This is a genomic window from Streptosporangium sp. OZ121, assembly GCF_051918885.1.
In the GTDB taxonomy this organism is placed as follows: domain Bacteria; phylum Actinomycetota; class Actinomycetes; order Streptosporangiales; family Streptosporangiaceae; genus Streptosporangium.
This window is the reverse complement of record NZ_JBPXMC010000003.1, coordinates 1-115,343: the sequence shown is the minus strand read 5'-3', so window position 1 is coordinate 115,343 and position 115,343 is coordinate 1. Positions and strand designations below refer to the sequence as shown.

General features: G+C 68.6%; 95 protein-coding genes and 2 pseudogenes (1 of these 97 running past the window's edge). 46 read left to right on the top strand and 51 right to left on the bottom strand.

What is annotated here, in order from left to right:
* The 4 genes from ACTOQ1_RS08180 to drmA form a co-directional block, all read right to left on the bottom strand.
* Window positions 1–652, bottom strand: partial view of a protein kinase domain-containing protein gene (locus tag ACTOQ1_RS08180; protein WP_440065981.1) — the start only. The gene continues 908 nt to the left of window position 1, outside the view; only the first 652 of its 1,560 coding nucleotides appear in the window; the start codon lies at window positions 650–652; its stop codon lies off the left edge, out of view.
* A 142-nt stretch (window positions 653–794) separates the two neighbouring features.
* Window positions 795–1,559, bottom strand: a complete 765-nt coding sequence (drmC, locus tag ACTOQ1_RS08175) for a DISARM system phospholipase D-like protein DrmC (RefSeq protein ID WP_440065601.1) — start codon at window positions 1,557–1,559, stop codon at window positions 795–797.
* The gene (gene drmB, locus ACTOQ1_RS08170; protein ID WP_440065599.1) at window positions 1,556–3,487 is read right to left on the bottom strand and encodes a DrmB family protein; all 1,932 of its coding nucleotides are present in this window, start codon (window positions 3,485–3,487) and stop codon (window positions 1,556–1,558) included. The genes drmC and drmB overlap by 4 nt, the downstream gene beginning before the upstream one ends.
* A complete protein-coding gene (drmA, locus tag ACTOQ1_RS08165) occupies window positions 3,487–7,245 on the bottom strand; it encodes a DISARM system helicase DrmA (RefSeq protein ID WP_440065597.1) in 3,759 nt (1,252 codons plus the stop codon). Before drmA ends, drmB begins: the two co-directional genes overlap by 1 nt.
* A gap of 742 nt (window positions 7,246–7,987) precedes the next feature.
* Here drmA and ACTOQ1_RS08160 point away from each other — a divergent pair.
* From ACTOQ1_RS08160 to ACTOQ1_RS08145, 4 genes are read left to right on the top strand one after another with little or no spacing between them, the layout of a single operon-like run.
* On the top strand, window positions 7,988–11,746 hold the full coding sequence (locus ACTOQ1_RS08160) for an AAA family ATPase (RefSeq protein WP_440065596.1): 3,759 nt from the start codon (window positions 7,988–7,990) through the stop codon (window positions 11,744–11,746).
* Window positions 11,743–12,300: a hypothetical protein gene (locus tag ACTOQ1_RS08155; RefSeq protein ID WP_440065595.1), complete on the top strand. Its 558-nt coding sequence runs from the start codon at window positions 11,743–11,745 to the stop codon at window positions 12,298–12,300. The genes ACTOQ1_RS08160 and ACTOQ1_RS08155 overlap by 4 nt, the downstream gene beginning before the upstream one ends.
* The gene (locus ACTOQ1_RS08150; RefSeq protein WP_440065594.1) at window positions 12,300–13,214 is read left to right on the top strand and encodes a hypothetical protein; all 915 of its coding nucleotides are present in this window, start codon (window positions 12,300–12,302) and stop codon (window positions 13,212–13,214) included. The genes ACTOQ1_RS08155 and ACTOQ1_RS08150 overlap by 1 nt, the downstream gene beginning before the upstream one ends.
* Before the next feature lie 29 nt (window positions 13,215–13,243).
* Window positions 13,244–13,408: a hypothetical protein gene (locus tag ACTOQ1_RS08145; RefSeq protein WP_440065592.1), complete on the top strand. Its 165-nt coding sequence runs from the start codon at window positions 13,244–13,246 to the stop codon at window positions 13,406–13,408.
* Between the two features lie 94 nt (window positions 13,409–13,502).
* Here the strand turns inward: ACTOQ1_RS08145 and ACTOQ1_RS08140 are convergent, their stop codons facing one another.
* The 5 genes from ACTOQ1_RS08140 to ACTOQ1_RS08120 form a co-directional block, all read right to left on the bottom strand.
* Complete coding sequence (locus ACTOQ1_RS08140) at window positions 13,503–14,462, bottom strand: FAD-dependent oxidoreductase (protein WP_440065591.1); 960 nt, start codon at window positions 14,460–14,462, stop codon at window positions 13,503–13,505.
* A gap of 12 nt (window positions 14,463–14,474) precedes the next feature.
* A complete protein-coding gene (locus ACTOQ1_RS08135; RefSeq protein ID WP_440065590.1) occupies window positions 14,475–15,557 on the bottom strand; it encodes a fatty acid desaturase in 1,083 nt (360 codons plus the stop codon).
* On the bottom strand, window positions 15,557–16,543 hold the full coding sequence (gene dapF, locus ACTOQ1_RS08130; protein WP_440065589.1) for a diaminopimelate epimerase: 987 nt from the start codon (window positions 16,541–16,543) through the stop codon (window positions 15,557–15,559). Before dapF ends, ACTOQ1_RS08135 begins: the two co-directional genes overlap by 1 nt.
* A gap of 15 nt (window positions 16,544–16,558) precedes the next feature.
* Window positions 16,559–17,476 (bottom strand): hypothetical protein, encoded by a 918-nt coding sequence (locus ACTOQ1_RS08125; RefSeq protein ID WP_440065588.1) that lies wholly within the window; start codon window positions 17,474–17,476, stop codon window positions 16,559–16,561.
* 450 nt (window positions 17,477–17,926) lie between these two features.
* Window positions 17,927–18,271, bottom strand: coding sequence for a hypothetical protein (locus ACTOQ1_RS08120; protein ID WP_440065587.1), 345 nt, complete (start codon window positions 18,269–18,271; stop codon window positions 17,927–17,929).
* Between ACTOQ1_RS08120 and ACTOQ1_RS08115 the strand changes: the two genes are divergently transcribed.
* Together ACTOQ1_RS08115 and ACTOQ1_RS08110 are read left to right on the top strand one after the other, a co-directional pair.
* Window positions 18,270–18,458 (top strand): hypothetical protein, encoded by a 189-nt coding sequence (locus tag ACTOQ1_RS08115; RefSeq protein WP_440065585.1) that lies wholly within the window; start codon window positions 18,270–18,272, stop codon window positions 18,456–18,458. The genes ACTOQ1_RS08120 and ACTOQ1_RS08115 overlap by 2 nt on opposite strands.
* Window positions 18,459–18,788: 330 nt before the next feature.
* Window positions 18,789–19,580, top strand: coding sequence for a hypothetical protein (locus tag ACTOQ1_RS08110; protein WP_440065583.1), 792 nt, complete (start codon window positions 18,789–18,791; stop codon window positions 19,578–19,580).
* Window positions 19,581–20,266: 686 nt separating this feature from the next.
* On the opposite strand, the gene ACTOQ1_RS08105 is transcribed toward ACTOQ1_RS08110, so the two are convergent.
* Window positions 20,267–20,722: an ATP-binding protein gene (locus ACTOQ1_RS08105; RefSeq protein ID WP_440065581.1), complete on the bottom strand. Its 456-nt coding sequence runs from the start codon at window positions 20,720–20,722 to the stop codon at window positions 20,267–20,269.
* Between the two features lie 415 nt (window positions 20,723–21,137).
* On the opposite strand from ACTOQ1_RS08105, the gene ACTOQ1_RS08100 reads away from it, so the two are divergent.
* Window positions 21,138–21,965 carry a helix-turn-helix domain-containing protein gene (locus ACTOQ1_RS08100; protein ID WP_440065579.1) on the top strand — a complete coding sequence of 276 codons (828 nt, stop codon included), beginning with the start codon at window positions 21,138–21,140 and terminating at the stop codon, window positions 21,963–21,965.
* 15 nt (window positions 21,966–21,980) lie between these two features.
* Window positions 21,981–22,187 (top strand): DUF397 domain-containing protein, encoded by a 207-nt coding sequence (locus ACTOQ1_RS08095; protein ID WP_440065578.1) that lies wholly within the window; start codon window positions 21,981–21,983, stop codon window positions 22,185–22,187.
* Between the two features lie 283 nt (window positions 22,188–22,470).
* On the opposite strand, the gene ACTOQ1_RS08090 is transcribed toward ACTOQ1_RS08095, so the two are convergent.
* Both ACTOQ1_RS08090 and drmD read right to left on the bottom strand, forming a co-directional pair.
* The gene (locus ACTOQ1_RS08090) at window positions 22,471–26,604 is read right to left on the bottom strand and encodes an Eco57I restriction-modification methylase domain-containing protein (RefSeq protein WP_440065577.1); all 4,134 of its coding nucleotides are present in this window, start codon (window positions 26,602–26,604) and stop codon (window positions 22,471–22,473) included.
* 20 nt (window positions 26,605–26,624) lie between these two features.
* Window positions 26,625–29,777, bottom strand: a complete 3,153-nt coding sequence (drmD, locus tag ACTOQ1_RS08085) for a DISARM system SNF2-like helicase DrmD (RefSeq protein WP_440065575.1) — start codon at window positions 29,775–29,777, stop codon at window positions 26,625–26,627.
* Between the two features lie 549 nt (window positions 29,778–30,326).
* Here drmD and ACTOQ1_RS08080 point away from each other — a divergent pair.
* From ACTOQ1_RS08080 to ACTOQ1_RS08045, 8 genes are all read left to right on the top strand, one after another.
* Window positions 30,327–31,958, top strand: a complete 1,632-nt coding sequence (locus tag ACTOQ1_RS08080) for a hypothetical protein (protein WP_440065574.1) — start codon at window positions 30,327–30,329, stop codon at window positions 31,956–31,958.
* Window positions 31,955–32,497: a hypothetical protein gene (locus tag ACTOQ1_RS08075; RefSeq protein ID WP_440065572.1), complete on the top strand. Its 543-nt coding sequence runs from the start codon at window positions 31,955–31,957 to the stop codon at window positions 32,495–32,497. Before ACTOQ1_RS08080 ends, ACTOQ1_RS08075 begins: the two co-directional genes overlap by 4 nt.
* Complete coding sequence (locus ACTOQ1_RS08070; protein ID WP_440065571.1) at window positions 32,490–33,161, top strand: vWA domain-containing protein; 672 nt, start codon at window positions 32,490–32,492, stop codon at window positions 33,159–33,161. Before ACTOQ1_RS08075 ends, ACTOQ1_RS08070 begins: the two co-directional genes overlap by 8 nt.
* A 41-nt stretch (window positions 33,162–33,202) precedes the next feature.
* Window positions 33,203–34,078, top strand: coding sequence for a protein phosphatase 2C domain-containing protein (locus ACTOQ1_RS08065; protein WP_440065569.1), 876 nt, complete (start codon window positions 33,203–33,205; stop codon window positions 34,076–34,078).
* Between the two features lies 1 nt (window position 34,079).
* Window positions 34,080–35,444: a hypothetical protein gene (locus tag ACTOQ1_RS08060; RefSeq protein ID WP_440065568.1), complete on the top strand. Its 1,365-nt coding sequence runs from the start codon at window positions 34,080–34,082 to the stop codon at window positions 35,442–35,444.
* Window positions 35,441–36,775: a BREX system ATP-binding protein BrxD gene (brxD, locus tag ACTOQ1_RS08055; RefSeq protein ID WP_440065566.1), complete on the top strand. Its 1,335-nt coding sequence runs from the start codon at window positions 35,441–35,443 to the stop codon at window positions 36,773–36,775. The genes ACTOQ1_RS08060 and brxD overlap by 4 nt, the downstream gene beginning before the upstream one ends.
* Window positions 36,772–38,853, top strand: a complete 2,082-nt coding sequence (locus tag ACTOQ1_RS08050) for a DEAD/DEAH box helicase (protein ID WP_440065564.1) — start codon at window positions 36,772–36,774, stop codon at window positions 38,851–38,853. Before brxD ends, ACTOQ1_RS08050 begins: the two co-directional genes overlap by 4 nt.
* Window positions 38,854–39,158: 305 nt before the next feature.
* On the top strand, window positions 39,159–40,163 hold the full coding sequence (locus ACTOQ1_RS08045; protein WP_440065563.1) for a ferritin family protein: 1,005 nt from the start codon (window positions 39,159–39,161) through the stop codon (window positions 40,161–40,163).
* A gap of 33 nt (window positions 40,164–40,196) precedes the next feature.
* Here ACTOQ1_RS08045 and ACTOQ1_RS08040 read toward each other — a convergent pair whose 3' ends face one another.
* On the bottom strand, window positions 40,197–42,299 hold the full coding sequence (locus tag ACTOQ1_RS08040; protein ID WP_440065562.1) for an MMPL family transporter: 2,103 nt from the start codon (window positions 42,297–42,299) through the stop codon (window positions 40,197–40,199).
* 69 nt (window positions 42,300–42,368) lie between these two features.
* Between ACTOQ1_RS08040 and ACTOQ1_RS08035 the strand changes: the two genes are divergently transcribed.
* Complete coding sequence (locus tag ACTOQ1_RS08035; protein ID WP_440065559.1) at window positions 42,369–42,839, top strand: MarR family winged helix-turn-helix transcriptional regulator; 471 nt, start codon at window positions 42,369–42,371, stop codon at window positions 42,837–42,839.
* Between the two features lie 268 nt (window positions 42,840–43,107).
* On the opposite strand, the gene ACTOQ1_RS08030 is transcribed toward ACTOQ1_RS08035, so the two are convergent.
* The 3 genes from ACTOQ1_RS08030 to ACTOQ1_RS08020 form a co-directional block, all read right to left on the bottom strand.
* The gene (locus ACTOQ1_RS08030) at window positions 43,108–44,025 is read right to left on the bottom strand and encodes a hypothetical protein (protein WP_440065558.1); all 918 of its coding nucleotides are present in this window, start codon (window positions 44,023–44,025) and stop codon (window positions 43,108–43,110) included.
* Window positions 44,022–45,479: a phenylacetate--CoA ligase family protein gene (locus tag ACTOQ1_RS08025; protein ID WP_440065557.1), complete on the bottom strand. Its 1,458-nt coding sequence runs from the start codon at window positions 45,477–45,479 to the stop codon at window positions 44,022–44,024. The genes ACTOQ1_RS08030 and ACTOQ1_RS08025 overlap by 4 nt, the downstream gene beginning before the upstream one ends.
* Window positions 45,480–46,092: 613 nt before the next feature.
* A complete protein-coding gene (locus tag ACTOQ1_RS08020; protein ID WP_440065556.1) occupies window positions 46,093–46,350 on the bottom strand; it encodes a hypothetical protein in 258 nt (85 codons plus the stop codon).
* A gap of 575 nt (window positions 46,351–46,925) precedes the next feature.
* Between ACTOQ1_RS08020 and ACTOQ1_RS08015 the strand changes: the two genes are divergently transcribed.
* The 4 genes from ACTOQ1_RS08015 to ACTOQ1_RS08000 all read left to right on the top strand — a co-directional run bounded on the left by ACTOQ1_RS08015 (window position 46,926) and on the right by ACTOQ1_RS08000 (window position 49,812).
* The gene (locus tag ACTOQ1_RS08015; protein WP_440065554.1) at window positions 46,926–47,282 is read left to right on the top strand and encodes a nucleotide pyrophosphohydrolase; all 357 of its coding nucleotides are present in this window, start codon (window positions 46,926–46,928) and stop codon (window positions 47,280–47,282) included.
* Between the two features lie 162 nt (window positions 47,283–47,444).
* Window positions 47,445–48,401 carry a hypothetical protein gene (locus tag ACTOQ1_RS08010; protein ID WP_440065553.1) on the top strand — a complete coding sequence of 319 codons (957 nt, stop codon included), beginning with the start codon at window positions 47,445–47,447 and terminating at the stop codon, window positions 48,399–48,401.
* Window positions 48,283–48,621 carry a DNA/RNA helicase domain-containing protein gene (locus tag ACTOQ1_RS08005; RefSeq protein ID WP_440065552.1) on the top strand — a complete coding sequence of 113 codons (339 nt, stop codon included), beginning with the start codon at window positions 48,283–48,285 and terminating at the stop codon, window positions 48,619–48,621. Before ACTOQ1_RS08010 ends, ACTOQ1_RS08005 begins: the two co-directional genes overlap by 119 nt.
* A gap of 186 nt (window positions 48,622–48,807) precedes the next feature.
* Window positions 48,808–49,812, top strand: coding sequence for a metallophosphoesterase family protein (locus ACTOQ1_RS08000; protein ID WP_440065550.1), 1,005 nt, complete (start codon window positions 48,808–48,810; stop codon window positions 49,810–49,812).
* 83 nt (window positions 49,813–49,895) lie between these two features.
* Here ACTOQ1_RS08000 and ACTOQ1_RS07995 read toward each other — a convergent pair whose 3' ends face one another.
* On the bottom strand, window positions 49,896–50,141 hold the full coding sequence (locus ACTOQ1_RS07995; RefSeq protein WP_440065549.1) for a hypothetical protein: 246 nt from the start codon (window positions 50,139–50,141) through the stop codon (window positions 49,896–49,898).
* 225 nt (window positions 50,142–50,366) lie between these two features.
* On the bottom strand, window positions 50,367–51,131 hold the full coding sequence (locus tag ACTOQ1_RS07990) for a DUF998 domain-containing protein (RefSeq protein WP_440065547.1): 765 nt from the start codon (window positions 51,129–51,131) through the stop codon (window positions 50,367–50,369).
* 113 nt (window positions 51,132–51,244) lie between these two features.
* Between ACTOQ1_RS07990 and ACTOQ1_RS07985 the strand changes: the two genes are divergently transcribed.
* A complete protein-coding gene (locus tag ACTOQ1_RS07985) occupies window positions 51,245–51,925 on the top strand; it encodes a TetR/AcrR family transcriptional regulator C-terminal domain-containing protein (RefSeq protein WP_440065546.1) in 681 nt (226 codons plus the stop codon).
* Window positions 51,926–52,186: 261 nt separating this feature from the next.
* Window positions 52,187–52,630, top strand: a complete 444-nt coding sequence (locus ACTOQ1_RS07980; RefSeq protein ID WP_440065544.1) for a hypothetical protein — start codon at window positions 52,187–52,189, stop codon at window positions 52,628–52,630.
* Window positions 52,631–52,812: 182 nt separating this feature from the next.
* Here the strand turns inward: ACTOQ1_RS07980 and ACTOQ1_RS07975 are convergent, their stop codons facing one another.
* From ACTOQ1_RS07975 to ACTOQ1_RS07960, 4 genes and pseudogenes are all read right to left on the bottom strand, one after another.
* Complete coding sequence (locus tag ACTOQ1_RS07975; protein ID WP_440065542.1) at window positions 52,813–54,357, bottom strand: CBS domain-containing protein; 1,545 nt, start codon at window positions 54,355–54,357, stop codon at window positions 52,813–52,815.
* A 214-nt stretch (window positions 54,358–54,571) separates the two neighbouring features.
* A pseudogene (locus tag ACTOQ1_RS07970) lies at window positions 54,572–54,769 on the bottom strand (hypothetical protein); the annotation flags it as partial.
* 272 nt (window positions 54,770–55,041) lie between these two features.
* The gene (locus ACTOQ1_RS07965) at window positions 55,042–55,392 is read right to left on the bottom strand and encodes a transposase (protein ID WP_440065541.1); all 351 of its coding nucleotides are present in this window, start codon (window positions 55,390–55,392) and stop codon (window positions 55,042–55,044) included.
* A gap of 111 nt (window positions 55,393–55,503) precedes the next feature.
* Window positions 55,504–56,073, bottom strand: coding sequence for a TetR/AcrR family transcriptional regulator (locus tag ACTOQ1_RS07960; protein ID WP_440065540.1), 570 nt, complete (start codon window positions 56,071–56,073; stop codon window positions 55,504–55,506).
* Window positions 56,074–56,175: 102 nt separating this feature from the next.
* Between ACTOQ1_RS07960 and ACTOQ1_RS07955 the strand changes: the two genes are divergently transcribed.
* On the top strand, window positions 56,176–56,655 hold the full coding sequence (locus tag ACTOQ1_RS07955) for a nuclear transport factor 2 family protein (protein ID WP_440065538.1): 480 nt from the start codon (window positions 56,176–56,178) through the stop codon (window positions 56,653–56,655).
* Between the two features lie 234 nt (window positions 56,656–56,889).
* Here ACTOQ1_RS07955 and ACTOQ1_RS07950 read toward each other — a convergent pair whose 3' ends face one another.
* The 4 genes from ACTOQ1_RS07950 to fusA all read right to left on the bottom strand — a co-directional run bounded on the left by ACTOQ1_RS07950 (window position 56,890) and on the right by fusA (window position 61,532).
* Complete coding sequence (locus ACTOQ1_RS07950; RefSeq protein ID WP_440065537.1) at window positions 56,890–57,885, bottom strand: CU044_5270 family protein; 996 nt, start codon at window positions 57,883–57,885, stop codon at window positions 56,890–56,892.
* Window positions 57,878–58,465, bottom strand: coding sequence for an RNA polymerase sigma factor (locus tag ACTOQ1_RS07945; protein ID WP_440065980.1), 588 nt, complete (start codon window positions 58,463–58,465; stop codon window positions 57,878–57,880). The genes ACTOQ1_RS07950 and ACTOQ1_RS07945 overlap by 8 nt, the downstream gene beginning before the upstream one ends.
* Before the next feature lie 147 nt (window positions 58,466–58,612).
* Entirely contained in the window at window positions 58,613–58,966 is a 354-nt protein-coding gene (locus tag ACTOQ1_RS07940) for a DUF1801 domain-containing protein (RefSeq protein ID WP_440065536.1), read from the bottom strand.
* 427 nt (window positions 58,967–59,393) lie between these two features.
* Window positions 59,394–61,532 (bottom strand): elongation factor G, encoded by a 2,139-nt coding sequence (gene fusA / locus ACTOQ1_RS07935; RefSeq protein ID WP_440065535.1) that lies wholly within the window; start codon window positions 61,530–61,532, stop codon window positions 59,394–59,396.
* A gap of 596 nt (window positions 61,533–62,128) precedes the next feature.
* Between fusA and ACTOQ1_RS07930 the strand changes: the two genes are divergently transcribed.
* The gene (locus tag ACTOQ1_RS07930; RefSeq protein ID WP_440065534.1) at window positions 62,129–62,503 is read left to right on the top strand and encodes a hypothetical protein; all 375 of its coding nucleotides are present in this window, start codon (window positions 62,129–62,131) and stop codon (window positions 62,501–62,503) included.
* Between the two features lie 492 nt (window positions 62,504–62,995).
* Here ACTOQ1_RS07930 and ACTOQ1_RS07925 read toward each other — a convergent pair whose 3' ends face one another.
* The 4 genes from ACTOQ1_RS07925 to ACTOQ1_RS07910 form a co-directional block, all read right to left on the bottom strand.
* The gene (locus ACTOQ1_RS07925; protein ID WP_440065532.1) at window positions 62,996–63,511 is read right to left on the bottom strand and encodes a hypothetical protein; all 516 of its coding nucleotides are present in this window, start codon (window positions 63,509–63,511) and stop codon (window positions 62,996–62,998) included.
* A gap of 281 nt (window positions 63,512–63,792) precedes the next feature.
* Window positions 63,793–65,283, bottom strand: a complete 1,491-nt coding sequence (locus ACTOQ1_RS07920; RefSeq protein WP_440065531.1) for a serine/threonine-protein kinase — start codon at window positions 65,281–65,283, stop codon at window positions 63,793–63,795.
* Window positions 65,284–65,944: 661 nt separating this feature from the next.
* Window positions 65,945–66,151 carry a hypothetical protein gene (locus ACTOQ1_RS07915; protein WP_440065530.1) on the bottom strand — a complete coding sequence of 69 codons (207 nt, stop codon included), beginning with the start codon at window positions 66,149–66,151 and terminating at the stop codon, window positions 65,945–65,947.
* Between the two features lie 8 nt (window positions 66,152–66,159).
* Window positions 66,160–66,396, bottom strand: a complete 237-nt coding sequence (locus tag ACTOQ1_RS07910) for a hypothetical protein (protein ID WP_440065527.1) — start codon at window positions 66,394–66,396, stop codon at window positions 66,160–66,162.
* Between the two features lie 197 nt (window positions 66,397–66,593).
* Between ACTOQ1_RS07910 and ACTOQ1_RS07905 the strand changes: the two genes are divergently transcribed.
* Together ACTOQ1_RS07905 and ACTOQ1_RS07900 are read left to right on the top strand one after the other, a co-directional pair.
* Window positions 66,594–67,865, top strand: a complete 1,272-nt coding sequence (locus tag ACTOQ1_RS07905) for a sensor histidine kinase (RefSeq protein ID WP_440065525.1) — start codon at window positions 66,594–66,596, stop codon at window positions 67,863–67,865.
* A complete protein-coding gene (locus ACTOQ1_RS07900; protein ID WP_440065524.1) occupies window positions 67,853–68,512 on the top strand; it encodes a response regulator in 660 nt (219 codons plus the stop codon). The genes ACTOQ1_RS07905 and ACTOQ1_RS07900 overlap by 13 nt, the downstream gene beginning before the upstream one ends.
* 302 nt (window positions 68,513–68,814) lie before the next feature.
* On the opposite strand, the gene ACTOQ1_RS07895 is transcribed toward ACTOQ1_RS07900, so the two are convergent.
* Complete coding sequence (locus tag ACTOQ1_RS07895; protein ID WP_440065523.1) at window positions 68,815–69,864, bottom strand: DUF6461 domain-containing protein; 1,050 nt, start codon at window positions 69,862–69,864, stop codon at window positions 68,815–68,817.
* A 604-nt stretch (window positions 69,865–70,468) separates the two neighbouring features.
* On the opposite strand from ACTOQ1_RS07895, the gene ACTOQ1_RS07890 reads away from it, so the two are divergent.
* The 5 genes from ACTOQ1_RS07890 to ACTOQ1_RS07870 all read left to right on the top strand — a co-directional run bounded on the left by ACTOQ1_RS07890 (window position 70,469) and on the right by ACTOQ1_RS07870 (window position 75,711).
* Window positions 70,469–71,122 carry a hypothetical protein gene (locus ACTOQ1_RS07890; RefSeq protein WP_440065521.1) on the top strand — a complete coding sequence of 218 codons (654 nt, stop codon included), beginning with the start codon at window positions 70,469–70,471 and terminating at the stop codon, window positions 71,120–71,122.
* A gap of 172 nt (window positions 71,123–71,294) precedes the next feature.
* The gene (locus ACTOQ1_RS07885) at window positions 71,295–71,726 is read left to right on the top strand and encodes a GntR family transcriptional regulator (protein WP_440065520.1); all 432 of its coding nucleotides are present in this window, start codon (window positions 71,295–71,297) and stop codon (window positions 71,724–71,726) included.
* Window positions 71,723–72,637, top strand: a complete 915-nt coding sequence (locus tag ACTOQ1_RS07880; RefSeq protein WP_440065519.1) for an ATP-binding cassette domain-containing protein — start codon at window positions 71,723–71,725, stop codon at window positions 72,635–72,637. The genes ACTOQ1_RS07885 and ACTOQ1_RS07880 overlap by 4 nt, the downstream gene beginning before the upstream one ends.
* Window positions 72,634–73,338 carry a hypothetical protein gene (locus ACTOQ1_RS07875; RefSeq protein WP_440065517.1) on the top strand — a complete coding sequence of 235 codons (705 nt, stop codon included), beginning with the start codon at window positions 72,634–72,636 and terminating at the stop codon, window positions 73,336–73,338. The genes ACTOQ1_RS07880 and ACTOQ1_RS07875 overlap by 4 nt, the downstream gene beginning before the upstream one ends.
* Window positions 73,339–73,602: 264 nt before the next feature.
* The gene (locus tag ACTOQ1_RS07870) at window positions 73,603–75,711 is read left to right on the top strand and encodes a hypothetical protein (protein WP_440065515.1); all 2,109 of its coding nucleotides are present in this window, start codon (window positions 73,603–73,605) and stop codon (window positions 75,709–75,711) included.
* Window position 75,712: 1 nt separating this feature from the next.
* On the opposite strand, the gene ACTOQ1_RS07865 is transcribed toward ACTOQ1_RS07870, so the two are convergent.
* Window positions 75,713–76,156 carry a hypothetical protein gene (locus ACTOQ1_RS07865; RefSeq protein WP_440065513.1) on the bottom strand — a complete coding sequence of 148 codons (444 nt, stop codon included), beginning with the start codon at window positions 76,154–76,156 and terminating at the stop codon, window positions 75,713–75,715.
* 85 nt (window positions 76,157–76,241) lie between these two features.
* Here ACTOQ1_RS07865 and ACTOQ1_RS07860 point away from each other — a divergent pair, with 85 nt between their 5' ends.
* On the top strand, window positions 76,242–76,532 hold the full coding sequence (locus tag ACTOQ1_RS07860; RefSeq protein WP_440065512.1) for a hypothetical protein: 291 nt from the start codon (window positions 76,242–76,244) through the stop codon (window positions 76,530–76,532).
* Window positions 76,533–76,577: 45 nt separating this feature from the next.
* On the opposite strand, the gene ACTOQ1_RS07855 is transcribed toward ACTOQ1_RS07860, so the two are convergent.
* Together ACTOQ1_RS07855 and ACTOQ1_RS07850 are read right to left on the bottom strand one after the other, a co-directional pair.
* A complete protein-coding gene (locus ACTOQ1_RS07855; RefSeq protein WP_440065510.1) occupies window positions 76,578–76,889 on the bottom strand; it encodes a DUF397 domain-containing protein in 312 nt (103 codons plus the stop codon).
* A gap of 21 nt (window positions 76,890–76,910) precedes the next feature.
* Window positions 76,911–77,741, bottom strand: coding sequence for a helix-turn-helix domain-containing protein (locus ACTOQ1_RS07850; RefSeq protein ID WP_440065509.1), 831 nt, complete (start codon window positions 77,739–77,741; stop codon window positions 76,911–76,913).
* A 240-nt stretch (window positions 77,742–77,981) separates the two neighbouring features.
* Here ACTOQ1_RS07850 and ACTOQ1_RS07845 point away from each other — a divergent pair, with 240 nt between their 5' ends.
* The 4 genes from ACTOQ1_RS07845 (at window position 77,982) to ACTOQ1_RS07830 (ending at window position 84,754) form a co-directional block, all read left to right on the top strand.
* Window positions 77,982–78,296, top strand: a complete 315-nt coding sequence (locus ACTOQ1_RS07845) for a hypothetical protein (protein ID WP_440065507.1) — start codon at window positions 77,982–77,984, stop codon at window positions 78,294–78,296.
* A gap of 56 nt (window positions 78,297–78,352) precedes the next feature.
* Window positions 78,353–78,682 carry a type II toxin-antitoxin system Phd/YefM family antitoxin gene (locus ACTOQ1_RS07840; protein ID WP_440065505.1) on the top strand — a complete coding sequence of 110 codons (330 nt, stop codon included), beginning with the start codon at window positions 78,353–78,355 and terminating at the stop codon, window positions 78,680–78,682.
* Between the two features lie 324 nt (window positions 78,683–79,006).
* Window positions 79,007–81,169: an N-6 DNA methylase gene (locus ACTOQ1_RS07835; protein WP_440065503.1), complete on the top strand. Its 2,163-nt coding sequence runs from the start codon at window positions 79,007–79,009 to the stop codon at window positions 81,167–81,169.
* Between the two features lie 255 nt (window positions 81,170–81,424).
* Window positions 81,425–84,754, top strand: coding sequence for a BTAD domain-containing putative transcriptional regulator (locus ACTOQ1_RS07830; RefSeq protein WP_440065502.1), 3,330 nt, complete (start codon window positions 81,425–81,427; stop codon window positions 84,752–84,754).
* Here the strand turns inward: ACTOQ1_RS07830 and ACTOQ1_RS07825 are convergent.
* The 5 genes from ACTOQ1_RS07825 to ACTOQ1_RS07805 form a co-directional block, all read right to left on the bottom strand.
* Window positions 84,744–85,385 carry a hypothetical protein gene (locus ACTOQ1_RS07825; RefSeq protein ID WP_440065501.1) on the bottom strand — a complete coding sequence of 214 codons (642 nt, stop codon included), beginning with the start codon at window positions 85,383–85,385 and terminating at the stop codon, window positions 84,744–84,746. The genes ACTOQ1_RS07830 and ACTOQ1_RS07825 overlap by 11 nt on opposite strands.
* Before the next feature lie 128 nt (window positions 85,386–85,513).
* Window positions 85,514–85,975, bottom strand: coding sequence for a thiol-disulfide oxidoreductase DCC family protein (locus ACTOQ1_RS07820; RefSeq protein WP_440065500.1), 462 nt, complete (start codon window positions 85,973–85,975; stop codon window positions 85,514–85,516).
* The gene (locus ACTOQ1_RS07815; protein WP_440065499.1) at window positions 85,972–87,060 is read right to left on the bottom strand and encodes a sporulation-delaying protein SdpB family protein; all 1,089 of its coding nucleotides are present in this window, start codon (window positions 87,058–87,060) and stop codon (window positions 85,972–85,974) included. The genes ACTOQ1_RS07820 and ACTOQ1_RS07815 overlap by 4 nt, the downstream gene beginning before the upstream one ends.
* Window positions 87,054–87,611, bottom strand: coding sequence for an SdpA family antimicrobial peptide system protein (locus ACTOQ1_RS07810; protein ID WP_440065498.1), 558 nt, complete (start codon window positions 87,609–87,611; stop codon window positions 87,054–87,056). Before ACTOQ1_RS07810 ends, ACTOQ1_RS07815 begins: the two co-directional genes overlap by 7 nt.
* Window positions 87,612–87,690: 79 nt before the next feature.
* Window positions 87,691–88,314: a hypothetical protein gene (locus tag ACTOQ1_RS07805; protein WP_440065497.1), complete on the bottom strand. Its 624-nt coding sequence runs from the start codon at window positions 88,312–88,314 to the stop codon at window positions 87,691–87,693.
* A gap of 925 nt (window positions 88,315–89,239) precedes the next feature.
* Between ACTOQ1_RS07805 and ACTOQ1_RS07800 the strand changes: the two genes are divergently transcribed.
* Window positions 89,240–91,375: a hypothetical protein gene (locus tag ACTOQ1_RS07800; RefSeq protein WP_440065495.1), complete on the top strand. Its 2,136-nt coding sequence runs from the start codon at window positions 89,240–89,242 to the stop codon at window positions 91,373–91,375.
* 22 nt (window positions 91,376–91,397) lie between these two features.
* Here the strand turns inward: ACTOQ1_RS07800 and ACTOQ1_RS07795 are convergent, their stop codons facing one another.
* Window positions 91,398–92,621 (bottom strand): sensor histidine kinase, encoded by a 1,224-nt coding sequence (locus ACTOQ1_RS07795; RefSeq protein ID WP_440065494.1) that lies wholly within the window; start codon window positions 92,619–92,621, stop codon window positions 91,398–91,400.
* Window positions 92,618–93,274 (bottom strand): response regulator transcription factor, encoded by a 657-nt coding sequence (locus tag ACTOQ1_RS07790; protein ID WP_440065979.1) that lies wholly within the window; start codon window positions 93,272–93,274, stop codon window positions 92,618–92,620. Before ACTOQ1_RS07790 ends, ACTOQ1_RS07795 begins: the two co-directional genes overlap by 4 nt.
* A 161-nt stretch (window positions 93,275–93,435) precedes the next feature.
* Between ACTOQ1_RS07790 and ACTOQ1_RS07785 the strand changes: the two genes are divergently transcribed.
* The 4 genes from ACTOQ1_RS07785 to ACTOQ1_RS07770 are packed head-to-tail and all read left to right on the top strand — an operon-like array spanning window position 93,436 to window position 97,134.
* On the top strand, window positions 93,436–93,948 hold the full coding sequence (locus ACTOQ1_RS07785; protein WP_440065493.1) for a hypothetical protein: 513 nt from the start codon (window positions 93,436–93,438) through the stop codon (window positions 93,946–93,948).
* Window positions 93,948–95,150 carry an efflux RND transporter periplasmic adaptor subunit gene (locus tag ACTOQ1_RS07780; RefSeq protein WP_440065492.1) on the top strand — a complete coding sequence of 401 codons (1,203 nt, stop codon included), beginning with the start codon at window positions 93,948–93,950 and terminating at the stop codon, window positions 95,148–95,150. The genes ACTOQ1_RS07785 and ACTOQ1_RS07780 overlap by 1 nt, the downstream gene beginning before the upstream one ends.
* A complete protein-coding gene (locus ACTOQ1_RS07775; RefSeq protein ID WP_440065491.1) occupies window positions 95,147–95,914 on the top strand; it encodes an ABC transporter ATP-binding protein in 768 nt (255 codons plus the stop codon). The genes ACTOQ1_RS07780 and ACTOQ1_RS07775 overlap by 4 nt, the downstream gene beginning before the upstream one ends.
* A complete protein-coding gene (locus tag ACTOQ1_RS07770; protein ID WP_440065490.1) occupies window positions 95,911–97,134 on the top strand; it encodes an ABC transporter permease in 1,224 nt (407 codons plus the stop codon). Before ACTOQ1_RS07775 ends, ACTOQ1_RS07770 begins: the two co-directional genes overlap by 4 nt.
* A gap of 248 nt (window positions 97,135–97,382) precedes the next feature.
* Here the strand turns inward: ACTOQ1_RS07770 and ACTOQ1_RS07765 are convergent, their stop codons facing one another.
* Window positions 97,383–98,873 (bottom strand): protein kinase domain-containing protein, encoded by a 1,491-nt coding sequence (locus ACTOQ1_RS07765; protein WP_440065489.1) that lies wholly within the window; start codon window positions 98,871–98,873, stop codon window positions 97,383–97,385.
* Between the two features lie 354 nt (window positions 98,874–99,227).
* Between ACTOQ1_RS07765 and ACTOQ1_RS07760 the strand changes: the two genes are divergently transcribed.
* On the top strand, window positions 99,228–100,226 hold the full coding sequence (locus tag ACTOQ1_RS07760; protein ID WP_440065488.1) for a D-isomer specific 2-hydroxyacid dehydrogenase family protein: 999 nt from the start codon (window positions 99,228–99,230) through the stop codon (window positions 100,224–100,226).
* Window positions 100,227–100,295: 69 nt separating this feature from the next.
* On the opposite strand, the gene ACTOQ1_RS07755 is transcribed toward ACTOQ1_RS07760, so the two are convergent.
* The 6 genes from ACTOQ1_RS07755 to ACTOQ1_RS07730 all read right to left on the bottom strand — a co-directional run bounded on the left by ACTOQ1_RS07755 (window position 100,296) and on the right by ACTOQ1_RS07730 (window position 107,800).
* Window positions 100,296–101,459, bottom strand: a complete 1,164-nt coding sequence (locus tag ACTOQ1_RS07755; RefSeq protein WP_440065487.1) for a M20 metallopeptidase family protein — start codon at window positions 101,457–101,459, stop codon at window positions 100,296–100,298.
* A gap of 215 nt (window positions 101,460–101,674) precedes the next feature.
* Window positions 101,675–102,943, bottom strand: a complete 1,269-nt coding sequence (locus ACTOQ1_RS07750) for an amidohydrolase family protein (RefSeq protein WP_440065485.1) — start codon at window positions 102,941–102,943, stop codon at window positions 101,675–101,677.
* A gap of 101 nt (window positions 102,944–103,044) precedes the next feature.
* On the bottom strand, window positions 103,045–104,391 hold the full coding sequence (locus ACTOQ1_RS07745) for an MFS transporter (RefSeq protein WP_440065484.1): 1,347 nt from the start codon (window positions 104,389–104,391) through the stop codon (window positions 103,045–103,047).
* 397 nt (window positions 104,392–104,788) lie between these two features.
* Window positions 104,789–105,259, bottom strand: a complete 471-nt coding sequence (locus ACTOQ1_RS07740) for an ATP-binding protein (protein ID WP_440065482.1) — start codon at window positions 105,257–105,259, stop codon at window positions 104,789–104,791.
* 377 nt (window positions 105,260–105,636) lie between these two features.
* Entirely contained in the window at window positions 105,637–106,593 is a 957-nt protein-coding gene (locus ACTOQ1_RS07735; protein WP_440065481.1) for a TIGR03885 family FMN-dependent LLM class oxidoreductase, read from the bottom strand.
* A gap of 121 nt (window positions 106,594–106,714) precedes the next feature.
* Window positions 106,715–107,800: a hypothetical protein gene (locus ACTOQ1_RS07730; protein ID WP_440065480.1), complete on the bottom strand. Its 1,086-nt coding sequence runs from the start codon at window positions 107,798–107,800 to the stop codon at window positions 106,715–106,717.
* A 238-nt stretch (window positions 107,801–108,038) separates the two neighbouring features.
* Between ACTOQ1_RS07730 and ACTOQ1_RS07725 the strand changes: the two genes are divergently transcribed.
* The gene (locus ACTOQ1_RS07725; RefSeq protein WP_440065478.1) at window positions 108,039–109,013 is read left to right on the top strand and encodes an SCO6745 family protein; all 975 of its coding nucleotides are present in this window, start codon (window positions 108,039–108,041) and stop codon (window positions 109,011–109,013) included.
* A 6-nt stretch (window positions 109,014–109,019) separates the two neighbouring features.
* Here ACTOQ1_RS07725 and ACTOQ1_RS07720 read toward each other — a convergent pair whose 3' ends face one another.
* Window positions 109,020–111,989 (bottom strand): glycosyl hydrolase, encoded by a 2,970-nt coding sequence (locus ACTOQ1_RS07720; RefSeq protein ID WP_440065476.1) that lies wholly within the window; start codon window positions 111,987–111,989, stop codon window positions 109,020–109,022.
* A gap of 552 nt (window positions 111,990–112,541) precedes the next feature.
* On the opposite strand from ACTOQ1_RS07720, the gene ACTOQ1_RS07715 reads away from it, so the two are divergent.
* Window positions 112,542–112,919, top strand: a complete 378-nt coding sequence (locus ACTOQ1_RS07715; protein ID WP_440065475.1) for a hypothetical protein — start codon at window positions 112,542–112,544, stop codon at window positions 112,917–112,919.
* Between the two features lie 560 nt (window positions 112,920–113,479).
* Here the strand turns inward: ACTOQ1_RS07715 and ACTOQ1_RS07710 are convergent.
* Window positions 113,480–113,809 (bottom strand): DUF488 family protein, N3 subclade, encoded by a 330-nt coding sequence (locus ACTOQ1_RS07710; RefSeq protein WP_440065978.1) that lies wholly within the window; start codon window positions 113,807–113,809, stop codon window positions 113,480–113,482.
* A 318-nt stretch (window positions 113,810–114,127) separates the two neighbouring features.
* Between ACTOQ1_RS07710 and ACTOQ1_RS07705 the strand changes: the two genes are divergently transcribed.
* On the top strand, window positions 114,128–114,769 hold the full coding sequence (locus ACTOQ1_RS07705; RefSeq protein WP_440065474.1) for a tetratricopeptide repeat protein: 642 nt from the start codon (window positions 114,128–114,130) through the stop codon (window positions 114,767–114,769).
* 104 nt (window positions 114,770–114,873) lie between these two features.
* Here the strand turns inward: ACTOQ1_RS07705 and ACTOQ1_RS07700 are convergent.
* A pseudogene (locus ACTOQ1_RS07700) lies at window positions 114,874–115,343 on the bottom strand (hypothetical protein); the annotation flags it as partial.

The following is a 115,343-nucleotide window of genomic DNA, read 5'->3' as shown; positions in this document are numbered from 1 at the left end:
GAACGTCGGTGTGTTTGCGCATCGCGGCCAGCGCCGTGGGACCGGCGAACTGATTGCTGCCGGCGAGCATCTCGTCCAGGACCACACCAAGGGAGTACAGGTCGCTCCGCTGGCTGGTGGCCTCACCCATGGCCTGCTCCGGCGCCATGTAGTTGGGACTGCCCACCACGATGCCCGTCCCGGTCAGCCTGGTGGCGGAGGTGGATCCGAACGCGGCGGCGATGCCGAAATCCAGCACCTTGACAGTGCCGTCGGGACAGAACATCAGGTTTCCCGGCTTGAGGTCGCGGTGAACCAGAGAATTGGCGTGGGCCACGGCCAGCACCGAGCACACCTGGGCGGCGATCGCCACCGCCCAGGCGATGGGCAGCTCGGTCTCGTCGAGGAGTGAGGAGACCGGGCATCCGTGGACGAGCTGCATGACCAGGTATAGCTCGTCGCCGTGCGATCCGCAGTCGTAGACGGTGGGCACTCCCGGATGTTCCAGGCGGGCGGTGATCCGCGACTCGCGCACGAAGCGTTTGGTGAGTTCGTCGTCGGGTCTGCCGTTGGCCTGCCTGTCGACCCGGATGAACTTGACCGCGACCGGCCGGTCCAGGCGTTTGTCGTAGCCGAACCAGACCTCTCCCATGCCGCCCGCCCGGCGGGACACCGGGTCCAACTCGTAACGGTCCCCGACAATTGTCCGTCTGCCCACTACGGCCCGCCTTTCACGGGGGCTCCTTGCTCCCGACAATTGCCAAAAATCCCCGGGAAACAGATATTTTCACCAGCGAAGTCATGGAATCCCAGGCTCACCGCAGCCGCCCCAATACGCCCCCGGCGCGTAGTTCGGCGATGTGCTCGGCGGCGCGCAGCGGTGTCGAACCGCCGTAGACCAGCAGCCCGGCCTCGATGTTCCTGGCGACCCCGGACTGGGTGAGATTGGCACTCGACACGAGCAGCACCCGCCGGTCGGCGACGGCGAGCTTGGCGTGCATCTTCGCCCCCTGCCCGTCCCGCCTGGCCGTGGGCCAGTGCCACAGCTCGACCCCGGGGACCGACGCGAACGCCGCCGCCGGCTCGGCGCCGCCCAGTGCCGATCCCGCGCCCTGCAAGGTCTCGACGACGGCCATCACCGAGACTCCGCGCCGCACCGCCGAGGTCAGGGCGTCCAGCAGCGGCGGGTACGGCTTCGCGGAGTAGGTCATCAGCAGCAGTTCATGCGATGCCTCGCCCACCACGTCAACTAGGACCTGCGCCGTGGCCCGGACCGGCACCGAATGGGTGCCTGGCCCGCTCCACACCGCTTCGACCCGGTGGGTGGCCGCGTGCTGCGCGTACCCGTCTGCGACGCCCCGCAGGTACGCCGCGGCCTCCGCGTCCGGTATCCCCTCGGTGTCCTGCGCCGCCAGTACGTCCCGCGCCACCTCGGCGAATCCGGGGGTCGGAACGGCCGAGGGGATCGCCGAACGTGGCCCGTCCCCCAAGATCCGCTCAGCCAGCGTGCGAACTCGCACCGGCCCGAGCCGGGCGGCGGCGTCGGCCGCCGCCCGGGCGAAGGGCGAGCCCGGTGTCATGGAATCTCAGGGTAGAGGGCCAGATCGGAGGCGTCGACGGGCACGATGAACCTGCGATCCAGGAAGCGGTTGCCGCGTTCGCAGGTCGTCTCGGAGACGAAGAGGCAGACGTGGCAGGCGGCCCCGTGCAAGAAGTCCTCGGGGGCACGGGGCAGCCGCTCGGCGCAGAGCGGGTCGGAGGAGCAGCGCCGGGCGTCCGAGAGCGCGCGGCGGGTGAGCCGGACCAGTTCCTCGGGTTCGGCAAGCGAGACCAGACCGCCCAAAGTGCCCTCGGCGTCCGGCACCGCCGTGTAGATCAGGATCCCGCTGCGCGGGTCGTCCTCGCCGCCCGCGTAGATTCGTTCCGACAGGCTGGCGGAGTTGTAGCCGCACTCCAGCGCGATCGTGCGGATCAGCAGGTGCGAGAGCGTGTGCAGCGCGTAGTAGCGCAGGCCCGGCCAGCCACGATACTTGTCGAACCCCTGACGGATCCGGTCGGAGTAGCGATATTCGCGAAACCGCCCGTACGCCTCCCGGTGCTCGTGCGGGACCGACCGCCTCTGTCCACTGTGCTCATCGGTGAAGGAGGAGGCGCGTACCCGCTCCTCCCATGCCACCAGCAGGTCCTCGGGCAGCTTCAGGAAGATGCCTTCGCCGCGTACCTCGCTCGCGGGCACCCAGGTGGGCTTCGAGCGGGTCAGCGGTGCCCGGGTCACCAGCTCGGGGTCCTCGAAGTCGGGAGCGTCAAGCCGGGTGAAACCGATCATCGCGCGGACCTCACGCAGCCGCTCGGCCTGGATGACGTCGGCGTAGTAGCCCTTCAGCAGGCTGGGCACACCGTCCGGATGCCGGTAGAGGGTGAAGTCGTCGGTCGCCTCGGGGAGCGTGGGGGCGGAGAAGACCTGCCATTCGGGGGTGAGCAGGTCCATCTGACCACTCGCATCGGGGTCACCGCCCTCCAGCTTGCCCCGGTGGCGTACGATCGCCGCCCAGAGCTCACCGTTGTCGGCCCACTTCTCGAACTCGTAGGAGAGAGGCGGCATGGAGCGCATGAACGGCAGGCTCTCCGGCCCGGGGACATGCTGGAGGTTCGCCCAGAACTGCTCGATCTTGGCATCGAGCTCGTTCGCTCCGGCCTTGGGAACGGCAAGCGCGGAGAGGGGCTGCGCGAACCACTGATTGGAGGCGCCCACCACGACGACGTGCGGCTGCTGTCCGCAGCCGTTCTCGGCGAACGTGCCCAGATGCGGGTGACGTCCCCGGCAGTTCGGGAGCTGCTCCCTGCCCTTGCGTCCCATGACCTCGCGGATGTTGCGCTCGGCGTCGCAACGCTGGCAGCGGATCCGTACGTTGGCCCCGATGTTGCCGCCGAAGTCCTGCATCAGCAGGTTGGGTTTGGCCACCTTGGCGCATGCCTCGCCCCGGTGCACGAACTCCAGGTAGGGGAAGTCGTCCAGGTGACCCGCCGTGCAGGCCAGTACGAAACGGGCACCGACCACAAGTCGCGGCTTGCTACCGCGCCCGCATTCGTGGAAGAACCTGGCCTCGTGTGGCTTGCGCGGCTTGTCGTTCCTGAAACCGAACGCCTGGGTGTCGATCGGCGCCAGCAGGTTGCAGGCGGTGCAGCGCATCCAGCTCGGGAACGGCATGACCGGTACGCCGGTTCGGGACGCGTCCCCGTTGGGGTTGCTGTCGATTCCCGGCAGCCAGGGCGCGGGTTTGAGCTCTGTGACGGTCTTGCCGAGGACCGACTGGACCGCGGCGAGCAGCCGGGGTTCGGCGATGACCTGCGGGGCGTCGCCGAGCTTGTCGTGCCGCCAGTCTTCCAGCCCCTTGACCAGCACCGAGAAGTTCGGCAGGTCGACGATGGAGCCGACGCCGGAGGTGAACATCAGGTGGCTGGGCCGCACGGCCCCCACCCGGCGCCGGTACGGTGCGGAGTCCGCCATCACTTGCCCTTCCCGTCCAGCTCGGATACGCCCATCTCGTCCCCCTCGGGAACCTCCACGCCCGCGCCGCCACCCTCCGGCGACCGAAACCCCCAGCTCGGGGCCCCATACGGCGGGGTGAAGATGTCACCGCCGCCCGGGAGCAGCAGGTTGATCTCGTTCTCCGTCTCGCGCATCGAGTTGCCGACGGTGAGCGCGTCCCAACGGCCGTTGCCCGCCCGGTTCAGCAGACCGCGCAGGATCTCCTGCTTGGTGTTGCGTCGCTCGTAGCCGAGCCTGGCCGCGCTGCTCCTGGACTGCTCCCAGAAGTCGGTCACCACCTTGATCCGTTCGGCCAGGTAGTCGCGGGCGCGGACGTTACCCGCCGCCTCGGCGCGGGTGAGCAGCCGGTCGACGATCCGGCCGACGACCGGCCCGGAGAGCGGCACCTCCTCGGCGTCCCGGTTGCACGAGTGCGACTCCTCGACGTTGCGCACCGCGGCGACGAACATGGCCGCGGTGCCCCGGTCCAGCGCCCGGCGGGTGTACGGGGTGACCGACAGCGCCTCGACCTGGCGGTAGAACGTGGCGTGGTAGTGCTCGAAGTCCTCATAGTGCGCGAGGTCGCGGGGACGCGACCAGTTGTAGAGCGTGATCACCAGGCCGGGGCGCTCGGCGTCGCGGCCGACCCGGGAGGAGGCCTGGATGTATTCGGCGGTGTTCTTCGGCTGCCCGGTGACCACCATCAGCCCGAACCTGGAGACGTCCACGCCGACCTGGAGCATGGAGGTGGCCAGCACCACGTCCACCGGCTGGCGGCCCGTTCCCCGCCGCCGCTGACGGTCGGCGAGCGGGTGGGCGCCTCTGCGCTTCTCCCTGTCCTTCTCCTTCAGCACGTCGCCCCACTCGGCACGGATCTCGGCGCGACGGCGCGAGGTGTCCAGTTCCGGGTCGAAGCCGATCTCCAGCTGCTTGAGCACCTCGCTGATGTCGCCCGAGGAGATACGGGAGGTCAGCTCCACGACGGTGAGCAGGTCGGCCTTGGCGGTGAGCCGGTCGGACAGGCCCTTACGCCTGCCGTGCGCCCGGATACGCGTGGTCACGTCGTCGTCCAGGTAGCGGCGCATGCCGGCCAGCTCGCGGGTGGCGTTGAAGTAACCGACGACCGTCATGTAGGGGTCGGCGGACTCGCCGTACCGGTCGAACATGGTCTGCCCGGCCAGGAACAGGATCTCGGCCAGCCTGATCTCGGCGGACTTGAGTCGCGTCCCGTGCGCGCACACCCCGAGGTAGCGACGGCCGGGTGTCTTCTCCGTGAGCGGCATCTGCTGGGAAAAAAAGGTGTCGGCGACGTCGATGACCTGCGGCGGGAACACCGCGAGCCCGCGGCCGAAGACGCCGAGCACCTGGCGTTCCGCTCGCTTGGTGGTCGCGGTGGAGGCGATGATCTTTGGTCCGGTCAGGTTCCCAGGGCCGGGGCTCCAGGTGCAGAGCTCGTCCACCGCCGCCTCGAACAGGCCGACCGTGGTGCCGAGCGCACCGGAGATCAGGTGCAGCTCGTCCTGGATGATCAGGTCCGGCGGGCGGAGCCGGATGACCGGGCGGCTCACCACCTTGGGCAGCTTCCCCTTCGCGTGGTGCCTGCCGCCGCAGCCGATCTGCTCGTCCAGGTCGACGTGACGGTAGCCGTGCCGGGGGCATCGCTGGCCGACCCGGCCGAACAGGTGACCGGCGAACCCCCGCCAGGGCAACTGCGCCAGCTTGTCGACGGTGGCGATGACCAGGCTGGGCACCAGCCGGTAGATCTCCTCGTCGACGGTGAGGATCGGCAGCCCGTCCCGGCGCGCAGCGATCTCCTCGGCGTCGTCGAGGAGATCGGTGAGCATCCGGTCCTCACCGAGCTTGGAGAACGGGCACGGGTCGGCCTCGCCCTCCCTGCCCCGGCCGCAGTAGAGCAGCACCCGCCTGCGGTCCTCGTCAATGTGCAGGTTGCGGTCACCGGTCAGCTTCTCCCCGCACCATGGACAGGTCAGCGTCTGCAGCACGTTCGTCCTGCGACCGGCCGGCGCCTCCCTCGCCTCGTGGATCTGTTCGGCCGCCTCGGTGAACCAGTTCGGCGAGACCGCGCCGCCCACCCACAAGCCGATCCGGAACGGCTCCTCGCCCCAGGTCGCCGGGTCCTCTCTGCGCTGCACCTCCGCGGCGCAGACCAGGGCGGCGGCCCGCTGGAACTGCTGCGCGGTGAGCAGTCGCAGGGTGTAGCGCATCAGCACCGACACCCCGCTTCGGCCGTCGCGGGCGTCGGTGCCGGAGCCGACCATGCGCTGCAGGCGGCGGATCGCGAAGGTGTAGGCGGTCAGGCCGAGGTACGCCTCGGTCTTGCCGCCGCCGGTCGGGAAGAACAGCAGGTCGACGGTGGCCGAGGCGTCGGCGGCCCGCTCGGGATGCTCGGGGTCAGTCAGCGACGGCAGGTTGAGCAGCACGAACGCGAGCTGGAACGGCCGCCACGACGCGGCGCTCTTCCCTCGCGCCTCTACCTCCAGCATGGCCTGCGGGTAGCTCAGCCCCAGCTCGTCGCGGAGCTTGCCGACCGTGGTACGGCGGCGCTGCGCGGCCATCGCGGTATTGGCGAACCGGAACGCGGCCATCGCCTGGTCGTGGCGTTCCCGCTCGGGGTCGGTGAGCAGCTCGACCCCGTCGCGGATCCGTTTCGCGGCTTTTTCCGCCTTGTGCACCGCCTCCTCGGCGGCCCCGCGCAGTGGCTCGGGCAGGTCCGGGATCCGGCCCTTCTGCCCCTCCAGCCAGGCGGCGTATCCGTCGGCGAGCGGGCGCAGCCCGGCCGCGAGCTCCTCGGGCGAGGCCGCGGCCAGGGCGTCCATCGACAGCTCGACCCCGGCCAGCGCCGTCCCCTCACCGACCGGCGCGACGGTGGCGGGCACGTCGTGGGCGGGCAACCAGGTGGTGCGCAGTTCCCGCGCGCACCGTTCCCCCTCGGCGACCTCGGCGTGTACGGCGACGTTGCGGCCGGAGGCGTAGCGGCGCTCGTGCCGGTAGAGCAAGCGCAGGTGCCGCTCCTCCAGATCGTCGCCGACCGCCTCCAAGTCGTCCAGCGGGTCGTCGATCGGCAGGAAGCCCCGGGCTCCGGGATCGAGCGCGGTCACGGTCAGCTCGACCTGGAACAACCAGGCGACATCGGCGGCGCGCTCCGGCTCGATCTGCTGGTTGATCAGCGTCAGTTCGACGACCCTGCGGCCGTCCCGCTGCGGACGTACGGCCACCGCAAGCAGGACGCCCAGGTCTTCGGCACGTTCCATGGTGAGGGGGATCCGCTGTGACGGCTCGCCGTCGAGCCGGATCTTCTTGCGGCGCTCCACCGGCTGCCGCGTCCAGGCCGAGGCGACGCGCTCTCGGCCTTTGGCGTCCTCGATCACCGTCTCGGCCCTGGTGTAGCGCCCCCAGGAGGCGGTGACCGCGAGCGCGTCGACCTCATCGGGCACCGCGAACGACAGGCCCATGGACGAGGCCCAGATCCGGCCGAGGTTCTGCGGGGTGAGCACCTCCGGCAGCTCGCCGTCGGCGCTGTCGCCCTCGACCCCGATCTCGGTCTCCGGCATCTCCCCGGCGTCCTCCCGGGGTGATCGGTGCGAGGGTTTCGGACCGAGCATGCCGACGAGGTAGCGCTCGCGTGGCCCCGACGTCCTGGACGGCAGCTCCTCGTTGTCACCGCCCCACGGCCCGAGCAGATCCAGCCGGACGAGATCCTCGAACGCGTCACGCACTTGGAAGGAAGTACCCGACTCGAACGCCTGAGGAATGTCCAGATCAGGGGCCGCCTGTTTGCTTTTGACCGGTTCGACGGCGATTTCGGATGACAGATTAAGCCCTTGCTGCCTATCCCCTAAGTCCGGAAACAGGTCTTCCTGATCATTTATCACGCCCGCCGACGCCCCTCACGGAGTCCATGCCTCAGCCGTTCACTGAAACAAACTTAGCCCCGTTTTGACATGACCCTCAATGCCGAAGCGGACACAAGTGGCACTAACGGATACATGGGGATATTTTCATCAGGATTCTCGACACCCGACTTGTCGACAACCTGTTTGCCGACTAAAGAAAGTCCATTTTCACCCTATTGATTCCACTTAAGGGCCGTTTATCCTTTTATATCACCAATTCAACAGAGAAGGTTCTGATAACATTTTTTAACCGTTTTCGGTCGCACTGACGACCCTGCATTTTTCGACCCCACGGGCCCACCACTTTCCAAGCCCGAGCGGTTGAAGAATTGGGACGAATCGGCCCGGCGGGCGACTCGACTGTGATGCGAGATAATTAACGAGAGGTGGGGATGTTGTGTCTATAGTGGTTCTGGCCAGCCAACGGCGTGTCCATTCCCGAACTCGCGGCGCCCCCCGTCTCTGTCGACCAGCGGAACGTTGGCTTCGCCTTTCCCGGGGATCCGTCGCAAGCGAGACATGTCCCTGGTTATGATCATCGCCGTTCCGGTTCCGAGAGGTCCCCATGCACGTGTCGGTCCGTATCCCCTGGCATGACTCCGGCTGGAGTGGCACGGTCTGCCGTAATCCGCTCGACAACGCCTCCTGCATCCTGTTGCATAACATCGGCACGAAACGTGACGACCAGTATGAAATCGAGCACGCCGGGAAGTCGCTGGACGAGCTGGACACTCATCGGATCGCCTGTGTGGGCGAGCGCGGGACCTTCCTGAGTTCCCGGCCGTACCCGGTCGTGCTGAAGCACCCGTACCGGCACAACCGGGCGTTGCGCAACCTGCAGCCGACCACCATCACCGTCCCCGCCTTCGGCGTGCAGGCGATCCCGTACTACTGGCTGCTCCGCGAGAGCATCGCGGAGGTAAGTCGTGAATACGATCTCGTTGACTTTGACGACGAGCGGGAGGCGCTGGTCGATCGCGAGCTGGGATTCACTCCCAGCTGGGTGATCCACGGCGACAATCAGAAGACCTTGATCGGGCGGTTCTTCGATGACGTCAAACCGAATGAGTCCCTGGTCTTCTTCTATGCCAAGCACTCGCCGTTCGATGACCTCAAGACCGAGGGGCACCTGCTGGTAGGTGCGGCCCGGATCACCGACCTCCAGCTGCCGCAATCCTGGAGAACCGACGGCCCCACCCCGTTTCCGAACCACATGTGGGAGACAGCCGTCTCGCACACGCTGCGTCCGGGCGGCGCCGGAGGCATCCTGCTACCGGTCACGGAACTGGCCGAACGGCACGCACGGGGCGAGGACGTGCGGGACCTGCTGGCCTGGGCGCCGGAAAACGGCGGTCGCGAGTTCCGCTACGCGACAGAACACGTTTCGCACGACAGCGCCATCGACGCGTTGGACCGGCTCTTCCGCGCCGCCGAGCGCTGCCGGAAGGCCGGCCTGGACGTGCCGCACGCCTCCATGGAGTGGGTGAGCGAACGTATCGGCGAACTCTGGACCGCACGCGGCCCGGCTCCCGGCCTCGGCGCCGTTCTCGGAGCACTCAAGTTCCGCTACAGCAAGGTCCTGGCCAGAGAGATCACCCGTCTCACCCCGAAGGACACGGATCCGTGGGAAGTACTGAATGATGTGATCTCCCATCCGCAGCGGTATGCACAGGCCGTCTCCGGGCTTGTCACGGACACCCATCGCAAGGTCTGGCTCCGATTCACGGCCGAGGAACTGCGGGTGCTGTGGCTGCTCTCTCGGTTCCAGTTGACCAGCGACCAAGCGACCATCCTGTTCCAAAACAAGGAGATCGACCTGGAGCACGGGGATCTCCTGGCCGACCCCTACCTGGCCCACATCTGCACGGTGGGGACTGCCACGCCGGTGCCGTTCGGCACCGTCGACCGCGCATGCTTTCCGAAAGCGGACATACGGGAACGGTTCCCTATGGCCGAGCCGACCGCCGTCGTCGACCCCGACGATCCGCGACGGCTACAGGCGCTGCTCGTGGATACGCTGGAAGCGGCGGCGCAGGCGGGTGACACCGTGATGCCGATGTCCGCCGCGATCCAGCGCATCGCGGAAAAGCCCTTGGCGGAGACATGCGAGATCACCGAGCAGAAGCTCAACGCGCACGACTTTCACCCTGACGATTTGACTTTCTCAATCGAATCGCCCTACTGGCCGCCCGTGGCGGGTACTCGGCTGGCCGACGGCAGTCCCGCCTACAAGCTCGCCCGGCTGGAGCTTGTCGCGCACGTCATCCGCGGCGTCGTGGACGGTCAGATCGCTCGGCCCAGACACCCGGTTCCGGAGGATCTCGCGGATGAGCTCGACCGCGTGCTGGCCGAGTACAAATCGGAAGACGACCCCGACCCCGAAGCCGAGGAAAGGGCGGGCCTGGAAAAAAGGGCCGCGCTCGCCGAGCTCTTCGCAGCCCCGTTGAGCGTGCTGAACGGGCGGGCGGGAACCGGGAAAACCACCCTGATCAGGGCGTTGGCAGCTCACGAGAAGGTTCGTTCCCGAAACATGCTGCTGCTGGCTCCAACCGGCAAGGCTCGCGTGCAGTTGCAGACCAAGGTCCGGCACTCCGCGCAGACCATCGCCCAGTTCCTCACCAAACACGAACGCTACCGCGATGACACCCGTTCCTATGTCCTGGCGCCGGACAGACCCAAGGCTCAGCCGTACGGGACCGTCGTTGTCGACGAGGCGTCCATGCTCACCGAGGAGCAACTGGCCGCCCTGCTTGACGCGCTTCCCATGCCTGATCGGCTCATCCTGGTCGGCGACCCCCGCCAGCTCCCGCCGATCGGCGCCGGACGACCTTTCGCCGACCTGATCCACCGCCTGGCGCCGCCTCCGGGGAGTGCGGAAAGTGTCGGCTTCCCGCGTGTGGCGCCCGGATACGCCGAACTCACCGAGTTGCGCCGCCAGCAGGGAAAGGTCCGGGACGACCTGATGCTCGCCGCGTGGTTCTCCGGAGATCCCGTTCCTCCCGGCTTCGACGAGGTCTGGGAACGTCTGCGTACGGGGACACCGATGGAAACCCTCGCGGCCGTGTCCTGGGCCGGGTCGCGTGCGCTGGATGTCCTCGACAGCACGCTGGCGGAAGAGCAGAAAATCGTTGATTCCAAGAGCTTCGAGACCTCCTACGGAGGTGAGCTCAGTGAGCCATGGGTCAACTTCCGCAAGGGCGCCGCGGCCTCCTGCGAGAAGTGGCAGATCCTCACTCCCACGCGGGTTCACGGTTGGGGAACCATCGAGATCAACCGGCATCTGAAGCGAACCTTCCGCGGCAAAGCCCTTGCAGATGCCCTGCGCCCGCTTTGGGAACGCAGCGTTCCCAAACCCCTCGGGGCGGAGCAGATCGTGCTCGGGGACAAGGTGCTCAACAACGCCAACGGCCGGCGTAAGCCGTACCCCGCGAACACCGGACTGGGTTACGTGGCCAACGGTGAGATCGGCGTCGTGGTGGGGCAGGTGGGTAGGAGGGGGAGCAACCCCCGGTGGACGCAGGTCGAATTCTCGTCGCAGGAGGGAACGACCTACGGCTACTCGGGTATGTCGGAGGACGACCCGCCCCTGGAGCTGGCCTGGGCGATCACGATCCACAAGTCTCAGGGGTCGGAGTTCCGGAAGGTCATCGTGGTGCTCCCGGGAAGCGCGCGCAAGCTTTCCCGAGAGATGATCTACACAGCGTTGACACGCCAGCAGGACAAGGTGACGCTGTTGCACGAATGCTCTATCGACGACCTGCGAGAGCTGACCGTCTCCACGAGCTCGGAAACCGCCAGAAGACTGACCGACCTCTTCACAGCACCCGCCCCGCGCGAACTGTTCTTCCCGGATGGCGCGTCCGCGGGCGTCCTCGATGCCAAGAGGGTGCACATCACCGCACAGGGAGTGATCGTCCGCAGTCACAGCGAGGTCATCATCGCCGACCTCCTGGACCGTATCGCTCCTGGCCGATGGGGATATGACCAGCCGCTCACCCTCAACGGCGAAACAAAACGACCCGACTTCACGATCATCGGGTCAGATGGGCGCGCGATCCACTGGGAGCATCTGGAGATGTTCGGTAAGAGAGTCGATCACGCGTGGTGGGAGGAGCGCAAGCGCTGGTACGGGCAGGGGGGAGTGCTGCTCCCCGAAGAGGGTGACGGGACCAACGGCATCCTGCTGCGCACAGATGACAAAGACGGGGTGAACGAGCCCGCGTGGGCCGAGCTCGCGCGCCAGGCGATCGGGACCATTCCCTCCGGCCCGGTGATTCCCACTCCCGCGAAGGTCCGGCGCACCCCTCCCGGACAGCGCGGGTGAAGGACGAACTCACCGCGCACGGCTTCGTGGTCATGGATCGCGAAGCCGTGCCGGAGATCGCCGGGCGTTGGGGAAGCCCACAGGCGATTGTCTCGCGAGAGCGAGACGACTCCTGGAGTCTGTCCGGGACGTACGGGCTGGAGGCGTTTCCGTGGCACACGGACGGTGCCATCTCATCTCGGCCGCCCCGCTGGATCGTGCTTCGAGCCTTGTCGATTCCCCAGTCAACGTACACGGAGCTCCTCGATCCGGACCCGCCCCTGCTGACCGGGCTGCGCCGTACCGTACTGCGGGCGGTTGACCGCACGGGAAGAGCGCGGCACCTGCCCGCGGCGGTATCCGAGGAGGGGCGGTGGCGAGTTCGGTGGGATCCGCGCACCTGTGATCCCCGGATCGGGCTGAGCCTGGACGAGGTGGAAGCCCAAGATGCTACGACGATCATTGAGTGGCGAGAAGGACGAATCGTCGTTCTCGACAACGCACGCCTGCTGCATCGGCGTCCCACCGTTCCAGCGGGGCGCGTTCTGGAACGAACCTATGTGTGGAGCGAATGATGTGGGAGTACGACGGGTTCATCGCCAAGGCGCAGCTGTACTTCTCCAGGGCCAATGACCATCACACCGCGGATAACGACGTGCTGGCTCATTGGCTGCTGCTCGGCCTGGAGTTTCTGCTCCGCGCACCACTCGCGAAAGTCCACCCAATACTGCTCGCCGACATGAACGGCGACTCGATCATGGCTGCCGCAGGGTATCCGAAACCCACCGGTCACCCGACGTCCATTCCGCTCAAGACGGTCGTGGAACGGTTGGAGACAATCGTTCCTACTTTCACGAAATACCACACGAAAGACGTCACCGGTTTGGCGGGTTTGCGTAACGCGGAGGCACACAGCAGTTCGTCACCGTACGAGCAGGGGGTTGAACTGTGGTTGCCACACTTCACGCGAGTGGTCGAAGTCCTGTGCGATCACCTCGGGTTGGATCCGGCGGATATGCTCGGTGACGCCCTGCTCAGCCATGGACGAGCCCTGGTCGACGCCGCGGACAAGCGGCTGATCCATGAGGTGACGCAGCGAATCAAAGCAGCTGTCAAGATTCGAGACGGCCTGCCCGACGAGGAGCTGATCGTGCGGCGGGCCCGTATCAGCACGCTGTTCCCGGGATGGGGTGGCCTCAGCCTGCTTCATGAGGCCGCGGAGCAGGTGGGATGCCCCGCCTGCGCCGAGAAGATCCCTTTAGAGCTGAGGGTCGTGCGCAGCACAAATGAGCGCATCGAGGACGACTGGGTCTATCGCGACGTTGTCTACGTGGCGACGGGGCTGTCCTGCCCGGTCTGCACTCTAAGCCTGGAAGGCACCGCCGAGATCCACGCTGCCGGGATTCAGCAACAGTACCTGCGGACCGAGCGGGAGTCGCTCGAAGAGCGTTACGCCGACTACGGCGAGTCCGAATACGGCAACGACTGACGGAATCTCACAGTCGAAACAGTCTCCGGGTGGCGCATTTGAGGAATCCGGAGCTGGTCTTTCGCAACCCCGACAAGCTCGCCCGGGCCCGCGAGATTCAGGCCGCCCAACGCGAATCCTTCGTCGACCTCTATGTAAACGACCTGATCGTCGTGCCTGGAGACGAGGTGAAAGGGAAGGTGTTCGCCTTCTAGCGGCACGACCACGAGCGGGCCGGAGGGGCTCAGCGAAGTGCCTGGGTGACGCGCTGCCTCAGGACAGGGTCGCCGATGCCACGGCATCACGTTGTCAGAGCAGAGACTGTGCGATTCGCAGGACGTCTTCAGCACATCCCCACGAGAGGGTCACACCCGCTCCACCGTGTCCGTAGTTGTGCACACAGGGCACCTTGTTCGCCAGGCGATCGGCCTCAAGTCGGACGGTTGGCCTGACCGGCCGGATTCCGACCCGATGGTCCACGATGGAGGCGTCGCCCAAGCGTGGATCGATCTCGCGGCAACGAGCCAGGATCTCTTTCCCTACTGCGGGATCCGGGGTGCGATCCCGCACATCGTCGATCGCGGTGCCGCTGAGTATGACTGTCTTTCTGTGAGGATAGATCGCGGTGAGACGGTCCGATGATGCACGGTCTTCACTGAAGAAGTCGGTCAATCCCGGATTCTCCACCACCAGGTGATCCCCGCGCACCGCACGTAGCAGGGGGTCCACGGCCAGTTCCGCTGCCCCGTATCCAGAGCAGTTGACAACCAGATCAGGCCGGCCTGCCTCTTCGAGGAAGGTGAGAGTAGCTTGTTCGATCTTCGTCCCGGTGGCCGACAGAAGATCCTGCAGGTAGCCCAGATAGGTCGGCATCTCTATCATCGGCGTGCTGTACCGCCAGCCCATGATGAAGCCTTCCGGCATGTCCTGTGCGGCGCACGGTGTCCACTCGGCCACCTCGTTCAGCAATTCGTGCCAGACCGGTGGCGAGACCATACGCCGGGCTGCCTGAATGCCCGAGGATATCCGCACCCCCGCTGCCGGAACGTGCTCCGCGAAATGCCGGAAGATTCTCAGTGAGTGAGAGCTCCAGCGAGCGACGTCGCCGGGAGGGCCGGCGCGGAAGGGACCCCAGAGGGCAGCCGCGACCGCTGAGGAGGTCTGCTGCGGGAGTTCGGAGGCGATGATGGAGACCTCCGCTCCCATCTCTTTCAACCTCAGCGCCGTTGTGAGCCCGATTACGCCGGCGCCGACCACGGTGATCTTCACAGTGTCCTCTGCTCAGAGTGGATGCGGCTGAGCCCTGCTTTCGTCATGAGCTTCTCCAAGGACAGTGGACCGGTAGACATATGCCAATGACGAGTGCGGGCCGAAGAAAATCGCCGGGACCAGCCTCTGTGGATGTCCGATGACTCTCTCCACGGCTCTCAGGTAGTTCCAGCGAATCATTGGATATGCCGAGTGAACGAAATGCCGCAGGTCTCCGTAGGGGAGCAGGGTGTGACCGGCGAGAGCTTCCATCACGGGTCTTTCATGATAAAGACGCTGGCAGCGCGCGGCCTCGATACTCACCCGGTTGCCGCGATCCGGCGGGCGATCAAACCATCGATGCTCGACGAGCAGAGATATCCATGACAGCTCCGGATAGATGAGGATCCGCGGGATCAGGAAGCCGAAGGCAAGTCCGAGTGGTCCACCCAGCAGATATGCGCCGACCGCCATGACCGCTGCCGACAACAGCACCCACTTTCTTTGTCGGCTCGAAGTCAGGACCTGCCAGACATCCCTCCCCGTCCGGTAAACCCCTCGGGGAGTCATCGGGAACAGAACTCCTAGAATGAACCTGCCTTTCGTGCACCCCGGAGCAAGGCCGGCGTCGGCGAGATCCTCCAGATTTGGATCGACTCCGGGAACGATGGCGTTCGGGTGGTGGCGCCGCACGTGTACAACTCGCCGCTGTGTCAGATCTCGCAGTGCGAGGGGGAACTGGAATCCCATGTTGGCCAACAGGTCACCGATACGACGGGTGCGACAGAGCGAACGATGCACCGCGTAGTGGGAAACCTCCTGTAGGCAGCGGAATTCAATCGAGACCAGTATCGCGATGAGCATCCACACGGCGAGGTTGTCCGCCGCCCCGCCGACCACCCAGAGGCCCACTATTTCGAGCCAGTGCCCGATGACGACGCAGGCCGGTGTGTAGTCGTTGGCACGGGCTCGTTGGAGTCGCTTGATCGAGACTATGTCGTTGCAGGCGGGACGATCCTTGCCGGAGCCCGGAAGACGGCGATACGGGGAGAACCACCAGTGATCGATCTGGCGGACGAGCAGCCCGACCAAAACAAGGACCAGCCCATTGGCCATTAGACGTATATCCCCTTTTCTTTCAGCCAGGCACGGTTCTCATCCTCCAGATCGGCATAGGCTGCGATCTCCGCGGGAAACGACTCGCCCTGCACAAAGGATTCTCGCTCGGCGTCCAGGATGTCGTCGATGGCGACATCAGCCCGGTAGACGAATGTTGCGTTACCTTCGAGGGTCGGCATCAGATCACCGTTCTCCGATCGAAGGGTGACCTTCGCCATTCCTCCCGCATTTCTGACGGTGATCTCGCTTACCTGCTGTGTGTTGGTCGCGAGCCGCGAATACACTGCCGATGACGCTACGACGGCGGAGCCGCAGGATGGCGTCAAACCGACTCCACGCTCGTAGGTTCTGACGAATATCTCGTCGGGTCCGACGGGGTAGACGAATGAGACATTCGCCCCGATAGGAAACTGGTCGACGTCCGAGGCCACGATGCCTCCGACACGGACGAGCTCCTGCTCATCGTAGTGATCGACGATCGCCACAAGATGGGAGTTGGGCACGGCCAAGGCGGTGAAGGTCAGGTGTGAATCCAGGACAGGAATGGATCGATCAACCCAGAGCGCGGAGCCGGCCACTATGGGCCTGGGCGCCGCGAAAGACACCAGAGGTAGATCCACCGAGACCTGACACACACCACCTGCTGTCTCCGGGGCAGTGCGAACAACGAAGCGATGGCGGCCCGACATGATCGACGTCGAGGTCTCACCCCTTCGCTCAAGAACATACCGTCCGAGACATCTCATTCCGTTTCCACATAGGTCCGCCCGCGAACCGTCCGGATTGAAGAAGGTGGCCTCCGGCACTCCGTCAACGTGATCCACGAAGTAGATGCCATCGCCGCCGAGCGGTCCGTTCCGGTCACAGATGCCACGAACCAACTGCACCAGGTCCACCTCTTCGGGAAACTGGTCATAAGGAGATTCGATGATGAAAATATCGTTCTTCGAGCCGTGGGTCTTCAGGATCTCGATACTGTTCATGTCTCCCGCAATCAATTATCTGTGCTTACTTAAAGCTGCGCTGATCTCTGCGGGCTTCCATTTGGAATCGACCAGAAGTTCGCGAGCCACCTGTTCGTATGAATGAAGAACGGCCGGCGCCGCAGATGAGTTTTCCGCACCCCAGATCTCGTCGAACTTCTTTACCCATTTGTCTATGCGCTTGAAGTAGACGCTACTTCGCCCTTTGCTGTATCCCGCATCGCCCTGCTCTTCCTCAACCAGCACGGCCGCTGCGGCCACCACCACGAAGTCGACGGCCTGATCAGGCCTCAACCATTCACGTACGGCGAGCCCACACTGAACCCCCAATGACCTGTGAAGGTCGATGAGATCGATCAGGTCTTTGGCGTAGCCACGTTTCGTCAGATCCGACAGCCGACAGACAAATATGCGTAGAATAACGCCGCCGGACTCGATCAGCCGACGATTCTCCACGAGATATTCTCTACGCTGGGTCAACAACCGGGGATCTGTTGTGAGATCGGTTGCCATAATCTTTCGTGGCTGACACGAAGAGTCGATCAATGTCCGATACAGCAGCACGCTTATCCGCGGAACCTCCGCCGCGTACAGGAGGAGATGACCATCGGCGATCTCCTCCGTGTCCTCCATCAACTCCCTCTCGAGAGTGGCGCTTATGAGTTCGAAGTACGTTGGATCGGACATCGCCCTGCCGCTCGCTCGCCTGAATTGCATGTAGGTTGCCTGCAACCAAGCATGTCGGATGACAATTGCAACCAACAAGCCAGTTTCAACGACAAAGAGGATCGTTGTTACCGAGGCTTTCCCCAGCGCCCAGGCGGTCAACGGAACAATGAGACCGAGCAGGCCAACAAATGTATTGAGAGCCGTGGAGGTGAGCAGGCGAGCCGCCCCTCTGGGACCTTTTCGACGACGCGTCAAATCGGACATCAGGCTCCCTGCTTTACTTGTTCACCAGGAGTTACGGCTCCACAAGCCGGTTTTCGCACTTCACATCTGCCGACCCATTACCTTCACCTGTGCCTCACACAGTACATCTCCAGCATGACCTTGGGCAGAAGAAAGCAGCCCTCAATGACCTGCGGTTACGCTCTTATGTGACATTCGGGCAGCCGACTACCCAACCTCGCATACCTCGGATATCCAACCTGCGCCGAGCCTGCCATGGCAACAGGGAAGATGCCCGCCCGCGCAACCGCCCGCCATCGACACATCCAAACCAGGGACGTCTTTTATCAATACTAGTTTCATCTTAAATGGCTATCAATTCCGACGAACACCTACATACCACCCAGATCGTATCAAATGATGCATGTCTTCAAAATAAGCCTAAAAGCCGATCAAGCTACTTTGATGGCCCATTTGGGATGAAAAGCTAATCTAGTCAACTACCGGGCGGCTGAAGTAGCAATACCACTCAGAGCCGTTACAACGGATATAGATGACCCGAATCACCTTGATGGCCACCGGGATCTCCGCCGTCGGCTGGAGCGCCACATCCTCAAGGAGCCACAACACATGCCAGATAATTTGAACCTCTACGGGCTCCTCGACGAATACGGTCTCGACAACGAGGGCTTCGGCTTCCACGCTGCGTGGCCTGATGGCCTGACCAGCGAGAAGGCTGCACGTCGCCTTCGAACGGACCTTGACAGCGCCTACGCCTCCGCTGCCGACGAGCTGACGCGCGAAGAGAGACTCCGACTTCGACGAAGGCTTCGTCATGGCCGCCACCTCGGACGCTTTCGTACGCGTCTCCGCGAAGATCGATCGGCCGAACGCGTTCCAGAACAGTTCACCGGAGGGACGTAACGCCGCCGTGCTCAGCGGGTGCCCGAGTCACCCGCTCGGACCCCTGGCCGACAGCCACCTGGTGAACCAGCGTCGTTCGGTACGACTGCTGTCCCGCTGACTCGGATGAGAATGCCCGGAGTATGGCTATGCGCCCGTCATCAGAACCAGTATTAATTTGGACATATCCTCTGAACGAAACCGTCCTGCATGCCTCCGCTTCCGTCCACTCGGGACGGCGGATATTGAGGCGCCTGCCAGTGCCGGCAGCGGATCGATATCAATATCTGTTGATGTCGCAAGAACATCGGTGGCCGCAGGTACAGTCGGAGCGTGGTTCCCGATGAACCATCGCGCTCGCCGAGCGGCAGCGTGTGCATGGTTTGGGCGAGCCCGAAGATCAGCTCCGTTCAAGTCACCGTCGTGCGCGCCCGCAGACCGAAGGTGACAGATGGCCGACAGTGAATACGACGAATACGACGCCGTTGTCAGAGTTCCAAAGGGGGCCGATCTTTCGCAATCCAGAAAGACCGCTGGTGCTCATCGTGGACTCACGCGTGACTCTGACACCAACAAGCTGGGACACGCCGAGATCTTCTTGAAGGACGAGAGTCAGGAAGATGTTCCAGCAGAATCTCCACCGGTTTTTGTCAACACCAATGAGTACGCACCGGATTCCAGGGCACAGGAGCGCTCGGAACTTGAGGCGCTGCTCGGTGTCCTGGTTCTTCTTGTTGCCGTCAAGGCCGCGGAGAAGGCCGCGCCGCACCTCAAGAGATGGTGGGACGATCAGGCACTTCCGTTCATGAAGTCGGCACGGAGCAGGCTTGCGCGAACTCGCAAGGCCGACAGCCAAGCCGCCCGGACCGAGTCGACCACCTTGATGGGACCCGCATCTGCGGAGGACTCACAAAGAGTGGTCGCCGGCCTCGAAGGACATCGAGTGAACATGAGCGGCGCAGAAGCGCGGGAGCGTCTTGCCACGGCTCTGCTGGCCAGGCTCTTCAGTGAAGAGCAGATGAGAGTTCTGCGCAATGCCCGGATCGAGGGCGAGAATGATCATTTAGAGTTGAGCACAATGGAAACGCTCACGCCTCAGCGAGTCAGTGACAGCATCCGGTCAATGATTGAGAAGAATCCTTCGCCGCTCGACGAAGAGGTACTGTCTGAATTCGTGAAGGTCCTCAAGAGAAGCCGGGCCGACGGCGAGCATTTTCCATTGAGAAACAAAGAAATCGAATAGGCACTACGCCTGACCGAGCCCTTTCCAACCAGACAGGCCCGCCTGACGGTGTCATGAGGCTCTGAACATCACACATTGGGATGATCTCAGCGAGAACAGGCCAGACATCCGTGGCGTTCTGCCCACGCGTACGAAGTCGGCCGCCGACGGCACGAGCGTGGAGCACAGAACAGATGCGACCGTCTCACGGCGAGACAGAAAACCCTGCCGGACGCTGTTCTGGTCCCGCCCCATTGACCTCTGTACGGTCCTGGCATGGGCGCTACGCGCTGGACTTGGGTCAACGGCCATTACCGGAATCAGAACGGCAGAAGGGTCTGGGTGCGCGGGCATCCACGTAGGTTGCCCGGCGGTCCGGGTGCCGACGAGGTCGGTGCGGGCCTGGTGGCGGTCATCGGGGTCATCTTCGTGCTCGGAGCCATGATCTCGACGAGCGGCAGCCCGCCACCCGAGCAGCGCGAGCCCATACCGGCGGCCTCACTCCCCGCCGGCCTTCCCGAAACAGAGCCGCCACCCGAGCCGATCGAGAGCGAGCCTCCCCCAGAGCCAGTGGAGAGTGAGATCCCTCCGGAACCGACCGGTACCGGCTGGCCATGAACCCCGCTGAGTTCGGAAGGCTGTACGCCACGTCCATGAACGTGACCAGCACGCCGCCGCCCTATGGCCGAAGCCTGCCGACGACCTTTTCAGGGCTCAGCGGTTTCCTGGGGCGAGAGTGGGGCTGCCAGGGTGCACCAGACGATCTTGCCGCCGGGGGCCGGGCGGTAGTAGCCCCAGCCGGTGGCGAGGAGGTCGACGAGATGGAGGCCTCGGCCGCTCTCGTCGTCGGGGCCGGGGTCGCGCAGGACGGGCGGGTTGCGGGCGGCGTCCCAGACGCGGAGCACCACCGTCTCGCCGACCAGATAGAGGTCCATCCAGATGCGATCCGGGCCGAGATAGGCCGCCTCGGCGGCGGCGGGGCACGAGGTGTGTGCCTTGACCGCGTTGGAGACCAGCTCGGAGACGACGAGCTGGGCCGTCTCGATCAAGTCGTCCCGCCGCCAGCCCTCCAGCACCCGCCGGACGTGCACGCGGGCGTAGTAGGGAGAGGTCGGGAAGACGGAGAGTTCCAGATAGTGCTCCGTGGTGGTTACACCGGTCATTTCACCCGCTCCTGGTCAGTACGTCGGGCGTAGGACCGGCACCGTTCGCAGACGGGGGATGCCGCTCACCCCACGGGGGACGGGGGCACGGTGCCGGTCCTACGGGAAGCACGGCCGGGGAGCGTCGCAGATGTGTCGCCGGTCGTACCACTGAGGCCGGACGGGCACCCGGTACGGGGTGGGCCGCCTCGGGAGGGAAGATCGTCCGCCCGGCCGTCTGGGGAAATCGTGCGTTTCACTTTCCAGCGGGAACCCCACCTGGAAAGCTAACTCTCAGAGCATGAGTCATCACACTAGGTGAACGCAAGGGCTACATTTGTATCTCATACATGATCCAGATACGCCCTAAAAGCGAGAGAGGTAAGGAATGGGCGGAAACGCGTCCACGCCATCCAGCAAACGCCAACCCCCTACAGTGCGGTTGCGCCGCCTGGCATCCGAGCTACGCCGCCTCCGTCAAGCCGCCGGACTCTCCCAGGAGGACGTCGCGGAGAAAACCAAAGTCAACATCGTCACGCTCTACCGAATCGAGACCGCCCAGGCCAAGCCACAACTCAGGACGCTCATAGCCCTGCTCGACATCTACGGCGTCACCGGCGACACCCACGCCGACCTGCTGTCCTTGCAGAAGGAGGCAAAGCAGCGCGGCTGGCTGAACGACCTCGAAGCAAACCTTCTCGGCCAGTACAGTGCCTACATCGGCCTGGAGTCCGAGGCTCGTCAGGCCATTAACTACGAGTCTCTGTTCGTCCCTGGCCTGCTCCAGACCGAGGACTATGCGCGAGCGGTGATCCGCGGTGTACGGCCAACCGCCCCCGATGACGAAAACGAGAACCGCGTTACCGCACGGATGCAGCGGCAACTTCTCCTGGAGGGCGACAAACCGCTCCGCCTGTGGGCGATCCTGGACCAAGCCGCTCTGTGCCGGGAGGTCGGCAGCGACGCGGTCATGCGCGATCAGCTCACACACCTCATCCAGCAAGCCCAGCGCCCACACATCACCGTCCAGATCATCCCGTTCTCTGCCGGTGCCCATCCGGGAATGCCCGGCAGCTTCATCGTCCTGAAGTTCGGCCCAGACGACCCCGATGTGATCCACATCGACAGCATGGCCGGCGATCTGTTTCTGGAGAAAGAAACGGATATTCGGAGGTATAACCAGATGTGTGAGCATCTTCGCGCGATAGCGCTCAGTCCCGCCGATACGGTCGCGCTACTCACTTCTCTACACAGAGATCACTAGCGGAAGGAGCCCGAGATGCAACCAGATCTATCCGGTGCACGCTGGCGCAAGAGCAGCCTCAGCGGCGACGGCCCGAGCTGCGTCGAGATGGCCTTCGTCGGCAACGACGTCGCCGTCCGCGACACCAAGGACCGCGACGGCGGAACCCTCGTCTTCCATCGCAACGAGTGGACCGCCTTCATCAGCGACATCAAGAACGGAGGCTACGACAGCCTTACCTGACCGACAGCCACCTTGGGTTGATCAGCCAGATGCCATGAGCTGAACGCTCGCCCTGTCGCCAGAGACTTCGTTTCATCGAACAGGTAGGACGCTCTTTGCGCCTTACAGCTGTGGCGATCAGGGGCCACCATGCGGATGCCAATGATGCCGTGCTCTCTGAGGCACAGAAGTGGCGTCGGGATCCCCGACAGAATCGGGAGCCCGGCGCCACACCTCTCGTCAGGTTCTCACTGCTTCCAGGAAAGTGGCACGCTCTCGACAGCGGCGGTGCTCCTGCCGACTGTCAGAACAGGTCTTCCTGGTCAGTGTTCGCCACGACCTTAGGCTTCCGCGCGCTCTTCTTGGTGCCCTTGTCGTGCAGGCCTTGGGCGACCTCTTCGGCGTAGCGGACGTGGTTGAGCTCCAACAGCCGGTCTACCAGTTCCCGCTGCGCGAAGGGGCTGACCGTATAGCGAACATCCCGCCCCACGGAGTAATGGTCGTGCTCAAGGCGATCGATCAAATCATCCCAGCCATAGGCATAACAGACTGCTTCATCGATCGCTCTATGAATACGGCGCAGCTCGACGATGTCCTCGTCTCGACACTTAGGATCGTGAACCAAATTATAGGTTTTAGTAAGCCCTGCCCGTCTCGCTAACATAAATTCCGACCGTTTTTTATTCAGATAACCGCCAAGCTTTCGCATTTCATTAGTCATCTCTGGCCGAACTAGTGTTTCAAAGGCAGCGGTAGGAGTATAACTAAGGTCCGCCTTCATTGTTGAGCAGCGACTTACCGCCCACCAGTAATGAGTAGCACTCGACAGGAAAGCCAGCATTGCGACATCGTCTTCCGCAAAAACCACGATCTTCTGGTCGAATACTTGGTTTCTTTCAACCAGTGCAGGCATGACCGTTTTACTCGTCTGAGCCAAAACTATTACATGCTCTAATTTGCTGATCGCCTGATAAAGGTTCGGTCTATGTGCACCAAATCTCCACCAATATTTTTCATATGATTTGATTGGATCTCCATCTCTCTGGGGCTTCACTAGCCGTCGAACTATTTCTAAACATTCAGGGTAATTCTCAGCCTCCCTCAAATCTAGATCGAAGAAGTTAATAATCCATCTAGTTGCCGAGCAGGCAGGAGTACTGTTTAGATCTTCGCCATTGAGATAGGGGAATATGATATTACGGTTAGTTGATCTTGCCTCGACGAGGCGATCAACCTCCTCGTTTTTTAATACGAATCCGAGTCCAAATACAAACGATCCCTTGAAGGCAAGATTCTTTGATGTAACAAGCCTCTCAGGGTTCCACAAAACCCGCGAGGCAGGCTCCAGTGATGAGTTTATATCGCGAACCTTATCTCCATCAAGAATGCGCTCTGCATTTGAAGGAAGCGGGGTTCGAGTAATCCAAACTGCACAGTACTCCAGCACCACCGACCTCGATGGCCAAGGCTCACTTTTAACCGCTTTCCTAATCTCACTCCCAACATTTTTGATTTGCCCAAGAGCAAGGTCGCGACTATCGCCTTGTGCGAGCGTATTTGTAGCAATCAGACCCATCTGGCCACTCTTTGCAAGAATATCGTGACCACGAAGAGTGAAATATGCAACAAGATCAGCAGTTCCCCTTACTCCGCGAACACCTCCACCAATACACTCAACAATATAATCGCGATACGCTCCCCCCATTGCGGTTTTTAGTTTTGCACCACCCAAGAAAGGCGGGTTCCCAATAAAAGCATCAAAACCCCCTTGCTCGAACACCTCTGGAAAAGATATTGGCCAATGAATTGGCTTCCGATCAAATCCGCCATCTATTTGATCAATGGCAAACCACTTCTTTCGAAACTCCCAGGCTTCTCGCTCACCCTTTCCATCGTAAACGTCATTCGCCAGCTTTGCTGCGTGCTCGGAACCAACCTTAAGGCTCCGTTCCCCCTTCCCCGAATATGCCATTGCCGCACCTACCGTCAGGTCAGCCAAAAGCCGTAACTGCGCCGAAGCGATCCCTATCTCTTCGAGCCGTGCCCGCTTTTTGGCCAACCCCGCCAACGGGTCCTCTCCCAACTCGATATCCACGATTCCCCGGCGCAACTCGGCCAGTTCGGCGACCTTTGATCGCACTCCCGCCGTCCAGCCAAAAAGATCCTCGTGGATCTCTCGCCCCTTCGCCGGGTCCATATGCATGTACTCAAGCTGCTCAATAGAAGTGATCCCCAACAACGAATCCCCCGCCACCAACCGGTCGTCCACGAAGGTGAACGGCCGGGCCGGGTCCATGGAGACCAGCCAGAGTGACAGCTTGGCCATCTCGACGGCCATCGGGTTGATGTCCGCGCCGTACAGGCAGTGCTCGATGATCTGTCGCCGGGCCTCGATGACCAGGGGATCTGCCTCGGCGTCGACGGTGCGTACCTGGTCGCCCTTGCGGGCGTCGAGGTAGGTGACCGCGCGCTCGTCGCCCTCACGGGACCAGGCTTCGACCAAGGCCTCGCCCAGATAGCGGGCCGCGGCGACCAGGAAGGCGGCCGAGCCCATCGCGATGTCGGCGACCTTGAGCTTCAGGATCTCCTCTGCCGTCTTCGGCTTCCACTGTGACCGGTCGGCGGTCTGCAGCGGGCCGACCGTGTAGATCAGCGGCTCCAGGGCACCCTCCACGACCTCCTCGGCGAGCTTGCGCGGGGTGTAGTGGGTGCCGGTGTTCTTCCGCAGCACGGACTCGGTGACGTACAGCGCGCCGGACAGGATGACCACCGGCAGGCCGCGCAGGTCGTCGCGGATGATCCCGGCGAACGGCAGCAGGCGCCGGGCCAGCTCGGCGTCGCCGCCGGTGGCCGCGAGCAGCTTCCTGGTCGCCTCCAGCTCACCGGCCGCGTCCGGCGGGGTCAGTTTTCTGGCGACGGCACCGGCCGTACCGAGCCCGGTGTCCTTGTACAGTTCGGCGAGCCTGGCGGCGAAGCCCTCGCCCGCCGTACCGCCGAATCCCGCGGCGAGGCGTTCGAGCTCGGTCAGCTCGACCTCGGCCTCCTTGCCGGGCTTGCCGACCAGGCCCACGACGGTGTCCGCCGCGCGGAAGCCCTCGAAGGAGAGCAGGCCCTCGTAGACGTAGCCGATCTGCTCGACGTCCAGGGAGCGGAAGCTGAGCCTGCGGCGCTCGCGGTTCTTTCCGGTGCCGACCTCGACGTACTGCACGGCCTTGAGCATGTGCAGGACGGTCCGGTCGTCGATGGTGAGCGGCATCCAGGCGAAGGTGTCGGGGTCGAAGAGCGAGCCGTCGTGCGGGTGCATGCTGAGGCGGGGGTGCTCGACGCCCCGGTAGACGGCCTCGAAGACGGCGAGCAGCCGGTGCCAGGCGGCGTTGCTGTTCTCCAGCTCGGTCTCGGTGCCCTCGATGGCGCTCTGCTCCAGCTCGGCGCAGAGCCGTCCCGCGGAGTAGGCGGTGGCGTAGACCTCGTTGTCGGCGGGGAGCAGGCCGCGTTCCTCGGCGAAGAGCAGGAAGACGATCCGCATCATCACGGTCACCGAGCCCCGGTAGACCTGGTCCGCCTTGATGTCGTCGCGGACGCCGGTCCGGCCGATCGCGGTGACGAGCAGCTCGACGGCCTGGCGGACCTGGACGCCGAGGGCCTCGGTGATCTCCTCCTGGTTGTCCAGGCTGGCGGCGAGCAGCGCGGGCAGCCGCTCCGCCTGGGGGACGGAGAAGAAACGGTCGAGCTTGAGCAGCGAGACGAACGCGCGGACGACGTCGCGCTCGGCGGCCTCCGGCCAGGGGATCGCGTCAAAGACGGCCGTGGTCGTGACGCCGCCCCGGGGCGCCCAGACCAGGACCCACCAGCGGCCGTCGGTGACCAGCCCGAGCTCGACGCCATGGTGGCGGCAGAGCTGGGCCATCCGGTCGACGGGGGTGGCGGCCCAATTGGAGGTGCGCATCCGGGCCATCGGGTGATCACTGCTGATCATGCCGAGCAGCCGTACGTCCCCGATCGCGACCGAGCCCGATGCGCCCCCGCTCGAATCCGTGTCAGGGTCCGGCGCGGTCGCGACCGGGTCCGGACCAGGCGCGGTGGTGGAGGTGGCGGCCGACCCCGGGACGGTCAGCGCGAACTGCGGGGTGAGGGAGGTGTCGTGCTCGGGCACCTGAATGGTCAGGCCGTCGAGCCCGCCGATCCGCACGGCGTCGCCCCAGCCGAGCAGCTCGCGCAGGACGTAACCGATCCAGGCCCTGCGGACGGCGGCCTGGTCCCGCTGATCGCGGCCGGCCAGCCAGGTGGCGTGCGCGAGACGGAGCCGGTCGAGCTCCGCCTTGTTCAGCGAGTCGAGCTCCGGCCAGGCCGACCTGAGCACCGGCACGCTGAGGAACGGGCCCGAGACCTCGACGAGGCTGAGCCACTCCTGGTGCTGGCGGACCGCGTCCCGCTCCACGCCGAACGTCCTGCCGCGTCTCATCGGGTGGCCTCACGCTTCGGCACGACGAAGACCACGGCCACCGGGAACCGGTGCGGCCGCGGGTCACGGTAGCGGGCCGCGACCGTGGCGAGCTCGCGGTCACGCTCCTCGGCGAGGCGGGACAAGCGGTCCTCCCAGGATCTGCGGTCTTTTCGGTACTGGTCGAGCTCTTCCTTGTTCCGGCTCGCCTCGATCCGGCTGAACAGGGCGTCCCCGTCGTCGCTCTCGGCGAGCTTGGCGCGGAGCGTGCTCTCGAACCGGTCCAGGTTGGCGACCATCCGGGCCTGCTCGGCCTCCATCCGCTGGGCGAGCTTGCGCTCCAGCTGGTCGCGTTTCTGGTCCTTGCCGTCGACGCGCCAGTCGATCGACTGGAGAACGGCGTCGCCGACCTTCGGCCAGAGACCGGCCACCCGGTGCCGTACCGGCGCGGAGGCTGGGGTGCCGCCGGCGAGCGCCCGGCCCAGGAGGCCGCCGAGCGCGGTCACGCTGTCGAGCCGCCGGAACCGGCCGCTCTCCGGGATCCAGCCTCCGGCGTGCAAGACCTCCTCGTGCAGCCGGACGCCGTCGCCACCGACCAGCACGAACCGGAAGAACGCTCCGACCAGCACGGTCTCCAGCGCGGGGTCGTCGCTGACCACCGCGGTCACCCGGTGCAGGTCGATCTCGGGGTTGGAGACGGCGGCGCGCAGCAACCGGGTGGACATGGCGACGAGCGGGTGGCCGAGGTGGGCGAGGACCACGTCGTCGCGGACCCGGCCCTGCGGGTCGAAGGTGGCCTTCTGGTCGAAGGTGACCGGGCGCTGCCTGGGCGCCTCGTCCTTCTTGCGGAGTTTCTCGGCGAGCCCGGCGGTGGCGCGCTCCCAGGAGCCGGTGAGCGGCGGTACGTCGTACAGGCCCTCGGTGAGGTGCTTGTCGTCGACGTGCCCGCGCAGCGGCTGCTGGCCGGCCAGGCCGAGCGCGGTGTCGACCACCCGTTTCACCCCGGCCGGGGTGATGCCGAGCTCGCGTACCGTGTCGTCGAGGTTGGCGCGGAGCCTGCGCACCTGCTCGCCGACGTCCGTCTCGGCCTGCACGGTCTGCTTGCGCGGCGTCTGCTCCACGTCGTAGTCGGGGATGGTGCCCAGCATCCGCCTCTGCACGGCGTCGGCCAGCACGGCGTTGACCGAGCCGAGGTCCTCCTCCATCCGGGCGACCTTCTGCGCGACCCGGGAGAGGAACTCCAGGTCGGCCTCGAAGGAGTCGACGGCCCGCTCCCAGCCGGTGCCGACGAAGTGGCGGATATCGGGGTTGTGCTTCTGGCCCCACCGGTCGACCCGGCCGATCCGCTGCTCCAGCTTGTTGGGGTTGAAGGGGATGTCGTAGTTGACCAGCCGGTGGCAGTGGTTCTGCAGGTCGATGCCCTCGCTGGCGGCGTCGGTGGCCAGCAGGATGCGTACCGGGTGCTCGGCCGGGTCGGTCTGGAAGGCGACCCTGAGCTGCTCGCGCTCGTCGGCGGCGATCCCGCCGTGCAGGATGGCGAGGTGCGCCCCTGCCAGGTCCTCCTGGCGGAGCAGCTCGGCCAGCCACCGCTGGGTGTCGCGGTACTCGGTGAAGACGACGACCCGCTCGTTGAGCCACCGCCCGTCCGGGCGGCAGACCGCCTTGAGGTAGGTGATCAGCTCGCGGGCCTTGGCGTCGGGGGCGCCCGTGTAGTCGAGTGCCCAGGCGCGCATCCGGTCGAGCAGCTCGACCTCGCCCTCGGTGGCGGCGCCCTGAAGCGGCGCGGCCATGCCGATGGCGTCGTCCTCGGCCTCGGCGAGCGGCTCGTCGTCGAGGGTGGCCGTCTCGTCCCAGAAGTCCTGCACCCACTCGGGGGCGTCGTCGTCATCGTCCGTCTCGGCCAACCGGTCGGAGACGGTGCTCAGGTAGACGCCGACGGTGTGGGCGAACGCGGCCGGACTGGAGAAGAGCCGCTTCTTGAGCAGCAGCGTCACCAGGTCGGCCGCCTTGCGGCCCTTTCGGTTCCGGTTGAGCCGTGTCCGGCGAAGCTCCGCGAACTCCTTGAGCAGCGCGTGGGCCTCGCGCTCGTCTTCCGGGTAGCGCACTGGGATGGCCTTGGCGTCACGCTCCAGGAAGCGCTTGCTGCCGTCGTCGTTGACGATGTGCCGCTTGAGCCGGCGTACCATCACCTCCCCGACGGCGGCCTTCGCGGGATCGACGCCCCTGGCGAAACGCTGGTCGTCGAGGATCTCCAGCAGCGCGGTGAAGCTCGCGTCGTAGCCGTTGTGCGGGGTCGCCGAGAGGAATAGCCGGTGGGTGAAGTGCGGGGCGAGATGGCGGATCAGCTTGGTCTGCTGGGAGTCGACCGCGTAGACCTGCTTGGGCGCGGCGGGGGCGACGTGGTGTGCCTCGTCCAGGATGAGCAGGTCGAAACGGCGCTCCAGCCCTGAGGAGTCGAGCACCTCGTTCAGCAGGCGCTGGGCCTTCGGGCCGCGCAGCCAGGGGAGGCTGACGATCGTCAGCGGGTGGACCTGGAACGGGTTGGCGGCGCTGCCGTGGGTGCGGCGGACCACCGCGCAGCGCTCGGTGTCGACGATGGTGAAGTCCAGGCCGAACTTCTCGGCCATCTCGTCGCGCCACTTGAGGGTCAGCCCCGCCGGGCAGACGATCATGATGCTGCGGGCACGGTGGCGGAGCAGCAGCTCCTGGGCGACGAGCCCGGCCTCGATGGTCTTGCCGAGACCGACGTCGTCGGCGAGCAGCAGGTTCACCCGGGGCGCGTCGAGGGCGCGGGCCACCGGCTCCAGCTGGTAGTCCTCGATGGCGACCCCGGAGCGGAACGGCGCCTGGAGCGTCTTGACGTCGGCACTGGCCACCGCGGACCAGCGGATGGCGTCGAGAAAGGCGGCCAGCCGCTCCGGCGGGTCGAAACCGTCGGGGGTCACGTCGGGCAGCGAGCCGCTGGGCAGCACGCGGCGGCCGGGCTCGATCTCCCAGACGACGTCGAGCCGGTCGCCGTACCGGCCATCCTCGACGCTCTGCAGGCCGACCAGGGTGCTGGGCTCGCCGGCGTCGACCTCGCTGACCACCCAGCGCTGTCCGCGGACCTCCACCAGGGCCCCGATGTCCGGTCGCTGCCGGGTCGCGCTCGGGGGGGTCGCGATCGTCACTGTCAACTCCTCGTCGGCGGCGCTCCCGCCGCACCCTCGCCCGGGGCGCCATGCCGTGAACGCAGGGGAGCATGGCCGTCGGGGGGAAGACGGGAGTAAAGGATCTACAAGAAGATCGCCCCGTGACCGTTCCGTCAAGGGCTGGGACTGGACTGTACGTCACATAGGTGTTTCGCGTCTACAGGAACAGCTACATGTGTGCTCAGTTCACATTTCACCGAAAGTGGCTTAACCTACAGCAGGGTGACGCGACACCCGCCCGATCGGATTACCGGACGCCTCCCGTCACCCACCCCGCGAACGAAAGGGGCGTCCGGCACCCGAAAGCGCCCCCAGACATCAACCCCCGACTGTCACGAGCCGGGAACGTTCGGCGCGACCGACAATCTCGCATCACTCCTGCTTCGACGGTAAACCCAGTCACTTTCTGATGCGTCCGCTAACGCAAGTGTCACATGCCGCAATAACCGTCGAAAAAGTTAAACCAGGCTTCGCGTCACGTTTATTGATTTATGTCCGAATTTATTAGTGAGAGGGTGGTGGTTGTCCGTGCGGAAGCACGAGCTCGCCGCCGAGCTGCGTGAGCTCGCCGCCGATCCCCGCCTGGCGGCCCGTGAAGCCGAGTTGAGCGACCTCGCACATGCGATCACCGACTCCGACGAGGCCGAACGCTGGTGTGAGGTCGACCTGTTCGCCGCCTTCTCGCCTGAGAACAGCATCGTCCCGAGCGGAGAACCGGCGGAGACGCAGCGGAAGAAGACCTTCCGTTGGTTCCGCATTCTTATGAGCTCCTCCCTGATCTTCGCCCCGATCCTCATCACCTGGTGGGGGTTGAAGGAGGCCACCGGGGCGTACGGCGAGGTTCTCCAGGCCAATGGCTCCGAGGCCGCCCAGCGGCCCTTTCTGGAGATGTGGCAGCAGGGCTTCGACGGCCGCCTGAACGGGTTCTTCGAATTCGACAACATCGCCCTGTGCACGATCTGCGCAATCTTCCTGCTCATCTTCTGGACCGTCTTCGAGAACGTCACCCGAAACAGCGCGGAGCGCGAGGACAACACCTCCGAGCGTGATCTGGCACTTCTCCGTGCCCGGCTCCGCCGGGCGCTGACCAGGGCGAGCCTGCTGCTCGGTCAGGTCCGGCTCTCCTCACCGGCCCGGTTCGGAGCCGAGCTGACCAGGACGGCGTCCGAGATCAACCTCGTCGGTGAGACCGTGCGCAAGGCGCAGACCGAACTGGTCGACACGCTGACCCTTACCTGGAAGGCCACCCAGCAGACCACCGAACTGCTGACCGGCGGCGCGGCGGACGTGCGGGAGGCCATGGCCGCCCTCGGTACCCACGTGGCGAACATCGACATCGCCTGTGACGACATGGCCGCAGCGGTGGGACAGGTCTCGGAGATGATCGAGGCTCTCGGATCCACGACCGGGTTGGCGGTCACAAGCGTCGGGGAGCGATTGTCGACGACGATCTCGCAGACCACTCTCGACATGCGACAGGCGTTCGCCGACGAACTCGAGCGGTCCACCCGGTCCGTCCAGTCGACCGTCTCCACCCTGGACCTCCGCGTCGGCGAGCTGGGCGAGGCGGCGGTGAGCATGCGACACGGGTTCGACGACGGTCTCCTCAGGTCCGTGGACGCCGTCCAGGGCACCGTCACAGGCCTGGACGACCGCATCGAAGAGCTGGTCAAGGTGACGGCGAGCATCGGCTACGCCGTCGACCGGGCCGCGGTGGCAATCGATTCGGTCGGCTCCTCGACGGAGAGAGCCGTCAGCCGCATCGGCGACGAGGTCACCGACTCCTTCACCACCACGGCCGTGGAGTTGCGCCGGACCTTCGGAGACACCGGTGCGGAGATCCGCGGGGCCCTCGGCGACTGGTCGGACACCGCCGGCGCCCACGCCTCCCGGATCGAGATGGTCTCCGACACCTCAGGAAGAACGGTCTCCCTCCTGGAACAGACCCGCGACACGCTCGACCGGCTCCCGGTCGCGATCGCCGGGGTGCTGGCCGAGCTGCCGGCGAGGATGCGCGAGCTCTCCGACGACGAGTTCGCCGGCCTGAAGGGGGCGATCGTCGAGTTGCGTGATTCGATGGAGCACGCCGCCGTCCTCCTCACCCCCGCCGTCCCCGGCCGCGCGGACCGCGCGGATCGCAGCCAGGAAACCCTGTGGTGACCGCCAGGCGCGGAACCACCACCCCGATCCTGCTGGCCGGCTGGCTCTTCGCCGACCTGCTGCTCGGTCTCATGATCGTCATGCTCGGCGCCCAGGCGCCACCTTCCAGACCGGTCAGGCCACCGACGGGAGAAAGCGCGGGAGCCACCCCTACCCCGTCCCCGTCTGCCTGCGTGACCCGTGTCGGAGGTGTCCGGGCCAAACCGATCGAGATCTCGTTCCGGGTCAACCCGGGCGCCGACGACCGTGTCCTGACCGCGCAGGTGAAGAAGAAGCTCCTGCGCTACAAGAAGCACCTGGCCGGCCGGCACGCGGGAATGGTGCTGACCTTTGGGGCCGGTGGCGCCGGAGAGGGTGTCCGGCTCGCCACCCGCGTCAACGCCGCCATCGGCACGGCCTACCCGAAGATCTTCGGCACGGCCGCGACCCGTAATTTCCACGACCTCTCCGCCGCCGCCGGGTCGATCTCCATGGAGATCTACTTCGTCACGAACGGCTGCTCTTCCCCTTCCAACAACCGAGGATCATCACATGAGTGAGCAGGTACTCCCCTTCTACCTCGTCTGCGACGAGTCCGGTTCGATGGGGGGTGACCCGATCGACGCCATCAACAGGGAGCTGGCCAACCTCTACAACGAGATCGCCAGCAATCCGGTGGTCGCCGACAAGGTCAGGCTCGGAATCATCGGATTCCACACGACCGCCGACGTGATCCTTCCCCTCACCGACCTCAACGAGGTCAGATCGATCCCGGAACTCACCGCTCAGGGGGTGACCAACTACGGGGCCGCGTTCTCACTGCTGCGCGACACGATCGAGCAGGACATCAAGGAGCTCAAGCAGGCCGGCCACGTGCCTTTCCGCCCGACGGTCTTCTTCCTCACCGACGGCCTGCCCACGGACGACTGGCACGCGGAGCACCGGCGGCTGACCGACCCCGGTTTCTCCGCGCGTCCGACCATCCTGGCCTTCGGTTTCGGGGACGCCGAACCCGCGACCCTGCGAGAGGTGATGACCTTCCGGGCGTTCATCGCCGACGACGGCGCCACTCCCGACAAGGCGCTCCGCGAGTTCGCCAAGCAGCTGTTGAAATCCGTGGTCAACTCAGCGATCGCGTCGTCGTCCAGCTCGTCCAACGGCGCCCAAATGTTCGTGCCCGACCAGATCAAGGGCTACACGGTACTGACCGCGGATCCGGTCTGAACACTGCCGGAAGAGGAAACAGGAAAACAAGGAACATCGACATGCGATGGCTTCAGCAGAATCCGGCGAACGAACCGGTTCTCGAAATCCCCGAACCGTTGGTCATCGGCCGCAGACCCATGCTGGGCTCGCTTCCCGGGCCGCCCTCGACCGTACGGGAGAGCCCGCCGGACAGCGTCCTGGACGGTGCCACACTGCCCGGACTGGTGATGCGCGCCGCCTCCGTCCGGGGAGACGCGCACCGCTACTACGGCACGCCCCGCCAGGACTCGATGGGGTTCTGGAAGGTCGACGAGTCGAGGCTGCTGGCCTGTGTCGCCGACGGGCTCGGCAGCAAGGAGATGTCGCACCTCGGATCCGCCGCCGCGTGCAGGGCCGCCTACGGCAACCTCACCGATTTCCTCGATCACGCCGACATCACGACCGCGGCCGAGCACTTCGCCGAGAACATCGCCGACGATCTTCACGGTTGGGCCGACCAGGGCGGGTTTCCGGCGGACTCGCTGAGCACCACGTTCCTCGCTGCGGTCATCGACCACGGCGAGGAGACCTCGACGACCCGGGTGCGCCTCATCCGGATCGGCGACAGCGCGGCGATGCTGCTGCACAAGGGCGTCTGGGTCTCCTGCTTTCCCGAGGACGAGCAGGAGATCGGCTCCTCGGCCACCCACGCGCTTCCCGGTGGCACCGGTCGGGTCGAGGTCTCGGTCCACACCCTGGAGCCGGGCGACATGCTGCTGCTCTGCACGGACGGGCTCGCCAAACCGATGACACAGAACAAAGAGGTCGGTGAGCGGTTGTCGGACTGGTGGAGCCGGCCGGAGCCGCCCTCCCTGCCGGAGTTCTTCTGGCAGTTCAGTTTCCGCGCGAAGAGCTACGACGACGACCGTACGGCGATCTGCGTGTGGCGAGTCTGACGTGGCCCTCGTCACACATCCGCACGACCGGCAGCGCACCTCGCTGTCCCTGGAGCCGGAGCCTATAGGCGAAGGGGGTCAGGGCGTGGTCACCCGGGTGCACGGCCCCGGTCCGCTCGTCTACAAGGAGTACATGCCGCAGGCCGGGACGGTGAACGAGGCGGCCCTCACCGACCTGGTGGACTTCGGTCACGCCCTGCCCCCCTCGGAGCGGCGACTGCTGTTCAGCCAGTGCGCGTGGCCAACGGCCCGGATCCGCGACGGAGACCGGATCACCGGATTCCTGATGCGGGAGGTCCCCGACGAGTTCAGCGGGCCCATCGGTGACGCGTCCAAGCTGGTCGAGGTGCAGTATCTGTTGTTCCCGCCCGGCCACACCTGGCAGAGCTTGCACCAGCCGGACATCACGGGCCGCGTCGAGATCGCGCTCGCCGCCACCCGCCTGATCGACATACTGCACGGCCATGGATTCGTGCTCGGTGACATCTCATTCCGCAACCTGCTCTGGCGGCCGGCCCCGCCGTACAGTGTGTTCCTCCTCGACTGTGACGGCTTCCGCCGCTGCGGCGGGGAGCCGGTGCTGCGGCAGGCGCACACCCCCGACTGGGACGATCCTCTCCAGCCGTCCACCGGCCCCGATCTGGACACCGACCGCTACAAGCTCGCCCTGCTCGTCGGTCGCGTTCTGGCCCGTGACGCCTACGTCCGCCCCGGAAAGACGTTGACGCCGCTCCCCGGGTTGAAGCCGCAGACGGCGGACGCGGTCACCGAACTGTTCACACGGGCACAGGGGCCACGTGGGTCTCGCCCGACGGCGAAGGAATGGATCCAGGCGCTCGTCGGCCGCAAGTGGATCGCCGTGAACCGGCCCCAGCTCCGGCAGCCTCCTAAACCGGTCGGCCTGCCGACGAATGGCCTCGCGGCAGGGTCGCCGTCACGTCCTCCTCGGATCTCCGTGCCCGTCTCCCGACCACAGATAAGACCTGTATCGCAGACCACACCGCCCCCTCCGAGGCGGAGCTTCCCGGTCGGGTCACCGACTCGCCCCCTGACGCTCGGCGAACGGGTGACCGCGTCCGACGTGTTCGCCGAACAGCGGCGGACCTCCCCCGCCGCGATCGCCGATGACCAGATGGTGCTGCTGCTCGACGGTCTGGAGGCTCGCGGTGGCCGTCTCGCCGTGACGAAGGTGGCGACGCTGGTCGGTGAGCCGGTGGACAGGACCCGGCTGCTGATGGTCGCGGCGAAGCGGCTGCTCAACGTCGACGGTTTCGACGTCCTCACGCTCAAGGACGGCGACCAGACCGTCGACCTGAACCTTGGACTCCTGAAGGAACAGTTTCTCGACGAGGAGGTTGAGCCATGACACGCAAGGTCAGCCGGGCGAGACGGCGGCAGATCATCGACGCCCTGGGGCGCGGCACCGTACCGCAGAACGGGCTCGACCTCTTCGCGGTCGGCATGGAGCGGTTCGAGAAGGCGCTCGACGAGGATCTCAGCGCCGTGACCGGGGGCGGCGCCGGTTTCAAGGCGATCCGCGGCGAGTACGGCTCGGGCAAGACCTTCTTCGCGCGCTGGCTCGCCGAGCGGGCGAAGCGGATGAGGATGGCGACCAGCGAGATCCAGATCTCAGACACCCAGACGCCCCTGCACAAGCTGGAAACCGTCTACCGCGCCCTGATCGGCGGGCTCTCCACCGCCAGCAGCCCGCCGAGCGCGCTGCGCGAGATCGTCGACACCTGGCTGCTCACCCTGGAGGACGACGCGAGCGCCGCAGCCGGGATCGCCAAAGACGACCGGCGGTCGATGGTCTCGGCGGTCGAAGAGCTCATCGAGTCCCGGCTCGAAAAGGCGGCCCAGACCGCACCCGCCTTCGCCACCGCGCTGCGTTTCTACCGCCGAGCCAGGCTCGCCGGAGACCAGGCCACCGCTGACGGGTTGCTGGCGTGGGTGGGCGGGGAGCCGAACGTGGCGGCGTCGGTCCGCCGCTACGCGGGCATCAAGGGCGACCTGGACTCGGGGAACGCCCTCGGCTTCCTGCAGGGCCTGCTGACCGTGCTGCGCGACTGCGGCCATCCCGGGCTGCTCGTCGTGCTCGACGAGATCGAGACACTGCAGCGGATGCGCAGCGACATCCGGGAACGGAGCCTCAACACGCTCCGGCAGCTCATCGACGAGATCGACAAGGGCCGGTTCCCCGGCCTGTATCTCGTCATCACCGGCACCCCCGCATTCTACGACGGCCAGCAGGGAGTGCAGCGGCTCACGCCGCTCGCCCAGCGGCTGGCCACCGACTTCGACACCGATCCCCGGTTCGACACGGCCCGCGCGGTACAGATCCGGCTCACCGGTTTCGACACCGACAAGCTGGTCCAGCTCGGTTGTGCCGTACGCGACCTCTACGCCGAGGGGAACCCCGCCGAGGCCCGGATCAGGACGCTGGTCGACGACGGCTACGTCAAGGAACTGGCCACCGCTGTCGCGGGCCACCTTGGGGTAGGTACGGCTCCGCGGACGTTCCTGCGCAAACTCGTCGCGGACGTGCTGCACCGGGTGGCCGAGCACGAGGAGTTCGACCCCCGTGAGCACTATCGGCTGACGGTCCTCGACACCGACCTGAACGACGACGAGCGCAACGCGAACCGCCGCGCGCGCCGGGCCGTGTCGGCGGACGAGGTGGAACTCGACCTACTGTGACCACGCTGCATCCGACGCTGGCCCACCACGTCAGCAACACTCTTGGCTGGCCCCGGCTCCGGCCGTTGCAGGCCGACGCCCTCACCCCGATCGGGGACGGAGTCGACGCGCTGCTAGTCGCCCCGACCGCCGGGGGCAAGACGGAGGCGGTGGTGTTCCCCCTGCTCTCGATGATGGAGGAGCGGCGGTGGACCGGCCTGTCGGTCATCTACGTGTGCCCGCTGAAGGCCCTGCTCAACAACCTGCTGCCACGGCTGCAGCGGTACGCGACCTGGCTGGGCAGGCGGGTGGAGCTCTGGCACGGCGACGTTCCCGCCTCTCGGCGGCAGTCGATCCTGCGTGACCCACCGGACGTGTTGCTGACCACCCCGGAGTCGCTGGAGGCGATGCTCATCGGAACCCGGGTGGACCACCGGCGTTTCATGGGGGAACTGCGGACGGTGGTGGTGGACGAGGTGCACGCCTTCGCCAAGGACGACCGGGGCTGGCACCTGCTCTGCGTCCTGGAACGCTTCACCCGTCTGACCGGACGCCCACTGCAGCGGATCGGTCTCTCGGCCACCGTCGGCAACCCCGGCGAGCTGCTCTCCTGGCTGCAGGGAGCCGGTACGGGCCGGCCCGCACGAGTGATCGCTTCCGAGACGACATCCGATTCCCGCTCCCCCGACATCGAGCTCGACCATGTCGGCTCCGTGGCCAACGCGGCACGGGTCATCGCCGCGTTGCACGCGGGTGAGAAGCGGCTGGTCTTCTGCGACTCCCGGCGCATGGTCGAGGAACTGGGCGAGACACTCCGCGGCTACGGCGTGACCACCTTCCTTTCTCACGCCTCGCTCTCCGCCGACGAGCGCCGCCGAGCCGAGGAGGCCTTCGCCCAGGCCCGCGACTGCGTCATCGTCTCCACCTCCACCCTGGAACTGGGGGTCGACGTCGGCGACCTGGACCGGGTCATCCAGATCAACGCGCCCTGGTCAGTCGCCTCGTTCCTGCAGCGGCTGGGCCGCACCGGACGGCGCTCGGCCGCTACCCGCAACTGCCTGCTGCTCGCGCTGAGCCGGGACGACCTGCTCGCCGCGGCCGGACTGCTGCGTCTGTGGGGCACGGGTTACGTCGAACCCGTGCAACCGCCATCGGACCCACGGCACATCGTCGCGCAGCAGTTCCTCGCGCTCACCTTGCAGGAGGGACGGATCGGCGACTCGCTCTGGCCGGACTGGTGGAACGGCCTGTCCCCCTTCGAATGTCGTTCCGCCCAACCCGTGCTCGACCACCTGATCACCGAAGGATTCCTCGAACGGGACGGCGGCATGCTGCTCATCGGGCCGGAGGCGGAACAGCGCTTCGGGCGCCGCCACTTCATGGACCTGACCGCGGTGTTCACCGCGCCGCCTGAGTTCACTGTGATGCACGGCAGTGTCGAGATCGGCCGTACCGACCCCACTTCGCTGACCTCCTCGGTTCAGGGCCCGCGCCTGCTGCTTCTGGCGGGACGGACCTGGAAGGTCGACTGGATCGACTGGAAGCGGCGGCGCTGCTTCGTCGACCCCGTGGAGGGAACCGGAGGGGAGGCCCGCTGGACGTCCGCCGCTTCCGGTGGCACGTCCTTCGCGCTGGCCCGCGCCATGCGGGACGTCGCCCTGGGCGCCGACCCTCCGGTACGGCTCACCCGCCGGGCTGCCGACGCACTCGCCAAGGTGCGCGCGGAGATCTCCGACACCGTCTACCCCGACGGCACCGTGATCGTGCGCGAGGACGGCGACCTCCGCTGGTGGACATGGGCGGGTTACCGGGGCAACGCCACGCTGAAGGCCACGTTGGGATCGCTGGCCGATCCCCTGCATCGAGTGGACGACCTGTACGTCAGGCTCCGCGCCGATCTCACCGGACCACTGCGACGTGCCGATCTTCACGCTCTCCATCTCCGGCATCCGCAGGTGGACGACAGGGCGCTGAACGGGCTCAAGTTCAACACCGCGCTACCGCGCGGACTCGCCGTCGAGACGCTGGCCGCCCGCCTGGCCGACTTTCCTGCCGCGGCCTCCGTACTCAGCGAACCGACGCGTCTTCTGGTCCGGTGATCAGGGTGATCGGACATCTGAATCCGTAGGCGCCAGGGCGTCATTCCCTGAGAAACCCATTACCGGCCGGGAGACGTCAAGGATGGGCTGCCCGAGCCGGTCCGGCTGTTCCGTGACCGGGCAGGCCCGCGGTGGCGGTCGAGCCGCTCCGGCCGCCTTTAATCAATGATCATTCGAACCTTAATCTCCGGGGAAGTCCGAAGCTCACGCAAGGGTACGAATCCGATGCGTTCGAACCCGCATGGCGACCCGGCTCGACCGCGTTCACAGTGTCGGGCCGTAGGAGCTCGCGGATCGGGGGCCACATGAGAATCCAAGGTTTCGCCCGGTGGCGGATCGGTGCGGCCGCTCTCGGCACGGTCGCGCTTCTCGCCACTCCGGCCGGCGGCGCCACCGCCTCGCCCGGCCAAGGCGCCACTGCCTCGCCCGGCCACGGGGCGAGCGGCATCGATCCGTCGACGCGGGCCAACGTGACCGCGGCCATGCACGGCGAGGCGTTCGCCCACGCCGAGTACCGCGCCTACGCCGCCCAGGCGGCCAGGGAACGGTTGCCGGATGTGCGGGCGCTGTTCGACCGCACCGCGGCCGTCGAGCTCGGCGAGCATTTCGCCGAACAGGCGGAGCTGATCGGGCTGGTCGGTGACAACGCCGCCAACCTGCGCGCCGCCATCGCCGGGGAGTCCTACGAGGCGACCACCATGTACAGGAGGTTCGCCGCGCAGGCCGAGGCAGACGGCGACCTGGAGGCGGCCAGGCTCTTCACCGAGATCAGCGGGGACGAGGCCCGGCATCGCCGCGATTTCGTCCGGGCGCTGAAAGCCGTCAGCGATCCGTCGTCCGGTGCGACCGTCCCGGGGGGCATGATCGTCGAAGCGGTGAGCATCCCCGCGGGAAGGCCGGAGGTGTCGTCGCCACGGACTCTGCGCAACCTGCGGAGCGCGATGCGTGGAGAGGCGTTCGCCCACGCGGCGTACACCCTCTACGCCGAACGTGCCCGGGCGACCGGCCGGCCGGACCTCGCCGTACTGTTCGACCGCACCGCACGGGTCGAACTGACCGAGCATTTCGCCGAGGAGGCGACGCTCGCCGGCCTGGTTCGCGGCACCAGGTCCAACCTGTGCGAGGCGATCGCCGGTGAGACCCGTGAGGGCGACCGGATGTACCCGAGCTACGCCCGCCGGGCCGCCGCGGCCGGTGACACGACCGCGGCGGAGTTGCTGACGGAGATCGCACACGACGAGCTGGGGCACGCGCGTGCTTTCACCGCCGCGTTGTCCGCCCTTGGAGGGCGGTGTCCCGCTTCGAGGTGACGGCTTCGCCCGCACCGCCACCCGGGCCGGATGTCACCTCGACGCTTCGGCCAGTTCCCGGGACTCCCGCCCCGCTTCGGAACGGCCCAGGCGGCTGGGCCACCAGGCCCGCGCGCCCAGATCCCGTACCAGCGCCGGGACCAGCAGGGAGCGCACCACCAGGGTGTCGAGCAGGACGCCGAAGGCGACGATGAAGGCGATCTGCACGAGGAAGGCCAGGGGGATCACCACCAGCGCGGCGAAGGTGGCGGCGAGCACGACGCCCGCCGAGGTGATCACCCCGCCGGTGGTGACCAGCCCGCGCAGCAGCCCCTCCCGCGCCCCGTGGTGCGCGGTCTCCTCCCGCACCCTGGACATGAGGAAGATGTTGTAGTCCACCCCCAGCGCGACCAGGAAGACGAAGCCGTACAGCGGCACGGACGCGTCGACGCCGGTGAAGCCGAACACGTGCGTGAAGACCAGCGTGGAGACGCCGAGGGTGGCCAGGAAGTTCAGCGCGACGGTGACCACCAGGAGCACGGGCGCCACCAGCGAGCGCAGCAGGGCGATCAGGATGAGCAGGATGATCGCCAGGACGACCGGGACGATGAGCAGCGTGTCGTTCCTCGCGGTCTCCGTCGTGTCGTACCGCTGGGCGCTGTAACCGCCGACCATGACGCCGTTCTCGGAGGCGAGCGCGGCGCGCAGGCGCCTGACCGTGTCCTGGGCGGCGTCGCCGTCCGGCGCGTCGTCCAGCGTCGCCTCCACCAGCACGAGCCCGTCGACGACCTTGGGGGGGTCACCCGGTCGCCCGCTCTGGGAGACCACCGCGGCGTCGGACACGCCCTCGACGCCGCCGGCCGTCTTCTCCACGGCCGCGGCACGCCCGGCGGGGGCGACGATGACCGCGGGCTGCCCCGAGCCTCCGGGGAAGTGCTCGCTCAGCGTCGCCTGCGCCGCCACCGACGGCGCGTCGTTCACGAAGGTCTCGTCCAGCGGCACTCCTCTGGCGTTCAGCTGCGGCGCGAGGAGGGCGAGGCCGACGAGAGGCAGGATGGTGGCGATCCAGAGCCGGCGCGGATGGCGGTCGACCAGGGTGGCCACCCGGCTCCAGATCCCGCGCCCCTCGGCGTCGGCCGTGTCGGCCGGGCGCGGCTTCGCCGGCCACAGGGCGGCGCGGCCCAGCAGGACGAGGGCCGCGGGCAGGAAGGTGAGCGCGCTGAGGGCGGCGCACGCGATGCCGATGGCGCCCACCGGGCCGAGCGCGCGGTTGTTGGTCAGGCCGCTGAGCAGCAGCGCGAGCAGGGCCAGGGCCACCGTGGCGGCGCTGGCGACGATCGGCTCGAACGAGCGCCGCAGCGCGACGCGGCCCGCGGTGAAGCGGTCGCCGGTCGTGGCCAGCTCCTCCCGGAAGCGGGCGGTCAGCAGCAACGCGTAGTCGGTGGCCGCGCCGATGACCAGGATGAACAGGATGCCCTGCACCTGACCGTCGACCCGGACGATGTCGCGGTCGGCCAGGAAGTACACCACGGCGCACGCGAGGCCGAGTGCGAAGATCGCGCCGCCGATGATGATGAGAGGCAGCAGAACGCTCCGGTACACCGCCAGCAGAATGATCAGGACGGTGATCAGCGCCACCCCGAGAAGCAGGCCGTCGATCCCGGCGAAGGCGTCGGACAGGTCGGCCCGGGTGGCCGCCGGCCCCGCCAGCTGAGCCCGCAGGCCGTCGACCGCCACCGCCGAGCCGATCCGGTCCAGGGTCTCCCCGAGCGAGTCCTCGACGTCGGGGCCGAGCTGGACCACGCCCTGCAGCGCCCGGCCGTCGTCCGACGGGATGGACGGCGTGGGCGTCCCGACGACGCCCTCGGTGCCGCGCAGCGAGGCGAGCGCCCGGGTCGCCGCGGCGCCCTGCTCGGGAGTGACGTTCTTGCCGTCCGCGGTCCACACCACGATGAGCGGCTGCGTCGCGTCCTGGCGGAACCGCTCCTGGACCTCCAGCGCGCGTGTCGACTCCGCGCTCTGCGGCAGGAACGCGGCCTGGTCGTTGGTGGACACCTCGGTGAGCTTGCCGGCGAACGGCCCCAGCCCTCCGCCGACGGCCAGCCAGACCAGCACCAGCAGCGCCGGGACAAGCCAGCGGATCGGTCGCCGCGTCATGAGATCACCCTCCCACATGTAACTCAATCATTAAGATACTCAATAATTGAGTTAATGTAGCATGGCGGTATGGACGGCGACAGCGAGAAGGGCATCGACCTGCTGTCCTTCGCGGTGCGACTGCGCCGGATGACCGCGGAGTTCAACCGCATCGCCCACGAGTTCGCCCACCAGCACGGGCTGCACCCCACCGACGTCCAGGCCCTGATGAAGATCTTCGACGCTCCGTCGCCGATCACGCCCAGCCGACTGCGGGAGGAGCTGAACCTCACCTCGGGTGCCGTCACCGCGTGCCTCGACAGGCTGGAGCGGGCCGGGCACATCCGCCGGGTTCGCGACCTGCACGACCGGCGCGTGGTCCACCTCCACTACCTCGGCGCGGCGCAGGAACTCGCCGCGGTCTTCTTCCGCCCGCTCGGCCGTAGCACGGACAACGTCCTGCGGCGGTTCAGCCCGGAGGAGTTGCGCGCCGCGGCCGCCTTCCTCGACGCCATGAACGAGGAGCTCGACGCGTTGCGAGGCGCGCCGGGTTCCGGCTGACCCTTCCTTCGAGCGCGCGGGCCGAACGGTTGCGTTCCGGGAGCGCCCGCTTCACCGAGCCGTGGAGCATCCCTCGTTGACCTCGCCCACGCGCGCGGCGAGGACCGGGGAGAGACGCGGGCTCCCCTCCATCCAGGGACGCGGGCTTTTCCATGCCGCGCCGGCCGTACGGTTCCCGGAACGGTCGAGTGCGAGGTCACGCCGCGGGGGTGCGGTGCCGGCCGCTACACCCGTCGGCCGCTCATCCGGCCACCGTGTGCCCGGCGAGTCATTCGGCCACCGTGTGCCCGGCGAGCCGCTCGGGCGGCCGCGCCTCCGCGGCTCCGGCCGGAGCCTGGAGGACAGGCGGCGCGGTGGCCTCGCGCGATGCCTGGTAGGCGGCCGTCGTTCGCTCGGGGCCCCGCGCCCTGCGCCAGAAGAGGTACTGCAGGGCCATCAGGGGGCCCGCCGGCACCATGAGGGGGAACGGCTCCGTCAGCAGGCCCGTCCGCATCGCGAGGACCAGCGTCGCGGCCAGCGCCAGTGAGACGCCCGCGGCCGACCAGCCGGCCTCCCGTCCGAACGCCTTGAACGCCACCAGCGTCCACAACACGAACATGAGCACGTCCCCGAGACCGATCACCATGGGCTGCGGCCCGCCCCACCAGGCGAAGACCGGCGCGAACGGCAGGTCGATGACCTTGCGCAGGAAGTCGCCCATCATCGGCAGCATCGTCGTGGCCACGAGGTCGTAGCCGGCCAGGAGCAAGGCGAAGACGGCCACGTCGCGAGCCTTGATGCCACTCTGGACGTAGAGGTTGCACACGCCGATGACGAGGATCAGCAGGAGGACGTTGTTCCAGGCCGTCGCCGCGGAGGACCCCGAGAGGAAGAGGACGAGATCGAGCGCGGCCGCGCCGAACGCCACCAGCAGCGCCACCCGCCCCGACAGCAGCGGCGCCAGGGTGATCTGGATCGCGAAGACGGTCATCAGGCCCAGCACCGTCGCGACGGCGGACGACGGCAGGGCGAGGTAGACCACGGGGATGACGAGGACGGCGGTCATCATGATCATGACGTCCCCGAGCGTGTACACCCCGACCGGGGGCCGTTCCATCCGCACCCGGAGGAAGTAGAGCACTCCGAGCAGGATGGCCGCGGCCGGAATGAGGACGATCACCACGATCTCGGCGAGGGCGGAATTCACTGTGCGGCCTCCGGATGCTTCTTCAGGGTCGCGTCGGCGAAGCTCAGCTCGCGCAGGTCCGCGCGTACGGGCGCGGTGGGCGGCATCGTGGCGCGTTCACCGTGCACGATGACGCGGGACAGCGGGATCTCCTGTTCGAGGCCCCGCTTTCGGATCCGGTCGGCGGCCTGCGGATCGTCGCCGAGAATGTGCAGCTCCAGCCCGTCGGCCCCCGTCCGCAGGGACCACCGGGACGGGAACCTCGCCGCCGGATCGGCCTCGACGAGTTCCAGGATGTCGCGCGGGGTCACGGTGCGGCCCGCGAAGCCGTACAGGTGCCCGTCCTTGCCCAGCACCCGTGAGGTGGCCGGCAACCGCGCCAGCTCGCAGCCGAGATCGTCATCGGCCAGCCGGCGCACCACGTCCCCGCTGAACAACCTGAGGAGGAGGGTGGTCTCCCGGTAGGGGAAGACCGGGGTGAAGGTGAGCACTCCCAGCTCACCGGGCTCGGCGGCCCGGGTCCCGGTGAGATCGAGCACCTCGGTGATGCCCTGTTCCGGGTGGAAGTGCAGATGCCCCCCGGTGCAGATCTGGCCGCTCGACGGAGCGATCTCGGTCATCCCGTAGGTTTCCACGACCGTGGCCCCGAAAAGTCGTTCGGCGCGACGGCGCAACCCCTCGGTGAGGATCTCGCCGCCGCACGTGATCTGCCGCAGCCCGAAGTCGGCGGCCGTGTACCCGAGCCGCTCACCGGCCTCCACCAGCAGGCCGAGGTAGCTCGAGTAGGTGACCAGCAGGACGGGCCGGGCCTCCGCGCCGGAGAGCCGGGCGCCACCCGCCAGCCGGGAGAGCGAGATCTCGGGCTCCACCAGACCGAGGGAGCTGGGCGCCACGCCGATCAGCGCCGCCGCCCCGGCGAAACAGTGAATTCCGAAGAAGGCACGCGAGACCAGGTTGAGCTGGATGACGTCGCCTTCGCCGAGCCGGTTGTCGATCAGGAGCGAGACCGCGGTCATCGCGGTGAGCAGCTCGGCCTCGTAGCGGGAGAACCACACCGACGACGGCGGGCCGGTGGTGCCGGAGGTCTCCGCCCGGTACCAGGGCCGGACACCGCGGTTCACGAGCGCCTCGGGCGTGTCGCGCAGGGTCTCCTTGCGCGTGACCGGCAGCCGCTCCAGGGTCGACAGGTTCACCTCGTCCGGCCGCATGCCGACACGATCGAAGAGGTCCCGGTAGTACGGGGTCTCGGCGTACGCCATGCGTGCGAGGCGGCGCAACCTCCGGTCGTCGATGGGCTTACGGTCCTGGACCGACATCGAGGTGCCGCGGAACGCGTCGAGGTCGCCGATCCCACCGAACTCGGCACGGGTGGCCACGATGTCGGCGACGACACGCTCGATGTTCGCCACCCGGAGCCGGCGACCGAACACAAGGGAAAGACCATGGTGCAGCTGGGCCACTGCGGTCCTCAGCACGAATTCATCCTCCGATGGCGGCAGGGAGCCGGCGGTGAACCGGGTCGCCCCGGGGCGCACGCGCTCCGGGGCGACCCTTGGATCCCGTCGACTAGTACGGGCACACCACGAAAGCGACAGCGGTGATCGCGCTCACTGCGTACTTGCAGTAGGCGAAGGCAGCCTTGACCATTTTTCCCTCCCTTCGGTTCCTCTCATCCCCGTCAATGGCGCCGAGCGTTTCGGTCACTTCGAAAAGCGGCCTTCGGGTACCCCCGGCACACCGTCAAGAGTTCAGTCAATCGCGGTAAATGTCTACTATTTTCTGCATAAACCTATTTACAATTATTGACAGCATGACGTGTATAGGTTTATAGATTTTTGCTGATAAGTCTGGCCTTAATTCGGGAGAAGGTCCGCTCGGGGGTGGCGCGAGACGCCCTTCCCGCCGAAGGCGAGCCGCCGCACGGCCGGGATCCTCACGGTGGGCCCGGTCGTGGAGACTCCACAGGCGGCCTTGGCGGGAGGTCCCCTCACCGGAGCCGCGACTCGCCGCGGCCTCGACCGGACATCCTGGCGCGAGCCGCCCTGAGGGCGCCGGAGCGTTCCTGCGCATCCCGTGCCACGCGGCTCGTCACCCTCCGGCAACGCCGGCGCGGAGGACGTGGGCGTGACGTGCGCGGCGAACATCGGCGCAGGCCAGGACGCCCGTCCACCAGGAGTTCGGCCGGCCGATGACGCCGGCATTCACGCGGTCCCGGATGGTCCCCGGTCCGCCCCCGACGGCCTGCCGCGGTTCGCCGCCATGGGGGTGCCGGCCGCCCCGCTCGGCCTCGTGGCGCTCAACGATCTCACGACCGATCGCACCGTCGACCGGACGCATGCCCGTCATCTCGGGCCCCTTAAGGCACAGCAGCCATTCTTGTCAACCTGGAAGCTTCCAGGTTCCCATACGCCCGTCCCGTGTTCGATCATTTGATCGCACCATCTCCTCCCCGGCAGACCGGGAATTGTCGGACCGACTTTGCCGAGACCACTTCGATGCTCCATCGGCGCCGGCCGGAACAGCCGACAGGCCGAATAAATTTCCTCATCGCAGGAAATGCAGCAAAAAGAGAGAAATGAAAACGTCCCGTCTGGCAATCGCCGCCGGTTTAATCCTGACCGCAATCGTGGCGGGCGGGATGAGGCAGCATGACCCGACCGGAGAATGGAATCCCGGTATATAAGGCGTTTCCGGCCTCGCGGGACCACGGGGGCCTCGCGAGACCTCGCATGGCTTCGAACCGCTTCGCGCCGGGTCGTCCGGTGCCGGGACGGCGTCCCGCCGGGCACCGCGCCCGGATTCTCGTCCGCACCGTCCGTGCGGGAGGCGCGGAAGTTCTGGCACGACGAGCTCGCCGAGGTGACCGCCACCCCGTGCGAGTTGCTGATGGCGTCGATCATGGTTGCCGGTAATTTGCTCCCATGACAGAGCTTGAGGAACTGGCCGGAAAACTTCGGCGGTTCGCCGAGGTCAGGGACTGGGAGAGGTTTCACACGCCGAAGAACCTGGCCATGGCTCTGGCCGGCGAGGTCGGCGAGTTGCTCGCGGAGCTCCAGTGGCTGACGCCCGAGGAGGCCGCGAGCGTCATGGACGACCCCGAGGCCGCCGAACGCCTCAGATCCGAGGTGGCCGACGTCATGATCTATCTGACCCGGCTCGCCGACGTGCTGGGGATCGACCTCGTCGAGGCGGCCTGCGCCAAGCTCGACCAGAGCGACCGGCGCTACGACGCGGAGACCTATCGGGGGTCGGCCAGGAAGGCCCCGCCGCTCGCCTGATTTTGTCGGATGATCGCTGTAATGTGCCTGGCGTAGTGATGCGGCCCGACGGGCTTCCGCTCATCGTCTGAGCGCGGACACGCCCCCATACCGCACGAGTCTCTCGTGCTGCCTGGGGGTAGGTCCGTGACGGCATTTCGGCATTCCGCCGAAAGTCTCGCCATGCTGACGACCAACGGTTCGGTTCCCGAACGACGGCTGAGCGAAGTCATCGCCGAGCACCTCCGAAGGACCGCGCGCGTCAACCCCTCCGACGCCGAACGCAGGTCCTGGGACCGCAGCCTCCCCGTCCTGGCCCGCGACCTGGTCGACGCCGGGCTCGGCGCCGTCGAGATGCTGGTCGAGTACCAGCTCCCGCTGACCAGCAAGCGCGCCGACGTGGTCCTCGCCGGGGTCGACCGCCGCACGAGCGGTGACGCGTACGTGGTGGTGGAGCTGAAGCAGTGGAGCCAGGCCGAGCTGTTCGAGGACGATCCCAAACTCGTGCTCGTCGGAGGCATGTCCGGCGGCCCCTGGTTGCACCCAGTGCTCCAGGTCGAGCACTACTGCGAATACATCGCCGACTTCGTCGCGGCCCTGGAGGGGCGGAGTGACGCGCTCCGAGGGGTGGCCTACCTGCACAACGCGACGCGGCAGAGCGTTCCCGGCCTGTTCGACCTGGCCCTGGACAGCAACGTCCGGTTGTTCACCAAGACGGAGCGGAGCGCGTTCGTCGGCTATCTCAGGGACCGGTTCGAGAACGCGGAGGGGCACCCCGCGGCCGAGCGCCTCGTCAACGGGCGGGTCCAGCCGAACCGGCCGCTTCTGGAGAAGGCCGCGAACGTCCTCAAGGGACGCGACAAGTTCATCCTCGTCGACCAACAGCAGAAGGCGTTCGAGACCGTACGGCACGCGGTCGAGGGTGCCTTCGCCGCGAACACCAAGCGGGTCGTCACGATCACCGGCGGCCCCGGCAGCGGGAAGACCGCCGTGGCCATCGAGCTGCTGCACTACATGGCCAGTGCCAACTCCCCCGAGCCAGATCTGGGCCAGCGCACCCGGCGGATTCGGCCAGATCGGCTGCGTCTACACGGCCCAGGGCCTGGAGTTCGGCTGGGCGGGCGTGATCATCGGCCCTGACCTGCTGGCCCGTGGCGGCAGGCTCGTCACCGAACGTGAGGGATGCAAGGACAAGGACCTGACAAGGTCGTCGGTCACCCCCGAACAGTTCGACCGCCTGATCCGCAACACCTACAAGGTGCTGCTCACCAGAGGGCTGGCGGGGGTGGTCCTGTACGCGGCGGACCCCGAGACCCAGGAGTTCCTCTCCGGCCTCGTCAACGGCTCCGGCGCCGGGTGAGAAGGTTCATGCGCCTGCTCCCACAGGCCGTTGTCGACGATCACGGTCACCCGGCGGGGCCGACGCACCGTCGCCTGCGAGGTGTCGGGCGTCCACCGCCGTGGGGCGGCCTGCCGTCGTCGTCTCTCAGCGCCTCCTCGAATACTCCTTTGCACGCCGAACCGCCACTTGTCTAGGCTCGCCGAGGTGCGACGTACCGTCATCATCGGCGACATCCACGGCTGCTTCGACGAGCTGATCGAGCTGCTGGAGAAAGTCGACCTCCGCCCGGACGACCTGCTGGTCAGCGTCGGCGACCTGGTCGACCGTGGCCCGGCGCCCGGTGAGGTGGTCAGGTTCTTCCGCGAGCGCCCGAACTCGGTCGCGGTGATGGGCAACCACGAGCGCAAGCACGTACGCGGGATCTTCTCCTACGCGCAGGAGATCACGCGCCTGCAACTGGGTGACCACTACGCCGAAACGGTCCACTGGATGCGGACGCTGCCGTACTACTTCGAGAACGAGCATGTCCGTGTCGTCCACGCCGCGATGCTGCCCGGAGTGCCGCCGGCCGACCAGAAAGAGGAGATCCTCTGCGGCTCGACCAGCGGCCAGCGAGAGCTCACCGCGTTGTTCCCCGACGGCCACTGGCACGACCACTACACCGACGCCAAGCCGGTCGTGTTCGGTCATCATGTGGCCGGACGCGAGCCGATGATCCGCGACGGCAGGATCTTCGGCCTGGACACCGGTGCCTGCCATGGCTGGAACCTGACCGCGCTGTGCGTGCCGGGATTCACGATCCACTCGGTGGCGGCGCACGCGGACCACTGGTCGATCGTCAAGCGTCGGTGGCAGTTGCCCGTCCTGAAGACCAAGCCCTGGCCTGATTTCACCTGGCCTGAGCTGGCCGAGGCGATCGTGCGATTCTCCTCGACGCCCGACCCCGCCGTACACGACTGGCTGGAGACGGTGGAGAGGTGGGCCGCGGATCTGCGGTCGTCGTTTCCCGCTCTGACGACCGCGGCGCATCGCGTCGCCGGTGAGCTCACCACGGACGAGCTGCGCCGACACCCCGCCGCGCAGTACCTGTTCCAGGCCCGTGACGGCCGGCTCGACCAGACCGTCCTGGCCAGGCGCTGCTCGACACCGCGCAGGACGATCGACCTGGCGACCGCGCTGGGACTGGTCGTACCCGAACTGCCCGACTGACCGGACGAAGGGGCAGGCCTGTTCTGGAGATCACCCGTCCGATCGGCTCCACGGTCACGCGAGGAACCAGGGTTCCCCAGGGATCAGGTGACCACCGAACCGGGTCGACTCCAGCGCTTCGGCGAGCAGGCAAGGAGCACGCTCGACGATGCCCTGGAGATCGCCTCCGCGCTCCACCAGGGACCGCTCGCGCCCGCGATCGCCGGAGGCTGGGCGGCTCTGGAGTCTCTGCTCACCGAGGCCCGCGACCCCGACGAGCGGGAGAAGGTGGTGGCCGCGGCCCGTGCCGCCGCTCTGGTCGCCGCCTCCTGGCCACGCGCCGAGCTCACCGCGCTCTCCTACCGAATCCGGGAGGTGAAGGGCGATGACCTCGCCGCCCGCCTCGAAGCGTGCGAATCGAACCGGAGCCGGGCAGTGGTGATCGCCGCCGAGCCGAGGAGCGGAGGTTCACTTCCCCTCGTGCGCTCCTGGCGGACCGGCGGCGACGTCGCCTCCGTCCTGCGCCTGCGCGAGCTGCCCGCCGACGAGAGGCGCGTGCTGGACCGGGTGCGCTTCTATGTGGAGGTCTCGCCTTGCGCGCCGAGACCGCTCTGCGCACGGTCGGCGACGACCTGGGACCTGACCTCCGTGACCTGCTCGAATAACCTTCGGCCAGCCGACGGGTACGATCCGCGCACCCGCACCGCGAGCGCCGCGGCCCACCCCCAGCCCAGGAACGCGACGGCGCGCAGGAGCAGGCTCAGTGGCCGGGAGTCCTCGCCGCCGTCCGACAGCAGCCCCGCCAGCAGGTAGAGGGCGGGAAGCGCCACTCCGGTGGCCGCGCAGTAGAGCGCCCATCCGCGCTCTCCCCGTACGGCGAAGTAGCGGGTGAAGACGAAGCACGCCGCGACCAGCGAGACGAACACCAGGCCGAAGGCGGCGCCGTGCAGGATGTAGCCCAGGCCGGGGTCGTCGGGAAGACCCCGCGGCGCGCCGGGCGGGTAGCCCCACGCCGGTTCGAAGCGGAAGACACCGGCGGCGACCAGGCCGGTTCCGTACGCGCCGATCAGTAACGGCCCCCAGGTCCCGCCGCGGCCCGGACGCAGCGCCCGCCACAGCCCCGCCGCGAACGCGATGTTCAGCAGCCCGGTGGCCACGAAGTTGGTGATCTGGATCCACCCCAGGTCGCCCAGGCTCAGCATGCTGAGCGGCTGCCGCCGGGGGTCGAAGTCCGCGCGCGTGTAGTCCTGGATCACGACCACGAGGACGAACAGCGGTCCGGCTACGGCGCCGCAGGTCAGCAGCGCCCTCGTCAGGCGCCGTCCCCGCATGGTGGACATGGCTCTCCCCTCTTCGGCCGACATCCTCGGGATGTCCGGCACGCGAGTTTTCCTTAGCAGCGCTAAGTGCGCGCCGCCGTCATATTTCCTTAGCGCTGCTAAGGTGTCAACCGATGGGCGAGAACAAGCGGGGGGCCGGCCTGACCCGGCAGATGATGATCGATACGGCGCTGCGGCTGCTCGACGAGGTCGGCCTGGACGGCCTGACGGTGCGGCGGCTCGCCTCGGAGCTGGGCGTCCAGTCACCCGCCCTGTACTGGCACCTGCGCAACAAGCAGGAGCTGCTCGACGGGATGGCCGACGCGATCGTCCTGGCCGCCGGGATGGGACCGCCCCGCGAGGGCGAGTCCTGGCAGGACTGGCTCGCCCGCCGGGCCCGCGCCTACCGCGACTCCCTGCGCGCCCACCGCGACGGCGCCCGCCTCGTCGCCAACGCCGCGAGCCTGAGCCCGGCGACGATCAGGATGTTCGACGAGGAGCTGACCGCCATGGTCGGCCGCGGCTTCACCCCGGTCCTGGCACTGCGCACGATCACGGCCCTCACCCGCTACGTCAACGGGTGCGTCCTGCAGGAGCAGACCGAACGCCAGGCGTCCTCGGGCACGCCCGCGGACCGGTTCGCGGCACTGGCCGAACTGCTCGACGGGGGCATGGAGGCCACCCTGCTCGTGGCGTTCCGCGAGAGCGGCGGCTCGTTCGGCGAGGACGCCTTCGAACACGGCCTCCGAACCTTGATCGACGGCACGGCCGCCGCCCTGGTCCTCGAGCGATCCGACCTGGACGACCGGGGGTGAGGTGCCGTCCACATCGCCGGTATGACCGAGGGGAGCGCCGGCCGTCATCCGCTCAGGGCGCCCGCCTCCCTGGACCGGGGGTTCGTGACCACATCCCCCGATGACGGCTTACGGGCGTCACCTCGGCGGCCGGGATATGGCAGAGTACGCCGGCGCGCCATGGACGCGAGTCCGGCGGGCGGGAAACCGCACTGCCGCCGGCCTCCTCCGCAGGCCCTGCCTCTCACTCTCGCCCCCGACCTCGAAAGTGTCAGGAAGATCATGGCGAACATCATCACCGAGCTCCTCGATGAGCGCGAGATACCGAAGTATCTGTCCGGCGTCGCATGCGTCGACGAGGACTGGGTCCTTGATGAGATCCCCTTCGACGAGGAGGGCTGGATCGGCGTCGGCGACGACGGGATCGCGATCAACGAGATCGACAGCGAAAGATGCCTGATCAAATACGAACTCTGGGACGGGCCGCCACCCGCTCTCGACACCTGGGACAGGACCTGGTCCGGAAGCGTGCGCCTGACCTCGGGAAGGATTCAATCCGTTGACCAGTACTCCGGGGATGTGTCCTACGGCGAGGAATTCGACCTCGGCAGGGAGAACGGCGTCTGGCAGGTCAGAATCCACCGCAAGGCTCTCGGCCACGAAGAGTTCACCCCGGACATCGTCGGCTCCACCCTGCTCAAGCTCCAGTTCTGGCTGGACCACTGAGCGTCGGCCCGAAGAGCGTCATGACCGGTTCCGGCCCGGCGGGATGGTCTGGCATCAGCGGACGTGGCCGGGCCGATCCCGAGGTGATTCGCGCCAGGCTGGAAGCGGGCGCCGACCCTGACTCGGGTGTCCGCTCCTTCGGCGGCTCTGTTCGCGTACTTCTCTCAGCCCGGACGGTGCGACTACGGTCGTGGGTCGGCGGCCCGGAGCACCGCCAGCAAACCGTGCACGGCGGCGTACTGCTCGGGTGACAGCGGGTCGGGGGAGAAGTGCATGAGCTCGTTACGCACCTTCCGAACCTCATCGAGGTACTCAAGGAGAATCTCCTGGTCGACGTTCCAACCGAGCGTCTCCCATCGCCCGCGGTCCTTCAGCAGGTAGAAATAGTTGCCGAAGGTGAGATCCGCGGCCTGACGGACCCTGGGCGATCGCCCCACCTGCCGGAGTTCGTCCACGCTGAACACCGCGGCCGCCCTACGGAGCCTGTTCTCCGCCTCCTCGATCAGGATGAACGGCTGTGCGTGGTAGCCGAACTGGCGGGTCAGATCCGCGGCCGTGATGATCCCGTTCACCCGTGACCGGTCAGCGCTCCGGACGAAGACATACCCCTTCTCGTAGATGGTCTCGATCTGGTCGAGCAGAGGCGCGTCGTGATCGACCACGACGGCGGGGGTCAACGCGTCCTTCAGTGTCGGGTCGGCGGAGGCGACGTGTGCGTGACCGATCGACTCCCAGCTGATCGCACCGTGGAAGGTCCCGTCCTCGTCGATCACGGCCAGCTGGGAGAAGTTCCTCGTCAGCATGAGGGTCTTGGCGTATCGCAACTTCGCCGATCTCGGCACCGAGGCAAGAGACGCCGGGAGACTGCCGAGCCTGAGCGTCATGGGCTCGTAGTCGGAGACGTTCTCGACGTCGTCGCCGTCTTCGACGACGTCCATCGCCACATCGGGTTCTCCGACGAGCCGTACCAGGGCGATCTCCGTGTCCACCGTGCCTTCGGTGAACGGCGGCTGAGTCGTGAGGCCCTTCTCGGCGAGGTCGGCTTTGATCATTTCGATGGTCGTACCGGTCCGCCGTGAGGTGTTCCAGTGCCCCAGGAAGTCGCGAATCGTTAGTTTCCGCGGATCCTGCGCACTGCGCGAAACAGCGTCCTCCAACAGATCGGCGGCTGTGGTGATCTCCTCCTGCCCGTCCACCCCGGGATCGGTGCCATGTTCGGCGAGATGAGCGATTCGTCGTGCCGCGTCATTACGGGTCAGCCCACAGACCGTGAGGAGGGAGGTGGTACTCGCCCGCAGATCGGTCTTGAAGTCATCGCGGAGAATATCCGTACGAATCCATTCGACCTTGCGGACCTGCCGGAATCCCGGCGCCTCGCCTGGGCGGTATTCGTAGGGACCGATCACCCTCCCTATCGCGACCTTCCCCGGAATCGTCGCCCTGGGCATCACCACCAGGTCGCCTTCCTGGATCTCCTTGGAAAAACGCCAGAGCTGTCCGGCCCAGTTGGCGATGACGCCCGGCGAACTCTCCGGGTAGGCGCGTTGAATCTCTTCCTTGAGATCGTCTCGATTCGCGTAGTGCCCGATGTCTCCGAGCTCGCGCCAGCCGACGATCGTGAGCCCTTCGGCCAGCGCCTTGTCCTCCGCCCGGTCCGCCCCCTCGACGTTCCGCCCACCGCGGACCAGCCATGCTCGGGGTCCACTCTCCTGCCGCGACTTCTCCACCTGATCGGTCTCCCTCCGGCCGCCTTGCACGAGAGTGTCCAGGAGCTGTAAACCGATCCAAGCTGATACACCGACGACTGCGCCACCGCTATCGCCGGATCAAGCGAATTCGAAAACAGGTCGGAGTCGTCGCGACCGCTACCGACCACACCGGTTTATCAACGGTCGTTCTCCGAAACCGTGTCACCAGTGGACGCGACGTGGACCTCACTGTTCAACGGGTTCGTACGACAGCCGACCACTGATCCCATTCGGATTGACGACCGTGGGGGAGCAAGCAGACGCTGACGGTGTCCTGTTTCCTGGGCTGTCGTCCGTATCGCTCGCCTCTGCAAGGTCCCGGGAGTTCGCGTAGGGCCGCGTCCAGGGGGTTGGCATCTGATGCCTCCAGGTGACCGCCGGGCAACAGCCACCTCGTCGGGCTTCGTCATGGACGCGATCACCGACAGCGACTGACAGGAGCGACGACGTAACTACGGTGGGTGGTGCGCGGTCGGGTACGAACCCCGAAGTGAGGCCGGGCTTCCCGCCGCATGACGGGCACCCGGCCATCGCGCTTCACAGGTCGTCCCGCCGCCAGCCCTCCAGCACCCGCCGGACGTGCACGCGGGCGTAGTAGGGCGAGGTCGGGAAGACGGAGAGTTCCAGATGCTGAGGCGATCATAAGTTTTGGGACTGTTGGCGTTATGGGCTGATGTAGGACAGGTGAGGGTCGGCGAAGAAGGCCCGGATGCTATCGGGGCGCTTCTGCAGCCGATGCATGCCGCTGTGCATGGCCGCGGTCAACCCCTGCTCATCGGCGACCGCCTCACGAGCCACCCGAGCCTTGAGGTTCTGATTGACCCACTCATCGGGGTTGAGATCGGGCGCATAAGCAGGCAGGAAGAACAGGCGCAACCGGCCGCCGGTACGCGCGATGAAATCACCAACCGCCCGGACCGGCTCGGTGTCCGCCCTGCTGAAGTGCACGACCGAGTTCGGCGGCGCGTTCGCGGACGCCATGCACGCGGCGGCCATCGGTGCCGTCGTGATCACCGTGGCTGCCGCCCTGTCCGCCGTCGCCCCCCGGCCGACCGCTTCGTCCCCGCCCTGACCATGTCCGGCCGGTACTTCGGCGGGGTTCTTCCCGGTCTCGCGTATGGCCGGTCAGGCTGGGGTGGGTGCTGACCTGCCGGGCCGCGACAGGCCGGTGAGGACGACGTCGATGGCGCGGGCCATGGTGTCGGGCGGGGTCCGCGTCGTCGCCGACGCCTGGGCCAGGCCGCGGATGAGCAGATAGACCTCCTCGACCGTGACCGAGGGCCGGACGGCCCCGGCGTCCTGCCCCCGGCGCAGGACCTCGCTGACCACGGACTTCAACCGGTTCGACGCGGCGGCGGCGCCGGCGGGGAACTCGTCGCGGTCGACCACCAGGGAGATGAGGGTGAGTTTGGTGGCACCGGTCTCGATCATCGTCCGTATGAGGGCGCGCCATGCCACGGCCGGGTCGGCGTCGGCGACGAGCGCGTGGGCCAGGTCGGTGAGCTGCTCGAAATGCCGCAGCAGCGCAGCCTCGATCAGCTCCTCCTTCGTCGGGAAGTGGCGGAAGACCGTGGCGATGCTGACAGCGGCCCGCCGGGCCACCTCCTCGGTCGACCCGGCGACACCGTACTCCCCGAACACCGCCTCCGCCGCGGCCAGGATCCGTTCCCGGTTCTCCCGTGCGTCCTGCCGCATCCGGCCTCCTCCTGATCTCTGATCTCACTTCAGGGCTTTAACCGTAGTCTGGACTACGGTACGCTTTTCGTAGTCCAGACTACGGTTACTTTGGAGAATGCCATGCCACAGCCGTACACACCAGCGGAGGTCGTCCAGGCCGTCGCCGCGGGAGTCAGCCGCCTGATCGCCGGCGGGCTCACCGAGCGCGAGCGGGAGGCCGAGCTCGACCACCTGGCCGGCCTGTACGCCGAGCGGACCGACGTCCGGCACCCGTTCGCGCCGCTGGGCGACACGCCGCTGCGCACCCGTGCCGACCTGCGCCGGCACTTCGCCGAGGCGCCGGGCCAGGCGCGGGCCGAGCGGTTCGAGCCCGTGGGCCACGTCCACGAGACGGCCGATCCCGAGGTGGTCGTCTTCGAGTTCAGCTACGTCGGCTCGGCCGGCGGCCGTCCCTTCGCGGTTCCGTGCGTCTTCGTGTCACGGGTACGCGACGGCGTCATCGTCGAGTCCCGCGACCATATCGACCACCTGGGCATGGCCCGGGCCTTCGGCCGGCTCGACGGTCTGGTCACCGCGCTGGCCGCGGGCCCTTCGTCCTGAGCGAGTTCTCGAGAACGCTCGGTCGAGCGTTCGCGCCTTCAACGGGATCCCGCTCCTCGACGTCCCCGAGAACTTCAAGATCAAGGCGATCGAACTCCATGACTCCGTCTTCTCCGACGGCGTCACCGTCGCCCTGCACGACTGACGACACACCCGCTACCGGACGGCGCCGCTCCGGCGGTTCTCGATTCCCCGGGCGCCGGCTCCCCGGGGAATCCGTCCAGCGTCGTCTCCCTAAGGGATCTGCCCGGGTTCGTCGACGACTCCCGACGCGACCTCGGCGGTCGCGAAGACGCTCCCCTTCGGAAAGGCCACCTCGCCGTTGATGAGATAGTCCCGCAGGTAGTCCGTCCGCGTGCCGAGATGGCGATAGGTCGTGCTGTCGAGGATGACGTAGGACCGCTCGATGACCTGCCCGTTCTCGTCGCGCTGCGTGCCGAAGCCCGGAGAACCGGCCTCGTAGGCGATGCCCATGCCCGACCTGCCCGCCGCGTCGCGTATGCCGAGATCCACCCGGACTCCCGGAATCCTGGCGAGAGCGCGGAAGATCGCGGCCTCCAGCTTGGGAGGCATGTACTCCTCCCGGCCGAGATAGAGCGACAGCACTCGGAAGGCCCGCGCGTCCGGGTGCTCGTGGAGACCGCGCTCCTCGTCCGGCTTGTCCCTCCAGTGCAGGTCGCCCTTGACGTGCTCCAGCAGCTTGTCCGGGTCGGTGGGCAGCTTGGCCAGCCGGGCCGCGTACTGCTGGGGAGACAGGTCGTCGTCACCCGGGTCCGGCTCGATGGTCCGCGTCTCCATCGGGCGCGAGCCCAGCCGGGTCGCCTGCTCGGTGCCGTCGTAGCGCGTCCAGTACTCCTGGACCTCGGTCGAGCCGTCGGCGGGCTGCGTGACGACGCTCTTGCGGTACAGCCACTGGTCGGGACGGAGGGGGGTGCTTTCAGGCCGGCGCTTCTCGGCCGTCAGCGCCGCCTTCCTCAGCATGGCCTTCGCGCTCACCGGCGTCGCCTCCACGATGACGGACGGCGGCACGACCGGCCGTTCGTCGTCGTTCACCACCACGACCACCGCCGCGACCACCGCGACGGCCGCCGTCATGGCCATCGGCAGCGAGAGCACCGGCCGGAACCGGCGGCGGTGCCGCAGGGAACGCGCCCGCAGCGCGCGCAGGCGGTCGGCGTCGGGCTCGGGCGCGTCCGCCCGCAGCTCGCTCAGCAGCTTCAGGTCATCCACGACCGGTCTCCTCCTCCGAGATGGCGGACGGATCGACCCCGCCCAGGGCCTCGCGGGTCTTTCTCCTGGCACGGTGCAGGCGCGAGCGCACCGTGCCGATGGGGACGCCAAGGGCCCGCGCCGTCTCCTCGTAGCTGAGATCCGCCCAGGCGATCATCAACAGCACCTCGCGGTCCTTCGCCGACAACACGGCGAGTGCCCTCACCAGATCGCGCTGCGCCGCCGAGGCCGTCACCCGGGACTCCACCCGGTCGGCGTAGCTCTCGGCCACCTCGTCCACCCCGGTCCTGGCCAGCGAGAGGTACGCCCTGACCTCGGCACGGCGGTGCTTGCCGATGAGCTTGGCGGCGATGCCGTACAACCAGGGGCGGGCATTGCGGTAATCGGTGTCGTAGCGCCCGAGCCGCCGGAAGGCGGTGAGGAACGTCTCGGCCACGATGTCGTCGGCCGTCGAGTCTCCCAGGCGTCGCGTCACATAGCGGTGCAGGGCGGGGGCGTGCCGGTCGAACAGCACCGAGAAGGCGGCGGAATCACGCCGGGCACGCTCGATCACCTCCGCGTCGTCCAGGTCTGTTTCCACACTCAAGCGTGAACTCCGTTTCCGTGGTCCGGTCACCCCCTTTCACCCGGTACCGCGAATCGAGTTCTCCGCGCCTTCGTTTCGACGGATCCGACCGCGCCCACCGCGAGCGTCCCCGCGGTGGGCGCACGTGCGCCGGTACGACGGCTACTCCTGGTCCAGCCGCACGGCCTGCCGCGCGTAGTCGCGCAGGGCCTCCAGGTTCATGGTCTCCGGCTTCTTGAGCTTGACGTGCCTCGTCGTCTTCCCGACGCCGTCCAGCAGGCCGAAGGAGTCCTCGAACTCCGCGCCTCGGGCGAAGGCGAAGGTTATGTGCGTCTTGCTGACGCTGATGATCGCCAGGATCTTACGGCCCTGCTGCCAGGCGGGTGACCCGCGGCTGATCACCTCGGTCGCCTCGGGGGCGCACTCCTTCATGAGCGTGCGCAGCGTGTTCACGATTTCCCGGTGGTGCGGCTGGACCTTGGTTTCGACGAACTCATCCACAGCTTCGCTGCTCATGAACACACCTTTCTGACATCGCTTGCTGACCTGGATCGCGCGTGTCCCCGTTTCCTGGCCGTTCGGTCATCGGCGGGATGAGGCAGCGTAGCCCGGCCGGAGGACGAAGGCCTGACATATCCGATACATCGACGCGCTTAGCCTCTCCGTTTCGGTGCGCCCGGCCTCGCCGGACCTCACGTGGCTTCGGACCACTTCGGACCGCTTCGGACCATTTCGGACCACTTCGGGGCGCTTCGGGGCGCTTCGGGTGGGTTGTCGGGTCGTCCGGTGCCGAGACGGCCGCGGCAGGAGGACGGCACACGGTACGTCGCCGAGCGGTGGTCCCGCCTCGAGGCGGGACCACCGCCGGTTCCTCCCGGGTTCTACCGGTATCGGGTTCTACCGGTATCGGGTTCTACCGGTTCCCACCGGGTTCTACCGGGTTCTACCGGGGCGGCATCCCGTCGGGCACCGCGCCCGGCACCGGGGCGTACCCGGTGGCCCGGGTGGTGAAGGTGCCCCGGCCCTGGGTCCGGCTGCGCAGCCGGGTCGCGTAGCCGAACAGCTCGGCCAGCGGCACGGTCGCGGTGATCACCACCGTCCCGGCCCGCGCGGTCGAGCCGGAGACCCGGCCGCGCCGGGCCGCCAGATCGCCCAGTACCCCGCCGGCGGCGTCGTCGGGCACGGTGGCCGTGACCTCGACCACCGGTTCCAGCAGCGCCATCACGCCGGCCCGCAGCGCCTCACGCAGCGCGAACCTTCCGGCCGCGCGGAACGCCAACTCCGAGGAGTCCTTGGGGTGGGTGGCCCCGTCGGTCAGCGTGACCCGCAGGCCGGTCACCGGATGACCCCCGAGGGGACCCTCGGCCAGCGCGTCCCGGCAACCCGCCTCCACCGCCCGCACGTACTCCTTCGGCACCCGTCCGCCGACGACGGTCGAGCGGAACACGAAGCCCGCCGCGTCCTGGGCGGTGTCCAGCGGCTCCAATGGCTCCAGCGGTTCCACGTCGAGGACGACGTGGGCGAACTGGCCGGCGCCGCCGTCCTGCTTGACGTGCCGGTACAGCAGCCCGGACACCCCGCGCACGACGGTCTCCCGGTAGGCGACCTGAGGCCGGCCGACACCGACGTCCAGCCCGTGGGCACGACGGATCTTCTCCACCGCGACCTCCAGATGCAGCTCGCCCATTCCCGACAGCACCGTCTGGCCGGTCTCGGGATCGGTCCGGACCACCAGCGAGGGATCCTCCTCGACCAGCCGCGCCAGCGCCGACGCCAACCGGCCGGAGTCGACGCTCCTGCGAGCCTCGACCGCGACGGAGACCACCGGATCGGCCACGACCGGCGGTTCGAGGACCAGCGGCGCCGAGGGCTCGCACAGGGTGGCCCCGGTGCGCGCCGCCTTCAGCCCGACGACCGCGACGATGTCCCCGGCCACCGCCCGGTCCACCTCGGTGTTCCGGTCGGCCTGCACCCGCAGGATCCGGCCGATCCGCTCGGTACGCCGCGCGCCCGCGTCCAGCACCGTGTCTCCCTTCAGGATCGTTCCCGAGTAGACGCGCAGGTAGGACAGCCGTCCGGTGGCGGTCGAGCTCACCTTGAACACCAGGGCGGCGAACGGCGCCGCCGGGTCGGCGGCCCGTTCCAGCACCGTGCCGTTCCGGGAGCCGTCCTGAGTACCGGCCCGGGAGCCGTCCGGGGTGCCGCGTACCGGCGGCACGTCCAGCGGCGAGGGCAGGTAGGCGACGACGGCGTCCAGCAGCGGCTCGATCCCCCGGTCGCGGTAGGCCGATCCGCACAGCACCACCACGCCCTCACCGGTACGGGTCAGGTCGCGCAGCGCGGTGGCGAGGGTCGGCGCGGAGATCGCCGACTCCGCGCAGAACTCCTCCAGCGCGACCGGGTGCAGTTCGGCCACCGCCTCCTCCAGCAGTCGCCGGCGCCGGTGTGCCTCCTCCAGCAGGGCGTCCGGCACCGGCCCCTCCTCGAACGTGTCGCGGCCTCCGGCCCAGACCAGCGACCGCATGCGCAGCAGGTCCACCACGCCGGTGAACCCGTCCTCCCGCCCGATCGGCAGCTGGACGACGAGCGGGACCACCCGCAACCGCTCGCGGATCGACGCGACCGCCGTGTCGAGGTCGGCGCCGGCGCGGTCGAGCTTGTTGACGAAGGCGATCCGCGGCACCCCGTGCCGGTCGGCCTGCCGCCACACCGACTCGCTCTGCGGTTCGACGCCCGCGACGGCGTCGAACACCGCGATCGCGCCGTCGAGCACCCGCAGCGAGCGCTCCACCTCGTCGGAGAAGTCGACGTGGCCCGGGGTGTCGATCAGATGGATGCGGTGACCGTCCCAGGCACAGCTCACCGCCGCGGCGAAGATGGTTATTCCACGGTCGCGCTCCTGGGAGTCGAAGTCGGTGACGGTCGTCCCGTCGTGCACCTCGCCACGCTTGTAGGTGGCGCCGGTGACGTACAGGATCCGTTCGGTGATGGTGGTCTTGCCCGCGTCGACGTGGGCGAGGATGCCCAGGTTGCGGACGCCGGTCAGCGAGTCGGTGATGTGACGGTGCAGGTCGGTGCGCACGGCCCATGGCCCTTCGGAATGTTCCGGACAGGACGGCGCGATTCCCGGACGAGACGACCCGAGGTCAGGTCGTGGATGGACCCCTGGCGCGGCGCGACCGCACGGGGGCATGCCCCGGCGGCCGGTTCGGCGCCGGGCGGGCAGGGGTCAGGGGTTCGTCACGGGCATTCGACGCCGGCCGCGCGGCCGGCGTCGGGCACCGACGAAGACACCAGGATCACGTCGTAGCGTGACGGGGGAACGACAACAGCGGTGCGGTGACGCACGGGCTGCTCCCCTCACTGGTAAGGCGCGCGCCGCGGTGCCGCGGCAGCGCGTGATCAGTGGCGAGTGTAGCGAGACCGGTACGGGCGGGAAAGCGATTTTCTCGCCGGACCCCCGAGACCCAGGGGCTCCTCTCCGGATTCGTCAACGGCTCCGACACCGGGTACGGCGGTTCCACGAGCCGGTCCCCGCAGAGGTGGCGGTCGCGGTTCGCGTGACTCGGGGCAGCGACCGCGCCCCCTCCTCCGCGGCTCCCTGGAACCTTATAGGTTCCCAAGGTCGCAGCCCGCTGCAAAGATCTCATCACACACCCTTACCGGCAGGAAAAATACATGCGTTATTCGTTGAGAAGATTTGCCAAGTATGTGGCGGCTCTGGCGGTGGCGGGGAGCGTGAGCATGATTTCCGCCTCACCGGCGGAGGCCGCCTCGGCAACGTGCATCGTCGCCGGGACAAGCTGCAAGACGGGCAATGTCAAGGCCAGCTCCGACCATTGGATCCAGTACTACTGGGACTCCGGTCTTTCCGCCGTAGGTTGCAGTATGCGCGTCGTCGACGTCGCCAACGGCGCAATCGTCTACTCGGGTCGAGTTGGCATTGCCAGCCATAAGAACGGGTACATCTACGGTCTTTACGGCACCTATCGAATGGAGCTGTACAACTGCAGCCCCGGAGCCGTTGGATACATCAAGAACACCGTGATTTAAGAACATCGGCGTCGGCCACGCCACCCGGCTGAAATTGCCGTCTCCGGATGATGTATTGACGCGTTTCCCGACGGAAAGACCGCCGCCCGCAAACAATTTGACAAGTGCCGGCGGCTCCTGTTCTGGAGATCCTGGACCGGCCGGCACCTCGCGCCTTGATCCGGGGCGATCGGCGCATGGATCGGCATTGCGACTTTCGGTCCCGTCCAGCCTCGTCACCGCCGGACTCGATCCGTTTCCAGGTGGCGCAGATCTGCACACCGTTAAACCCCTGACATCGGTATTTTGTTATCCATTCGCATGAAAAGTGCCTCTTGAGCTGGCATGGACAGGACTTCAGAAAAGTCCGATCCTTGCAGGCCAGAGGCACTTTTCATGTTAATGACAAAGCTCGGAGGAACTCGCCGCGCAGGCCTGTCCGTCCCGACACTACGAAGTGGTCCCGCCCTCCCCGAGGGGAGGACGGGACCATGAATTCATCCCGGGAGTCGATCAGTCATCGAAGTCGACGTACCACTGCGATGAGCACTCAATGGTTCCCGAGACCCGCAGACATTGGCGCACGGCGTTATATGAACCCTCTACCGACTTCGTTGACATGAACACGGTGCTGCTGGCCGTGTTCTTGCCCTCGCAGTAGTCATAGCCGCCGTTGTTCGCCACCTGCGTGGTGGTGCGCCAGCCATGTCCAGCCGATTTCTCGGCGGCGGTGGGGGTGAACTGGTTGATGGACCTGTCGATAGAGATGATCCCACCAGGAGGGACGTTCGACTGTGCACGCGCCGCGGCGGATGTCCGGCCGGACTGGAGTTTTACGCTGTAACCGCGCAGAGTCTTGGTGTTGACATCGCCGTAGAGCGTCCATTCTGTGGCGGTCACGCATTTCGCGGCGGCGTGCGCCGGAGTGGCCGTCGTGACGAGGCCGACAGTCATGAGGGTCATTGCCGCCATTGACGCGGCAATTTTGGTGTGACGGCGAGACGAAAGCCGTGAATTGAAATTGAACACAGTGGGAGCATTCCATTGATTGGTCTCCGTGTAAACCCTTTGTTAAGGTCGGTGGTGCGAGCCCGCGGTACCGTCACAGGGCGTGGCCGTTACTCGCCGGCGGGTCACGTAATCACGGGTTGTCGTTTGTGGCGGGGGCAACCGGCTGACGTGATTCCAGCCCGTTTACCCGCTGAAGCCCCATCAACCGGGCCGACCTGGTTTGCCCGCCTCCCGCATGTCCGAACTCGCGCTCCCGATCCCCCTTGCGGCCGTCACGGGTCGGGGAGCGGCCCGTACACCTAGCCCAGGCCCCGCAGCGCGGCCACGGCCGACCTGGCCGCATCGAGGCCCGCCTGTCGCAGGGCGTCGTCGGAACCGGTCCGCAGATTGACGTAGTGCAGGTCCGCCACCAGGTTGCCGAGCCTGAAGGTGACCACGATCATGCGGACCCGTCCCTCGGCGTTGGCCGCGTTCCAGGAGAACGCCTCGTCCCCCACGTCCGTGAGCGTGCGGGGAACGGAGCGGGTCATGCGTTGCCTGTCCTCGATCCCGATCTCGTACCAGGTCCACTCCATGTCGCGGGTGCCGTGCATCTGCCGCCGCTCCCGGGCGGCGAAGAGCTCGTGCGCGGACCCTGGGTTCAGCGACCACGGGTCCGGGGTGTCGGAGTCGGTGACGGCGGTCAGCTCCACCCCCGCGCCGCGGATCGTCCACTCGCAGCCGTTCTCGGACGCGCGCCCGCCGGCCGGGGCGCCGAGAAACCTGGTGACCTGTTCCGGTGACAGCGCCTTGCAGAGATCCACGGCCTTTTCGAACACCGGTGACACCGGTCTGGCCGCCGGTAAGGGCTCTCTCGTGACCAGGATGGCGGCCGCGGCGGAGACCACGGCCGCCGCCACGGCCAGCAGGACCGTCGGGGTCCACCGGCGCGGCCGGCGGCCGATCGTCCGGGGCGCGGTGATGCGCGGTGACTCACCGTCCGCGATCTGCCGCAGCAGCCCCAGCGCGATCTCGGCGTCCGGGCGCGCCTCGGGCTCGCGGGCCATCAGCCACCGCAGGAGTGAGGTCAGCGGACCGGCGACCCGCGGCGGGCGGGGGTCCTGGGTGAGCGTCGCCCGGATCACGTCCGCGGGCGAGCCGTCGTAGGGCGGGACACCCTCCAGCGCGATGAAGAGGGTCGCCCCCAGCGACCACAGGTCCGAGGCGGGACCGCCGTTCTCGCCGGCCAGCCGCTCCGGGGCGATGAACCCGGGCGTCCCGATGACCTGGCTCACGCCGGTCGGCGCGGGCCGGTCCGGGGAACGGGCGATGCCGAAGTCGGTGAGGACGACGCGGTCGTCGTCGGTCAGGAACACGTTGCCTGGCTTGACGTCACGATGCTGCACGTCGTGCGCGTGCGCGGCGACCAGCGCCTCCAGCAGGAAGGCTCCGATCGAGGCCACCTGGAGGGGGAGCCGCGGGCCGCGGGCCGCCAGCTCCTCGGCGAGATTACGGCCGTGCAGTCGTTCCATGACGATCCACGGCCTGCCGTCCTCCACCAGCACCTCGTGTACGGCGACGATCGCCGGGTGACGCAGCCGCGCGATGACCTCGGCCTCCCGCATGACCCTGGCCACCAGCTCGGCGCGACTCCGCTCGTCGCCGCCCTCCGGGATCCTCACCTCCTTGACGGCGACCTCACGGTCGAGCATCTCGTCCCTGGCCAGCCACACGGTGCCCATTCCGCCGTGGCCGAGTGGGCGCAGGAGAAGATAGCGAAGAGCCAGCTTCGCCCCCATCAAGTCGGCCATATTCCAACAATAGGCAATTATCCTGCGTCAATCGATCGCGAATGTGACGAGGCGGTACCGAAACCCCTGCCGCGACGCCCTCGTGTCACGTTCAGGAAGTATCACGGTCACGAAGTATCGCGTTCATGAATCGAAGAATGGGCAGCCAGGCGCGTCACGCACCTCGAAGGACGCGTCCGGCTCGAAGGTCTCGCGGGCGTCACGGCGAGAAAGAACTCTTTGTTTTTCGGCTAGTCTGTAATAAATTTCGGGCACCGGACAAAACCTGACGGTCATGCCGATCGGCGCGATCGAGCCGATGCCGCCCCTGATCCTCGGGCACAGGCGGCGTTTGCGGACCTCGGTCCTGACGCCGACCTTGGCGCCGCTCTCGACTCCCGGGTCGTGGCGCGGACCGCGACACCGGGAAAACCCGGATACCATTCGAGGGCATGTCCGGGCAAAAGCGCATACTTCCCCCGCCCGCTTGCAACGACCATTCCTTTTCCCCTTTCCCCTATCTTCAAACGTGACATCGAAAGCGGCTTCTATTCACGAGGAAAAGGATTTTGACCCGTCCGCCGGCGTCGACCCCGTCAGCCTTGTCCTCCCTATAGCCCCCGTCATCCTCGTCATCCCCGCCACTCCCTTCGTCCCTCTCACTCCCGGGAAAAGGTCGTCATCACCGTCCGAGACGGGATGAGGCGGGGGCCGGAGCGGACGCGGCGGGTCGGAGCGGGGCGAGGCGGAGCGGGACAAGACGGAGCGCGGCGAGACGGAGCGGGGCGAGGCGGAGCACGGCGACGGCGACGGGGGCGACGACGGCGATGACGGCGGCGACGACCAGGCCGTAGGTGACCATCACCACCGTCCGGCCGGACCCGACCATGCCGCTCCTCACCGCCGGTGCCGGTAGTGGTGGATGATCAGGGCGGCGACGCACGCGAGAGTGGCCAGCCCGAACCCGACCCCGGCGAGGACGTTGTCACCGACGGACGAGAACACCATGTTGAGAACCGCGCTGACCATCAGCAGGAACCAGAGCACGGGACGCACCATCCCGGCCCGGGCGCCGGTGGGCCGTACCGGACGTGGTGCCTCGGAAGCTTGCAGAACGTGGTGGGAATCGGTCACGGTACGCTCCTCACTCGACGAACTCGGCAGATCGTCTGTCACACCCCGACGCTACGAACGATCGCCGCCGGCGGCGATCCCGCCCACGGGACAGCCGAGGTACAGCAGGCTGTACTCCTTGGCCGACGATCTGACGATGACCCGGACGGTGCCCTATCGTCTGGTCCAGGAGGTTTCGTCTGGTCCAGGAGGTACGGATGCCGGCCCCTGACCCCGCGACCGGCCGGAAGCCGGAACGTCGATGGGACGTGTTCGCCCGCGCCCGCACCACCCTGGACGCGTTCGAACACCTCGTCGGCGGGCTCGGTACCACCGTCCTGGCGCTGGTAGCGCTCCTCCTGGTGGCCGCCACCGCGCTCGCCTGCCTCGTCGGCGTGGGCCTGCTCCTGGTGCCGGCCACGCTGCGCGCGCTGCGTGCCGTCGCCGACCGGGAACGCGCGCGGCTCTCCCGCTGGGGCCCGGAGATCATCGGTCCGGAGCCGGTGCCGCCCGGCCTGCGTGCCGCCCTCACCGATCCGGCCACCCGCCGGGAGCTGGGCTGGGTGGTCGTCCACGCAACCCTCGGGCTTTTCCTCAGCCTGGCCGGTCTCACGGTGTCCTTCGGCGCGGTGACCAACACCACCTTCCCGCTGTGGTGGCGGCTGCTGCCTCCGGAGGAGGCGTCCAGCTCCGCCATGGGGCTCTGGACCGTGCGGGACCTGCCCAGCGCCCTCGGAGTCGGCCTGCTCGGCCTGGGGTGGGCCGTCCTCGCCCTCCTCCTCACCCCGGGTATGGCGCGGCTGCAGGCGTGGCCCGGCCGGCGCCTCCTGCCGGCCGACCCCGGCACCGACCTCGCGCTGCGGGTCGCGCAACTCACCGCGACCCGCGCCGCCGCGCTGGACGCGCACGCCGCCGAGCTTCGGCGGATCGAGCGGTCGCTGCACGACGGGACCCAGAACCGCATCGTCGCCGTCACCATCCTGCTCGGCGCGGCCCGTCGTACGCTGGCACGCGACCCGTCCGACGCCGACGCCATCCTCGAACGCGCGCAGAGCGCCGCCGAGCAGGCGCTCGCCGAGCTTCGCGCGGTCGCCCGCAGCATCCTGCCTCCGGTGCTGACCGACCGGAGCCTCGCCGACGCCCTCACCGGTCTGGCCACGACCTGCCCGGTCCCCTGCCGGATCGACGCCGACATTCCTGTCCGGTGCGCCGCCTCCGTCGAGGCCACGGCCTACTTCGTGGCGGCCGAGGCGCTCACCAACATCGCCAGGCACAGCCATGCCCGGCACGCCACCGTCAAGGTCCGCCGCGACGCCGACCGGCTCCACCTCCAGATCACCGACGACGGCCACGGCGGGGCGGACCAGCGCAGCGGGTCTGGACTCGTCGGCATCCGCCGCCGTACCGAAGCACACGACGGGACATTCATGCTGAACAGCCCTCCCGGTGGACCCACCACCCTCACGGTGAGCCTGCCATGCGGATCGTGATCGCCGAGGACGACCCGCTCCTGCGCGAGGGCCTCGCGCTGCTGCTGCGCGCCGAGGCACTCGACGTCGTGGCCACCGCCGGCGACCCCGACGGCTTCCTGGCCGCCGTCGACGCCCACAGACCGGATGTCGCCATCGTCGACGTCCGGATGCCGCCGACCCACACCGACGAGGGGATCGTCGCGGCCGTCGAGGCGAGGCGGCGCCGTCCGGACCTGGCCGTGCTCGTGCTGTCCGCCTACGTCGAGCAGGCCTTCGCCACCGAACTGCTCGCCCAGGGCAGCGCCCGCCTCGGATACCTCCTCAAGGAGCGGGTCGGGCGCGTCCAGGAGTTCCTGAACGCGTTGCACCGGGTGGCGGCCGGAGGTACGGCCATCGACCCCGATGTCGTCGCGCAACTCCTCACCCGCACCCGGCCCGACACCCGGCTGGACCGCCTCAGCCCTCGCGAGCGCGACGTGCTGGCCCTGATGGCCGAGGGGCTGGGCAACACCGCCATCGCCGAACGGCTGTTCGTCACCGACGGCGCCGTCCACAAGCACATCCGCAGCATCTTCGCCAAGCTCGACCTGCCGCCCACCGACCGGGCGGACCGGCGCGTCACCGCCGTCCTGCACTACCTCGAGGACGCCCACCGCCGAGCCTGACCCGACCCGGTGGTGGCCGAACCGGCCGGGACGGTGATGGGCGATCTCGACCTCGGCGGGTGTGAAGAGATTCGCGAAGCGTGGCTGGACGGCCGCGCCTCGACCGTCGGATCGAGGCGCCCGCGCTCCCAGAGAGCGGCGACCCCGCCGGACCCCGCCGGCGCATGCGGGAGTCGCTTCGCGGAGCCGAGGCATCAGGATCGCTTTGGCGAGCCGGCCCGCGCGAAGAGGGCGGCAGCATGACGTGGTGCGCGGAACGCGCCGGCCCTTCAACCGCGCATTCGCTCGCTGAGCTCTGGCACTCAGGGGTCGAGGAAGGTGACGACATTTCCGAGCGCGTAGTGGCGGTCGAGGTCCCCGTTCTCCTCGCCAAGGTAGGTGCCGCCGGAGTAGGTGACGACCTGCCGGGCCCGCCAGAACGGACCCATGTCCGGGTTCACCGCCGCCGTCAGTGCCCCGACGGCGGCCCCTTTCACCGCCCATCGGCCATAATCGGTGTCATGGCCCGGCGAGGGGGACCGCTCCCGGGCGCTGTCGGGCGAGGCTCGAAACGCCTCCCACTCCCGTCGCGCGAGCTCCATTTGAAAGACGTCCAGCCGTTCGGCCAGCTCGGCGGAGCACTCGCCGGTCGCGATCATGGCCAGCGCCTCCTCGACCAGGGGGCCGTCGACGCCCGCCGTGGTCACGGCCATATCGGCCGCGATGGCGACGATCTCCGGCAGCCGATCGGGCGTGGGATCGGCGATGATGCGGGCGATGCGGGGGTCGACGGCCGCGATGGCCCGCATGCGCCCGTCGGCCCGCAGGGCCGGGCGGACGCCCACGGTCACCGGGCGCAACCAGTGGAGGGCGTGGGACCGGGCCGTCCAGTCGTCGTCGATGACGACTCCCGACAGGTGCTCGGCCACGGCGAACGCGGTGGCCCTCCAGTCGGCGCGCCAGTCGGCCTCGCCGGCCGGCAGGCCGTCGAGCCACTCCCGGCCAGAGGCGCCGTCGATATCCAGGGCGTCGAACGACGCGACGACCTCGCCGTCACGGACGTAGCTGACGAAGGTGGCCATGTTGACGGTCCACGCCACCCGGAACGCCTCACCCTTGGCCACGGCCTGGCCCAGCAACGCCTGGCTCAGCCCGCGGAACGCGAACGGCTCGACGATCACGGCCCACTCCCCGTGCCGGGCCACCAGGGCCACGCCGGTGGCGTCGTCGGGCAGGTCCTCCGGGGCGATGCCGAACAGGCCGTCGAGGGTCTCCGGCTCCGACACGAGGGGGTGCCCGCCGAACGCCCGGATCACCTGGTCGAGATCGCCGGTCCTGATCCAGGTGAAGCAGGCGGTCTCGATCTCGATCATGTGAACGCTCCAGGAAACAGCAGGGGAGGGCGGTGAACGGTCCGCCCTCCCCCCGGTCATCTATCGGGCGGGGGGACGGGGCCGATGATGTTGGCTCCTGTTCCGTCGATCGTACAGGTGCCGTGATCGAGTTCAGGAATTTCCTCTGCGCGCGGCCGGGGTTCTGCCAGGTGAAATTTCGCCGGCGGCAAGCGGTCAGAGGTCATGAGCGGTGAGAAAAACAAAGCCAGGCGGAACAGCAAGGCAAAGCATCCCGTTCGCGCAGGTCAGAGAGTCGCATCGGCCTAGCGTGTGGCATGCCGGCCGGAAATGAGGGATCAGCCGTAAGGGAAATTTCGGTGGCTCGATCTACACTCCTGGCCCGCGAATGATTCGGCAGGCGTCGTCGATGCTTTACGGACGGATGCGCTGTCCGTTACCCGCAGGCTCGTCTTCTTGACAAAACAGCGGTTCAGGCGTGAGGCCCAGGTCATGGCGTTGGAGCACGTCCAGGTAAAAGCACACATTTCTTTTGTCGGCTTGTGCCGGGACTTATTTTCCTCCTCTCCCTATCTTCGACCGCAGTGCCAAAATCGGCATTCCTACGAGATGAGAAGGATTTGACATGCTCGCCGACATCGATCCCGGCAAGGGATCTCACATGGTGCGAGGGAACGGGACGACGCGCAGAGCACTCCACCTCTCCCTGCTGGCCGGCCTCGCGGCCGTCACAGTCGCCGCCACCCCCTCCACCGGCCACGCCGCCGCCGGAGCCGAGGTCCGCGTCAACCAGAACACCATCAGTCACATCGCCGGACCGGGAGAGGCCAACCGCGTCCGCTTCTACAAGAGCGGCACCAAGATCATGGTGCATGACGCGGTGCCCATCAGCGCGGGAGACGGCTGCACGCAGGTGGACGCCACCAGGGTGAGCTGCACCTCCAACGGGGTGGGAGCAATCGTCGCGCTGCTCGGCGACGGAAGCGACTCCATCGTGATCGACATCCCCATGTCGAGCTACGTCGACGGCGGCACCGGCTCCGACGCCTACTACGGGGGCACGGCCCCGACCACGAGCCGGGTCTTCTACGTCGGCGGAGAAGGCACCGACTGGGTCAGCTACCAGCTCACCACGCAGCCCGTGAGCGTGACCCTGGACTACCAGAACAACGACGGCCGCATCGGGCTCGACCAGGACAACATCCAGCCCAACGTGGAGAACGTGATCCTCAACCAGGCCGTCACGACCGAGGGAATCCCGGCCGTACCGGCCGAATGAGAAACACACCGGCGAGCCGGCCAGGGGCGGAGCCGTCCAGTACCGGTTCGCCCATTCTTGTGGTGAGAGCTCTGCAACGAACCTCGCCCACGGGTCGTTCCACCTCGGGTTGGGCATCTGTGATGTCCGTTCAAGCCGCACCCGACGCCTCGTCCGCCCCGCCGTGAAGCCGATGTTGACGCACGACCTCTTCGCTCCTATGGTTCATTACAAGAGTGATGAACCAACTAAGCGGGTGCTCATGTTCGATGACCAGAGCCCGATCTATCGGCAGATCGCCGATCGCATCAAGACCGAGGTGTTGAACGGCACGCTGAGCGGCGGCGAACAGGTCATGTCGACCAACCGGTACGCCGCCTTCTACCGGATCAATCCCGCCACGGCGGCCAAGGCCTTCCAGCAGCTGGTCGACGAGGGCGTTCTCTACAAGAAACGAGGCATCGGCATGTTCGTCAGTCCGGACGCCCGGGAGGCGCTCAGGAGTCAGCGACGGGAAAGCTTCTTCGCCGAGGTGGTCGCCCCGATGGTGGCCGAGGCGAAGGTGATCGGCATCCCTCTCACCGACATCGTCAAGAGGATCCACGAGCTCGAGGAGCGCGCGTGAACATCGTGGCCGACGGCCTGCGAGTGGACTACGGCACCGTCAGAGCGGTCGACGACGTCACATTCTCCCTTGACGGCGGCAAGATATACGGCCTCCTGGGGCGCAACGGATCGGGCAAGACCAGCCTGCTGTCGGTGCTGGCCGCCTTCCGCAGGGAGTCGGGGGGCACGGTGCGGGTCGGGGGCCGCCCCGTGTTCGAGAACGCGGACGTCACCCGCGACATCTGCCTGATCCGCGACACGGGCGAGACCGTCGACATCGGCACCGCCGCGGACGCGCTCGACTTCGCCAGGTCGCTCCGCCCGAACTGGGACGCGGCGTACGCCCGCACGCTGATGGACACGTTCGAGCTGAAGCGGAGCGCGACCGTCAAGACCATGTCAAAGGGGCAGCGGTCGGCGCTGGGAGTGGTGGTGGGGCTGGCCGCGCGGGCGCCGCTGACCATGTTCGACGAGTCCTACATCGGGATGGACGCCCCCTCCCGCTACGCCTTCTACGACGCCCTGCTCGCCGACTACATGGAGCGCCCGCGCACGATCATTCTCTCCACCCACCTGATCGAGGAGGTCAGCTCGCTGTTCGAGGAGGTCCTGATCCTCAACCAGGGCAGGCTGCTCCTGCACGAGCGGAGCGAGACCCTCCTCGCTCGCGGCACCTCGGTCACCGGGCCGGTGGCCGGGGTCGACGCCTTCACCGCCGGGCTCACGGTGCTGAACACCAGGACTCTGGGCCCGACCAAGGTCGCCATGGTCTACGGCGACCTTGACGCCACCTCTCGCGCCAAGGCCTCTCAGGCCGGGCTGGAGCTCGGCCCGATCGCCATGCAGGACCTGTTCGTCCACCTCACCGACCCCGACTCCGCAGCCCCCGCGGCCCCCGTCCCCACCGAGCCCGCCGGAGACGTCCGATGAGATTCCCCAGCCGCCTTCTGGGCGCCCCCCTGGTCTACACCGCCTTGCTGTGGGCGGGGTTCTACGTGCTGATCGTCCTGATCACGGTCGGCGTGACGGTGTTCGGGACACTCGACATCAGCGTGTGGGAGGCCGCCACGCAGCTCCCCCGCTGGCTCGTCCTGTTCGTCGGTGTCTCCCTGATGAGGGAGTTCCTCCCGCTCTACATCGCGCACGGGCAGACCCGCAGGCAGTTCGGCGCGCAGGCCGCGATGACCGTCACGCTGTACGCGCCGGCGTTCTCCGCCCTGATCACCCTGGGCTACCTGCTGGAAGCCCTCCTGTACAACCTGCTCGACCGGCCGCAGACGCTGATGAACACCCACCTGTTCTCCTCGTCGACGCAGGTGCCACTGATCTTCACCGAGTACCTCGTTCAGGGCCTGGCCTGGGTCGTCGCGGGAGCCCTCATGGGGGCGGCGTTCTACCGCTGGCAGGCCGGTGGGCTGCTCTCCCTGCCGTTCGGCGTCGCGCTGGTCGTGCTGGGCGAGTCGGCCATCGGCGGAAACCTGAGGCTGCCGTTCTTCACCTCGGCACTGGGCTTCGACCTCACGCCGAGCATCACGACGGCCCTGGGCGCCGGTCTTGGCTGCCTTCTGCTCGGCCTGGCGATGACCTGGCCGCTGATCCGCGACGTCCCGCTTCGCAACAGGGTCGCTTGAGCACGGGACGCTTCCCGGCGAGGCCCGGTGGCGTGGCACCCGAACCTCTGGATGAAATGAATGAGGCCCCGTCCAGTGGGCGAGGCCTCCAGGCTTCCATCGGGCAAAACGATATCTACAAGCCATCTGTCCCATACTGGACAACCGTATTTCTTAATCGGCATGACATCCCCGGACAGGTCAAGGTCCGAAGCAATCTCCATGCTGAATGAAAATCACTCATTCTGGAACTAGAGTGAAATAACTGAAAATAGGGCGAGAGAGGTGGTTGAGTCGATGTCGCCGGGAGCGGGGCCCACGTCGCCGGACTTCACCGGAATCGACCCCGATCTGATGCGGACCTTCGTCACCGCGCTGGAACGCGGGCGCGATGTGATCGGCGAGCAGTCCGAGCGGATCCGACAGCTGCTCACGGTGGCCGAGGTGTCGGCGGCGGGGCTGGGGCCGATCAGGGAGGTCGACGGCTGGGTCGGCGACGAGCTGCCGAAACTGCGCGAACGCCTGGAGACGATCGACCAGGACCTCCCCATGCTGGGAGGGGCACCTCACATCCCGAAGCAGGGCTCGCGGTGGACCGGCGACCCGCTCCAGGACCCGTTCCGGTGGGGGCTGCTGCCCTACAACGAGAAGACGGGAAAGTCCCCGGCGGGCAACGCCAAGAAGGGCACCGACCTCGCCGCCGAGTTCCGCCGTCTTCCCGAGTCCTCCCTCGGCCTGCCCAACGCCGCCTACAACCGGATCCTCGAAAAGCTCGCCGACGGGCAGAAGGACGCCTACCTCACCGCCGGGTTCTTCCGGTCCATCGGCCCCGAGGGCATGCTCAGCATGGTCAGCCGCCTGGAGAGGTACGACAAGAAGGCGGCCGACAAGCACCGCAAGGTCATGGGCGACGCCCTGGCCACGGCGGTCGGCGCACAACCGGCCCTCCTCGGCTCGGCCTGGCAGTCCGGCACCCTCAAGAAGGCGTCGGACTACGAGCTGACGACCCTGCTCCGGCACGGCATGTTCCCCGCCGCGTGGCTCACCGAGATAGCGCGGAGCAGGGTGGGCAAGCCGGTCGGCGCCGGCGACGGCTCCCGCCCCCGGCGCTGGGAGACCGACCTCGCCCCGCTGCTGCCGACCCTGGCGAACAACCCCGACGTGGCCAGGGGCCTGTTCAACGCCATGTCCCGCGAAGACCTCAGGGACCTGTTCACCGAGCTCAACCGCATGAGGAGCCCCGACGAGCCCTGGAAGCGCGTAGAGGGCATGGACTTCGACGTTAGCACGGAGTTCGGCCGGATGCTCGCCGCCGGAGGCGGGGCCTACGAGAAGGGACCGCACAGCCCCGAGGCCGCGAAGTTCGCCTTCAACGTCATGACCATCATGGGAGACCTCAAGGACACCGACGGCACCACGGACACTCCGGCCACCCCGATGGAGGTCGCACCGAAAGTCCGGCCCTTCATGTCGACGCTGGCCGGGGCCTACGCCGCCGAGATCACCGAGGGTGCGAACATCGGCGACGCCAACATGATCGAGGAGAGCACGCTGAAGCCCTTCACCTCGGCGTTCGGCACGACGGCGGCGTTCACCCTGAGCCCGGAGGACACCTACCGCTTCCTGAAGACCTTCGCCGACTCCACGGCGAACCTCGCCCCGTTCGACCGGGCGATGGGCGGCTTCTCCCAGAAGCTCATCGCCGACGCCTCGGAGAAGGCCAGGCGCACCGGGGACGTCGACCACCTGGACCGGGTCTTCACCGCCCTGGGCAACGTACGCGGCTTCGAGCTGGCCGCCGTCGAGAAGGTCCAGGGCGACCTGGACGCGATCGACGAGCAGCAGAAGGACACGTTCAACTTCTTCCGCGACGCCACCATCGGAATCGCGAGCATGTACATCGGAACCGGCGCGGCCATGGCCTACGGCTGGTACGCGCTGAGCACCGGCCTCTCGGGCTACGGTGCCTTCTTCGAAGATGACGAGACCCGGATGGACCGAGCCGACGAGGCCGACAGGGTGGCGACCCTCGGCCGCCAGCACATGTACGCGCAAATACTCATGGCCAACGGCTTCGACCCGAAGGTGACACCCGCCGAGTTCCAGGCCGAACGCGAGTCCATCACTGACGCCAAGGGCAACCTCAAACCGTTCTCCGAACTGATCAAGCCACCCGACGTGCCCCTCATCGACGCCAAGGGCAACCTGAAGCCGCCCTCCGAGTTGATCGGGAAGGGGAACGAAGGGCTTGAAGCGTTCGAAAGGTGGACGGTCGCCAATGGCATGGGCAGCGATGACAAAATGTCCCTGGGGAGACTGTCCAACGAGATGGCCGACCGGTTTGAAAGCCGCAACAAACGAGGGCGGGAACGAGCCTTGGCCTTCGATAGTTAGCTCATGAGATCGGCAGGCACTCGGTCTCACCTCGAACCCCATACTGACCGTTACCCGGGGACTCCAAAATGATCACCGTCTTGTATTCATCATTGGCGAGCCGGATGGGAGCGTTGCCACGGTCTTCGGCAATCCGATAGAAAGCGACGCGAGAGAGCGCACCCAGCAAAAGATCATTGAGGCTGTCCCCTGCACGCTGTGTTCCCGGATCCTTGCCTATAGCTGCAAAAGTACGCTTGGCCTTATCCTCCCCACAGGGAATATCGCGCCCACCGGAATCGGTGATTCGGACATCCGAAGCATGACGCTCCTTCATCAGCTCGGTGATATGCGATTTAAGAGTCTCCCCCGCTTCGGCCGCTGTGGGGCCGCTGTCACCACATCCGGACACCGTCAGCACCACAGCCGTGCCGATCAGAAAGCCGCGCCATACAAAACGTGTCATGAATTCCTCCGGGGCTGGCCGAGGTGCCGTAGATCCAATAATGTCCAATGGATCGCCCCCTGTACCCGCATCCGAAGAGGGATATATGAATCCTGGCCCGGAAGATCTGGTGCCCAACCCGCGGCGTCAGGTGCTGGAACAGACATTGGTGGAGCTCAGGGCGCGAGTCGCCATCCTTGAGGCCGCGCTCGACCCGGCCCACGGCCAATTCACCGGCCAGCCGGTGTGGGTCGGGCCGAAGGCCCGGACGTTCACCGAAGATCTCACCGCCCGCCGCACCCGACTGCGCCAGGCGGCCAGGGCGCTCGTCGACGCGCTCGAAGAGGAGATCCGGTCAGCCCCGGCGAAGGTTCCACCTTCCGCTGCACGACAGTGACACATCAGGCCAAAATCTAGCGGGAGCCGACGCTACGGACTCACATCATGCCTCGTGACGCGCGTCCAGGTCGCCGAAGCCATCGCTCTTGATCCTGTCGAGGAAGGCGTCCCATTCGGCCGAGGCGAAAGCCAGCATGGGACCCTCGGGGTCCTTGGAGTCGCGGACGAGGACGAGCAGGTCGGCATCCGGGCCGGGCTCGGCCTGCGAGGTATCGGCGAGGGCGACTTCAACGCAATTGGAGCCGTTACCGCTCAGCGAGTTCTTGCGCCAGACACCGACCTCGACGCAGTTTTGTCCGGCTCCGCTGCGGGAGCTCTTCTGCCACACAACACGAGATAGATCTATCTCCGACATTCCACATCCCTTTCGCAAGGGTTAGCCGAACTGAGCCGCCGTCTCTGCGATGAAACCCCGGGAATCGTCTGGGTCCAGCGCCTTGGCCCGAAGGTGGTCAAACGCCACCGTATAACGGTATACATCCGCATCGCGTTCTACATAGAGGCTGTCTGTCAGATTCTCTAGGAACACCACGTCTGGGTCGGCGGGCTCGGGAAACTGGAGGATTTCAAACGCGCCCCCTGTGCCTGGATGAGCTCCAGCCGTGAAAGGCAGGACCTGGATGGTGACGTTGGACTGTTCAGCCAGATCAAGGAGCCGGTTGAGCTGGGAGCGCATCACAACCGGCCCACCAATAACGCGGCGGATGACAGCTTCGTCCAGCACCGTCCAGAGGCGTAGGGGCTCTGCCTGCGAGAGCAGCCCCTGCCGAGCCATACGTATTTCGATGCGGTGCTCAACTTCACTGGGAGGCGCGAGGACCAGCCCAGCGCGGACAACGGCACGAACGTAGTCCTCTGTCTGGAGAAGACCCGGAAGGACAGCAGAGGCAAAGCTACATATCGAGGCGGCTTCGGCCTCAAGGCCAATATAGGCGGTGTACTCGTTAGAAAGATCGTCATAGGCATGCCACCAGCCCTTCTTTCGGGCGTCACGTGCGAGTTTAAGCAGTTCCTCCTGTCTGGAGTTGCCGACCTTGTAGAGGTCGAGGAGAAGACCTACGTCCTTGGGAACGACACCAACACGAGAGGTCTCGATCCGCGAGATCTTCGAAGTGGACCACCCGAGCTGCTGACTGACTTCCTCCAGCGTCAGCTGAGCGCGTTCACACAGGTGGCAAAGCTCTGAGGCCAGGCGACGCCTGCGCACTGCAGGGCTCCCTGTTTGCCGCATAGTCGACCTCCCTTGGGTTGGAGCCCACAGTGGCGGCTCCTCTACACAGAGTTTCGGAGCTTTTCTGATGGCAAGTTTGCATTTCTGCTGGCGCATACAGCCTCATCGTTGCATGCTCTACGTGCGTTTCCGACCACTCTCGGTACACATAGGGATATTCGGCAAATACCGGAGAGCAGCGGGAATCATGAAGGGCGGGCGAGGGGATGAGAATTCGTGATCTTCGAGGGTGAGACCGTGATCCACTGGGACCACCCACCCCGCTGTACCAGCCCCCACGCGCTTCCCGCGCGATCCCACCGCGAGGAGCCGACCTGGCATCCCCCGAGAGGGGATGGACAGGCCCGGGTCGTGCGATGGACCTGCGACTGCGACACGGTCTTCTACGAGCTGCGCCAGGCGGGCGGACTGAGATTCATCCGCCGCACCACCCGCGCACGAAACAATCCGTCGATCGACGAGAGCGACCGCCGGCCCGCCGGGGAAGCCGACGCCATGTGGGTCGCCCTGCTCCACGGACTCGTGCGATAGGCGCGACTTGTACAGGGAGTTGCACAAGTCGCGCTCCGTGATGCCACCCTCACGCCATGACGAAATTCGTGCGCGTCGAGCCCATCTCCTCCGCCCGCGCCCAGCTCAGCGAGACCGTCGCCCGCATCGGCGAGCAGGGCCTCCAGGCCGAGCCCGTCGTCATCGGCCGCCACTACAAGCCCGAGGCCGTCCTCATCAGCTTCGAACTCTACGAGCAACTCGCCGACCTCATCGACGAGATCCAGCCGGCCCCGTTGATTCGGGAACGACTGGCCACCTCGGCCACGAGCCTCGACCTGACCCTGGAAGAGGTCGCCGACTCCCTGGGGATCGACATCGAAGAACCATCACCTTCAGCACCGAACGGGCACAATTCTGCCGCGTAACAGAATGCAGCAACATCGGCGTCGAAGAGTAGTCGTTCAACTACTCTTCGACGCGCGTCTCCCCGTGAACGAGTCTTCGATGCTCGCCTGAGGCCTGAAGTCCACGACGATCTGGAGGAACGGCGCCGGGTGGGCCGGAGAGAACCTCGCCGTCGCCCTCGGCCAGGTTTCCTCGGCCGGGTCGGCTCCCGAGTGAACTGAGTCAACGGATAGGCTGCCAGGAGATCTCCACGGGAAGTCACGGCGCCTGCCCGCCTGGGCACACGCCGTCATCGCACCTTCCGGCGAGGTCACCACCGTCCCGTCCCCTACCCGGAGGACACAATGCCTCCTTCCGCCGACCCGTCCGTCTCCGTCACCCTGGCGGAGATAGCCAGGATCGCCGGTGTCGGGCGCGCGGCCGTCAGCAACTGGCGCCGCCGGCACGACAGCTTCCCCGCACCGGTCGGCGGTACGGACACCAGCCCGCAGTTCGCGCTGTCGCAGGTGGAGGAGTGGCTGAGACGGCAGGGGAAGCTCGACGAGGTCGGCAGCCGGGAACGGCTGTGGCCGGAGTTCGAGGCGCTCGGGGATCGCGACACGATGGGGAGGGCGATCGCCGCGGCCGGTGCCCGGCTCGCCAGGGAGGGGGCGGGGCACGCGACGGACACGACACACGCGGGTGACCCGCCGGACACCGATGCCACCGAGGGACTTCCGTACGACACCGGCCTCTCCGACGCCCAGCGGTCCCTGGTGGAGCGCGCGGTCGGGCTGGCGAGGAAACACGGGACCAGGGAGACCTTCGACTTCCTGCTCGGCCGCTGGCTGGACACGCACGTCCGGCAGATCGGCGTCACGCCGCGCCCGCTGGCGGCGCTGATGGCCGAGGTCGCCGAGCTGGTGCGCGACGGCGAGGCCGGTGACGTCGGCACCGTGCTCGACCCCGCGTGCGGCACCGGCGGTCTCCTGCTCGCCGCCGCCCGGCAGTGGGCCGGCACGGTGGACGCGCCCCCCTCGGGTGTCCCGCTGGAACTGCTCGGCCAGGACGTCGACCCGACCCAGGCGGCGCTGGCCGCCGTACGGATCGTGCTCGCCGGCCATTCGCCGGAGCGGGAGACCGACTGGAAGGTGGATGTCCGGGCCGGCAACACGCTGCGCGCCGATCCCCATCCCGACGTCCGCGCCGACGTGGTGCTGTGCAACCCGCCGTTCAACGAGCGCGACTGGGGATACGAGGAACTCGCCACCGACGCCCGCTGGACGTACGGCCTGCCTCCCCGCACCGAGCCGGAGCTCGCCTGGACGCAGCACGCGCTGAGCCGTCTGGCGCCCGGCGGGACGGCCGTGCTGCTGCTGCCGCCCGGTGTCGCCTCCCGCAGGGCGGGGCGCCGGGTCCGGGCCGGGCTGCTCCGCAGCGGCGTGCTGCGCGCGGTGGTCGCCCTGCCGCCGGGGTCCGCGCCCCCGCACAGCGTCGCGCTGCATCTGTGGGTCCTGCGGGCACCGTCCGGAGGCGGAACGGACGCGGGGGCCGGGGTGCTTCTGGTCGACGCGGCCGACGTCCAGCCGGAGCCGTCGGGAAAGACGCAGCGGACGGGCAGGGCCGCGATCGACTGGCCCCTCCTGCGCAGGCGCGTGGTGTCGGCCGTCCAGGTGATCCAGGCGGTCCAGGTGGGAGACGAGGACGGGAACCGGTCGGCCGATCACGCCGTGGTCCCGGTGATCGACCTCCTGGACGACGAGGTGGACCTCACCCCGGCACGGCACGTCCCGAAGAGGGGGACCTCCGCGAACCTGGGCCTGCGGCGCTCGTGGAACCGGTTCGGCACCCTGCTCCAGGAGTTGCGGAATCTGACCGCGACCCTGTCCGCGCTCGAACTGGGCGACGAGGAGCCGGTGGGCCAGGGCACGGTGACCGTGGGCGACCTGCTCCGGGCGGGCGCGGTGACGATGCGGGCCGGGCAGCAACCGGCGGACGGCGCGGTGCGCACCGGCGACGCCCCCGATGACGCCGTACCCATGCTGACCGTCGCCGACGTGCTGGCCGGGGGCAGGCCGTCCGGCTGGCTGCCCGCGCGTGAGGCCTCCGCGGGAGAGACGGCGGGCACCCTCACCGTGACCGTCCCGGAGGAGGTGGTGGTCGTCGGCGCCTACCGGGCGTTCGGCGCCTGGGTCGACACCGGCGCCCCCACGGTGCTGGGCTCGCAGCTGTTCGCCCTGCGGGTGGACCCCACGCTGCTCGACCCGTGGTTCCTGGCCGGTTGCCTGCGCGCCCCGGCCAACGCGAGGCAGGCGGGAACCCACGCCTCGGCTTCTTCCCGCATCGACGTCCGCAGGCTGCAGGTGCTGCGGCTGCCCCTCGACGAGCAGCGCCGCCACGGCGAGGCCTTCCGGCGGCTCACCGCCTTCGAGCGATCGCTGCGGGAGGCGGGGACGATCGGCGGGGAGCTGGTCGACGGGCTGACCGACGGCATCGCCGCCGGGAGGCTTCCGGGAAACCGGGCGTGATCTCCGCCGGACGACACCCCGGACCAGGCACGGCCTCCGCCGGACGACACCCGGGAGCGGGCGTGGGCGACCACCTGGCAGTTCGCGACGTCGCCGGCCGGGCATGGGCGACGCTCCACGTCCCGCCGACATTCCAAGATTCATAACGGGTATCGGGTCCGGCTTGCGCGACCGAACGTGAACGATGTTCGATGTACCGAGTTCGTCCCTGTCACAGTGGTCCGCACCTGCTGTGCCGACCCGTAGGTGGTAGGCATGGATTTTCGGGTTCTCGGCCCGCTGGAGGTTCACCACGACGAGGTCCGCCTGGGGGTGGGCGGTCCACGTCAGCGCGCGGTGCTGGCGCGGCTGCTCGTCGCGGGCGGCGCGCTCGTCTCCGTCGACACCCTGATCGACGATCTGTACGGCGACTCCCCACCGCCGAGCGTGGTGGCCACCATCCAGGCGTACGTGTCCAACCTGCGCCGGGTCGTCGAGCCGGAACGCCCGCCGCGCACCCCGCCGCGGCTGCTCGTCGGACGGCCGCCCGGCTATCTGCTCGCCACGGCCGACGTCGACGCGGTCCGGTTCACCGAGCTGGTCTCCGGGACGGAGTCACGTCCCGCCGGTGAGACGCTCGACCGCCTGGAGGAGGCGCTGCGGCTCTGGCGCGGGCTGCCGTACGGCGAGTTCCACGGTGAGCTGTGGGCGGCCCCGGAGGTCAACCGCCTCCGCGAGCTGCGCCTGGTCGCGACAGAGCGGCACGCCCAGGCGCACATGGATCTGGGCCGCCCGCAGGCCGTCATCACCGGCCTGGAGGCCGAGGCGGACGCGAACCCGTTGCGCGAGCGGCTCTGGCACCTGCTGGCCCTGGCCCTGTACCGCACCGGGCGGCAGGCCGACGCGCTGGGCGCGCTGCGCCGGGCCAGGGACCTGTTCGCCGACCGGCTCGGCCTGGATCCGGGCCCCGGCCTGCGGGCGCTGGAGGAGGACATCCTGCGGCAGGACGACCGGCTCCTGCTCCCCTCCGCCCCCTCGGCGCCCGCCCCCGTCGCGGTCTCCCCCGCGCGCCCCGTCCCGCACGGCCGGGACCGGCAGCTCGCCGACCTGGAGAGCCTGCCGGCGTACGGCGGCCTGGCGATCGCCGCGGTGAGCGGTGAACCCGGCATCGGCAAGACCTGGCTGCTCGAAGCCTTCCGGGACCGTTGCGCCGGGTCCGGCCACCTGGTGCTGTGGGGCCGCTGCCCCGAGACCGAGGGCGCCCCGCCGCTCTGGCCGTGGCTGCAGATCCTGCGGGCGCTCGCCCGCGTCTGCCCCCCGCCGGACTCCCGGGCCCTGGCCGGGCTGATGGACGACGAGACGCCCGCGGGCTCGACCGAGGCGGCCCGGCTCCGCCGCCACCAGGCCGTCGCCGACTGGGTGACGGCCACCGCGCGGACCCGGCCCACGGTGATCGTGCTGGACGACCTGCAGTGGGCCGACGCGGCCTCGCTCGGCATGCTCGGCGACGTGGTCGCGCTCATCGGCGACGCGGAGAAGGGGGCCTCCGTCACGGTGGTGACCGCGTTCCGCGAGGGCGCGGACCTCCTTCCCCTCGACGGCGTGCTGGGTCGGCTCGCCCGCCACGACCTGCTTCGCCTGCGCCTGGCGGGCCTCGGCTCCGACACCGTACGGGCCATCGCCGCGGAGATCGGCGTCGAGGTCGACGAGGACACCGCCCGCGCGTTGACCGAACGTACCGGCGGCAATCCCTTCTTCGTCCGGGAGACCGTGCGGACGCTCGCCCAGGGGGGCACCCTGGACGCGGTACCCGGCGCGGTCGCCGACCTGATCCGGCGGCGGGTGGCCGCGCTCGGCCCGCGGGTCGGCGACGTGCTCGGGACGGCGGCGGTGCTCGGCCGGGACTTCGACCCCGACGTCGTCGCCCAGGCGTGCCGGGAGGAGGTGTACGACCCGCTGGATCGGGCCGTGCACGCCGGGCTGCTGCTCCCGCGCGCCCGGCGCATGGCCTTCGCGCACGACCTGGTCAGGGAGACCCTCCTGGACGACATTCCCCCGCTGCGCAGGGCGAGGATCCACCGGGAGCTGATGACCGCCCTGGCCGCCCGCCCCGCCGTGGACGTGGCCGTCATCGCCCATCACGCGATCGAGGCCGGTCCCGCGGCCTACGGCGAGGCGACCGGGTGGGCCCGCGCCGTGGCCGAACAGGCGTCCCTCCGGCTGGCGTACGAGGAGGCGGCCGTGTGGTGGGGCCGGGCGGTGGAGGCGCACGGCTCCTCCGCCGGTGACCCGCTCGACCACGTCGACCTCCTGTTGCGGCAGGTCCAGGCGCTGCTGAAGGCCGGGGACCCGCTCGGCGCCCGCGAGGCGCGGGCACGGGCCGTCCGCGCCGCCGACCGCGCCACCGGCCGGGGCGGTCCCGCGCTGATCGCACGGGCGCTCACCGCGTTGGACGCCCCGTCGGCCTGGACGCTGCGCAACCCGTACGAGGAGGTGGAGCTGCGGTTGGTGCACCGCTTCGAGATGGCCCTGCGGTCGCTGCCCGAGGGGGACGGTTCCGAGCGGGCGCTGCTGCTCGGCGGGCTCGCGCAGGAGCTCTACGACGGGAGCGACGACCCGCGCTGCGACTCCTTCTCCGCCGAGGCCGTCGAGATGGCCCGCAGGCTGGGGGACCCGCACCTGCTGATGCGGACGCTCAACGCCCGCCAGCTCTCGCTGCCCCAGGCGGCCCACCCCCACGAGCTGGTGGAGATCGCCACCGAGTTGGTCGATCTGGCGTCGCGGACCCGGATGCCGGAGTACGAGCTGCTCGGGTGGCTCCTGCTCACCCACCACAGGCTGCAGCTGTTCGACGTGGCCGGCGCGGACGAGGCCGCCCTCCGCTGCGACGCCATGCTGGAGCGGCTGCCGCTGCCCTGGCCGCGATTCCAGCACACCATGTGGCGCGCCAACCGGCTGGTCCTGGCCGAGTGCTTCGACGAGGCCGAGGCGCTGTACCGCGAGGCGGAGCGGCAGGCCGGACGGCTCGGCATGTGGTACGCGGGCGCGGTGGTGGCCACCGGGCGCATCCTGCTGCACTACCGGCGCGGTTCCCTGGCCGACGCCGGACCGCTGATCGACTCGATCACCGGCATCCACGCCACCATGGACCACGACACCCGGATCCTGCGGCTGTGCGCACAGGGACGTGTCGTGGAGGCCGCGAGAACGGTGAGGAACGGCTGGCCCAGACCGCCGGGCGACTGGTCCTGGCTGACCATGACCTGCCTGCAGAGCGAGGCCCAGGCCGCCGTCGGCGACCTGCCGGCCTGCCGGGCGAGCTACGCGGCGCTGCTGCCGCACGGCGGGAGCGTCGCGGTGGGCTCGGCCATCGCCCTGGCGGGCCCGGTGGACTGGTTCCTGGCCAGGCTCGCCTTCGCGCTGGGCGAGCACGAGACCGCCGCCGAGCATCTCGCGAGCCTGGCCGGGCATGCGGACCGGAACGGCCTCACCGCCTGGCGGGAGCGGGCGACGGCGGCGCTGTCCCGCGGGAACGGCGGGAGGCCGGGGTGGGTCCACGTCCACCGGGCGCCGCCCGGCGGCCGGGGGACGCCGCTCAGGCGATGAGCCGCTCGGCGACGAGGTTCACGAAGCGCTCGCGCCGCAGCCCGGCCATGTCCTGGTCCAGCACGAGCGCGCCGCCTTCCCGCCCGGCGGGGTCGTCGAGCTCCCGGACCATGTTGAGGACCTTGTACACGTTGACGATCTGGTAGACGGCGACGATCTCGTAGACGTAGCCCGCCGTCGGCGCGTACTGGTAGGTCACCAGGCCGTTCGCCCGATCGGCGGCCGAGGGGTCGGCCTTGAAGCCGAACCGTTCGGCCAGCACGTCGCGGGTGATGTCCTGCCCCCTCGTGAGGGCCCGGTCGATCCGGACCCGGTCACCGCTGGTCATCTCCCGGCCGAACGAGGCCAGGAACGCCGGGTCCTTCCTCGAGACCGCCGCCACCACCGCCGAGGCGAACTCCTCCTGCCTGGCCGTCACCCCACCGTCCGGACGCACGATCTCCGGGAACCTCTCGGCCACCGGCCCGATCCCCAGGATCAACCCCCGGTAGACGCTCTCCCCGTCATGCGCCGAAACCCCCGCCCCGGACACGGCGACACCCACCGCACCGGCCGCGTGAACCGGCACCGCCACCGCACCGGCCACCACCCCGGCGACCGCGACCGCCAGAACCATCTTCGATACCCGCATCGAACTCCCTCCACGAACGTGAACGATGAATGAAACCCGGTCATGCGACCGGACCGGCCTCCGGCGGCGAACGCGCTCCGCGCCGCCGTCGAGACCCGCCCGCCCCCTGCCGGAGGCGTCCGGCCCGGTCATGGCCGTCCTTGGCGGCGCGAGCCGTCTCCCGGCGCCGGCCTCGCCGCCGGGCCGGCCCGCCGTCGCGGGGTGTCCCCGCGTACCGAGCACAGGGGAGTGCCGCCGGGCAGGCGGTGCCGCGTCCGGGCCACCACCGCGTAGACCAGTTCGGCCGCCCAGGACACCGGGGGGACCGACAGGAGCCTCCCGAGCACGCGCCACCCGCGGGAACGCTGCCAGCCGAGCAACGCGGCGAAGGCCCGCGCGCCACCGGCCGGAGCCCTGCCCCGCTCGATCCACCACGCGGCCCCGGCCACCTGTTCCGGTGAGAGCCCGTGGTGCGCGAGGTCGAGGGTCTGCCAGGCGAAGGTCTCCGGCCAGTCCGGGAGGACGCGGCGCAGGGCGCGCAGCGCGTTCGCGCAGAATCCGCAGTCGCCGTCGTAGACCAGGAAGCGGGCGGGCGTTCCGGCGGGCGTCACGGGCGCTCCTCGGAAGCCGCCGGACCGGCGTGCGCCGGAGCGGGAACGGCGCCGGGGACGGGAACGGGGGGAACGGGAGCGGGGACGGGGGCAACGGCCGTCGCGCCCGTGATTCCGGAAGCGGCCGGCGCGGTCGCGCCCGCACGGCGGGCGAGGGCCGGCCACATCGCCCGTACGCGGTCGAGCCGGGCGGAGACCCGCGAGCGGCGGGGCAGCCGGACCGGGACGTCGACCGGGCGCAGATGGAGCACCAGGCAGGCGATCATCGCGAACATGAAACTTCCGAGGCCCATGAGCAGGCCGATCGAGATGTGGAAGGCGACCCCCGCGGCCAGCAGGTACGGCCTGACCGGCCGGCGAGCGACCATCCCGAACGCGAGCGCGAGCTCGATGGCGAGCGGCCCCCACGTCATCACGGTGACACCGATCGGGTTGACCAGGATCGGGGTGAGCCAGGGCTTGGTCCAGCCCGGCATGCCGAAGAACGGGTCGCTGAGCCAATACCACAGTCCCGTGCCGTCGGCCCATTCCGCGTGGCTCAGTTTGGCCACCGACGCCTGGAAGTAGAGTCCCGCGACCTGCAGGCGGATCACGAAGAAGGTCGTCCAGGCGAAGAACGACCGGACCGGGCGGTCACTCACGTCGGAGGGCGGGCCCCAGTGCCACCTGCGCCCGTCCAGCAGCGCGACGGGAAGCAGCAGCAGGGTGATGACCGCACTGATCTGGTCTCCCCCGTCGGGGATGGTGGCCGAGGCCATCAGGCTGACCGTGACCCACCAGTGCCCCAGGGCGGTGAACCGCGGGCGCCAGCCGATGACCACGAGCAGCAACAGGCCGATCGAGAGGAACCGGGCGATCTCCAGCTGGTCGCCGGGGACCACGCAGTAGATGCTGAGCCGGGCGATGCCCGAGCAGTTGGGGAAGTCCGGCATTCCCTGCGCGGGGCGGAAGAGAGAGGTGCTGTGACTGAACAGGATCGTTCCCAGCGTGCCGAGCGCCATCAGGGTACGGGCCAGGCCGTACACGTTCGTCCAGGGCGACACCCGCGCGAGGCGCGCGACGGCCAGACCGGCTCTGGTCAGCATGTGACCTCCAATCGGGCGACCTTGGCGGGCATGGCCGTGCCGCTCCCGGCCCACGCCCACGGCAGCGGCTCGCGCTGGACCAGGCCGATCGAGCCGCAGTGGATGGGGTTGGGCGCGATGTTGCGGATCGTCACGGAGCTGGGGACGCGTTCGAGGCACGAGGCGACGTCGCCGCCGTCACACGGCGCCCACCCGCCGGCGGGGACCGAGGTCTGCATGATGCCCAGCTCCAGGCCCTGTGCCCGGGACCGCCGGTTGAAGCCCAGCACGTTGCGCGGTTCGGAGTGCGGGCCGAGCCGCGCGTCCCGCCAGCCACCCGTGCCCGCGGCCTGCCATACGCCGATCTGCGGTTCGCGCGGCGATTTGGTGAAGAACGCCCATCCTTGCGGGGTAAGAGTGGTGATGGTCAGCCTCAGTTGCTCCTGCCCCGGAAGCGACAGGGCGTTGCTCGGCAGCTGGGTGTGCACCACGTAGAAGATCACTGATCCCCAGAAGGCGACGATGCCGGCGAGCGCCCATCCGAGGCGCCTCGCCATGGCGTTTTCGGTCAACGGAATCTCCGTGGATTCGTAGGGCCGGATCCGGTTCCGCGCCGGGGTCCGGCGCGGAACCGTGCCCGGGAGCCGGAGATCAGGCGGCGAGCCGCTCGGCGACGAGGTCCACGAAACGCTCGCGATCGAGCCGGGCCAGGTCCTTGCTCACCAGGGACTCGGTCCAGTTCTCGATCTCGTAGACATTGGACTCGCGGACCGCGTTGGCGACCTTGTACACGTTGACGATCTCGTAGACGTTGCCGAGATAGACCATGTACACGAAGAACGCCAGGCCGGCCGCCTGGTCGACGGCCGAGGAGTCGGCCTTGAAGCCGAACCGTTCGGCCAGCACGTCGCGGGTGATGTCCTGCGCCGCCGTGAAGGCCCGGTCGATCCGGACCCGGTCACCGCTGGTCATCTCCCGGCCGAACGAGGCCAGGAACGCCGGGTCCTTCCTCGAGACCGCCGCCACCACCGCCGAGGCGAACTCCTCCTGCCTGGCCGTCACCCCACCGTCCGGACGCACGATCTCCGGGAACCTCTCGGCCACCGGCCCGATCCCCAGGATCAACCCCCGGTAGACGCTCTCCCCGTCATGCGCCGAAACCCCCGCCCCGGACACGGCGACACCCACCGCACCGGCCGCGTGAACCGGCACCGCCACCGCACCGGCCACCACCCCGGCGACCGCGACCGCCAGAACCATCTTCGATACCCGCATCGAACTCCCTCCACGAACGTGAGGCGGTGCGCGAAATCCGGGCGTGAGCCCGTGGGATGGATTCCGGCCACCGTCCCCGCGGACCTTTCGCCGCTCCGGCGGAGAGTGTCACGGGCGATTTGACGTGTGCTTGGAACGGCGCCGCCCCTCACCAGTGAACGGCTTGGAGCCCAGCCCACAGGGCCGTCCCGGACGGTACGGCCGACAGGAAGGGCTTCGCCCGCGGGCGACCGCGGTGGCCGGCGGCACCCGGCCGGGTGTTCCGCGCCCCGGCGAGCCCGACGGCCGCGGTCGGCCCCGAGGGCGTGTACGTATCGGCGTGGAGACCCGGCGCTCTCCGCCCGCGGGAGGCGGTTTCCCGCGCATGTCACGGGTCGAGTTCCCGCGTATGTCACGGGTCGGACGGCGGCCCGTCGAACAAGCGATCCTCTAGCCAGTTAAATAACGAACATGAAGCACAAAACATCATATTAAGGAATTTCCACCAATAGTCGGCTACCCCGATTGGGGCACCTCGGGCGGGCGACCTTCATCCGGCCGGACCACGCGCCCCGGTACGCCGTCAATCGCCCGCCCCGCGGAAACAGCCGGACGGGTTCGCGTCGCCTGGAGAGGCCGGCCGCCCTGGACGGCGGCCGCGCGGCGATCTCGAGGAAAGACCGCGACACCAGGCCGGCACGTCGTCACACTGGGGTGCGACAAAGTCGGCCGATCGCGACAGCACCCCGGCCACTGAACCCGATTTATGTCTTATACAAGCTTAATTCAGCACTAAACGCCATTTATGGTACACAAAGTCCGGCCGCTGGAACCGGCGGAGCCCGGCTGACATCCAACCCCGTATGACTGACGTCCATTTATCGGACGTGAGCCGTACATCCCCCAGGTTGATGACATATGAGGTGTCGTGACTATGGCGTCGAACGTGACGCGGTTATATCAGGCGGTGCTGCGCGACCCGGCCGCCCCCATCTCGATCCGGCTGCGCCGCACCTTCTCGGAGTGGGTCGAGCGGAAGGGGTTCCCGCCGCCGGGCGCGGCGCGGGCGATGGTCGAGGCCGAGGCCGGCCGGGCACGGCTCACGATGGAACGGCGCGGTGACTGCGGCCGTTACACGCTGGACGAGCCGCACGGGGAGGGGCACCTGCGGACCCGGGTGACCTACACGGAATCGGTGCCGGGCATGACCGGGTGGGTCATCGTCACCGTGGACCGGCACGAGGGACGCGAACCGGAACGTCAGCGGCGCGAACCGTACCGGCGCGGAAGGCGCGAACCGGAGCGGCGGGAGCGGCGCGAACCGGCCGTGGTGAGCGTGCCCGGTTTCCTCCCGGCGTACCTGCGCACCGCGCGCATCAGCGACGGCGGCATCCAGGTGGAGGACGGCCCGGTGGTCCTCGACGAGGAGGGCATGGAGCGGTTCGTCCCCGTGATGACCGAACCCCGCCGGAGGATGCCGATCCTCGTTCTCTCCGTGGACCCCCAGAACCCGGAGGCGGTGCGGGCCCGTGCCGATTATCTGGCCGGTGCGGTCACCGGCGCGGGCCTGGTGGTACGGCTGGCCGACCTGCGCGCCCAGAACCGGTTCAACAAGGCGATGGGCAAGGAGCTGGGCGTGTTCGGCGGCGGGATCCGCACCTACCTCGCCCCCTTCGACCCCGCCGAGGAACGCCACCCCCGCAGGCACCCTCCCATGGGCGCCGCCATGATCCGGGACCAGGGTGACGCCGCCCTGGACCGGATCGCCGTCGGAGCGGTCGGCGACACCGTCCATCGCGAGTTTCCCGCGGACGTGCAGCGGACGCTCCACGTCGTCTACCGGGTGCTCGCCGGACGCGCCGACCTGGGCGAGATCGCCGAGGCCGCGCGCCCGCCCGCGAAGACCGACTCCGCCCGCGAGGAGCTACGACGGCGGATGATGGCCATGACCCGGCGCCCGGCGCCCGCCCCGGCCGGCGAAACCGGCGGAACCGGCGGAACCGGCGGAACCGGCGCGGTCTCCGCCGGGAGGCAGGGGCCGCCGCCCTCGGAGAAGGCCGCCGTCATCACGGAGAACGCCGTCATCACGGAGAACACGGAGAAGAAGGAGACCGGGAAGAACGAGGAGACCGGAGAGAACGTAAGGAACGGGCAGGCCCTCTCCGGGGGCGGCGCCCCGCTCTCCGGGGTGGAGGAGATCGCCCAGGTGGTGGCGGACATGGTGGTCAAGGAACTGCGCGGTGACCTGGACACGGCACTCGGGCTCGCCACGTCGTCACAGGCCTCCGCCGGCGACCTCGCCGGGGTTCTCCGCGAGCTCCACACGCTCCGCGCGCACCTTTCCGGCCTGCGTGACATCGTCGCGGAACGACGCGGCGAGACCCCCCTCGCGAACGGGGGAGGCGACCCTCCGGCCGCCGACACCGGGAGCCTTCGCGAGGAGTACCGGCTGCTCACCGAGGAGTACGCCGAGGCCGTCACGAGCGCCAGGAAGCTCACCGAGCGGGTCCGCTGGCTGGAGGGCAGGCTCGCCGCGGCGGGCCAGCCGGTGTACGGCGTGCCCGAGGAGACCCCCGTCTTCGAACCCGCCAGCCTGGTCGCGGTCCTGATCGAGGCCCGCGAGAGCCTGCGCCACATCGTCGTCGGCGACACCGACGGCGCCGCCGCCCGGCTCGACCTGGACCACCCGGCCCAGTCGCGTACGTGGGCGGCGAAGGCGTGGGACTCCCTGCGCGCCCTGGAGGACTTCGCGAGGGCGCGGTCCGGCGGGGAGTTCTCCGGCGGCTTCTACGAGTGGTGCTCCCACGGCTCCTCCGGCCGCCTCACCATCCCCACCGGGATGCTGTCCATGCGCGAGTCGAAGAGCGTGGTCACCCGCGCCAAGTTCAGCGACCGCCGGACCTTCGCCGTCCCGCCCGAGGTGAACCCGGGCGGGCAGGTCCTGATGGAGTCCCACGTCAAGCTCCGGCCCGTCGGCTATCCCGCGCCCCGGATGTACTTCCACGACGACTCCGGCGGCGCCACCGGCAAGATCTGGATCGGCTATCTGGGCGAGCACCTCCCCAACACCCGTACGAACTGATCGGTGACGGGCACCTGTCGCGTCAAGCCGGAACAACGCCGGGGCCGTGGGCGCGGGGGAGGACGGCCGTCACGACCAGGCCGCCGCCTTCGCGCGGGCGGGCCGTGACGTCGCCGCCGTGGGCCCGGGCCACGGAGCGGACGATGGACAGGCCCAGTCCCGCGCTCTTCGCCGTGACCAGGCGGTCGGCACCCAGGCGGCGGAAGGGTTTGAAGAGTTCCGGGATGTCGTAGGGCGGTACGGCGGGCCCGGTATTGCTGACCTCCACCTCGACGCGTCCGTCAGGCGCGGTACGGCTGACGACCCGCACCCAGCCGGTACCGTCGCCGGTGTTGTGCCGGATCCCGTTCTCGACCAGGTTGTGCACCAGGCGTTCGAGCAGGAGCGCGTCCCCGCCGGTGGGCGCGGGGCCCGCCGCCTCGTGCACAGTGATCTTCGCGTGCTCCGCCTGCCCGGCGGTCTGCGCGACCACGTGGGACACCACGTCGGCCATGTCCACCGGTGACCGGTCGGCGATCTCGTGCTCGGCGCGGGCCAGCAGCAGCAGTCCCGAGATGAGCTGCTCGTGCCGGGCGTTGATCTCCAGGAGGCTCTCGCCGAGCTGCCTGACGTCGGACGACGCCGCCCTGCGATGCATGGCCAGCTCGACCAGCGCCCGGTTGAGCGTCAGCGGTGTGCGGAGTTCGTGCGAGGCGTTGGCGACGAACCTGCGCTGACCGTCGAAGGAGTGGTCGAGCCGCTCGACCATGGTGTCGAAGGCGTCGGCGAGCTCCTTCACCTCGTCCTCCGGCCCTCGCAGGGCGATTCGCGCGCGCAGACCGTGGTCGGCGACCGTGGTGACCGCGATCCGCCGCGCCGTGTCGGTCACCCGGCGCAGCGGGGCGAGCACCCGGCCCGCGACCACCCACCCGAGGCCCCCCGCGGCGGCACCGACCACGGTCAGCGCGACCGCTCCCTGGGTGAGCAGCGAGGTGACCGCGGCGGTGCGCAGTTCCTCCTCCTGCCGCTGCAGCCACTGGATCGCCGCAGGGCCCGTGAACACGTGGCCGTTCGCGTTGATGAGGACCATCTCCTTCTGCCCGCCCCTGGATCCCCCGTACCTGTCGGCGAAGGACTGGGTCAGTTGCTGGTTGAACAGCAGGTAGGTGACGCCGAGCAGGGTCAGGCCCGCGGCGAGGAACAGGGCGCCGTACACGAGGGTGAGCCGGGTCCTCAGCGTGAGGCGGGGCAACCTGTCGATGATCATGCGATCCGGTACCCCTCACCCGGCATCGTCTCGATGACCGGCGGCTCCCCGAGCTTGCGCCGGAGTTTGAGTATGGTGAGGCGCACCGCGCCGGTGAAGGGGTCGGCGTGCTCGTCCCACGCCTTCTCCAGCAGTCGCTCGGCGGAGACGAGCGCCCCGTCGGCGCGCAGCAGTTCGGTCAGGACGGCGAACTCCTTCTTCGACAGCGGCACGTATCGTCCGTTCCTGAACACCTCCCGACGCGCGGGGTCGAGGGTGATCCCGGCCCTCCGCAGCACCGGCGGCACGGCCGGCCGTGAGCGCCGTCCCAGCGCCTGGACACGGGCGGCGAGTTCGGCGAAGGCGAACGGCTTGGCCAGGTAGTCGTCGGCCCCGAGGGACAGCCCGGCCACCCGGTCACCGATCTCCGCGGCGGCGGTGAGCATCAGCACCCGCGCGGTCGACTCCGATGCGACCAGTTCCCTGCAGACGTCGTCGCCGTGCACGAGGGGCAGGTCGCGGTCGAGAACGACCACGTCGTAGTCGTTGACCGCGATGCGTTCCAGCGCCGCCTCGCCGTCGTGCGCGGTGTCGACCGCGTGCGTCTCGCCGCGCAGCCACTCGGCTATCGCGCCGGCCAGCATCCGCTCGTCCTCCACCACCAGCACTCGCATCGCGTTCTCGCGCCCCCTCGTCATGTACGGACGAGGCGATGGTGACGTACGCGGTGTTTGCTCGCCGTTAGCGCCGGTGGAAACGCGACCGAAACGCGCTCCCCTGTTGCATCACCTCTCGAACGGCCGGTGGAGAACCGGCCGGCGGAAGAGGAGCTGTTATGAGAGTTCTTGGCGCGCTGGCGCTCGCCCTGGTCCTGGCAGGGTGCGGTACGGCCGGCGAAGGCGCGGACGTGGCGTCCGCGGGCGGCGGTGGCGACAAGCCCGCCGTGAGCACCGCCACGCCGAGCCTGGACCAGCACGAGCGGGGGATCAAGTTCGCGCAGTGCATGCGCGAGAACGGTGTCGACATGGCGGACCCCGAACCCGGCAAGGGCGTCACCATCCGGATCGACAAGAGCGTCGGCAAGGAGACGGTGGACAAGGCCACGGCGGCCTGCAAGGAGTTCTCCCCGATGGGCGGTTCCGGGCCGAACGGGGTGGACCCGCGGAGGGCCGAGTCGATGCGCGAGTTCGCGCAGTGCATGCGGGACAACGGTGTGGAGGACTTCCCGGACCCCGAGGGCGGCGGCCTGCGCGTGACCGGTGCCGTCGGCGAGGATCCGGACTTCCAGGTCGCGCAGGAGAAGTGCGCGAAGGAGTTCCTGCCCGAAGCGGGTCAGGGAGGCTCCTGATGGGCACGGCCACCCGCAGCCCCCTGGACGAGCCGCCGGAGCCGCAGAGGTCAGGGAGACTCCTGATGGGCACGACCACCCTCGACGACGGAACGGACATGGACGCGTCCTCTCCCCGCTCGCGGCGACGCCGTGGTTTCGGCCGTGGCAAGAAGGTCGCCGGACTGGTCGTCGCGGTCGCCGTCCTCGGAACGGCCGCCGCGGCCACGAGCGGCATGGTCGGCCCGGGCGGCAGCGGAACGGACAGGACCTCGGTCCTCCTGCCTCCGGCCACCACCCTGGTGAAGCGGCAGACGCTCGCCGACACGCGGGACGCCGACGGCGAGCTCGGCTACGGCCCGGCCGCCACCGCGGTGAGCCGGCAGCCCGGCACGGTCACCTGGCTCCCCGACAGCGGCGCCCGGGTCACCCGCGGCAAGCCGCTCTACAAGGTGGACGACAAGCCGGTGGTGCTGATGTACGGCACGACGCCGGCCTATCGCGACATGCGAATCGGCACCGAGGGGCCGGACGTCAGGCGCCTGGAGCGCAACCTCCGCGAGCTGGGCTACAGCGGCTTCACCGTGGACGGCGAGTACACCGGCGCCACGGCCTCGGCGGTCGCGCGGTGGCAGGACGACCGGGGCCTGGAGGAGACCGGCGTCGTCGAGCTCGGCCGGGTCGTCTTCGCCGGCGGCAAGGTCCGCGTGGACAGCCTGGAGGCCGAGACCGGCCAGCCCATCGCCCCCGGCCAGAAGGTGCTGACCTACACCGGCACCACCAAGGTGGTCACCGTCCGGCTACGGACGGAAGACCAGCGGATGGCGAAGAAGGGCGCCAAGGTGTCGGTCACCATGCCCGACGGCAAGAGCGTGGCGGGCAAGGTCACCGAGGTCGCCACGATCATCGAACCCGGGGAGGGCCCGGACGCGGACCCGGAGACGAGGCTTGAGGCGCTCGTCTCCCTCAGCCGCCGGAAGGCGGCGACCGGCCTCGACCAGGCCGCGGTGGACGTGACCTTCACGGCGTCCAGGCGCGAGGACGTGCTGACCGTACCGGTCTCCGCGCTCGTGGCGCTGAGGGAGGGCGGATTCGGCGTCGAGGTCGTCGAGGGCGCCAAGTCCCGCTACCTCAGCGTGAAGACAGGACTGTTCGCCGGCGGCCGGGTCGAGATCTCCGGAGACGGCCTCGTCGAGGGCGCGACCGTGGGGATGCCGAGATGACGCCCCCGATGGTCTCTCTGTCGGACGTGACCAGGGTCTACCCCGGCGGGGTCACCGCGCTGGCCGCGGTCTCCATGGAGATCGGACGCGGCGAGCTCGTCGCCATCGTCGGCCCCTCCGGCTCGGGCAAGTCGACGATGCTCAACGTCGTCGGCACGCTCGACCGCCCCTCCTCCGGAACCGTGCGCATCGACGGGTACGACGTCTCGAAGCTGTCGGACAGCCGGCTCTCGGCGTTGCGGGCGACCCGGATCGGCTTCGTCTTCCAGCACTTCCACCTCGCCGCCAAAGTCCCGGCGCTGGACAACGTGGCCGACGGCCTCCTCTACACCGGCCTCAGCCTGTCCGAACGGCGGCGCCGGGCCTCGACCGCGCTGGAACGGGTCGGGCTCGGCCACCGCCTCGACCACGAGCCGCACGAGCTGTCCGGTGGTGAGCGGCAGCGCGTCGCCATCGCCCGAGCCGTGGCCGGGAACCCCCCGCTCCTCCTCGCCGACGAACCGACCGGCGCCCTGGACTCCGTCTCCGGGGCCGGGGTGATGGAACTGCTGCGCGAGCTGAACACCTCGAACACCACCGTCGTGATCATCACGCACGATCGGGAGATCGCCGCGAGCCTGCCCCGGCAGGTGCGGATGCGCGACGGCCGGATCGTCTCCGACTCCGCGATCGGCTCCGACTCCGCGATCGGCTCAGGCTCCGCGATCGGCTCAGGCTCCGCGGCCGAATCGCCGCGGCACGCCGAATCCGGGGTGGCGGGATGACCGTGATCGATCAGGCGGGTTCGCCGAAGCCGGTTCCCGCCAGGATGCGGCCACGCGACGTGATGCGGGTCGGCGCGTCCGGCCTGCGCACCCGCCCGATGCGGGCGTTCCTGTCCGCGCTCGGGATCGCCATCGGCATCGCCGCGATGATCGGCGTGGTCGGCATCTCGTCCTCGTCGGGGGCCGAGCTCGACCGTACGCTCTCGGCACTGGGCACGAACCTGCTCACCGTCTCGTCCGGCCAGACGCTCCTGGGCGAGGCGGCCAAGATGCCGGTGGACGCCGAGGCGATGATCGAGCGGATCGGCCCCGTGGAATCGGCCTCCGCGGCCGGGCGCGTCGGCGACGCCAAGGTCTACCGGTCCGAGGAGATTCCCGAGGCCCAGACCGGGGGGCTCACCACCTACGCCGCCCGTATCGACCTCCTGTCCACGGTGGGCGCGACGGTGCGCAGCGGCACCTGGCTCAACGAGGCCACCGAGCGTTACCCGGCCGTGGTGCTCGGATCGGGGGCGGCGGAGCGCCTCGGGGTGGGCGCGGCGGCGCCGGACACCCAGGTGGTCGTGGGCGGCGTGCGGTTCACCGTCGTCGGAATCCTCGACCCGGTGCCGCTCGCCACCGAGCTGGACAGCGCGGCGCTGATCGGCTGGCCGGCCGCGGAGGCGACGCTGGACTTCGACGGGCACCCCACGATCCTCTACACCCGCTCCGACGAGTCGAGGCTGGAGTCCGTCCGCTCGGTCCTGGCCGGTACGGCGAACCCGCGGGCGCCGAACGAGGTCGAGGTCTCGCGCCCGTCCGACGCCCTCGCCGCCAAGCAGGCCACCAGCCAGGCGTTCACCGGGCTCCTCCTCGGGGTCGGCGCGGTCGCGCTGCTCGTCGGCGGCGTCGGGGTGGCCAACACCATGGTCATCTCGGTGCTGGAACGGCGCTCGGAGATCGGCTTGCGCCGCTCGCTCGGCGCGACGCGCGGGCAGGTCCGCACGCAGTTCCTCGTGGAGTCGCTGCTGCTCTCGGTCCTGGGCGGGGCGGGCGGGGTCTTCCTCGGCATCTGCGTCACCATCGGTTACGCGCTCTACCAGGGCTGGCCGGCCGTGATCCCCACCTGGGCGACGATCGGCGGCCTCGCGACGACCCTGGCCATCGGCGCCCTCGCCGGTCTCTACCCGGCCGTCCGCGCCTCCCGCCTCTCCCCGACGGAGGCACTCGCCACACCGTAGAACGCGGACACCCGCCCGTCTCGTTCTCCCCTTCGTCACTCGCGAGGAGATCACCCATGACCGACCGTGTCCCCCGGCGGAGCAGCGCTCCGGGCGATCCGCGCCCGGCCTGCCGGGAGCCGCCACCGAACCGTACGTGAACGGGAAGGTCTCCGGCCCTCCCCTGAGCGGCGGCGCCCCCGACCCCGGCGGACAGGATGCGGTGGCCCGGCGGCCGGTGACCGCCGCCGTTCCCGGAGACGCCCGGGTCAGCGGTCGGTGAGCCCCTGGAGGATCGCGCGGACCTTTCCGGCGTTGTGGTGGTACGGGCCGTACCTGCGTTCGAGGTCCGGCAGCAACTCGCCGAGCAGCCGTTTGGCCCGCCCCTTGTTGCCCGCGTCGAGTTCCACCATCCCGATCTGGCGCCGGATCTCCAGGATCCGTTCCTCTCCCGCGCCGAACCGCCTCTCGTCGGCCAGCAGCCGCCGGAGCTGGGTCAGGGCGAGGTTCGTCTCCCCGATCGCCGCGTGGCACCCCGCCTCCATCAACCGGCACCGCAGGGCGAGGTTGTTGCCCGGCCCCTCCACCCTGGCGACGTCGGCGGCGAGCCGCTGGAACTCGGGCGCCGCCCGGCGGTAGTCGCCGCCGAGGAAGAGGGCCTCGGCGAGCTCGATCCGCAGGTCGACCACGGCGGAGCTCGTCGAGCCGAAGGAGCCCGCGGCGGGCCCGACCACCTCGGCCAGGAGGTCCGCCGCCTGGCCGAAACGGGCTTCCGCCTTGAGAAGGTCGGCCTCCTTGCGAGCACGCTCGATGTCGGCCCGCTCGATCTGCACCAGTCCCGTGGCGCGCCTGATCCGCGCCGGCCGTACCGGATGGGCGGGCCGCCGGTCGTCGGCCCGCGTGGAGGAGATCCGTCCGAGGACGGTGGCGTACATGCGCACCGGGTGGGACGCGTCCAGGTCGACGTAGCCGGTGAAGGGCGGCAGCTCGCGGCAGAAGTCGAGCAGCCGCTCGTAGACGACGTCCGCGCTCGCCGGCCGCTCCTCGGGCGTCTTCGCGAGCAGCCGCAGGACGAGCCGTTCCAGCCCCTCGGGGACGTCCTGCCGTCTCGCGCGCAGCGGCCGGGGGGCGGCGTCGGTGTGGTTGCGCATCGAGGCCAGCGGGGTGGGCGCGGCGAACTGGTTGTTCCCGGCGAGCATCTCGTCCAGGATCACGCCGAGGGAGTAGAGGTCGCTCCGCGGTCCCGCGGTCCCGGCCATGGCCTGCTCCGGCGCCATGTAGGCCGGGGTGCCGAGCACCTCGCCCGTCCTCGTGAGGTTCGTCGTGTCCGTGGGGGCGAGCGCGGCGGCGATGCCGAAGTCGAGGACCTTGACCGTGCCGTCGGGGCAGAGCATCAGGTTGCCCGGTTTGAGGTCGCGGTGGACCAGCGAGTTGGCGTGGGCCACGGCCAGGACCGAGCACACCTGGGCGGCGATCGCCGCGGCCCAGGCCACGGGCACCTCCGTCTCGTCGAGCAGCGTCGCGACGGAACACCCCCTGACGAGTTGCATGACCATGTAGAGGTCGTCACCGTGCGGCCCGCAGTCGTAGATGGTCGGCACTCCGGGGTGTTCCAGCCGGGCGGTGATCCGCGACTCGCGTACGAAACGCCTGGCCAGTTCCTCGTCCCGGCGACCATCGGGAAACCTATCGGCTTTGATGAATTTGATGGCGATCTGCCGATCCAGGCGTTTGTCGTAGCCGAACCAGACCTCTCCCATTCCGCCGGAGCGACGCGACGTGGGATCCAACTCGTAACGGCCACCGATGATCGTTCCTCTGCCCAAAACGATCCGCCCTCCAGAAACGCCCCGTCTTCCCCAGGAAAATGTAGCGCTCCCGGAGTCCCGTCGTCGTGGGCGAAGGTTTCTCCAGGTCACCGCCCCGCGATCGGATCGGTTCGCGCCGGGCGAGGTCGTCGAATGCGTCACGCGTTCGCGACCCGGCTTTTCACGCGCTCACGTGGTACCGGTCAATTCCCGTGTTACTTGCGCGCCTTCGGGAAGTGACCGGCGAGGCGGGATCGCCCTCGGACCGGCGATACGCCGCGGGTGATCTACGACAGAATGTCGTTCATGGAAGCCCGCATCGCGATAGCACCCTCCGCGGAGGCGAGGACGTCCCGCGGACGGCCCGGCCCCGCCGATGTCGATCTCGACCGGCTACGGCTCGGGATCGAGGAGGCCGTGTCCCGCGGCGGCGGTGCCAACGTCCCGCTCGCCGACGCCGACGGCCTGGTGTGGCTCGTTCCCGGCGAGCCGGAACTGCTCGTGGCGACGCTGGACGCCCACCCCCGGATCGGGTGGGTGCAGTTCCCCTGGGCGGGCGTGGAGAGGTTCGTGTCATCAGGGGTGTTCGAGCGCCCCGTGGTCTTCAGCTGCGCCAAGGGGTCGTTCGCCGGGCAGGTCGCCGAGCACGCGCTGATGCTGACGCTGGCCTGCCTGCGCGGCCTCTCCCGCCAGGCGCGGACGCCCGGCTGGTGTCCGGTGGAACCCCGGTCGCTGCACGGCCGGCGGGTGACGATCCTCGGCGGCGGCGGCATAGCCACCGAGCTCGTCCGCCTCCTGCGGCCGTTCGGGTGCCGGATCCGGGTGATCCGTCGTCACCCCGAGAAGGCCGAGGGCACCGACGAGACACCGGAGACGCCGGAGACGCCGGAGACGCTGCCGCCCTCGGCCCTGCCCGCCGTGCTTCCCGAGACCGACGTCCTGGTGCTGGCTCTCGCCCTGACGCCGGAGACGAGGCACGTCGTCGGCGCCGCCCAGCTGGCGCTGCTGCCGCCGCACGCCGTCGTCGTCAACGTCGCCCGCGGCGCGCACATCGACACCGGCGCGCTCGTCGAGGCCCTCGGCGCGGGAACGATCTCCGCCGCCGGCCTGGACGTGACGGATCCCGAGCCGCTCCCCGACGGGCACCCCCTGTGGGCCGACCCCCGGGTGCTCATCACCTCGCACTCCGCCGACTCCGCCGAGTACGTCGCGCGGATGCTCTGCGAGCGGGTCGAGCGCAACGTGGGCAACCTGCGCGCGGGCCGCCCGCTGGAGGGAGTGATCGACCCCGCCACGGGCTACTGACCGCCGCCCACATCTCCTCCCTTTCTCCGTGTCTCCCGCGGATTGCCGTCACCAGCGCGAAACGCCTGTTCAGCCGCCCGCGCCGATCACCCGCGTGGCGGCGAGGTAGGCCGCGAGCAGGCTCTCGGCGACCGCCGTCACGGTCTCGTCTCCGGGCAGGAAGTACGGGCTGTGCAGCCCCGACGCCGTGTCGGTGCCCACGAACAGCATCAGCGACGGCACGACCGACGCGAAGTGGGCGAAGTCGTCGGCACCGCAGGAGCGCAGCGTGGCGGGCATGTGGTGGGCGACGTCGACGAGGATGCAGCCGGTCTCCTCGGCGAGGCGGGCGTCGTTGACGAGCACCGGCTCCCCGTGCGTGATCCGCACCTCCGCCTCGCAGCCGTGGACGCGGGCGACGCCCTCGGCGATCTCGCGGAAGCGGTGGTGCAGCTGGTGGCGCCACGGCTCCGACATCGTGCGGAGGGTGCCGCGGGCGGAGGCATGCCCCGGGATCGCGTTGGGGGCGCTGCCCGCCGACACGCTCCCGAAGGTGACCACGGTCGGCGTCATCGGGTCGGCGTCGCGGCTGACGAGCTGCTGCGCGGCCACGATGATCTGGGCGAGCGCCAGGACCGAGTCGCGGGACAGGTGGGGGTAGGCCGCGTGCCCGCCCTGCCCCCGGACGGTGACGGTGAACTCGTCGGAGGAGGCGTTGACCGCGCCGGGTGTGCAGGCCGTCTCGCCGGTGGCGAGCACCGGCTGGACGTGTGCCGCGATCATCGCGCCGACCCGGTTCCTGCGGAGCGCGCCGGAGTCGACGATGTCGCGAGCACCGGAGGGGTGGGTCTCCTCGCGCGGCTGCAGCACCGCGACCATCGGCGCGGGCGCCCGTACCCGGTCGACCGCCCTGGTCAGCGCCACCAGCGCCGCGAGGTGTACGTCGTGGCCGCAGGCGTGCATGGCGCCGTTGCGCGAGGCCCAGGGCACGTCCGTCTCCTCCTGGATCGGCAGGGCGTCCAGCTCCCCGCGCACCCCGACGGCCAGGCCCTCGCCGCCGACGCGAAGGAGCGCGCCGGTCCCGGCCACCCGCTCCGTCGCGTCGCCCTCGGGCAGCGCGTCCAGCACGCGCTTGAGCGTCGGCTCCTCCTTTCCCGACACGCACGGCTCGGCGTGCAGTTCCCGCCGCAGCTGGAAGGCCGCGGGCAGCTCGGCGTGCAGAGCGGCGCGGAGCCGCTCGTGGATCTCGTTCATCGCCGCCCCCCGAGCCGGCGGGCGTCGCGGTTGCCCCTCACGCGTCCTCCTCGGCGAGTGCGGCGAGTGTGCGGACGTGAGTGCCGATCATGGATCTCCCTCTGACTGTGCGTGGTGCCGTTCCGGTGGTACGTGGGTGACATGGGGCGCCGTTCTCTTCGTACGTGATGGTCGTTCTCGTCTCCGGCCTCGGGGCCGATCACCCGGTCACCCGGTCACCCGGTCTCTCCGAGGCCGTAGACGCGGCGGGCGTTCCGCGCGCCGATCATGGTGGCGACCCGGATCGCCTGCGGCTCGCTCCACTCGCCGTCCGCGACGAACCCCCCGAGGACCCGGGCCATCGCGCGGCGCCAGAGCAGGGCGCCCAGGTGGTGGAGCTCCGCGGGGCCCCAGGCGTCCGAGGAGAAGAGGATCTTGGCGAACGGCGCCAGCTCCAGGCTCTCGGCCACCACGGCCACGCTGCGCGCCCCGGTGTGGTTCACCCCGAGCCCGACGTCGAGGTAGACGTGCGGGTAGGCCTGGGCGAGGTAACCGGCGTTGCGGTGGTACGGGTAACAGTGCAGCAGGAGCAGGGGGACGCCCCTGGGCTCGGCGAGCTCGACGAGGCCGCGCAGCAGCAGGGGGTCGGAACGGCGCAGGTCGAGGTCGGGGTCGCCGTACCCGACGTGGAACTGGAGCGGCAGCCCGCGCTCGATGCCCGCCCAGATGAGGTGGCGCAGCAGCACCGGGTCGTCGACGCGGATCGTCCCGGTCCGCTCGGACTCGCGCAGCCAGCGCCCGGCCGCCGCCGTCACCTCGGCCGGGGCGGGCGGGGCGGGGTCGAGGTCGAGCCCGTACCGGTAGGCGGCGACGCTCTTCAGGCCGCGCGCCGTACGGCTGCGCTCCCACAGGGCCGCCTCGAAGCGGGCGGCGAACCCGGCGGCGTCGGTCCCCTCGGCGACGACTCCCTCGGCGATCGACTCCAGGCGGACGATCTCCTCGACGGGCCGCCCCGTGAGGGCCGCCATCGACGCCGGGCCGAGGATCTCCTCTCCCCCGTAACCGGTCTCCAGGAGGAAGTGACCCACCCCGGCCGCGGCCAGCAGGCGCCGGTTCGCCTCCCCGGCCCCGAGCTCGGCGCGGCGGGCGAGGTAGGTCTCCGGGTCCGGGTGCGGGTCGAGACCGAGGACGGGCGCGCAGTGCCGCAGGACGGCGAAACCGAGCTGCGAGTCGAACTGGGTCATCCAGCCCGGCACCGGCCGGTCGGACTCGGTGATCAGCTCCTCGAACCGCCTCCGCGGCAGGTCGCCGTCCAGGGCGCCGTGCACGTGATGATCCACCAGCGGTATCGCCTCGATCGCCCGCTCCAGGACCCCGGCCCCCGCCGTCACGGCCGCGCGCCCCGGAATTCCGGCCTCCCCCGCCCGGACCGCGTGTTCCAGGGGCCCGCCACCCGCCGTCCCGCCCGCACCGTCAGCGGACCCGGCCCTAACCGGAGAGTCCATGGGTGCCGGGGTCATGGTGGAACGCTCCTCGAGTGTGCGGTGTCGCTGGGATACGAGGTGCCCATGAAAAGGGGATGTCATGCCCCGATGTCCCGTCCGGCTCACCCGCCGATCGGACGCTCCACCTCACCCGCCGCCTCACCGGGCGTCCCGTCCGCCGCAGTACCCGCCGTACCCGCCGTGTCCACCGCGCCTGCCGTGCCTGCTGTGCCCGCCGCGCCCCTCGTCCGGATGCCGTACGCGAGGGTGAGGGCGACGACGGCGAGCGGGAAGACGGTGGCGACGAGGATGCCGGTGCGCAGACCGGAGCCGCCGTCGCCGGGGAGCGCGGCCGACAGGGCGGACAGGAACCCGTTCGCGGCGGCGGAGGCGTCCGCGGCGGCCCCGGCGATCCAGGGACCGGCCGCGCCCCCGGCGTCACCGAAGACGGCCAGCACGCCGAACATGGCCGCGCCGCCGAGGGGGAAGCGGGCCGCGGCGAGGCTGAAGGTCCCCGGCCACAGGAGGCTGACGGCCAGGCCGCACACCGCGCAGCCGACGAGGCTGACCACCGGGTCGGAGGACAGGCAGACGACGAGGTAGCAGACGGTCGCCAGCGCGCCGCACGAGGCCATCGCGGGTACCAGCGGGATCCGCTCGCCCCACAGGCCGTAGACGATGCGGCCGATCCCCATCAGCACCGCGAACAGGCACGGGCCCGCCAGGTCGCCCCACACCTTGGAGACGCCCAGTCCCTCCTCCGCGAAGAGGGAGGACCACTGCGACATGGTCAGCTCGGCCGCGCCCGCGCAGAGCATCAGCACGACGGCGGCGGCGAAGGCGGGAGCCCCGAAGAGCGCCCGCAGGGAGGTACGGTGCTCGTCCGGCACGGTCGCGGGCAGCGGCACCCTCAGGAACGCCACCATGTTGACCAGCGGGACGAGCGCCCAGGCGACCGGCAGGACCTGCCAGGCGTCCTGGCCGATCCAGGCCAGCAGCAGCGTGCTGCCCGCCACCACCGCGACCTGCCCCCAGCAGTAGAAGGAGTGCAGCAGGCTCATCGCCGCGGCCTTGCCCTCCTGCGGGCTGGGCAGCGCGTCCACGACGGGGCTGACGAGCACCTCCAGCAGGCCGCCGCCGACGGCGTAGACGACGATCGCGACGCACAGTCCCAGGTACGGGGAGGGCGACACCGCCGGGGCCACCGCCAGCAGCACCAGGCCCAGCGCCGACAGGATGTGAGCCAGCACCAGCGGGACGCGGTAACCGGTCCGGTCCACGAACCTCACGGCCACGATGTCGGTGACCAGCTGGGTGGCGAAGTTGAGCAGTACCAGGCGCCCGAGCATCTCCAGGGGCAGCTGGTAGCGGGTCTGGAAAACGATGAACAGCAGGGGGGCCAGGTTGTTGACGATGGCCTGCGTGACATATCCGGTGTAGCAGGCGCGGCGGGTGTGGTCGTACGTCATGGACGATGCGTTTCTCTCCCTGGGGGGTGGCCGTCCCGCACACTACGGGGCCGGACGACACGGAGGCACACCCACCCCCGGCCCCCGGCGGCGATGACCACCAGGTCACCGTGACGCCGTGACACCGGATGCCGGGGAGCCCGCTTCCGGCGGGCGCGACCGCTCAGGCCTCTTCCGGCCCCCGGCGCCCTCCCCTGCAGGCGCTGCCGCCCCTTCCGGCGTTTCCGGTGCTTCCCCTTTTTTCCGGCGCCTTCCCCGTTCCGCCTCTTCAGGCGCCTTCCCGCTTCCTGCCCGCGGGCCTCTCAGGGGCCCGGACGGCCACACGACCCCAGGCTGGGCGACCCCGGGCCGGGTGACACCGGGCGCGCCGGACGATCGGGCGCCTCCCGGCACGCGCCTACTTGAACTGCAGGACCGGGGCGACGGCGGGACGGATGGGGGCGGGGGCGGGGAGACCGAGGACGAACCAGACGATCTTTCCTCCGGAAGGGGGATGGGCGACACCCCAGTCGTCGGCGAGGGAGTCGACGATCTGGAGGCCCCGGCCGCCGGTGGCGTCCATGTCGCGGGCGCACACGCGGGGAGCCCCCTCCCCCGGGTCGAAGAGCTCGCCGCGGACGAAGCTCCCGCCGCCCCGGATCCGCAGCGCGCACGCGGCGCCGCCGTACCTGACGGCGTTGGTGACCAGCTCGCTGACGATCAGCATGCAGTCGTCTATCAGATCGTCCGCACCCCACAGGGAGAGCTCCCGGCGGACCAGCGAGCGGGCGTCGCGCACGCTCGTGGGAACGGCGGGCAGCAGGCACTCGCCTTCGTACTCGTGGGCGTCGTCAAGGGACGCCGCAGATGAGTCGTGCTGGAGAGACACTGCGCCTCCTTCTGATGGGAGCGCTCCCATGACAAATGTAGAACATTCACTTACGTCTGTGAATTGATTCCTCCCGAATTGTTTCCATCACATGTCGTGAGAAGTGAGGAAGATCCGATTTGCGCCATGGCCTCCGGCGGCCGAAGAGGCCGGTCACCGGCCGGGAACCCGCCCGTACCGTCCACCTCCCCGACCGGAAACCCGCCCGCGCCGTAGCCCCCCTCCGGCCGGAAAGTCGTCCGTACCCCCGGCCGGTCCGTACCGACGCCCCCTCCGGCCGGGAACCCGCCCGTACCGCCGCCCTCCCGGCCGCGCGCCGACGTCGGCGCGGCGTCAGCGCGCGGCCGGGGAGGCAGGGGAGGCAGGGGAGGGATCCGTCAGCGCAACTGGGGAAGCACCTTCGCGCCGAAGGCGTCGATGTAGGCGGCCTGCTCCTGGCCCACGTGGTGCAGGTAGATCTCCTCGAAGCCCAGGTCCGCGTACTCGTTGATCCTGGCGGCGTGCCAGCCGAGGTCGGAGGAGACGTTGACGGCCTCGGCCACCTTCTCCGGCGACACGTCCGCGGAGACCACGTCGAAGAGCTCGGCGGTCTCGAGGTCCCAGCTGACCGGCGGCGAGAAGACGTTGCTCCGCCACTGGTCATGGGCGATGGCCATCGCCTCGTCGTCGCTCTCGGCCCAGCTGAGGTGGACCTGGAGCGCCACCTTGCCCTTGCCTCCGGCGTCCCGGTAGGCGCCGATGACCTCGCGCAGCCGGTCGACGGGCCCTCCCACGGTGATCAGGCCGTCGGCCCACTCCGCGCACCAGCGGGCCGTCTCGGCACTCACCGCCGCACCGACCAGCTTCGGGGGGACCTCCGGGCGGGTCCACAGCCGGGCACGGTCGACGGTCACCAGCCCGTCGTGGCTGACCTCCTCCCCCGCCAGCATCGCCCGGATGACGTCGACGCACTCCCGCAGCCGCTGCTTGCGGAGCTCCTTGCGCGGCCAGCGGTCGCCGGTGATGTGCTCGTTGCTCGCCTCACCCGTGCCGAGGGCGGCCCAGAAGCGCCCGGGGTACATCGCGCCGAGGGTGCCGATCGCCTGGGCGATGATCGCGGGGTGGTAGCGCTGGCCGGGGGCGTTGACCACGCCGAACGGCAGGTTCGTGGCCTGGAGCGCCGCGCCCAGCCAGGACCAGGCGAACCCCGACTGCCCCTGACGCCTGCTCCACGGGGAGAAGTGGTCCGACGACATCGCCGCCCCGAACCCCGCCTGCTCGGCCCGCGTGACCGCCTTCAGCAGCTCGGCCGGATGGATCTGCTCGTGTGAGGAATGAAAGCCATAAGTCGCCATCGTCTCCGGCTACCCGGGAGAGGGACGTCCATTCGGGTGAGCGGCGCGGTACCGCCCGGGACACCGGGCGGTACCGCACCCCGGCCTTCGCAAGGCCGGGGTGGCCTTTCGGGGTGGCCTTTCAGAAGGCCGAGGTGTAGGTGACCAGCGACTGCCGGTCGACGCGGGTGGTGGCGTTGTAGCAGGCGACGTTGCGGACGATGGCGACGCTGCCGGTGGTGTTCCAGAGGGTCTGCAGGTTGCAGAACTCGGGGCCGGGACCGTACGCGGTGACCTGGACCTGGTCCTGCAGGACCCCGACCCTCGGGAAGGTCACCAGGCGCAGGCCGAGTCCGGCGGTCTGGATGGTGTTCGTGCTTGTCTGGGAGTTGAAGTTCAGAGCCGGGGGCACCGGCGCGTACGGGCCGGGGTTGGCCGGGGTGGTGTCGAAGGTGTAGGCGAAGTTCTTCGGCGGGATCGCCGCACCGGTGATGGCGCGCTCACGCTGGTAGGTCAGCGTCCATCCGGTGTTGAGCGGCACGTTCGTCGCGTTGTGGCAGCGCACCTGGACCGCCTGCGCGCCCACGCCCGGGGCCCAGGCGCCGACCTTGCAGCGGGCGGGCTGGCTGGGATTGACCGCGGTGACCTGGAGGTTTCCGGCGAAACCGGACGAGCCCAGGCCGGGCAGGGTGACCGTCCAGACGCCCCCGCCCCCGGCGACGGTGTTCACGCCCCCGGCCGAGTTGAACTGGGTGGCGATGGCGGCGCCGTTGTAGTGCACGTAGCCGAACGCCTGCGGCGCGGGCAGGACGCCGGTGCTCTGCTCGAAGACGATGCTGTACGGCGTGAAGACCGGAGCCCCTCCGTACCGGTAGCACTGCACCGCCACCACCAGGTCGGTGCCCGAGGGGCCCCAGTTCTGCGCCTGGCACCAGTAGGCGGTCTGGGAGATCGCCGTGACGTGGACCACGCCGCCGGTGATCGCGATCTGCGGGAACCTCACGAACGTCTGCCCGACCCCGCCGGGAGTGACGCTGACGTTGAAACCCGCCCCCCAGCTGCCCGCCTGGTGGTTGGGGTCAGGGATGCCGGAGGTCACGTTGACCACGGCGAAACCCCACCGGTTGGGAACGGAGGCCTGCGCGCCCGTGGCCGTCGCGGTGATGCTCACGGCGAGCATCGCGATGACACACAGGATTCCAGCCATCACTCTTCGTAACTGACGCATGCCGTACTCCATCGGCTCGGGGCGTTGGGCGATCGGACGCGACCACGATGCCGACGCGGGGAAATGTCGGAAATCACAGTTCGTCCTGAGCTCTTGATAACCCGCCCGTCCCCCTTTGAGAAGACCCAACCTGACGGGTGAGATGACTCCGTCTTCCCAGATCAGGTCAGGGTTCGGACCAGATGGCAGCTCTCTCGTCGAGAGATCGTCCGGCCGTTTCGCCGAGTACCGTATGAACATGCACAGCCGATCCGCCAGGATCCACGAGACGGGGTGTGAGACCGTGCCGGAGCCCGAACCGAACGTTCCGCGTGTCATGTGGCAGTTGCTGGAGCCCCTGCACGCCGTCACCTACTTCGCCCCCGAGGCTCGGGCGGCGGCCGACGCGGTCGGCATGCGCGGCTTCTGGATGGGCTACTTCGCGGCCAGGGCGGCACCGCTCGGGCCGGTCGGCCCCGGCGTCGTCACGGCGGCGTTCCACGGCTTCCCCCCGGCCAGGGTCGCCAGGGCGCTCCCCGACGCGTGGACGTTCGCGACCCCCGGCGACGTGCTGCGCGCCCGGCTCGACGGTGCGGGAGCGGCACTGCGGAACCTGCTCACCGACAAGGTGACCGGCTCTGACGACCTGCGCGCGGCGGCGGACCTCGCCTGGGAGGCCGCCGGGCTCGCCGACACCGCCGGCCGGGTGCTCGGCGCGGCCAACCAGGCGCTGCCCGCGCCCGACGAGCCGCACCTGATGCTCTGGCAGGCCGCCACCACGCTGCGCGAGCACCGGGGCGACGGGCACGTGGCCGCCCTCGTCGCCCACGGCGTCTCCCCCGTCCAGTCCCACCTGCTCAAGGTCGCGGCGGGCGAGACGGACCTGGACCAGCTGCGCCTGGCACGGCGCTGGGACGACGAGGAGTGGGAGGCCGGTGCCGCCGCGCTGCGCGAGCGCGGGTGGGTCGACGGTTCCGGCCTCCTGACGGCCGAGGGCGCGCGGGAGCGCGAGCGGATCGAGCGGCTGACCGACGAGGCCGCGGCCGTTCCCTGGCGGGCCCTGGGAGACGAGCGCACCTCCGAGCTCGCCCTGCTGCTGCACCCGCTGACCATGGCCGTCCTGGAGTCGGGCATCATGCCGCCCTCGAACCCCATCGGCCTGCCGCCGCCCCCCGGGGAAGGCGGGAACGGCCGGGGGCTCACGCTCCCGGCCGTCCCCTCACCGATCAGCTGAGGGGGATCAGCCGAACGGCAGCCGCACGATCGACCGGTTGCCGACGCCGAGGCTGACGGCGCTGTTGCCGATGGCGTTCCAGACCTCGACCCTCACCCGGCCGTTCGACAGGTTGCCGAGCGTTCCCGAGGAGGACTGCGGGCCGACTCCCTGCGTGTAGTGCTCCCAGCCCGTCACCGGGTCGGTGGCGAAGTAGGCGTAGGTCTCCACCCTGTCCCAGCTCCCGTTGCCGGTCAGGTCGTAGGAGACCCGGACCTGGGTGCCGTTGGCGACCGAGGTGCCCGCGTCCACGAAGAGGTCGAACGCGGTGGTGCCGCCGTTGTGATTGGCGGTGAGACCGGTCGCCGTGAAGACCTGGGCGTTGGTCGGCACGCCGTCGTGGTTGCCGTTCGCGGCGGCCACCGTGACGCTGCCCGCCGTGCCCGCCGTGCCCGGCAGACCGCCGCCGCTCTGCAGGTAGCGCGTCGCGGTGAAGCCGCCCGGGTCCGGGGTGGGCGTCGGGGTCGGGGTGGGCGTCGGGGTCGGGGTCGGGGTCGGCGTCGGGGTGGGCGTCGGGTCGGGGTTCGTGGTGCCGCCGCCCGCGTTGCCGCCGCTCCAGGTGAAGGCGCCGGAGGTGACCGTCTTGCCCGCCGGGACGTTGAGCACGGTCCCGTTGGAGAAGGTCACCGTGAGCGCGCTGCCGGTGATGTTGGACGCGACGTAGGTGCGGGCCCCGTTCTTGCTGAACACCTTGGCCAGCGGGTGGTTGGCGGTGATGGAGGTGTCGACCGTGCCGAGGGCGGCCAGGTTGCGGATCCAGTGGAAGGTGTGCGCCCTGCTCTCCCCCTCCTCGGGGGTGTAGGCGCCGGCGGCGCGCAGGTTCGACAGGGCCGCGTCGCCGTTGCCCAGCGCCTGGAACTGCCAGAGGATGTCCCGCCACACCGTGGGCGGCCCGCCGTTGTTGCGTACCAGCTCGGCGTAGTTGGTGTTCACGTAGCCGGGGTTGTCGCCCATGTAGAAGTGCCCGCCGGTGACCGGCAGCATGTTGATGCCCTGGATCATCTCCGGCTCGGCGCTGAACCAGGTGGCGTACGCGCCGCCGCTGCCCCAGACCATGCCGACCGTGCTGTGGCCGAAGGCGGCGGGGAAGTTCTGGTCGCGCGAGTCGAACCAGTACTCCTGGATCGCCGCGGCCTGGGTCGTGTAGATGAAGATGCCCGCGTCGCGGACGGCGGTGTTGCCGGTGGCCTGTCCCCACTGGATGAGGGCGTTGGCGAAGTTCTGGCCCTCCGACGACGACTCCTGGTTGTTGCCGGAGCCGAACGCGCCGTGCCCGGACGCCCAGTCGTGGCCCGCGTAGATGTCGAAGTCGCGCAGGTACGGGAAGCGGGTGTCGGACCGGTCGTAGTTGTTGGCGTCGCGGATCAGCAGGTCCACCATGCCGCCGTACTGGCTCGTCTTGGCCCAGTTGGGGTCGAACTTGGCGAGGGTCGCGGCCGCGGCGATGTAGTAGCCGTAGTGGAAGTGGTGGTCGTTGAGCTCCAGGTCGGAGCCGTACGAGGCCGGGTAGCCGAGCAGGGTTCCCCAGCTCGGGTTGTAGTAGAAGACCCGGCTGGTCTTGCCCGGTGAGGCGGTGAACCAGTCGTTGAGGCGGGTGCGGATGGCGTTCAGCGCGGCGGTGCGCACGGACGTCAGGTTGAGCTGGTCGGCGATCTCCGCGATGCGGGCGGCCCGGCCCAGGCCCTTGCCGGTCCAGTAGGTGTCGTCGCCCCGGATGTCCATCGGGTTGCCGAGCTCGGCGTTGAGCTGGTTGGTGACCGTGGTGAGGTCGGCACCCGAGCTGTCGGCCACCGCGGGGATCTCGGGCAGCACGCCGGTGTACTTCATCGTCGTCCTGAACTGCGTCCCGGTGACGATCTTCATCTGGCCGCGCGCGGACACGTACGTCTGCGCCAGCGGCGTCGAGCCGGTCAGGTGGTTCCACTGGTGCGGGTAGAGCGCGATGACCGTGCCGGTCTGGCTGCCCTGCCTGGCCGTGGTGGTGAAGGCGTACGTCGTGGTGAGCGAGCTCGCTGCCTGGTTGTAGGCGTACGAGACCCGGGTGCCGGTGACGTGCGCGTGCGCGTACTGGCCGTAGGTGCTCGCCAGGGCCGCGCGGTCGCCGCCGGCGGGCAGCGCCGCCACGGAGAAGAAGCCCCGGCCCGCCAGGGCGGAGCTGATCGTCGCGCCGTTCACCGACCAGGTCGCGCCGGTCGGCGCGTAGGCGACGTAGTCACGGCCGCCGGCGGTGAAGCCGATGGTCGCGCCGCTGTTGGACCACACCGTGGGGGTGCCCGCGGCGGTGATCTGCGCGTCGCCTCCGGTGACCTGGAAGTACGCGAACGGCAGGCCGTGGCCGATGGTGGCCTTCATGGTCCGGCCCGCGCCGCTCCAGTACGGGGTGACGGTCCAGTCGCTCCAGCCGTCGACCTTGACGTCCGGCGAGCTCAGGCCCGCGACCCCGACGCGGATGTTCTCGACGTACGGGTAGTGGTACTCGCCGACGCCGGTCGCGGTGCCGCTGATGGCGGGGGTGGTGTTGTAGGAGAAGCCGAGACCGTTGCCGAAGGTGTCGTACGAGATCGGGTGCGCGTGGAGCGGCTCACCGTACGCGCAGTCGGTCTTCTTGTAGAGGATCGACGACCACCAGTCGTTGGTGGGCACGGCCCCGGCGGGGGCGTTGGCCGTCACCCACTGGCGGGGGTTGGTGGAGATGGAACCGCAGCCGGCCGGCAGCGAGCGGCCGGCCGGGAGGGTGTCGGCGTAGCTGCCGGCGCCGACCGTGGCGGCCTCGGCCGAGCGGGCGGCGCCGAGGCCGAGCAGTCCGGCCACCATCGCGACGACCACACCGGCGGCGAGGCGGCGCCGGCGGGTCCTGAGGCGGGCCGCCGACCGGGCGAGTCGTCCTTCACGGGGGTGGGCACTGTCCGGACCCGTGGTCCGGATCGAGGGATCCATTGGGGGGTGCCTCCGGGGAGAGGAATCGGGCTCTGAAGCTGACCGATACGAGAGAGCGCTCTCTCACCGAAAAGTAACGGGCCGCGTCACGGCAGTCAATGTTTCACGTTGGTAACGAATAGGTAAAGTGCAGACGTGCAGGCGAGAGGGCGTAAGCGCAGAAAATAGGGCGTTCCACCGGACAGCGATGCCCCCGCCGGCTCACGCGCACCGCATCACTCCCCTGGCCAACGATCAAGAAATGAACCTATCCTGACCTGAGAGCGCTCTCTCCGTCGGTCGGCGTCAATCGCCGATCGACCACTTGGCGGTGCCCGCTCCCCCATTCCCCGACACCCCGGACGCCCCAGGAAGGCCCACGAGCCGGCGGCCACGGAAGGCGCGGATCCCGCGCGAGAGCCCCGCACCCACAACCCCCTGCGGGCCGCACATGCCCGATCGCCGAGACGGATGCAACTGGCGAGGCGGTGACAAAATAAATGCTGGACACTCAGCGTGACAGTCAATTTACTTTGCGTGACCATCCAGGCACCCTCTGCCTCAGGAGAGAACATGCGAAGCAGGAAGCTCACGACCGCCGCGCTGGGCGTCGCCGCCGTCGGCGTCGCGGGTCTGACCGCGATGACCGTCGCCGCCCCGGCCACGGCCTCCGTGCCCGCCGCCCCCGCCGCTTCCGCGGCCGCCGACTTCACCGGCTACCAGCTCGTCAAGCTGCCGAACGCCAACGTGCCCAACTTCCAGCGCCGCGTGGTCCGCTGCCCCGCCGGGAAGAAGGCCGTCGGCGGCGGCGCCGAGGCGCAGGGCAACCAGGCCGTGCTGGTGGGCTCCTTCCCCACCGACGACGGCGGCGGCTGGATCGGGCTCGGCCGCCAGCCCGGCTACAACGACGTGGGCATCAGCGTCTACGCGATCTGCGCCAACGTCAGCTGATCGTCACCCCGACGACACCGTCCCCCGGCCGTCACCCCGGTGATCACCGTCCCCGTGGTCACCACCGGCTCGTCCGCGTTCCCGATCATCACCCGGTGATCACCGTCCCCGTGATCGCCACCGCCCGGTCAACGTCCCCTGATCGGCGTCCCCCGAGAAAGCACCGGCTCCGGCCGGGCCCGGAAGGGTCCGGCCGGAGCCGTTTCGCGCGTTCACCTAGGATCACCCCCGCGGAGAACCCCGCCGTCGAGCACGACGACGCCGCTCGAAGGGAGAGGCCGCCGACGAACACCCCCGACCGGCTCGAGACGGAGATCGCGGTGATCGGCGCGGGGCTGACGGGCACTGCAACACACACCGTCAGGGAATCTACGACTGGGAACTGGTTGCCCTCCGACGCACTGTGAACGCTCGCGAAAATATCGGGGTAAAACAGGTCATTCGTGAGAAGTTCTGGGATCTGATGTGCGCATCGGATCGAGACACCGTCTTCTACGTCGGTAACCAGCAGGCCCATCCACAGAGCTTCATAGTTCTGGGAGTGGCTTATCCCCAGCGGCTCAAACCGACGCCGCGTGGCTGAACCGTTCACGAAAAGCTTCCAGGACGAGGTCGCGATGACAGCGATACTCGTCGGCTTCGAAACACATGATCGCTACCGTCTGCCGCCGAGCGGCTTCCGCGATCCGGTTCAAACACTCGCGTGCGTCGGTATCCCTGAGCTGCCCCGCATAGACACCGCGAGCTGCCCCCAGCCCAGCCGGGCTGCCACCGAACCCTGCTCTGTTCCATTTGGGATTGCCAAGTTCTCGCATATGTTCATAAGCGATTCCCGCGTCGGCAAGCGCCTTGGCCAAGGCGGTCTTGCTGAATCCACGCTTCCGGGAGATCGGGGGTCAGCCGGACGTCGACCAGCAACGTGACGTTTTCACGGTGAAGCCGTCGGATGAACCCGTCGAGGTCACACCCCTCGTATCCGATCCCGGTCAACCGCGCATGCTGTCCGATCGTAAGCATGATCTGCACTCTCTCACGCCCAAGTCGTAACCGTCGGACAGATCTCGTAAGGCTTGACGACCATTCCCACGGCGGGCTCCCACAACCCGTCGGCCAAGCTCTCACGGCAACCGGAAGGCTGGTGTCACGCCTCGTTCGCCGCGTACGGTGTTCGACGCGGCGGGCGGATCCGGATGAACGGGGTTGAGCGGATGAGTGCCGAAGAAAAGCTCGAAAGGGCCAGACTGCTCTACGAACGCGCGGTCTTCGACGGTGAGGCCGGGGTGCTGGAGGTGGCCGACCGGGAGTTGGACGCGGTCGAGGCCGGTCTGGCGCTGGCCCGTGGCCGGATCATGCACGCGCGCTTCTTCGAGGACGGAGAGGAGGACCCGCGCGAGCTGGCGCTGTTCGAGCGTGCGACGGAGCTCTACCGGGCGCTCGGCGACCTGCGCGGCGAGAGCGAGTCGCTGCTCTGGATCGGCCTCCTCCACCAGGTCGTCCGCGGGGACGACGACACCGCGGTCCCGTTTCTCGAACGGTCGCACGAGCTCGCGGTACGGTCCGGCGACAAGCTGCTGATGTCGTACGCGCTCCGGCACCTGGGTACCGCGGAACACGCCGCCGGACGGCTGGAGACGGCGCGGGAACGGCTGGAGGAGTCGGTGCGGCTCCGCCGGGAGCTCGGCTTCCTGCCGGGGGTCGCCGCGAACCTGGTGGGGCTGATCTACATCGCCGCCGCGGAGGGCCGCCGTGACGACGCGCTCGCGCTGGCCGAGGAGGGGAGTGCCCTCGCCGAGGCCGCCGGTGCGAAGAACATCGCGCGCCAGATCGAGGAGGCCCGCACGCGGGTGTAGGCGATCTCGCCCCTGTCGAACCTCCGGAAAGACCGGGAGGCCGGCGCGGTCACGGCCGCCTCCTGGGCCGGGTGGTCAGGAGACGGCCGTCGGGCCGCGTTACCTCAGGAGCCGGAAAGCACCTCGTCGAGCTTGGCGGCGAAGGCCTCGTCCTGAGTGCCGAAGGCCCCGTGGTCGCCGGGGAACATCACGTGCCGCCCCTCGATCTGCTCGGCGACCACGAAGGAGGCCCGGTAGGGCGGCTGTCCCTCCGACTCCTCGCCGGCCACCATCACCACGCGCGTCGAGGCGCTCCGGAGCGCGTCGACGTCGGGGAGGTAGCTGACGAACGGCGGCACCTCGTAGCCGATGAAGAACTCCGTGTTCTTCTCCATCCGGGCCATCGCCTCCGCCATCTCGGGGGTGGGCTCTCCCTGCTCCCCGCGGGTGGCCGCCTCCTCGTGCTCGCGGCCGGTCCTGTCGAACCCGGTGGCGAAGGCCTTCATGGCGGCTTCGGTCCCCTCCTTGGCGAACGCCTCCTCCACGTCCCGGACGACGCCGCGCCAGCGGTCGCGGTCGGGCAGCAGCTCGAAGA

Bases quoted from the DNA above. Each gene is read 5' to 3' on its own strand.
- drmC (WP_440065601.1), bottom strand. From the start codon at position 1,559: ATGACACCGGGCTCGCCCTTCGCCCGGGCGGCGGCCGACGCCGCCGCC.
- drmB (WP_440065599.1), bottom strand. From the start codon at position 3,487: ATGGCGGACTCCGCACCGTACCGGCGCCGGGTGGGGGCCGTGCGGCCC.
- ACTOQ1_RS08160 (WP_440065596.1), top strand. From the start codon at position 7,988: ATGCACGTGTCGGTCCGTATCCCCTGGCATGACTCCGGCTGGAGTGGC.
- ACTOQ1_RS08150 (WP_440065594.1), top strand. From the start codon at position 12,300: ATGTGGGAGTACGACGGGTTCATCGCCAAGGCGCAGCTGTACTTCTCC.
- ACTOQ1_RS08135 (WP_440065590.1), bottom strand. From the start codon at position 15,557: ATGGCCAATGGGCTGGTCCTTGTTTTGGTCGGGCTGCTCGTCCGCCAG.
- dapF (WP_440065589.1), bottom strand. From the start codon at position 16,543: ATGAACAGTATCGAGATCCTGAAGACCCACGGCTCGAAGAACGATATT.
- ACTOQ1_RS08125 (WP_440065588.1), bottom strand. From the start codon at position 17,476: ATGTCCGATTTGACGCGTCGTCGAAAAGGTCCCAGAGGGGCGGCTCGC.
- ACTOQ1_RS08115 (WP_440065585.1), top strand. From the start codon at position 18,270: ATGGCCGCCACCTCGGACGCTTTCGTACGCGTCTCCGCGAAGATCGAT.
- ACTOQ1_RS08120 (WP_440065587.1), bottom strand. From the start codon at position 18,271: ATGACGAAGCCTTCGTCGAAGTCGGAGTCTCTCTTCGCGCGTCAGCTC.
- ACTOQ1_RS08110 (WP_440065583.1), top strand. From the start codon at position 18,789: ATGGCCGACAGTGAATACGACGAATACGACGCCGTTGTCAGAGTTCCA.
- ACTOQ1_RS08105 (WP_440065581.1), bottom strand. From the start codon at position 20,722: ATGACCGGTGTAACCACCACGGAGCACTATCTGGAACTCTCCGTCTTC.
- ACTOQ1_RS08095 (WP_440065578.1), top strand. From the start codon at position 21,981: ATGCAACCAGATCTATCCGGTGCACGCTGGCGCAAGAGCAGCCTCAGC.
- ACTOQ1_RS08070 (WP_440065571.1), top strand. From the start codon at position 32,490: ATGAGTGAGCAGGTACTCCCCTTCTACCTCGTCTGCGACGAGTCCGGT.
- ACTOQ1_RS08065 (WP_440065569.1), top strand. From the start codon at position 33,203: ATGCGATGGCTTCAGCAGAATCCGGCGAACGAACCGGTTCTCGAAATC.
- brxD (WP_440065566.1), top strand. From the start codon at position 35,441: ATGACACGCAAGGTCAGCCGGGCGAGACGGCGGCAGATCATCGACGCC.
- ACTOQ1_RS08045 (WP_440065563.1), top strand. From the start codon at position 39,159: ATGAGAATCCAAGGTTTCGCCCGGTGGCGGATCGGTGCGGCCGCTCTC.
- ACTOQ1_RS08040 (WP_440065562.1), bottom strand. From the start codon at position 42,299: ATGACGCGGCGACCGATCCGCTGGCTTGTCCCGGCGCTGCTGGTGCTG.
- ACTOQ1_RS08035 (WP_440065559.1), top strand. From the start codon at position 42,369: ATGGACGGCGACAGCGAGAAGGGCATCGACCTGCTGTCCTTCGCGGTG.
- ACTOQ1_RS08020 (WP_440065556.1), bottom strand. From the start codon at position 46,350: ATGACGGGCATGCGTCCGGTCGACGGTGCGATCGGTCGTGAGATCGTT.
- ACTOQ1_RS08015 (WP_440065554.1), top strand. From the start codon at position 46,926: ATGACAGAGCTTGAGGAACTGGCCGGAAAACTTCGGCGGTTCGCCGAG.
- ACTOQ1_RS08010 (WP_440065553.1), top strand. From the start codon at position 47,445: ATGCTGACGACCAACGGTTCGGTTCCCGAACGACGGCTGAGCGAAGTC.
- ACTOQ1_RS07990 (WP_440065547.1), bottom strand. From the start codon at position 51,131: ATGTCCACCATGCGGGGACGGCGCCTGACGAGGGCGCTGCTGACCTGC.
- ACTOQ1_RS07985 (WP_440065546.1), top strand. From the start codon at position 51,245: ATGGGCGAGAACAAGCGGGGGGCCGGCCTGACCCGGCAGATGATGATC.
- ACTOQ1_RS07980 (WP_440065544.1), top strand. From the start codon at position 52,187: ATGGCGAACATCATCACCGAGCTCCTCGATGAGCGCGAGATACCGAAG.
- ACTOQ1_RS07960 (WP_440065540.1), bottom strand. From the start codon at position 56,073: ATGCGGCAGGACGCACGGGAGAACCGGGAACGGATCCTGGCCGCGGCG.
- ACTOQ1_RS07955 (WP_440065538.1), top strand. From the start codon at position 56,176: ATGCCACAGCCGTACACACCAGCGGAGGTCGTCCAGGCCGTCGCCGCG.
- ACTOQ1_RS07940 (WP_440065536.1), bottom strand. From the start codon at position 58,966: ATGAGCAGCGAAGCTGTGGATGAGTTCGTCGAAACCAAGGTCCAGCCG.
- ACTOQ1_RS07930 (WP_440065534.1), top strand. From the start codon at position 62,129: ATGCGTTATTCGTTGAGAAGATTTGCCAAGTATGTGGCGGCTCTGGCG.
- ACTOQ1_RS07920 (WP_440065531.1), bottom strand. From the start codon at position 65,283: ATGGCCGACTTGATGGGGGCGAAGCTGGCTCTTCGCTATCTTCTCCTG.
- ACTOQ1_RS07915 (WP_440065530.1), bottom strand. From the start codon at position 66,151: ATGGTCGGGTCCGGCCGGACGGTGGTGATGGTCACCTACGGCCTGGTC.
- ACTOQ1_RS07905 (WP_440065525.1), top strand. From the start codon at position 66,594: ATGCCGGCCCCTGACCCCGCGACCGGCCGGAAGCCGGAACGTCGATGG.
- ACTOQ1_RS07900 (WP_440065524.1), top strand. From the start codon at position 67,853: ATGCGGATCGTGATCGCCGAGGACGACCCGCTCCTGCGCGAGGGCCTC.
- ACTOQ1_RS07895 (WP_440065523.1), bottom strand. From the start codon at position 69,864: ATGATCGAGATCGAGACCGCCTGCTTCACCTGGATCAGGACCGGCGAT.
- ACTOQ1_RS07890 (WP_440065521.1), top strand. From the start codon at position 70,469: ATGCTCGCCGACATCGATCCCGGCAAGGGATCTCACATGGTGCGAGGG.
- ACTOQ1_RS07885 (WP_440065520.1), top strand. From the start codon at position 71,295: ATGTTGACGCACGACCTCTTCGCTCCTATGGTTCATTACAAGAGTGAT.
- ACTOQ1_RS07875 (WP_440065517.1), top strand. From the start codon at position 72,634: ATGAGATTCCCCAGCCGCCTTCTGGGCGCCCCCCTGGTCTACACCGCC.
- ACTOQ1_RS07865 (WP_440065513.1), bottom strand. From the start codon at position 76,156: ATGACACGTTTTGTATGGCGCGGCTTTCTGATCGGCACGGCTGTGGTG.
- ACTOQ1_RS07860 (WP_440065512.1), top strand. From the start codon at position 76,242: ATGAATCCTGGCCCGGAAGATCTGGTGCCCAACCCGCGGCGTCAGGTG.
- ACTOQ1_RS07855 (WP_440065510.1), bottom strand. From the start codon at position 76,889: ATGTCGGAGATAGATCTATCTCGTGTTGTGTGGCAGAAGAGCTCCCGC.
- ACTOQ1_RS07840 (WP_440065505.1), top strand. From the start codon at position 78,353: ATGACGAAATTCGTGCGCGTCGAGCCCATCTCCTCCGCCCGCGCCCAG.
- ACTOQ1_RS07835 (WP_440065503.1), top strand. From the start codon at position 79,007: ATGCCTCCTTCCGCCGACCCGTCCGTCTCCGTCACCCTGGCGGAGATA.
- ACTOQ1_RS07830 (WP_440065502.1), top strand. From the start codon at position 81,425: ATGGATTTTCGGGTTCTCGGCCCGCTGGAGGTTCACCACGACGAGGTC.
- ACTOQ1_RS07825 (WP_440065501.1), bottom strand. From the start codon at position 85,385: ATGCGGGTATCGAAGATGGTTCTGGCGGTCGCGGTCGCCGGGGTGGTG.
- ACTOQ1_RS07815 (WP_440065499.1), bottom strand. From the start codon at position 87,060: ATGCTGACCAGAGCCGGTCTGGCCGTCGCGCGCCTCGCGCGGGTGTCG.
- ACTOQ1_RS07805 (WP_440065497.1), bottom strand. From the start codon at position 88,314: ATGCGGGTATCGAAGATGGTTCTGGCGGTCGCGGTCGCCGGGGTGGTG.
- ACTOQ1_RS07795 (WP_440065494.1), bottom strand. From the start codon at position 92,621: ATGATCATCGACAGGTTGCCCCGCCTCACGCTGAGGACCCGGCTCACC.
- ACTOQ1_RS07790 (WP_440065979.1), bottom strand. From the start codon at position 93,274: ATGCGAGTGCTGGTGGTGGAGGACGAGCGGATGCTGGCCGGCGCGATA.
- ACTOQ1_RS07785 (WP_440065493.1), top strand. From the start codon at position 93,436: ATGAGAGTTCTTGGCGCGCTGGCGCTCGCCCTGGTCCTGGCAGGGTGC.
- ACTOQ1_RS07780 (WP_440065492.1), top strand. From the start codon at position 93,948: ATGGGCACGGCCACCCGCAGCCCCCTGGACGAGCCGCCGGAGCCGCAG.
- ACTOQ1_RS07775 (WP_440065491.1), top strand. From the start codon at position 95,147: ATGACGCCCCCGATGGTCTCTCTGTCGGACGTGACCAGGGTCTACCCC.
- ACTOQ1_RS07770 (WP_440065490.1), top strand. From the start codon at position 95,911: ATGACCGTGATCGATCAGGCGGGTTCGCCGAAGCCGGTTCCCGCCAGG.
- ACTOQ1_RS07765 (WP_440065489.1), bottom strand. From the start codon at position 98,873: ATGGGAGAGGTCTGGTTCGGCTACGACAAACGCCTGGATCGGCAGATC.
- ACTOQ1_RS07760 (WP_440065488.1), top strand. From the start codon at position 99,228: ATGGAAGCCCGCATCGCGATAGCACCCTCCGCGGAGGCGAGGACGTCC.
- ACTOQ1_RS07755 (WP_440065487.1), bottom strand. From the start codon at position 101,459: ATGAACGAGATCCACGAGCGGCTCCGCGCCGCTCTGCACGCCGAGCTG.
- ACTOQ1_RS07750 (WP_440065485.1), bottom strand. From the start codon at position 102,943: ATGGACTCTCCGGTTAGGGCCGGGTCCGCTGACGGTGCGGGCGGGACG.
- ACTOQ1_RS07745 (WP_440065484.1), bottom strand. From the start codon at position 104,391: ATGACGTACGACCACACCCGCCGCGCCTGCTACACCGGATATGTCACG.
- ACTOQ1_RS07735 (WP_440065481.1), bottom strand. From the start codon at position 106,593: ATGGCGACTTATGGCTTTCATTCCTCACACGAGCAGATCCATCCGGCC.
- ACTOQ1_RS07730 (WP_440065480.1), bottom strand. From the start codon at position 107,800: ATGCGTCAGTTACGAAGAGTGATGGCTGGAATCCTGTGTGTCATCGCG.
- ACTOQ1_RS07725 (WP_440065478.1), top strand. From the start codon at position 108,039: ATGCACAGCCGATCCGCCAGGATCCACGAGACGGGGTGTGAGACCGTG.
- ACTOQ1_RS07720 (WP_440065476.1), bottom strand. From the start codon at position 111,989: ATGGATCCCTCGATCCGGACCACGGGTCCGGACAGTGCCCACCCCCGT.
- ACTOQ1_RS07715 (WP_440065475.1), top strand. From the start codon at position 112,542: ATGCGAAGCAGGAAGCTCACGACCGCCGCGCTGGGCGTCGCCGCCGTC.
- ACTOQ1_RS07705 (WP_440065474.1), top strand. From the start codon at position 114,128: ATGAGTGCCGAAGAAAAGCTCGAAAGGGCCAGACTGCTCTACGAACGC.